Origin of the sequence: Serratia sp. L9, from assembly GCF_050632285.1 — a bacterium.
Classification (GTDB): domain Bacteria; phylum Pseudomonadota; class Gammaproteobacteria; order Enterobacterales; family Enterobacteriaceae; genus Chania.
The window spans coordinates 1,956,486-2,071,828 of record NZ_CP192591.1 but is presented as its reverse complement, the minus strand read 5'-3'; the positions used below and the strand labels follow the sequence as shown (position 1 = coordinate 2,071,828).

The window sequence follows — 115,343 nt, the reverse complement described above, 5'->3', positions numbered from 1 at the left end:
TGCTTTTTGAAGCATCGGGAAAAAGTTTGTTGGCTATCAAACTGATATTCGACAGAAATATCAAGAATGCTCTTTTGCGTGAAGCGCAGGGCAAAGGCAGCAAGATACAAACGGCGGGCTCGTATATAAGAAGCCAGCGACAGGTTGGTCTGCTTCTTGAACATTCGCTGCAGATACCATTTTGAATAGCCGGATTTGGCGGAGACAATATCTAACGACAGCGGATTGGTCAGATTGTCTTCAATCCAGACCAACAGTTCCCTTATATGATTTTCCTGCGTTCCCATATGTTTGCCGAACCTTATATTACCAATATGCATTTATACGCGTTTTACTGCTTAGCACATAGGGTATACAGGTTAAAACTTGTCGTCCAGCAAGCTACATGACTTTACACAGGGCTAAAATTTGCCGCCCGCAGTCGGGTCGGGCGGCGGTCTGTCAGATTACTTCACACAGCGCGTGCATTGCGATTGCTGGATCTTCTGGAAGAAGTCATTGCCCTTATCATCCACCAGAATAAACGCCGGGAAATCTTCCACTTCAATCTTCCAGATGGCTTCCATACCCAGTTCCGGATATTCCACACACTCCAGGCTCTTGATGCTCTGCTGGGCCAGCACCGCGGCCGGGCCTCCGATACTGCCCAGGTAGAATCCACCGTGCTTATGGCAGGCATCCGTTACCTGCTGGCTACGGTTGCCTTTGGCCAGCATGATCATGCTGCCGCCATTTGACTGCAACAGATCGACGTAAGAGTCCATGCGCCCTGCGGTGGTCGGCCCCAGAGAACCAGAGGCGTAACCTTCTGGCGTCTTGGCCGGACCTGCGTAGTAGATCGGGTGATCTTTAACGTATTGCGGCAAGCCTTCGCCGCGATCCAGGCGCTCTTTGAGCTTAGCGTGAGCAATATCGCGCCCGACAATAATGGTCCCGCTCAGGGAAAGGCGGGTAGAAACCGGGTATTGGGACAGTTGTTTAAGGATCTCGGGCATCGGGCGGTTAAGATCCACCTTGATCGCTTCCCCTTCACCCGCCTGGCGCAGCTCCTGCGGGATAAATTTACCCGGGTTGTGCTCCATTTTCTCCAGCCAGATCCCTTCGCGGTTGATCTTGCCTTTGATGTTGCGGTCAGCAGAACAGGAAACCCCCATCCCGACCGGGCAGGATGCGCCGTGGCGCGGCAAACGCACCACACGCACATCATGCGCGAAGTATTTCCCGCCAAACTGCGCACCCAGGCCCAGGTTCTGGGCTTCTTTCAGTAGTTCTTCTTCCAATGCCACATCACGGAACGCCTGGCCATGCTCATTACCTTCCGTCGGCAGGCCATCATAATATTTGGTTGAAGCCAGCTTCACGGTTTTTAGCGTGGCTTCCGCAGAAGTCCCGCCGATAACAAAGGCAACGTGGTACGGCGGGCAAGCTGCGGTGCCCAGGGTACGCATTTTATCCACCAGATAATCTTTCAGCTTACCCGGCGATAGCAGCGCCTTGGTTTCCTGGTACAGATAGGTTTTATTGGCTGAGCCACCGCCCTTGGCAATGCACAGGAATTTATACTCCTCACCGTCCACGCTATAGAGATCGATCTGTGCAGGCAGGTTGCTGCCGGTGTTGACCTCTTTATACATATCCAACGCGGCGTTTTGCGAGTAGCGCAGGTTATCTTCGATAAAGGTGTTATACACCCCGCGCGACAGGGCTTCTTCGTCCCCACCGCCGGTCCAGACCCGCTGGCCTTTTTTACCTACGATGATCGCGGTGCCGGTATCCTGGCAGGTTGGCAAAATACCCTTGGCGGCGATTTCTGAGTTACGCAAAAATTGCAGCGCAACGTACTTGTCGTTCTCACTGGCTTCTGGGTCGTTGAGGATATCAGCCACTTGCTGCTGGTGTGCCGGGCGCAACATAAATGAGGCGTCATGGAAAGCGTGCTGGGCAAGAAGGGTCAGGGCTTGGGGATCAACTTTGAGGACTTCCTGGCCAGCAAATTCGCTGATGGAAACGTGATCGCGACTTAGCAGATAGTATTCGGTTTCGTCTTTTTTCAGCGGGAATGGATCTTGATAATGGAACGGTTTATTCGACATTAATCTCTCACTTGCAACATCAGCTGCGTTAAATTCACACTTACTCAGCGTGCTCGGGGCGCGCTGCGTCAAAAAACTCCCCACACCTTACGTATTTTTAGGTAGCCAGTTATTGCGCCAAATCGCAAAAATAACCGCTATTAACGCAGGGATTTACCCTCTGTGGCGCTTTTCTGACCTCATCCGGTGAGAACTGCGGGTACAGCCTCATCAGGCACTGTTTATACCCGTCGCCTTCAAACTGCCGGTAACAACGCTGCAGTTTGAAGGCGGCAGGCATATTATCCCGCAGTTAACACATTGATTACAATCTGTAGGAGTCGATCGGGTTATCATTGTGGGGAAATAACTGGTTTGCAGCAGGTGATAATTTCCTTACACCAGCCGTTGCCAGCCGCCGCGCCATTGCTTAAGCTAGCGCCAATGAATAGAGTAAGGATCCCCATAGCGCTGCAACAAGCGGTGATGCGCTGCCTGCGGGCCAAACTGCAGCTGGCGCAACAGCATTTTGCCGTTGAATTCCCAGAACCCAAGATTGTCTACCAGCAACGCGGCACCAGCGCGGGCACCGCCTGGCTGCAAGCCTGGGAAATACGCCTTAATCCAGTACTGTTGATGGAAAACCAACAGCCATTTATCGATGAGGTTGTTCCCCATGAACTGGCCCATCTGCTGGTATTCCGCCGGTTTGGACGCGTGCCGCCGCATGGCCGTGAATGGCGCTGGATGATGGAAAGCGTGTTACAGGTTTCCGCCAGCCGCACCCACCAGTTTGAAACCAGCTCGGTGCAGAGCAAAACCTTCCCCTATCGCTGCGCCTGCCAGCAGCATCAACTTACCCTACGCCGCCATAATCGGGTGATGCGTGGTGAGAGTGAATACCGCTGTCGCCAATGCGGCGAAAAGCTGGCGTTTTCCGGTTAACGAAAGCCGTTATCGAAATATTTACATTTTAAAAAACAAGTAATTATCCCCATTTGCTACTGCCTGCCAATTCCGTTACCCTGCCTGCTTTTCCAATTTTGGGCAGTTTTGGAATATGCATCGCAAAATTTTGTTAATGGTGATTCTGACCGCCTCCGGCAGCACGCTGGCAAAAGGCATCAATAACTTCAATCAGGCTAAAGCCGCCGCAGCCAAAATCAACCAGAACGGTCCCGGGAGTTTTTACTGTGGTTGCAAAATTGACTGGCAAGGCAAGAAAGGCGTTCCCGATCTTGAGAGCTGTGGTTATCAGGTGCGTAAAAATGCCCAGCGCGCCGGGCGTATCGAGTGGGAGCACGTGGTTCCTGCCTGGCAATTCGGCCATCAGTTACAATGCTGGCAAAACGGCGGCCGCAAAAACTGCAACAAGGATCCGGTCTATCGCCAGATAGAGATTGATCTGCACAACCTGCAACCCGCCATCGGCGAAGTGAACGGCGATCGCAACAACTTTATGTACAGCCAGTGGCGTGGGGGCGAAGGCCAATACGGCCAATGCCCGATGAAGGTCGATTTCAAGAACAAACAGGCCGAACCGCCAGCCCGGGCTCGTGGCGCGATTGCCCGAACCTACTTTTATATGCGCGATCGTTACCAATTATCGCTTTCGCGCCAGCAAACCCAATTGTTTAACGCCTGGGATCGCCAGTACCCGGTCAGCACATGGGAATGTCAACGAGAAGCACGCATCGCCATGGTACAAGGAAATCACAACCCTTATATTCAACAAGCTTGTCAGCAGCGAAAAGGCTGACCTACTATAGTGCTTTCGCGTTGCCAACAGGCAGCGCCGTTTTATCGAGCCAGGATCTGACAATCATTATGCGTATACCCCGCATTTATCACCCGGACCCGTTGAGCGCCAGTGCAGAGATCGCACTGAGCGAAGATGCCGCCAATCATATTGGCCGCGTGCTACGGATGAGCGCCGGGCAGGTGCTGCAACTGTTTGATGGCAGCAACCAGATATTCGACGCCGAAATCATCCGGGTGGATAAAAAGAACGTGCTGGTTCGCATCAGCGCCGGGCAGTTGGAAGACCGGGAATCTCCGCTCAACTTGCATCTTGGCCAGGTTATCTCCCGTGGCGAAAAAATGGAGTTCACCATTCAGAAATCCATTGAGCTGGGCGTGAACGTCATCACCCCGCTGTTTTCCGAGCGCTGTGGCGTTAAACTGGACGGGGAGCGTTTGGCGAAAAAACGCCAGCAGTGGCAGAAAATCGTTATTGCAGCCTGTGAACAATGTGGCCGCAACCGCATCCCGGAAATCCGCGAAGCAATGCCACTGGAAGCCTGGTGTGCCGAACAGGATGGCAGCCTTAAACTGAACCTGCATCCGCGCGCCAGCCAAAGCATCAATACATTACCGTTGCCGGTAGAACATGTGCGGTTGTTGATCGGGCCAGAAGGTGGGTTATCCGCCGATGAAATTGCCATGACCACAGGCTATGGATTTACTGATATCCTGCTGGGGCCACGCGTTTTGCGTACAGAAACCACCGCGCTCACCGCAATTACCGCTTTGCAGGTCCGTTTCGGCGACCTGGGCTAAGGGCCTGTCCTCACAGGTTCGTAAGGAGAAAAGATGATCAAGCTCGGCATCGTGATGGACCCTATTGCTTCCATCAATATCAAGAAAGACACCAGCTTCGCCATGCTGCTCGAAGCGCAGCGCCGCGGTTGGGAACTGCATTACATGGAGATGAACGATCTCTATCTGCATGCCGGTGATGGCCGTGCGCGCACTCGCCTGCTGACCGTAAAAGAAGATAAAGAAAGCTGGTTCAGCTTTGATTCCGAGCAGGATCTGGCGTTGCAGGATCTGGATGTGATCCTGATGCGTAAGGATCCGCCATTCGATACTGAATATATCTATGCAACTTACATTCTGGAACGTGCGGAAGTGAAAGGAACGCTGGTGGTTAACAAGCCACAGAGCCTGCGCGACTGTAATGAAAAGCTGTTCACCGCCTGGTTCCCGGAACTGACCCCAGACACGTTGGTCAGCCGCAGCAAAGAACATATCCGCAAGTTCCACCAGCAGCACGGTGACATTATCCTCAAGCCGCTGGACGGCATGGGAGGGGCATCAATTTTCCGTGTGAAGCAAGACGATCCCAACCTGTCGGTAATTATCGAAACGCTGACCGAGCACGGCAGCCGTTTCTGTATGGCGCAAAACTTCCTGCCTGCCATCAAGGAAGGGGACAAGCGTATTCTGGTGGTGGATGGTGAGCCGGTGCCTTACTGCCTGGCACGTATTCCGGCGCAGGGTGAAACCCGTGGTAACCTGGCGGCTGGCGGCCGTGGCGAAGCACGTCCATTGAGTGAAAGCGACTGGAAAATTGCGCGTGCTGTCGCCCCAACGCTGAAAGAGAAAGGGCTGATTTTTGTTGGCCTGGACGTTATTGGCGATCGCCTTACCGAGATCAACGTCACCAGCCCAACCTGTGCCCGCGAGATAGAAGCTGCCTTCCCGGTTTCTGTCACCGGCATGCTGATGGATGCCATTGAAAAACGTCTGGCCGCGAAGTAAACCGACGACGTTCCTTCTCCTGATAGGGAGAGGGAACGGCATTTGACTTCCCAACCGATGAAGATTTTAGATAACGATATGAATTTACAGCACCATTTCCTGATTGCCATGCCTGCAATGCAAGACCCGCGCTTCAAACATTCGGTGATATATGTTTGCGAGCATAATGACGATGGCGCCATGGGGTTGGTGATCAATAAACCGGTGGAGCATTTCACCGTAGATTCGGTGCTGGATAAACTCAAAATCAAACCTTCGTCACGCGATCCTGCCATCAACCTGGATAAGCCGGTGTTTGCTGGCGGACCGCTGGCCGACGATCGTGGCTTTATTCTGCACACTCCCCGTGAAGGTTTTGGTTCCAGCATCCAGATTTCACCAGAGACCATGATCACCACGTCAAAAGACGTGCTTGAGACGCTTGGCACGCCGGATCAGCCAGAAGATGTCCTGGTAGCGCTCGGCTATGCCGGTTGGGAGAAGGGGCAATTGGAACAGGAGTTGATGGATAATGCCTGGCTGACCACCGAGGCTGATACCGATATTCTGTTCCACACCCCCATCGCCAGCCGCTGGCGCGAGGCGGCAAACCGTCTGGGCATCGATATCCGCAGCATTGCCAACCATGCAGGACACGCCTGATGACCAACCGCACCATCATCGCCTTTGATTTCGGCACTAAAAGCATCGGTGCAGCTATCGGCCAGGAAATCACCGGCACTGCACGGGCTCTGGCAGCCTTTAAAGCGCAGGACGGTGTACCAGACTGGCAAAAGATTGAACGCCTGCTCAAAGAGTGGCAGCCAGACCTGGTGGTGGTTGGTTTGCCGCTGAACATGGACGGTACCGAACAGCCACTGACCGAGCGGGCACGTAAGTTTGCCAACCGCCTGCATGGCCGTTTTGGCGTACAAATTGCGCTGCACGATGAACGCCTGAGCACCGTGGAGGCTCGTTCACACCTGTTCGATCGTGGTGGGTTCCGTGCGCTCGACAAAGGCAGCGTCGACTCTGCCTCGGCGGTGGTGATTCTGGAAAGTTGGTTTGAGCAGCAGGGCTGATGGATTGCCAACCCTTAGCCTATAACGCCCTGCCACCAAAGTGCGGGGCTATTTTCCTCCCCGTTGAGAACGGGCCGTTATGAAGCTTATTCGGAAGAGTCGGTTTGGTCTGCATCCATGCTGATTTTCCGGGCCGGGGCAAAGCGGCTGAACATGATCGCTCCGGCCGTTGGCACCACTTCCTTTTCAGATTCAGGTAGTTCAATCGTTTCAGGTAAATCAAAGCTGTCTAACGTCAGGCTGTTGACGCGATAGGGCGTCAGGTTGCTTATCAAGGCATAGCCTCGCCAGTCCGTTTTTACGCCATACTGATTATCGATGCCGATGCCCGGGGTCCCAGAGACGCTAACGACAGCCATGGTATCCCCCAACGTTTGGCCCAGTGTAACCCCTTCCTGATGCGCCATCAGGCTACCGGACAGCTCCAGGTTCTGCTGGCGATAGCCCTTTCCTTGCGCATGCCCTATCCGTAATTCACCAGCGTTATATTGATAATCGGCACTAAGATCCTGGCTGCTGCCATATTGCTGGCTCTGGCTGGTACTGGCATTGTAGCTCAGGCTATAGTCGGAAAGCAGCGTGCCGCTAACCCCCACCCGCCGGCTGTCGGTGCGATCGTGAGCGAACGTGTGGTCATAATTCAGCTTCATGCGCGACATGCCCAGCGCATTCAACGGCAGCGAGAAAGACAGCCCAAGTTGCGCCTGATCTTTACTGTAGGAAGTGCGGTTATATTCCGCATACAGGGAAACGTCAACCTTGCCCACAGTGGCGCTGTAGCCCATCTCAATGCTGGTCTCACCTTTCTGATTGCCCCGCCAGGACTCGCGCACCAGCGTCAGGTAGAGGCTGTCAGAATCTGTCAGATATTGGTTGTAGCGCGCCTCCAGGCGATACTTTTTCTCATCGTTAAAATCACCGACAAAAATACCGTCCTCCCAGTCCCACCAATAGGTGGCCTGCTGCTCTATCGCCTCGCCAAAAGTACGATAACGCTGCCTTGGATAATATTGCGCCATCAGGCTGATTGAGGACTCAATGGCCGGGAAGGCCTTCGCATAACGCACTCGCAGCATGCCACCGGTATCCGGTGCAGAACGCCTTGGCTGGTCAGCAGAAGAGAAACTGTAGTCCGCTGAGAGCGCCCCCCACTGGTTAAAGCTTTTGCCAATCCCTATCGCCGCGCTGCGATAGATATCCGCCCCCTGCACGCCCCCATACAAGGTAATTTTACCCGGCAATCCGTAACTGAGTGAAGCCTGGACAAAGCGCGGCTGCTCCTGCTCCATCCCATAATAGGGCCGGTATTGACCTGCACTGACGTCATAGCGCCACTGGCCGCTGTAAACCAGGTTTGGCATTGAGGAATAAGGGATTTTACGCTCGGTTTCGGTGCTGTCGCTTTCCCTTATGGTAACGGTAAGGTCCCCTTCCAACGCCGGAGGGTAGACGTCTTTCAGAACAAAAACCCCTGGGGAAACAAACGTCTGATAAATCAACTCACCATTCTGCCGCACCCGCACTTCCGCATTGCTGCGCGCAAAACCCCTGACCCATGGGGAAAATTGCCGCAAGCCATCCGGCAACATGCGGCTATCCGATACCAGGCTTATCCCGCGAAACCGCACGTTTTCGAACAGGGCGGAGGGCGTCACGCTGTCGCCCATAGTCAGCGTGGCACGCAAAGGTTTGATATCGCGAAATACAGCCGCCCTTTCGGTGTGCCAGGTGGGGTTGCCCCAGGTATCCTTCTGATAAACAGGTTGATAACGCAGCCGCCAAGGGCCGATGTTCATGCCAGTGGTAATATCGGCATACAGGCTTTCATGCCGCTGAGTGTCACGATATTTTTCACCCGCATAATGGCCATAGTTGAGCTGATAGTTAACAAAGGCCGCATTGATGCCATCGTCCCAACGCTCCTGCAACTTGCTATCACCCAAAACGCCTGCCGGGATATCCACCGTCAGCAATTGCGCAATAGGGTCGTAGAACATATCAATTTTGCGAGCGCTCAACGTTTCTGGGCGAATACAACCTTGCGAGGAAGTTTCCATCACCATAGCGGCCGAGTCGCGGATCCCCATTCACGCAGCATGGGGGCATTAATACAGGGTTCCTCGTCTGCGCCGAGGTTTACCGCCATCTCGCCCTTAAAGTTGTCATTGATGATGAGATAGATTTTGTTCATTTCTGCCCAAGCACCGTTAGCGCACAGGGCCAGCGGCATGATGGCAAAGCGGAAGGTGGATTTCATTCGTTCCCTGAGTGCAAACCACAATGAGTCGGTGTTTTTCACAAGACGCAAAAAGAGGCGCAAATGCGCCCCTTAGTTATTAAACACGGCTATTACTTCTGCAGAGAAGCCAGCTCAGCGCGAGCTTTTTTCAGATCCTGTTTGATCTCTTTTACATCAGACTGCTTTTCCTGCAGTTTTTTCTGGTACTTGGCTACTTTCTTGGCGTCGCCTTTAGCCTGAGCTTCACTCAGATCGGCTTTGATTTCTCTCACGTCTTTCTGCTTGTCAGCCAGTTTTTGTTCCAGCTTGGTGACTTTTTTCTGTGCATCCTGCAGTACGCTGCCGTTGGTGCAATGGGCATTGACTTCGCTCAGAGCACGCTTCAAGCCAGCAACACGGTTGTAGTTACCGTATTTCTCAGCCTGCTGGATCTGATATTCAATCGCTGCACGTTTAGCGTTGCAGTCATAACCGGCAGTCGCCAGGGAAGAGAAGCTTGCGCCCAGAACCAAAACCAGTGGCAGTACCGCTAATTTAGTGATCTTTTTCATCATGTTATCCTTAAACATCATTACACATGGGGAGCACCAAACCCCCTTCCTGTGCGACAAAGAATAAGATGACGTCGATTACCTTAAAATCTTCACAAGCCTTAATTGCTCTGTAGGATGGGACTACTCTCTTGTAGTCCGCTGTACCTGTTCCAATGCGCTGGCCAGCCGCTGCGCCTCTTCCTGTACTGCTGCTGCGGTGATGCTATCAGGGTTGTCATGCAGTGCCTGGCAGGCCTGATTCAGTCTTTCCGCATTCACCAGCCGGGCAGCTCCAGCCAGTTTGTGGGCTAACGCCTGGATGTTTATCGGCTCGATGGGGTGCTGCTGAATCTCTGCATCGAGTTGCGCGCAGTCCTCATGCAGGCAATCGAGCAGGGTCTTGATAAACTCTTGCAACACCAGCGGCTGGCGTAGCTCCACGGGTAAATTCTCTACGGTAAAAGGCGCATCGTCTTCGCTTGGTTGCGCCACGCTCAAAGGCAACGCGGACAGCTTGGCTTTTAAAATGCTCAGATTAACCGGCTTAAACAGGCAATCATCCATCCCGGCCTGCAGGCAAGCTTCACGTGCGCTCTCCTGGGCATTGGCCGTCAACCCCCAAATCACCGCCGGGGCAGCCTGCTGTTCCCGCTCGTTGTCGCGGATTTGGCGGCTCAGGCTATAGCCATCGCGTTTGGGCATCTGGCAGTCGGTGATGATCAGGTTGAATTGTTCCTGCTCCAACAGCACCAGCGCCTGCTCCCCATCCCCTACCGCGATTGGCCGATGGCCAAGAAACAGCAACTGCTGGGTCAGCAGCATCCTGCCTGCATGGTGATCTTCAACGATCAGGATCCTCAAGTGTGATACCGCTACCGGAGCCGCTTCCTGCTGAGCGATCTGGTGATCAAACTTCAACAGCCTTGCCACCGAAAGCTGCACGGTAACCTCGCTGCCGATACCCGCCTCGCTGTGCAAGGTAATATTGCCCCCCATCATTTCCACCAGCTTGCGGCAGATATACAACCCCAGCCCGGCCCCCCAGTCTCCCCATGGCCTTGGGTGAAGGGCTGGAACAAACGTTGCTGGGTGGTGGCATCAATCCCTTTACCGGTATCGCTTACGCGTAAGCGCAGATCTATCCGCTCTTCACCGATCTGATCGACTGCCACACTGAGCGCCACCTGCCCTTGCTCGGTAAATTTGATGGCATTACTTACCAGATTCGATAGCACCTGCTTGAAACGCATCGGATCTATCAGCACGTCGCCGGTGATCTCGGCATCGATATCCAACCGCAACGCCAGCCCTTTTTGCCGGGCTACGCCATCAAATAACATGGCTACCGCTTCGATCAGGCGGCGTATATCGGCACGTTGTGGATGTAAAATCAAACGATCGGACTCAATGCGTGAGATATCCAGAATGTCCCCGATCAGCGCCAGCAACGAATGGGCGGATTCATGGGCGACAGCCAGCAACTCCCGATCCTGGGCTTCTTCCCGTTGCGGGCGGTTCAACACCAGCTCCAGCATGCCGATGATGGCATTCAACGGGGTACGGATCTCATGACTCATGGTAGCCAGGAAGGTTGTTTTAGCCCGGTTGGCGCTGTCGGCATACTCTTTCGCCTGGCGTAACTGGGTTATCAGACGATCGCGCTCGGTCACGTCGAACCAGCCCCCGACTTTGCCTTCGGCACGCTGATCTTCGGTGATCAACAACCGGCTCCACTGTTGCAAGGTGCGCAATTGTTCCCCTAACTGCAGGCTGCGAGTGACAGACAGCGCCTGTTCCTGCTCCCCACCCCGCCCAATATCCATGGTGGCAGGCAACTGCAGTTGGTAGCGTTCAAGAGGGGTACCGACTGCCGCTTCGGCGGGCACCTCAACGGCATTAAAAAACGGCGGATTGGCCATCACAATCTGATCTTTCAGGTTAGTGATATAAATCGGCAGCGGCACGCTATCTATTACCGCCTGACAATGCTTCACCAGTTGGCGTTTACTGCGTAACCTGCTGACTATCAAGGTTATTACCAACAATACCAGCAGCAGGGTCATCAGCAGAAGCAATGTGGGATAAAAGTGGGCTGGCAGCTTTTCATCGCGCTGAACCCCTTCCAGCAGGTAGCTATTGTTATACCAATTGCTGGTCATCGCATGGATATCTTCTGGGGGAATATTCAGCAAGGCCTTGTCGAGGATGGTGGCCAGAGGATATTCGTTTTCGGAGACGCCAAAAACAAAACGTGCCGGTTCAATATCCACAGCACTCAGAATATGCAGCCCCGCTGCGGGCTCCCGAGCCAGAAAATAATCGGCACTGATCATTGGCAGCACCAGGGCCTCGGCGCGCCCGGCTTTTATCGCCGCAATACCGGCCTGGGGAGAAGCCACAGGGATAACCCGGCTGCCAGGGTATTCCTCCAACAATAAAGCCTGCAGAGGATGGCCTGTTACCAGGGCAATCGACTGTGGGGGATCATGGTTAATTTGCTCAGGTATTCCCACCAATACCCAAGAGTTAAATAAAAAAGATCGGGTCGTGAGCAATCCGTTAGGCCAGATCGCATCCAGCGTCAGGCCCGCAACAATATCGGCCTTGCCTGCATTGATAGCATCCAGCGAATCTTGCAGAGATTCTGCACGGATAATATCAAACTTGAGACCGATACGGCTGGAAATAGCCTCAATCACATCAGCGGTCAGACCACGAAATTCGCCCTGAACGTCAAAAAAACCCAGGGAGCAAAATCACCGTTAACCACCAAGCGCACCCTTGGATGCTCTTCGACCCACTTTCTTTCCAGCGTGGTCAGCAACAAGTGTTCGCCCCCTTGCGACATGGGGATCCCACCGTTCCAGCGGCTTTGTATCTCCGCCTGCGCGCTTTCTGGGATAGTGGCTAAAATAGCGTTCAGTATCCGCTGTAAACGCACATTGCCCTTGGCCATACCAAAGGAGAACCCTTTGATTTCCTGCTGGGGCAGCAGTTGCATACGCAGGTTATTCAGGTTGCCCTGGTTGATTAAATAACGGGCTACGGTTGCATCACCGATAAAAACATCCAGCTTTTTAAACGACAGTGCTTCCAGAGCCCGGCGGGGGACGTCAAAAACTTGATAATCTGCTGCAGTAAAGCGCTTGGTCAGGCTCTCATTACCACTGTAAAGACGCTCAATCGCAATACGCCTGGGTGGATGCTGTTGCACCAGGGTATCGGTGCGCATCACCAACGCCGGGGAGGCAAGTAAATAGGGGCGAGAAAGCAGCATGCCGGGATCGGCGTTATTTTTTACGGCGATATTACCGACCAGATCCACTTCCCCTTTAGCCAGATCCTGGCTCAAAACCGAAGCATCCTGGTAGTAACGCACTTTTATCTGCACATTCAGGTTATAACCTACGATCCCCAGATAATCGGCATTGATACCGCCATAGTCCCGCGTGCCACTGGTGATATCAAAAGGGGGATAATTAGGGGCGGCAATACCAAAAACCAGCACACGTTTACGCCGTAGCCATTGCCAGTCATCACTGGTTAAGTCAGGCTCGGATAATTGGATCTGGCTGCGGCTCAGCAAATTAGTTTCGCGGAACGGTTGGGTCTCTTTGGCTGAAACCCCACAACAAAAAAGTATAAATATTAAAAATAATTTATTTTTCATCAGTAAACTCATTCTGACGATGGAAAAATGCCACCAACTCTTCCGAACTGTTAATTTTTAATTTTTCCATAAGACGTGTCTTATAAGTGCTGATGGTTTTATTACTTAAAATCAGACGATCGGCTATTTCTTTATTACTAAGCCCTTCGGATAAATAACGGAGCACGGTCAATTCGCGATCGGAAAGACGAGCCAGCGTATTATCATATTGTATCGGTGCATTCAGTAAAGGTAAGAGAGTGGCCTGAGGAAAACAAGAATAACCCTGCACAACCAGTTGGCACAGCGGAGCCAGTTGGCTGATGTCCTGATCCTTGTTGAAGAAACCACTGGCCCCTGCCCGCAAGGCCCGTTCCGCATAGCTTTCGGCTGGCAGGCTGGTGTAAACCACCACCTTGATGCTGCTATCTAATTGGCGGATATGCTGCAGGATTTGCAGCCCATCCATTTTGTTCAGCATAATATCCAGGATCACCAACTGCGGCGCTTCTTCCTTTATTTTTGCCAATGCAGCCAACCCATTGGTAGCGGTAAGAATAGCGTTACTTCCTAATGGGGATAAAATTGCTTTCACAGCAAAACAAATTGCAGGGTGATCGTCAACAATCAACCATGTACGCATAAGAATATCCTTATCCATATAGAGTAATCCTAAAAAAACCATTAGCGCATTAAATGTTCAAGATTGACATTTTATACACAGCGATGGCTCAGTATTGAATTAGCCATATTAACTTTGCGGCACTAAATAGTTATTTAATGGATTGTGGCATTATAATATATCCTGCGCAACCAACTGCTGTCGCCCCTGGGCGAAAGTCTGCATTCCTGATTGCGCGCCACTTTGTAATACACTGGCCAATTGATGGGTCTTTCCCTCACGGATCATGTTGCTCACCGCTGCCGTCGCCGTGAGGATCTCGTAAATGGCAACACGCCCTCCAGCGGGCTTGCTCAGCAGCTTTTGGGCAATTACGGCCTGCAGGCTGTTTGCCAACTGTGCCCGAACATAAGGTTTCTCCTCTGCGGTAAACACATCCACCAGCCTTTCCACCGCTTGGGGGGCGTTACGGGTATGCAGCGTCGCCAATACCAGATGGCCGGTTTCTGCCGCAGTCAGCGCCAGGCGAATGGTGGCGGTATCCCGTAACTCCCCCAACAGGATCACGTCTGGATCCTCACGCAATGCAGCCCGCAACGCCTGGTCAAAACTTTGCGTATCGCGCCCGAGTTCACGTTGCTGGATCAGGGAGCAGCGGCTTTGATGGATAAACTCGATGGGATCTTCCAGCGTAAGGATATGGCGTCGCTGATGCTGATTAATAAAGTCGATCATTGCAGCCAACGTTGTGGATTTACCGCTACCTGTCGCCCCGGTAACCAGTATCAAACCATCCTCCCGTTGCAAAAGTGCCGGGATAATTTCCGGTGTGAACAATTCGGCGAGAGTCGGACACTGGCGGGCTATCCTGCGCATGGCAATAGAAATGCCGCCATTTTGCAAAAAGAAATTGGCGCGCAGCCGGTTCCCCCCGGCCAACACCAATGTCAGATCACACTGCCCAGCCTGTTGCAATTGCTGCCACATCCCCGCTGTCAGCAGCGATTTGCACCCTGTTTCCATCTGTTGTGGCGAGACCCTTTCCCCGCCCTCCGCCGCCCTCAGTTCCCCATCAATGCGTAACATTGGCAGATGACCGGCACAAAGGTGCAGATCGGAAGCATTATGCTTTACACTAAGAGCCACAAATTCATCGATATCCATATCAATCTCCCGGGTTAACTATGAGCACTATCCAACAGAACCTGCAGGATGTCAGGAGCCGTATTGACGCGGCAGCTCAGAGCTGCGCACGTATTCCAGAAGACGTGACATTACTTGCAGTCAGCAAAACCAAACCTGTGGAGGCGATCGCAGAAGCCATCGCCGCAGGCCAGCGCGCTTTCGGTGAAAACTACGTGCAGGAAGGTGTGGACAAGATCCAGTATTTTGCCCAACGGCCAGAAGGTGCCGGGTTGGAATGGCACTTTATCGGCCCATTGCAATCCAATAAAAGCAAATTGGTGGCGGAGCATTTTGCCTGGTGTCATACCCTTGATCGCCAGCGGATTGCCCAGCGCCTGAACGATCAGCGCCCGGCAGAGATGCCACCGCTTAACGTACTGATCCAAATAAATATCAGTGACGAACAGAGTAAATCTGGCATTGTGATAAGCGAGTTGCCAATGCTGGCCGCAGCGGTCGCCACCCTGCCCAATCTCACTTTGCGTGGGCTGATGGCGATCCCGGCACCGGAAAGCGATTATCAGCGCCAACTGGCGGTATTTGGCCAGATGAACGATGCCTTTCAGGCACTTAAACAGCGCTACCCACAGGTGGATACGCTGTCGATTGGCATGACGGACGATATGCCTGCGGCAATAGTCGCTGGCAGCACCATGGTGCGCATCGGTACCGCAATTTTTGGTGCCCGTGACTACTCGGCAAGCACAAACAAATAACGAGGAATGGGATGCAACATCGCAAGATTACCTTTATTGGTGCCGGTAACATGGCACGCGCTATCATCGCCGGTCTGGTAGCCGGGGGCTATCCAGCAAAATCCATCAGCGTTTGCGCACCATCGCCAAACAATCGTGATGCCCTGGCCGCCGACTATGGCGTTATCAGCAGCGCAGACAATATCACCTGTGCGCAAGAAGCCGATGTGGTGGTGCTGGCAGTTAAACCGCAGTTAATGGAGCAAGTCTGCCAACCCTTACAAGAGCAGGTCGACTTCTCAGGTAAACTGGTGCTGTCGATCGCCGCCGGTATTCTGGTCAGTCGCTTCTATCAAATGCTCGGTGAACAGTTGAATATCGTGCGCATCATGCCCAATACACCTTCATTGGTCGGTAAAGGGATGAGTGGGCTGTTTGCACCTGCACAGGTTAACCAACAGGATCGCGATTACACCAGCGAACTGATGAGCTCCGTCGGTAAAGTCTGCTGGGTAGATGACGAAAAAGGCATCAATGGGGTGATTGCCGCCGCAGGCAGCGCACCAGCTTATTTCTTCCTGTTTATGGATGCCATGCAGCAGGAAGCCGAACGTATGGGCTTTAGCAGCCACGCAGCACGTGAGCTGGTGCAACAGGCTGCTATCGGCGCCGCCGCGCTGGCCGCCGCCAACCCGGAAATATCCTTGGCCAGGCTACGTGAACAGGTGACATCGAAGGGGGAACCACCGCCGAGGCAATACGCGTGTTCAACGAACAACAACTGCCGGAGACCGTCGCCAAGGCAATGCAGGCTGCCGTTGCCCGTGCACAGGAAATGGAAAAATTATTTTAAATGACAGCCAGTGATTTTGCGGTTGCTACGGCAACTCGAAAAACCAAGGGCATCACCAAGAGTTAAGGAGAAAGGTAACTTACATGCTAACGCTGACTTTCCTGGTCAAGACCGTTGTTGATATTTACGTGATGGTGCTGTTGCTGCGTATCTGGATGCAGCTGACACGTACCGACTTTTATAACCCGTTCTCACAGTTCGTGGTTAAAATCACCCAGCCGATCGTTGGCCCGTTGCGCCGGATCATTCCCTCAATGGGGCCAGTTGACAGCGCTTCTTTGCTGCTGGCGTTTCTGCTGATGACCATCAAATACCCGCTGTTGCTGCTGATCCAAAGCGGTACCATCTCATTGAGCCCCTATAACCTGCTATTTGGTCTGATTTCGCTGATCAAATCCGCCGGTTACCTGATCTTCTGGGTGATGATCATTCGGGCACTGATGAGCTGGATCAGCCAGGGCCGCAGCCCGATCGATTATGTGATGTATCAGCTCACCGAGCCGTTGATGTCACCGATCCGCCGCGTGATCCCGGCAATGGGCGGCATTGATTTCTCCGCCATGGTGGTGATCCTGATCCTGTATCTAATCAACTACCTGGGGATGGATCTGTTTGGCGAGATCTGGTTCCTGCTGTGAGTGCAGTAACCCCGGTGCTGGACGGGCTGGTTATCAGGCTTTATATTCAGCCGAAAGCCAGCCGCGACCAGATAATTGGCCTGCATGGCGACGAAATAAAAGTCGCCATCACGGCTCCGCCGGTTGATGGCCAGGCCAATACCCATCTGATCAAATTTATCGCCAAGCAGTTCCGGGTGGCGAAAAGTAACGTGATCATTGAGAAAGGCGAACTGGGGCGGCATAAGCAGTTACGCATCATCAACCCGCAACAGATCCCTGCCGTGATCGCGGCGCTTAGCGAATAATTTTCAAGGTAATCATTATGCAAAAAGTCGTTCTTGCCACCGGAAACCCCGGCAAAGTGCGTGAACTCGCCGATCTGCTGGCCGATTTCGGCCTGGACGTGGTGGCACAAACCGAGCTTGGCGTTGATTCTGCCGAAGAAACCGGCCTGACGTTTATTGAAAACTCTATCCTTAAAGCCCGCCATGCGGCGCAGATCACGGGCCTGCCTGCCATTGCTGACGATTCGGGCCTGGCTGTAGATGCCTTGGGCGGCGCGCCGGGGATTTACTCCGCCCGCTATGCTGGCCTGGAAGCCAGCGATCAGCAGAATCTGGATAAGCTGTTAGTGGCGCTGCAAGACGTGCCACAAGGCAAACGTGGCGCTCAATTCCATTGTGTACTGGTTTATATGCGCCATGCGGAAGACCCGACACCGCTGGTCTTCCACGGCAGTTGGGCCGGTGAGATTGCCTTTGAATCTGCCGGTGCCGGTGGCTTTGGTTACGATCCGATCTTCTACGTACCAGAACTGGGCTGCACTGCCGCGGAACTGACCAAAGCAGAGAAAAGCGCCGTCTCACACCGTGGCAAAGCGTTGAAGCTGATGCTGGAAGCGATGCGTAATGCCAGCTAAAGCCTTGCAACTGCCGCCACTCAGCCTGTACATCCATATTCCCTGGTGCGTGCAAAAATGCCCGTACTGCGATTTCAACTCGCATGCCCTAAAGGGCGAAGTACCGCATCAGGAATATGTTGATCATCTGCTTGCCGATCTGGATGCCGATTTGCCGCTCGCCAGCGGGCGTGAAATCAGTACCATCTTTATCGGCGGCGGTACACCAAGCCTGCTGAGCGCAGAAGCCATGCAAGCCTTGCTGGATGGTGTGCGCTCGCGCATCAAGGTTGCCGACGATGCAGAGATCACCATGGAGGCCAACCCTGGCACCGTGGAGGCCGATCGCTTCAGCGGCTACCAACGCGCCGGGGTGAATCGCATCTCGATTGGCGTGCAGAGCTTTAGTGCAGAGAAATTAACCCGTCTGGGGCGGATTCACGGCCCGGAAGAGGCCAAACGCGCGGCACAACTGGCAACCGGTCTCGGCCTGCGCAGTTTTAACCTCGACCTGATGCACGGCCTGCCAGACCAGTCGCTGGAGGAAGCGCTGGACGATCTGCGCCAGGCCATTGCCCTGAACCCACCTCATCTGTCGTGGTATCAGCTCACCATCGAGCCAAATACCCTGTTCAGCTCACGCCCGCCGGTGCTGCCGGACGATGATGCGCTGTGGGATATTTTCGAGCGCGGTCATGAATTGCTGAGTGCTGCCGGCTACCAACAATATGAAACCTCCGCCTATGCCAAACCGGGCTATCAATGCCAGCACAACCTGAACTACTGGCGCTTCGGGGATTATCTGGGGATTGGTTGTGGGGCACACGGTAAGCTGACCTTTGCCGACGGGCGCATTCTGCGCACCGCCAAAACCAAGCATCCACGCGGTTTTATGCGTGGTGAGTACCGGGACAAGTTACATGAAGTTGCGGCGCACGATCGGCCCTTCGAATTCTTTATGAACCGCTTCCGCCTGCTGGAAGCCGCACCACGCAGCGAGTTCACCCACTATACAGGGCTGGATGAAAGCGTGATCCGCGCACCATTGGATCAGGCACTCGCCAAAGGTTATCTGGAAGAGACAGCGGCATATTGGCAGATCACCGAGCATGGCAAACTGTTCCTCAATTCGCTGCTGGAATTGTTCCTGCCGGAGGAATAAAAAACGGGGTTCATCATGTGAACCCCGCTCGTTATAAACATCGAATCAATGTGTAAACCAAAGCGTCAATTCAACGCCTTAAGCAGATCCTTACGCTGAGTTTCCAGAGCAGTGACGCGGTTACAGACATCGCGGCCAAAGTTCTGGAATTCCTGCTCCTGATTGTTCCATTCATTCTTGATAGCCTGTTGCAGCCCGCCCAGATTACCCATAATCGCCTGCAGCGGATTACCATTGCTGTTGGCAACCTGCCTGACACCCATTTCGTTCAGGCTGTCTTGCAACACCCCTCCCATGCTTTGCTGCACGATATTGCGGCCATCCTGTTCAACCTGATCGATAGCCTTATGGTGGAATGTCAGGCCATCGCTGCGGTGCTCAATAATACGGTTCATCTGCTGCTTAAGCTGCTCGTTAAGCGTGGTCAGGCGATTACGCACGTTGCTGTCGCTGCCCAGTTGCTGAACGATCACTTTATCCAGCGCTACCCGTGCCTTTTCCAGATGCTGCTGCGCACCCTGATCGATCCAGGGCAAATCTTTACGCAACGCGCTCTGGTAACTGAACGCCTTCTGGCGCTGGGTGTCGTTTAGGTTAACCGCCTGCCCGTTACGCGTCACATCACCATCGGCAGAAATTTGCAGGTTCCCGCTGGCACCCACCACTTGCACGTTCTGCGGGCTGATAATCACATCGTCCTGGGGTTTAACGCTGCACTGATATTCGGCATGCGCTTGCGAAGCAGTCAACAACAGTAACGCCAACCCGGTTCTCTTTAACATAATTTCTCCTGACTCCCTTCCACCAACATCCGCGATGGGGTTAAAAAATCGAACGGCTGATACGTTGAGACAACAGTTCCAGTGCCGCAGTTCCCGCCAATGAATTACCAGACGCATCCAGCTCAGGCGACCAGACGGCAATCGACAGTTCATCAGGAACTATAGCGATAATCCCCCCACCCACCCCAGACTTGCCCGGCATGCCAACCCGGTAGGCGAATTCGCCAGCCCCATCATACATACCGCTGGTCATCATCAGGGCGTTAATCTGGCGGGCCTGCAACGGGGTGATCACCGCCTCGCCGCTGAGTGCCCGCCCTTGATTGGCCAGATAGACAAAGCTGCGGGCCAGTTCCACGCAGTTCATGCGTAATGCGCAGTAATGGAAATAGGTTTGCAGCACAGTCAGTACATCATTTTCGAAGTTACCGAACGACTTCATCAGATAGGCGATGGCGGCGTTGCGATCGGAGTGTTCAAATTCGGAGCGGGCCACCCGCGAATCATAGGCGAGGCTGTCTTCGCCTGCCAGTTGGCGCACCACTTCCAACATGCGCTGCTTAGGTGCGCTGAGACGGGTCTGGAGCATATCGCATACCACCAGCGCCCCTGGGTTGATAAACGGGTTACGTGGCTTGCCCTGCTCCATTTCCAGTTGCAGCAACGAATTAAACGGCAGGCCTGATGGCTCCTTCCCTACACGCTGCCAGATTTCACTTTCCTGATAGCGCGCCAGTGCCAACGTCAGGCTCAATACCTTGGAGATTGACTGGATCGAAAAACGCTCGCTGGCATCCCCGGCCTGAAACATTTCACCATCGACGGTGCAAACGGCAATCGCCAGACGATCGGCGGCCACTTCCGCCAACGCGGGGATATAGTCTGCGACGTTGCCCTGGCCAATCAATGGGCGCACCTGTTGCAGGATCTCATCCAGCAATGTGTTATCCAATGTTGTTAACACCGCGCTGATACTCCAGATAAAACAAAGGTGCCATTGAGGCACCTCTGAACGGTAACAAAGTCCCCCTGAGGTTAAAAACTCCGTTTCAGAGTTAATAAAAACCAAGGATTCTGTCTTTTGAACGCCGCCGAACACCCGAAAACCACGTTTTTGGGCGTTTTCCAGCAGTCTAAGGTGCCGTTAAAGCACCTTTGGCGCAATCAATCCCACCAGATATCGAACAGTTCGCTGACCTTCACTTCGCTCAGCTTGCGTGCTTCCAGCCAGTTTTTGACCAGCTCACGTTGTTCATCGGTGCAATTGCCAATCTGCTGCAGGCAGATCAGGCCTTCCCACTGCAGGTAACCGCTGCCATCAAATGCCATACCGTTTGGCTCGATCACTTCATCGATAAACGCATCCAGCGTGCTGTCGATATCCTCAACGGCAGTACCTTCAGCAAAACGCCAGGCAACGGAGAAGCCCATTTCCTGAAACTCTTCAATATGCAATTTTTTACGTAAACGACGACTACGGTTCTTAGCCATTATTCCATCCTCTCAAACATCAAATCCCAAACGCCATGTCCCAGACGCTGGCCACGTAATTCAAATTTTGTCAACGGACGGGAGTCCGGGCGTGGTACGTAATCATTGCTCTCGGAAAGATTACGATACCCCGCAGTGCTGTTCATCACTTCCAGCATATGTTCCGCGTAAGGCTGCCAGTCGGTGGCCATATGGAATACGCCGCCCACTTTCAATTTGCGCTGCACCAGTTCAACAAACGGCGTCTGTACGATGCGGCGTTTGTTGTGGCGCGCTTTGTGCCACGGATCCGGGAAGAATAACTGCACCATCGCCAGTGAAGCGTCCGGGATCATATTCTGCAGCACTTCTACGGCATCATGGCACATTACCCGCAGGTTGCTCAGTTCGGCCTCATGGGCATCAGCCAGGCAGGCACCCACGCCCGGCGAATGAACTTCAATCCCCAGAAAGTTCTGCTGCGGATTGTTGCCTGCCATGGTGACCAGCGAGGCCCCCATACCAAAACCAATCTCCAGGACGGTTGGCGCTTCACGGCCAAACAGAGTGGCGATATCGACAGGTTCAGCCTGATATTCCACGCCCATCACCGGCCAATAGTTGTCCAGCGCCTGCTGCTGGCCTTTGGTCAACCGCCCCTGGCGGCGAACAAAACTGCGGATACGGCGCATTGCGCGGCCGTTCTCATCAAATTCCGGAGAGATGACGTCATTAATCATAGTGCTTTCTGTCTGTTTGGCTGCCAATTAGGGAAACGCGCATTATGCAAAGATACCTTGGTTTGGCAAGCGTTCATCACCCCGCTTGCCGGAAAGTTCCGGTTTACAGCACCCATCACACTATGCTGCAATCGCGCATCAAATATCCGCCGGATAGCGAACTAACTTATGATGCAAGCACAACAGTTCTCGCACGTAGTGCTTGACTGGTACCAACTCTATGGCCGCAAAACGCTGCCATGGCAACTTGATAAAACGCCTTATCAGGTATGGCTTTCTGAGGTCATGTTGCAACAGACTCAGGTTGCCACCGTTATTCCTTATTTTCAGCGATTTATGACACGTTTTCCCAACGTGCGAGCCCTCGCCGAAGCGCCGCTGGATGAAGTATTGCATCTGTGGACCGGGTTAGGTTACTACGCCCGCGCCAGAAACTTGCATAAAGCGGCTCAGGCTATTGTCTCACAGCACGGCGGTGAGTTCCCGACAACCTTTGAAGAAATCGTCGATCTACCTGGCGTGGGCCGTTCAACCGCCGGTGCCATTCTCTCTCTGGCCCAGGGGCAGCACTACCCAATCCTTGACGGCAACGTCAAGCGCGTACTGGCCCGCTGTTATGCGGTAGCCGGTTGGCCGGGTAAAAAAGAGGTGGAGAACCGCCTGTGGCAAATCAGTGAAGAAGTCACACCAGCGCAGGGTGTCGGCCAATTCAACCAGGCGATGATGGATCTGGGGGCAATGGTCTGCACCCGCAGCAAACCCAAATGTGAGCTTTGCCCGCTCAATATTGGCTGCATTGCCAACGGTAACAGCAGTTGGGCCAGCTATCCGGGCAAAAAACCCAAACAGACTCTGCCCGAAAAAACCGCCTACTTCATGATGCTGCAACAGGGTGACAACGTCTGGCTGGAACAGCGCCCCGGCGTCGGTTTATGGGGGGATTATTCTGTTTCCCTCAGTTCAGCACCCGGATAGATCTGGAGCTCTGGTTGCAGCAACACGCCCTGAAAGGCAACCCCCGGAGCAGTTGACCGCATTCCGCCACACTTTCAGCCATTTCCATCTGGATATTGTGCCTATGTGGCTGAACATCGACAAAGCAGGCTGCGCAATGGATGAGGGTGCCGGTCTCTGGTATAACTTAACGCAGCCACCATCGGTCGGGCTGGCTGCGCCTGTCGAGCGCCTGCTACAGCAGTTGGCGAAACAGCCCCCGATCCAACCAGGATTATTTGGCAACCGCGCCATAGACGAGGAATTAGCATGAGCAGAACCATTTTTTGTACTTTCCTGCAACGTGACGCCGACGGTCAGGACTTTCAGCTCTACCCGGGTGATATCGGCAAACGCATCTACAACGAGATCTCCAAAGAGGCCTGGGGAGAGTGGATGAAAAAGCAGACCATGCTGATCAATGAGAAAAAACTCAATATGATGAACGTTGACGATCGCAAACTGCTGGAAGCAGAGATGATCAAATTCCTGTTCGAAGGGCAGGATGTCCATATCGAAGGCTATACGCCACCAAGCGAATAATGTTTTTGGGCCAGGCGCTGGCCCTATTCCCTGAAAATCCCTCGCGTATACGGCTTTAAGATGAAGAAAATTTTAGCGTTGCTAGTGATAGCGCCTTTGCTGCTCTCTTGTTCCGGCAAAAAAGATGAAGTGGTCAATGAAGCCTACGTCAAAGACACCAACGGCTTCGAAATTTTGATGGGCCAGTTTGCCCACAACATCGAGAATATCTGGGGGCTGAGCGAAGTTCTGATCGCCGGGCCAAAAGACTACGTCAAATACACCGATCAGTATCAGACCCGCAGCCATATCAACTTTGATTCGGGCACCATCACGGTCGAAACCATCGCCACCACCGATCCTGCAGCCCACCTGCGCCAGGCGGTGATCAGCACCTTGCTGATGGGTGAGGATCCGGGTTCTATCGACCTCTATTCTGACGCCAATGATATCCAGATCAGTAAAGAGCCGTTCCTGTACGGCCAGGTACTGGATAATAATGGTCAGCCAATCCGCTGGGAATGGCGCGCGGCGCACTTCGCCGACTATCTGCTGCAAAACAAATTACAACGGCGCACTTCGGGCCTGCATGTGATCTATTCGGTGACCATTCAACTGGTGCCTAACCACCTGGATAAACGTGCGCACAAATATCTGCCCATGGTTCGCCAGGCTTCTGAGAAATACGGCATCGAAGAATCGCTGATCCTGGCGATCATGCAGACCGAATCCAGCTTCAACCCTTATGCGGTAAGTGGCTCCGATGCGTTGGGCCTGATGCAGGTAGTGCAACATACAGCGGGGAAAGATGTGTTCCAGATGAAAGGGAAATGGGGCACGCCAAGCCGCAGCTACCTGTTCGATCCGGAGAATAACATCGACGCCGGTACTGCCTATCTGGCCATCTTGCAGAACAACTATCTGGGTGGCATTCAGAACCCGACCTCACGCCGCTACGCGGTGATCACCGCCTATAACGGTGGGGCTGGCAGCGTGCTGCGGGTATTCAACAGCGACAAGGCCCGTGCAGTAACCATCATCAACGGTATGCAGCCTGGCGATGTTTATCAGACCCTGACCACCAAGCACCCGGCAAGTGAATCACGCCGCTATCTGGTGAAGGTCAACAACGCGCAGAAAAACTACCGCAGAAGATAACCAGGTAACGTGTCACTTCTGGCGGGGAGAATTAATTTTCACCGCCTTTGAAAGTGAATCGCAGGTTAATCATAGGAGCCGGGGAGAAATCCGCCGGCTTCTTACTCTGCATCAGCCAACGCATACGCAAGATCGAAGCGGCCATGGAAATTTATTTCACTAACTTCAGTGGTTATTTTAGCCGGTTTATCGTATTTACTGGCGATCTACGATAATAGGTTAAAATTCGGGCTATTTGCAGGGCTGACCACGTTGGCGTTGATAACTACTTTAGTCATAAACCAAGGGCACCTTTCGGTGCCCTTGGTTTTCACTGCTTGATCATATAACCAAAAATCCGTTTCCAGCCGTGGTCTTTCTTCTCAATGTATACGCCCTGCAACTCAGGTGAAAAACCCGGTAAGCGGTTGATACCTTCTTCCAGCGCCAGGAAGTAGCGCTGCACCGCCCCACCCCACACTTCGCCGGGTACCACGCACAGCACCCCCGGTGGATAAGGCAAGGCCCCTTCTGCCGCAATACGCCCCGCAGCCTGGCCAATCGGCACCAGCTCGACGTTGTCGCGAATAAACTCAACGTTGGCATCTTGCGGGTTCATGACCACCGCAGGGAAGTGCGCCTGGCGGAACATCTCCTTTTGCAGTTGTTTAACATCAAAGCTGACATACAGATCGTGCATTTCCTGGCACAGCTGGCGAATGGTGTAGCCTTGATAACGCTGATGATTCTTGCGATAGACCGTCGGTAGCACTTCACTTAACGGGGCATCCTGCTCAACGTAACGCTCGAACTGCACCAGCATATCCACCAGATGATCCATTTTCGCCTGATTCTCTGCCGGGGTGAGCAGGAACAGGATCGAATTGAGATCGCACTTCTCCGGCACGATGCCGTTCTCACGCAGGAAGTTGGCCAGTATGGTCGCCGGTATGCCGAACTCGGTGTATTGGCCGGTAGCCGCATCAATGCCCGGTGTAGTAAGCAGCAACTTGCAGGGATCCACCAGATACTGATCTTTGGCGTAACCTTCAAACCCGTGCCATTTCTCGCCCGGCACAAAATTAAAGAAGCGCACATCGTTGGCGATCAGATGGGTATCATGATCCTGCCAGTCTTTACCGGCCACCTGCAGCGGAATAAAAGGCTTGAGCCACGAGCAGCGCGCCAGCAGCTGTTTGCGTGCTTCGATCCCCAGCTTGACACACTCCATCCACATACGGCGGCCAGCAGCACCGGCATGCATCTTGGCGTTGACATCCAGCGCAGCAAACAGCGGATAGAAAGGGCTGGTAGAAGCATGCAACATAAACGCATTGTTGAGATGCTTGTGGTTGCAGTGGCGTTTCTGGCCTTTGATATGATCGTCTTTTTTGTGGATCTGCGAAGTCTGCGAGAACCCGGCCTGCTGCTTATGCACCGATTGGGTGACAAAAATACCCGGATCGTGTTCGTCCAATTCCAACAGCAGCGGCGAACACTCCTTCAGCATCGGAATAAAGCCTTCGTAACCCACCCAGGCAGAATCAAACAGGATGTAATCACATAAATGACCGATGGTATCGATCACCTGCCGGGCGTTATAAATCGTGCCGTCATAGGTGCCGAGCTGGATAATCGCCAACCGGAAAGGACGCGCCGCATTGGCTTTTTCTGGCGCCACTTCACGGATCTGATCGCGAAGATAGGCTTCATTAAAACACCGTGAATCAATACCGCCGATAAAACCAAACGGGTTACGGGCGGTTTCCAGGTATACCGGCGTGGCACCAGCCTGGATCAGTGCGCCGTGATGGTTAGATTTATGGTTGTTACGATCAAACAGCACCAGATCGCCACGCGTCAGCAGGGCATTGGTCACCACTTTATTGGATGCTGAGGTGCCATTTAATACAAAGTAGGTTTTGTCGGCATTGAACACTTTCGCGGCGTGTTTTTGCGCATCTTTGGCCGAACCTTCGTGGATCAACAGATCGCCGAGCTTCACATCGGCATTACACATATCTGAACGGAAAACCGTCTCGCCGTAAAACTCAAAAAACTTGCGCCCAGCCGGGTGTTTACGGAAAAACTCACCGCCCTGATGCCCAGGGCAGGCAAAGGTCGAGTTTTTCATTTCCACATAGGTTTTCAGCGTTTTAAAAAACGGGGGTAACAGCGCCTGCTCATAGGCATCGGCAGCGGCTTCCAACTGGGCCATATAAAATGCTTTGGTGGCGGCGGAAAGTGCAAATACCCCGGTGATCAACGGCAGGTGATCCGGGGAAAGAGACTCGTCCCCCTCAACAGCAACAAACGTTGGGATATCAAAACCGGTCACTTTCAGCCTATCCAGGATCCCGGCATTCACATCGCTAACGGAGACCACGGCCGCCGCCACATCGGTATAATCCGTCTGCTCCACGCGCACTATCTGGCGCAAGGTTTCGATGCTGGTCTCCAGGCTGGCGCTCGTTGCTATTTTCAATTCTTTCATAATGCTGACTCTCAAACGGTTAAGGATGAGGGCGTGCCACAAAGCACATGATGAGATACCCACAGGTACCCCGGCAAAGTGATGAGCCAAGGCGCAACCATGACTGACCGATGCAAATGAGCATCAGACTACTATCGGGGACTGGGATCGGCAGCGTCCGATAGACATCAGTAAAATCAGAGCCGCAGCTCTATTTTTAATAATGCCTAACAGCGAGCATCAGATAGCTTTACCGCATAGTGGGCAGCGGTAATCGTATAAAGAACGTATGGGGAACAGAACGGCAGAGGGATGGCATCATCAGATGTCTGGTGCGCAACCGCGCTTGGGTAACAAAACCAGCCATGCTTGTGATCCTCTGACTATGTTGAGGGGGTATTGCGCAATGATTACACGTTTTTTTGGTCGGTTCAAGCTGCAATCCGCGGATAACCTCAGCCTGCAAAAACACCCATAACCAATTGTAAAATAAAAATAATTATCTGTCTTTCTCCCCAACCTCTCTCAAAATAAGAGGGGGCTGCACGGCGTCGTGGTTAGATTGGGCATTGAGGAGCCGCACTGCACAGTTCCATCACACCACAGGCAGAAATTAAGCAGTATCGCCATTGCGCCGGGGCTGAGGGCCAGCTCGTTACGGTCCCCTCTCCCACAGGGAGAGGGGTATCCTCCAGTCAGAACAGGTTGAGCTTATAATCCACCTGTAGCTCAATTGAATGGTTCTGCGCCCGCATAGGTTTACCGTCCGAAGTCATTTTTGGTTGATTGTGCTGGCTTTGGAAGTTCCAGGATGGGCCACCAGATAGCTGCACAGCCAGATTTTTCAGCGCGGGTTGTGATGGCGTCCAACGGGTATATACCAGGGTTTCGCCACGGTCGATCTTCTGGCCCTGATATTTCATGCCCCAGCCATAGTTAGTCACCATCCCCAGCTCAATTTCGGGTAAAACGGCATAGCCAAACGTCCAGGCCAGCATTTTCTCCTTATCGCCAACGTAGTCGTTACCCCAGCTGTCGGCCATCGAGTTAAAGGTCCCCCGGCTGTGTTTGGCCAGGTGCCACTCAAAGCGCCCTAACCCGCCAGAGAGCGATGCGCGAGTGTAAGACGCGCCAACTTTATGCTTCCAGCGATCGGCCCGCCATTCAGCGTTAAGCGCGGCGTGATAGGCATTGTTATCGAACGTTTTGCTGCTGGCGGACATGCGTGTCCAATCTTCCAGGCCATGGTTGTAATACCACTGGCTAGCCAGCTTAAAGCGTTGTTCTGCCAGGAAAGCTGGCTGCCAGCCCAACTCCACACCGTGGCGTTGCAGATAGTTATGGCTCTCCCCCAGGAAATAGAGCGCACTATAACCGTGAGCGCTATAGCTCAACTCGCCGGTAGCGATGCTGTTAATCTCTTTTTTATCTGCGGTGCGGAAATGAATTTTATCTGGCGAATCCCTGTCACTATAACGGGTGACATAGGCACCGCGAACCCGTAAAGGCCCACTTGCGGCCTCGCCACGCCAGCCAAGGTAAGTGCTGGGAATAGCGCGTGTTGAATTATTCAGTGCGCCCCATTTTTTAATCTGTTGCCAACCGTAATACTGGTGTAAATAAGTGTCTTCATCCCCCAAACGACCTTTCAGAAAGATCTGGCCGATTTTATTGAAGCCTTTAGCCTGACCATTGTCGTTATACAACACGCTGCGGCCCCAGAAATCATCGCTGGCTGCCAGTTTCACCACGCCATAGTAAGAGGCATCAACCCCCAACATATCGGCGAAATAGCCGGACTGATAATCAAGGGTGATCCCCTGCCCCCAGGCGGTCTGATTGGAACGTTGACCATAATCCTGCGTGCTCAGGTTTTTAAACACATTACGGAAAGAGAGATCTGCGTGGCTATCGTTAATCACATTATAAAAAAGGCTACCGCTATTATTTACTTTAATTTGCTCGGCCCATACCGGCAAAGAAAATAAAAGCGAAAGCAGCGCCAACGGTTTATTGATTTTACGTTGTTTTATTTTATTCATAGAAACATCCTGTTTTCTATTTAATAATCCAGAGAGTATTTAGTTTAATAATCAGAATTTATAGGCTTCCCCTGCAGGCAGGGGAAAGCCGGTTAAACATTTATGCGGTAATAATGGTATGGATCAGCTTAGGCGCTTGGGCTTTATCAGCAATGGTGATGCTGGCGTAGATTTTCTCCATCACGCTCGCCACTTCCTGGCGGTTAGCATGGATCGTCACCAGTGAATCGCCAATTGCTACCCGATCGCCGACTTTTTTATGCATCATCAGGCCAACGGCCAGATCGATATCATCTTCTTTGGTTGCGCGCCCGGCCCCCAGCAGCATCGCCGCCACGCCGATTTCATCGGCTACGATATCAGCGACGACGCCGGCCTGTTGAGCAGGGACTTCAATCAGGTACTTGGCCTGTGGCAACTTCTCTGGATGATCCACCATCGAAGCATCGCCCCCCTGGTTAGCCAGGAAATCGCGGAATTTGGCTAACGCCTTGCCGTTACGGATCACTGCTTCGAGCATCGCGCGCGCAGCCGGTAAAGAGTCGGCCTTTTTCGCCAATACCACCATTTGGCTGCCCAGTTGCATTACCAGTTCAGTCAGATCCTCCGGGCCTTCACCACGCAGTGTGTCTATGGCCTCTTTCACTTCCAGCGAGTTGCCGATGGCATAACCCAGCGGTTGTGACATATCGGAAATCACCGCCATGGTGTTACGGCCAACGTGGTTGCCAATGCGCACCATTGCGGTGGCCAGTTCAACCGCGTCTTCGGTGGTTTTCATAAATGCACCGGCGCCGGTTTTCACATCCAGCACGATGGCATCGGCGCCTGCGGCAATCTTCTTGCTCATGATCGAACCGGCGATCAATGGAATGGAATTCACGGTGCCGGTTACGTCACGTAACGCATACAGCTTTTTATCTGCCGGAGTTAAATTACCGGTCTGCCCAATCACCGCCACCTTGTCGCGGTTAACCAGCTCAATAAACTGCTCGCTGGAGATTTCCACATGAAAACCGGCTACCGCCTCCAGCTTATCGATAGTGCCACCGGTATGCCCCAGGCCACGGCCAGACATCTTCGCCACCGGGATATCCAGCGCCGCCACCAGAGGTGCCAGCACCAGCGTTGTCGTATCACCAACGCCGCCGGTAGAGTGTTTGTCCACCTTGACACCTTCGATAGCTGAAAGGTCAATGACATCGCCGGAGTTCACCATCGCCATAGTCAGATCGGCACGTTCACGATCGTTCATATCCTGGAAAAATATCGCCATTGCCAATGCACTGGCCTGATAATCCGGAATATCTCCCTGGGTGTAGCCATTAACAAAAAACTCAATTTCTTGCGTCGTCAGTTCTTTTCCATCGCGCTTTTTGGCGATGATATCAACCATTCTCATTGTCTTTCCTCTACGCTTTATTTCTGCAAATCAATTTTATAAACAGCAAAACCGATATCGTCTTTTTCAATCAGTTCCATCGGGTGCTGGGCAGCCTGTTTGATATAGGCAGCCGCATTTTGGCTAGGGGACGTTTCAATGCGAATATCCAGTTTTTTATCCGAGGAAATAGGCGCGATCCGCCAGCTGTTAATTACCTGCGGCTTATATTCGCCATGCTGCTTGGTTTGCTCACTGATATAGCTGGCAACAATGGTCCGCACTTCGTCCGGTGAGGAGATCACCACGCTCTTCTCGCCAGTGCCGGCAAACTTGCCGGTAAATGCCCGGTAGTTGTTCACCGCCACCAGGAATGGCGCATCAGCCTCCAGCGGCTTGCCTTTATAGGTCAACGCGTTGATACGCTGTGTTTGTGGGTTGATCAGGTTACAGTCACCGTCATAACGGGCAGGCTGGGTGACATCAATCTGATAGCTCAGATCGTCAAACATGTCGAAGTTGTACGCCCTGAAGCCTTCCCAGTTTAGCAATGGCTGGGGTTTATCCGTGTTGACGTCAATCCGGTTATACATACCGGCAGAGCATTCCAGCCACTCCTTCAGATCGCTACCCTTCACTTTCACGGCTGCCAGCGTATTGGAATACTGGTAAAGATCGGCTGCATTACGGAAGCTCAAAGGCCCTTTGCGCATGTCGACAAAGGCCGCCGGATCGTTTTTCCTGCCCCCCGCCTTGAACGGGGCAGCCGCTGAAATCACCGGGATATCGGCCAGATCGGGATCGCCCTGAATATAATGCTCAACATAGGCTTTCTGGGCTGCACGGATAATCTGGATTGCTGAAGAGTCCTGAACCAGAGCCAGATAGGTGTTGGTATCTTCGGCGATGGTGCCGATAGGCTTGTTAACGAACTTGCGCGTGTCGTCATGCGCCTGCTCCAGCGTTTTCACCAACATAACCTTGGCATCCACCAGTGACTTGTCATTCTTCTTGTCAAAGATTGGCCTGGCCTCTGTACGGCTGGAAACCACCTTCCAGTTGTTGGTTTCCCCTTCCAGCACCAGATCGATCACCCCAAGATGATCCGCCCAGTGGCCCGGCATCACGGCTGGCACGCCATTGACCGTGCCCTGTTCAATATTCACCCCGGGAATAGCGGCAAAGTTCTTGCTGGGGAAGATGCCGTGGGAGTGCCCAAACGCAATGGCATCGATCCCAGGAACCTGTGAAAGGTAGTAAACCGAGTTTTCCGCCAGGGCTTTATAAGGATCGGCGGAAAGGCCTGAGTGGGCGATGGCAATAACGATGTCCGCCCCTTCCTTGCGCATCTGTGGCACCAGTTCCTTGGCCGTTTCGGTAATATCTTTGGTGATCACCCGGCCCGACAGCTTTGCCTTATCCCACAACACCACCTGCGGGGGCACGAAACCGATATAGCCAATGCGCAGCTTATGTTCTTTGCCTTCGCTGTCTTTTACCGGCGTATCCACGATCAGATACTGCTTGAAATAAGGTTTATTGGTCTTGGCGTCATACACGTTAGCATTGATATACGGGAACTTGGCACCGCTGATAGCCAGTTGCAGGTAATCCAGGCCGTAGTTGAATTCATGATTACCAATGTTGCCCACCACATAATTCAGGGTGTTCATCGCCTGGTAGACCGGGTGCACATCACCCTTTTTCAGGTTTGCAGCGGCATAATCCGCCATCGGGCTTCCCTGGATAATATCGCCATTATCCACCAGGACGCTGTTGGTCACCTCCGCACGGGCGGCATCAATCAACGAAGCCGCCCTCACCAGGCCATACTGCGCCGTAGCCTGATCTTTGTAGTAGTCGTAATCCATCATGTTGCCATGGACGTCGGTGGTTTCCATGACGCGGAGATCCACCGTTGCGGCATTCACCGCGCCTGCGACCAGCATGGCCAACAACGAGACCTTGATTGGAGAAATCATTTTCATCATACGTTCCCTATTCGCTGTAGAGCTGTCTAACCACAACCTGCCGATGTGGCACTCTGTTGATTAAAAGAAGAACCCCACCACGGCTGCGTTCAGGAAGCTGACCAGCGTGGAGCCATAAAGCAGTTTCAAGCCAAAGCGGGCGGCATTGTTCCCCTGTTTGGAATCCAACGCCTTGATAGCACCGACAATAATGCCGATGGAGGAGAAGTTGGCGAACGACACCAGGAATACCGAGATAATCGCCATAGTGCGTTCAGAGAAATTGAAATCCCCTTGCGACAGGTTGAGCATGGCGACAAATTCGTTACTGACTATCTTGGTTGCCATCAGGCCACCCGCCTGCACCGCTTCATGCCAAGGCACACCCACAAGGAACGCCAGCGGAGAGAACACATAGCCCAGGATCCCTTGGAAGGAGATGCCAAACAAGGCGGTGAATACCGAGTTGGCCATGGTGATCAGCGCAATAAAGCCAATCAGCATTGCGCCAACAATAATCGCCACCTTAAAACCATCAAGAATGTATTCACTCAACACTTCGAAGAAGCTCTGTTTCTCCCCTTCGACTACCTCAAGGATGTCTTCCTCGGGCTTGACCTGATAAGGGTTGATCAGTGACGCCATGATGAAACCGCCAAACAGGTTCAGAACCAGCGCCGTCACCACATAGCGCGGATCGAGCATCACCATGTAAGCCCCAACGATTGCCATGGAGACCGTCGACATGGCAGACGTACAAAGCGTGTATAAACGATGTTCCGGCAACAGGCCGAGCTGCTTTTTAACCGAGATGAAAACCTCAGATTGACCAAGGATCGCCGAAGCGACGGCGTTATAAGACTCAAGCCGCCCCATGCCGTTAACTTTACTCAGGGCCAGGCCGATATACTTGATAATAAAACCTAAAATACGCCAGTGTTGCAGAATGCCAATCAAAGCCGAGATAAACACGATCGGCAGCAGAACGGAAAGAAAGAATGAAATTTCCCCTTTGTTCAGCAAACCACCAAACACAAAATTGACCCCTTCGTTGGCATAAGACAATAAATGGCCAAATACCCCGGCGATCACGCCAATCACCTTATTGCCCACGTCGGTCTTCAGCAGCAATGCGGTCATCGCAAACTGGCAACCCAACATCACAAAAATCGGCCGATAGCGGATGCTTTTACGATCGTTACTCACCAGCAGAGCCAAGACACAGATAACAGCAATGCAGATTATCCCTATGATATATTTCACTTTATCTCCGAATTTATCTGTGAACCTTTACGTTCCCCTTACCAACCCGCCCCCAAAATAGACCAGGAACGAAAATGTTACTATAAAAACATAACACTCAAATTATGTTATTTAAGTTACACAGATCACAAACGCGAACAACAATAGCCTTAAAATACAAATAAATAACATGTTCTATTAATAACCATCAGAAAAAGTAACGCTAATGGAATAGTGTCAAACTGGTTGAGGTGAGAGATGCATGCAGTTCAAACGACTACCGAAGCGGATGAGGAACTTGAGAGGAGCTGGCGGGCATAGAGAGGTGGGCAAAATTCTGCTTGAAAATAGAGCAACCGATCGGGTTTGTGACAGAAACCGATTGACGGCATAAGGCCAAATACGGTTTAATGCGCCCCGTTGCCCGGATAGCTCAGTCGGTAGAGCAGGGGATTGAAAATCCCCGTGTCCTTGGTTCGATTCCGAGTCCGGGCACCACTCATTTAGAAACGGACGTCTACTGACGTCCGTTTTGCTTTATAAAGCCAACAAGTTATCCCCTTCCAGTTGTCTACTACTGCCCGTTAAAATCTACTGGCAGTGTAAGCACACCAGTTTTAGTTCCACGCACTTTTTGAGAGTTCCGGTTTTTCAGCCATCAGCCGGTATTCCTCCGGCGTCAGGTTATTCAGGGATTCATGGGGACGCTCGCTGTTGTATTCATTCAGCCAGCGTTCCGTGATTTCCCGTGCTTCATTCAGCGTTCTGAACAGATAAAAATCCAGAATTTCTGTCCGGTACGTCCGGTTAAACCGTTCGATAAAGGCATTCTGCGTTGGCTTTCCCGGTTTGATAAATTCCAGCATCACTCCATGCTCTTCAGCCCACTGCGCCAGCGTCAACGAGACCAGTTCCGGGCCGTTGTCCATCCGCAGTTTCAGTGGTAACCCCGGTTTGCCACGAGCCTGTCCAGTACTCTGACCACCCGCTGTCCCGGGATATTCAGATCGATTTCTATTGCGAGGGCTTCGCGGTTAAAGTCATCCACCACGTTGAAGGTCCGGAAGCGTCTGCCGCAGACCAGCGCATCATGCATAAAGTCTATCGACCAGCTCTGGTTAAGTGCCTCAGGCGTCATCAGTGGCGCTGGGTTACGTACTGGCAAACGTTGCTTTCCCTTGCGGCGAAAGTTCAGTTTCAGCAGGCAGTAAATCCGGTGAACGCGTTTATAGTTCCAGGTATTACCCTGCCTGCGCAGCAACTGGAACAGCTTCTTAAAACCGTATCGCGGGTAGCGCTCTGCCAGCTCAGTCAGCACCTGGATCACCGGTTCATCGCGCCGGGTATCGGGCTGGTAAAAATAGACCGTCCTGCTCAGCGATAACGTCCTGCATGCCTGGCGTATGCTCATCGTAAACTGTGCCGTCAGATAGCTGACGAGCTCACGCTTTATCGCTGGTTTTAAAGCTTTTTTCGATAACATCTTTGAGTGCCTGGCACTCTAGACTCAGCTCGGCAAACATCTGTTTCAGCCGCCGGTTTTCGTCTTCAAGATCTTTCATCTTTTTGATATCAGACGCTTCCATACCACCAAATTTCGCTTTCCAATTGTAGTACGAGGCCTCAGATATCCCTGCTTCGCGGCAGACATCCTTGACGGTACGTCTAACTTCGACAGACTTCAAAACGGCAATGATCTGGTGTTCAGTGAATCGGGCTTTACGTATGACGATCTCCTCAGGGAACATACTCAGTATGTCGGAAGATCTCTAAAAGTGAATGGTTCGTTTAAGCGGGATACTTACAGTAGCGCTTCCACTGTTTCTCATCGCGGATATGACCGAGGTTGGGCAGCTTACCGGGATTGACTCGATCGTAGCTGGCACGCAGCAGACGGATAACGGCACCGCGCCAGATGGCTTCAACCTGCTGTTTTTTGAAGAACAGATCGCGCCAGACGCCGTGTTTGACATCGAGGCCGCCGCGGGTAATGGAGGCGTGGATGTGCGGATGCTGATTGAGCTGGCGTCCGTAGGTGTGCAGCGCGCAGAAGATGCCGACGTCGATGTCCAGCTTGCGCGCGTGCCTGAGCATGGCGCGGGTGGCACAGCGAAAAAGGTCGTTGAGCAGCGGCCAGTTGTTATTGAAGAACGGCCACAGCAAGTGCGGCATCGTGAAGGTGATATGTTGCCAGTCGCAGTCTGGCTGGATGTGCTGCTCGGCGATCCATTGCTCGGTGCCCTTGAGGCCGCAGCTACTGCAGGCTTTGGATTTGCAGCCAAAGCCTGCTTCGTTCTTGTTGCAGGTCTATTCATTTAGCTGGATAATAATCTCGAGACGAAGAATAGTTTTTAATAATGTGATTTCGGTGGGAAAATTGGGTTAGATATGCATTTACTCACTGGCATAATGTTATAGCCATCACATTTTTATATCCCTTATACATAAAACAAAGCAAGGAGGCCTGATACCCTCTTTATCAAATGGAAACTGAATGTATAGAGCCGGAAAGTGACATGGTGTGTTGCCATGGCGGTGAGTATTGCAATAAATTCCGGTTTGAAGTTCAGGCGGCAACATTGCCAATGGAAGGGAGTAACCGGATGTATTTAACGGGATGTTTTATAGGTATTTTCTCATTATTAAGAGACCCTAAGGTTGGGGAAAAAGCAGCGCGAAACAACGATGCTAATCTGAGTATTGCCAACGTGCGCCGATGTGCTTGGAAACCGAGAAACTTGTTTTATATTGGTATTCTGATGCTGGTAGCCTCTATGCCTTCACTTGCTCAGGATTGTTCTATTACCTATGGAGTCTACGATGATTATGAACCTTATGAATGGATGGAGAATGGTAAGGCTCGCGGGATTAATATTGAACTATTAAAATCGATTGTTCGTGAGGCGGGGTGTGAACTAACCATTGTGTCTCATCCTTGGTCACAGATGATCGAGATGTTACTTAACGGAAAAATAACCATTTTATCCGCCTCCATGACCCCCAAAAGAATGGAAGATTTTCTGGCATTGCAGCCCGCATTTATCCAGTACCGAATCCTCATTAGCCGCAAGGGAACGGTATTTATTAATGATCTCGAACAATTAAATAACAGTACAGTATTAACGCTAAGGAATAGCGTTGCAGCAGAAAGCCTATCACGTGCCAATCGGGAGGTTAAATTAATTTCTTACCCCTCAGAACGAGGAGCTTTGAAAGCATTAAGTGCAGGGGAAGGTGACTTTGCCATTATTGATGGTACATCGCATGTTATGGATGAATATCATAACCTTATTGTAGCAAGTAAACCCATATTCCCTACCCTCTATGGCTTTATCCTAAAAAAGACAATGCTTACTTTGCCAAGTTGAGCCAAGCGGCGGATACGCTCTGGAAAACGGGGGAGTACTATTCCATTATCAATAAAGAAAAAGAGTATAAATATCTGAATTTAAAAAGAATTTCAATTTTCACTTTCCTGATTTTTACATCTTCGATAATTTTGGTGATGTTATGGAATAAGTCGTTACGCTCGCATGTTCGTAAAAAAACCCAGGGGCTCTGTGAAGAGATAGAGCGCAGGATAAGAATTGAGCACGCTTTAGTCGCACAAAAAAAGAGTACCAGGATCTGGCCAGCATCCTGCAAACTATCCTGTTACGCATTCCCGTGTTGGTGTTTATCGTAGATAGACAGTGTAATGTGCGCTGGTGTAGCCGGGAAGGTAATAGCGGCTTTTCTCCTCACATCGCTGTAGACCATATATCTAGATTAAAGGACGGGTTTAACAATATCGAGTTCTCCCTTGAAGGTGAAGACAATACACTCTGGAAAGTATTGGCGATCAATTTTCCTTACGAGGGCCAGAATGATATTCTTCTTTTTGTGGATGACATTACGGAAAATGTTCGTTTGCGTGATGAGCTGTTTATGACTAGTCGCTATTCTGCATTAGGAGAGATGGCGTCCGTTGTCGCTCATGAAATTAATAACCCAATAGGGTGTATTCTGCATAACTTTGACTATTTACAACGATGCATACCCGACCAAACTAACACCGAAGATGCAGAGGAAATTTTACTGGCTAAAGAAGCGGTTACCAAGTCTCTGATCAGAATGAAATCTATGGTGGATGAACTACGCGGCTACACGATGAGGCAAAGTGAAGACTATAGCCAGGTTGATTTGGCAGAATGCATGAAAAGTGCTGTCAGCATTACTCGATTTTTAATTCGTAAACATACACATAACTTTATATTCGAGGCGGCTTCAGAAACACCCGTTTTTGGCAACTATGGGCAGATAGAACAGATGATTATAAATATACTGCAAAATGCCTGCTATGCGCTGACGAATAAATCTCAGGCGATCAGTTTTTCTTTGGAGAAAACCACAGGGTATGCCAAAGTGGTTTTACGCGATCAGGGTATAGGTATGGATGAGCAGGTATTAAAAAATGTCTGCAACCCCTATTTCACTACACGTCAGGAACGTGGGGGGACTGGGCTTGGGCTTTCACTTACATCCCGTTTGATCAAGGAACATGGAGGGTATATGGAAATCAAAAGCGTACCGAATAATGGAACGACGGTATCATTATTTTTCCCAGTATCATAAGGCGTATACTATGGTCTCAATACTGTTAGTTGATGATGAGTTAGAGTGGATGCAAGGGATTAGCCGTACCCTCAATAGTTATAAGGTAGCTCCAAAAAAATCGATTTATATGGCAACAGATAGCGCAACGGCTCGGGATATATTAAATAGCCATCGTATTGACTTGGTTTTACTTGATCTTTATTTGGCAGAAGAGTCTGGCGAAGACTTACTGGAAGAGATATTACTTCTTTACCCGCAACAAGATGTGGTCGTTATGACGGGTTCTAATAGCACAGAAAATGCAGTGAGCTGTATTAAAAAAGGTGCAGTGGATTATTTTGTTAAATCTACGCCAGTGAGTGAGTTGATGGCAAATACTCAACGAGTGCTGAAGATAAGGCACCTGGAGCGGGAAAATGAAAACATACGCAAACAGATAACCGTTCGGGCCACCGATTATCCTGCTTTTAGTTGCTACATAACTCAAAGCCCGCAAATGTTTGCCATCTTTGATTACATCAAGCTGATTGCCAGCAGCCCATATCATATTCTTATTACCGGTGAGAGTGGAGTAGGGAAAGGATTAATCGCAAAACTTATCGGCGAAATAGCTTCTCCGGATAAACCCTTTGTTTCCACTAACGTGGCAGGATACGATGAACTTATGTTCGCTGATGCATTATTTGGCCATGTCAAAGGTGCATATACGGGTGCTGAAGGTGCTCGGCAAGGGATCATTAAACAAGCCAGTGATGGGGTACTTTTTCTTGATGAAATTGGCGATCTATCTATGCAATCTCAGATTAAGCTCTTGTATTTGCTACAAGATAGAGAATATCTCCCTTTAGGTAGCGATAAAGTGGAAAAAACGGCGGCCAAATTTATTTTGGCCTCTAACCAGGATTTGGCGCTTAAAGTCAGAGAAAAAACCTTTCGCAGCGATCTGTTCTTCCGGCTTAATACCCATCAGATTCACCTACCCGCGTTAAGAAACCGCCAAGAAGATATTCCATTGTTAGTACGGCAATTTGCCGAACAAACCGCCCGTGAAATGTCTAAAAATGTACCTGTATTCACCGAGCGTCTGATTAATCACATGATGACATTACATTTGCCAGGGAATATCCGTCAACTCCAATCAATTATCAGTGATTTAGTGATTCGCAATAGTGAAATTATTGATATCGAACAATTGAATAATATGCAGAGCCATACTGACTTTATGGAAAAATCCAGGAATGATGAAGAGCATTTAGCAAACCTAAACGATGAGAAATTATCTACGGTTAAAGAGATGACCGAGCAATTAATACGCAGAGCGATGCGCCAATCTGGTGGTAATCAGGTCAAAGCAGCGCAGGTATTGGGTGTATCCCAGCCAACATTAAGCCGCTGGCTAAAGAGGCAAAATTTTGAATAGCGCTATGCAATTTTCATAATTTTTTGCATAGAAACGGCAGCGGCACATCTATCTATTTGAAAAATAAAAATTTAAAATATGGCATCATTATTGCTACATCCTGAATGCAACCTTCGTTTTTCCAACAGGATGGAGCATCATGAAAAAATTTCTACGGCATTGCTATTGATGGCTACCAGCATAGGAGCCAGTTATGCGCAGGGGGAATACCCGGCCCCAGGACGGCTTGAGGGTACGACGGCTTTTTTCCACGAAGCAGAGGGCCCGCAAAAAGCGAATAAATCTTATCCAGCTTGGTATCGAGGAAATGCGCCAGATGGATTAGCGGATAAAAACTCGCTGTATCACTATGTTGATCTGATTGGCCCCAAATCCTTCGTCACCAAAGGGCATAATAATGAACATATCTACATGGGCACCTTGGAATTGGCCCCTGGCGAAACCTATCCCGCACATAGCCACCCGGCGTCAGAAATCTATTATGTTATTTCTGGTGAAGCACAATGGTTTGTTGACGATCAGAGCCAGACCGTCGTCCCCGGCGAGATGATCTACCACCGTTCACTGGCGGCACATGGCTGGCGTAATCTGTCAAAAGATAAACCATTGCGTGTTGCCTGGATCTGGTGGCCGGAAGGGGATAATTCGGTATTGGCGAAAGGGGCGAGATTTACCAATCCGGATCTTTTCAACTCTCGTGACAAGGTGCAACCTTTTGCTGTTCCACTGCCAAAAGTACGTATGGACGCCAGTGACAACATCAATGGCAAGTATGGCGAATACCCTGTACCTGGTCGTTTGGTGGGGACTACGGCTTTTGTACATGAAAGTGCAACGCCAAAGAAAGCCACTAAAACACATCCAGCTTGGTTCCGGGGAACGGGGGAAAATGGTATTGCGGATGAAAACGCAAAATATTTTTATCATGAACTCATTGGCCCAAACTTACCTAAACCGGCATTCCAAAACAGCTACCTCTACTTTGGTTCGCTGGAACAAAAATCAGGATATACCTACCCAGCCCATAACCACCCTGCTCCTGAGTTCTATTTCGTTATTTCTGGCGAAGCCGAATGGTATGTAGATGATGAAAAGCAAAAGGTTAAGCCTGGCACCATTATTTACCATCGTCCGTATGCCGTTCATGGCTGGAAAACAACCAGTAAAGAGCCTTTGCGGATGCTTTGGGCCTGGTGGGTAGAAGAAGATCCTTCAGTGCTTAATGTGAGCGCCAAGATGGTAAATCCCGATTTGGCAAAAGATGAAAAAACAGCACTACCTTATGCATCACCCATTCCGCCAGTACGAATTAAATAAACCCATAAAGGAATGGTGCAATACATTCTTTAATTGCTAACACCAGGGGAAGGCTTTGATAGCGTTATCCTATCTGAGTCAGATGTTCATACTGCCGTATAGTGTACTTATACGGCAGTATGTTTAATCAATAAATGGCTAAAGACTCAAGTAAATGCATGATAACAGAAATAGTAATTATACTGAGGTTTTATCATGGACAATAATATTAAATGGTTGCGATTAGCTATTATAGTGGCACTGGCATTTATTTGCTGGAACATCGCACCACCCGAAGGATTAAAACTTACCGCTTGGCATTCTCTGGTGCTGTTTATTGCCACTATCGCCAGCATTGTAGCCAATGTATTGCCTATTGGAGCTGTTGGTATTATCGGAATAACAGCGTATGTGGTGTTAAATGCGGGGGTGATGCTACAGCTGCAGCTGCGATAAAAACGGGATTGAGGAATATTAATAATGCAACAATTTGGTTAATCGTCGTGGCATTCCTTATTGCCAGGGGATTTATAAAAACCGGGTTAGGGCGCAGAATTGCGTTGGTGTTGATCACCTTATTAGGAAAAAGAACATTGGGATTGGCCTATGGCTTAGCGTTAGCGGATATGATCCTGGCACCTGCTATGCCAAGCAATACCGCGCGGTGTGGAGGGGTACTTTACCCGATTGCTGAATCGTTATCGCGTAGCTTTGAATCTCGCCCGGACGATGTTTCACGCAGTAAGATAGGGACTTTCCTGGTGACATGCCTGGGTAATATCAATGATGTTACCTCCGCAATGTTCATGACAGCGTTTACCGGTAACTTGTTGATTGTAAAGCTCGCAGCCAACGAGCATATCTTACTAAGCTGGTCCGGTTGGTTACTGGCTGCCGTGGTTCCCTGCCTGGTCTCATTTGTGCTGATCCCACTGGTGATCTATTTTGTAACGGCCAGACCCGAGATTAAACATACTCCCAAAGCACCTGCGTTGGCCAAACAACAGCTTGCAGAAATGGGGAAAATGTCGAGAGCCGAATGGTTGATGGCAGGAACGGTTATTGTGCTTCTTGCTCTATGGATCTTCTATCAGGTATTAGGCATAGACCCAACAACGGGTGCATTTATCGGCCTGTCAATTTTATTACTTAGCCGTGTTTTAAGTTGGCAAGATGTTCTCGCAGAAAAAGGAGCGTGGGATACGCTGATCTGGTTTGCCGCATTGCTAATGATGGCAGACCAACTGAAAGATCTAGGGTTTATGGCTTGGTTTGGCAATACCATTGGTCAAGAAATTCATGGCATAGCCGGTAGTAATAGTTGGGTGCTTCTACTGGTATTACTGAATGCGGTTTATTTGTATGCGCACTATTTTTTCGCCAGCGGAAATGCACAAATTGTCGCACTGTATTCGGTATTTCTTACTTTAGGTATTCAGTTGGGTGTCCCCGCTATGCCAATGGCATTAATGTTGGCACTTTCCAGCAGCTTCTCTTGCTCATTAACCCAATACACGCACGCGCGAGGGCCAATTTTGTTTGGGCCTGGCTATGTGCCTACATCAACATGGTGGACAACCGGGCTAGTCTGTAGCGTTGTGAATCAGATTGTGCTGCTGACCATCGGCCTGGCATGGTGGAAAGTCTTGGGGCTTTACTAACATCACGGGTGCCTTTTTCGGCACTCTTGTTGGGCTTTGTTGAATAATGCCATCAGAGGTGACCGCAAGGATTCGTTAATTTTTGGCAATAAGCCTAAAAATTATATCAACATCAATACTTATAGCCATTTTGTAACCGTTTTGCTTGACCGCTAGGAATTTCAAACTTTCTGAGGCCGCATGACACCGTCACAGAGACTGTAAAAATCCACTTTTCTATCATCGGAGAATTAATGTCGTGGTTGTTCTTTAATCAACTCGATCATTTATGGGGCAACGATGCGCGTTTCAGGCAGATCTCCCTATCTCAGCCAACGTAACGCATTCGGGCGATATCATTGGCATTGTAAGTATCCCGGCAAAACACACCATCCACTTTTAGAGATCTTCCGACATGCTGATTATGTCCCCCCGAGGAGATCGCCATGCGTAAAGCCCGATTCACTGAGCGCTGGCTGATGGAATATAACAGCGAACGACCTCATGAATCCCTGAATAGCCATCAGCCGGAGGAATACCGGCTGATGGCTGAAAACCCGGAAATATCAAAAAGTGCGTGGAACTAAAACCGGTTTGCTTACATCATAAGCTACCTGATTTTAGACTGCGCACGTGACCGAGTATCCAATGAGAACAGTTTCATTTATTGATACTGAAGTAGCTGAGCTGTAATAACAGCTCAGCTACTACCACCAATACGCTCCCTAACGCCAGAACCTGCTTGCTGATGCTATCAGCCCGTGAAACGGATAATCAGCACCCGATAAAATATTCACTCTATATGTTTATTTTTTGTATCTTATACTCTTTTCGGATCTCCTCAGCCATATATCTTGCCAACACAGTTAACGTAGTTTGCTGACGATAGACGAGGCTATAATGTGCACTTGGGAGGGTTTCGTTAATCGGTAATCTACATAAACTTTTTTTGAATAATGGCTCATCCAACATTAACACTGGCCCAATAGATAAGTAATCGCCGTGTATAACAAGTTGTTCTGCAACAGCAGTAGAATTACTGATAAGAACAGAACCGCTCGTTCCTATACCCGCGGGGAATAACAATGATTTAAGTTGACTATAATACCCGGCTTCAGCCTTAGGTAAATACCAATTTGCACCACATAATTCAACAAGTGAAGTACTTTTTGCCAAAGGGTGCCCATTACCTGCAACAATGCAAAAATCCGTCTCTACTAAGTTTTCCTTAATAAACCCATTTATAGATATATCATCGGATACTACCCCAATAAAAAACTCCAACTGCCCAAGTCGTAACAATGGAAGTAATTCGGAAAATTGTCCAACCTCAAGAGATATTCTAATGTCCGAGTGCTTTTTATGAGCTCTTTTTATTATTTGTGGAAGAATACTAAAAGTAGGTAAATATGAACTACCAAATGCTATTGTACCCTGAAAATCCCCAATAGCTTGCTTTATTTCATCCACACCCCGCTCTAACTCATGCAATATAAGCTTCATTCTAGGTTCGAAAAGCTGACCAATCTCTGTCAGTACAATACCTTTAGTTCCCCTGACAATAAGTGGCGCCCCCAATATTTCCTCTAGTGCTTTAATACTTCTTGTTACCGCTGGTTGAGTTTGCTTCAATGCTTTCGCAGCAGCCCTAATACTGCCATATTGGATTACTGCCTGAAGCGCCTTCAAGTGAGTCAACTTGGGAATGAGCATCTCGCGACCTCTATCAAGACTGATGCGTAATAAGACGTTTATAAAATCAGTATGACATATCATTAAAGAAAAATCACATCCATTACATTTCAATAAGTAGGATAAAAATAATGTTAACTTAGTAAATAGCAAAGATATTAGTATTGCTGTACTTTCAATAATCAATGGCTATTTGTTGTTGGAGTTTTTTTGCATAGCATGAAAAAGTCACTCTTCATCCAATTAGTTGGTTATAATTCTTTAATACTGTATTTTAATTAGGGATAAACATTAATTATAATAAAATTAACGCTGGCTATAACTATACTTTTCTAATCTAAGTTGTAACATGGAACATACTGCCTCTGTAAATGTCCCGACAAACTGGCCCGTTCACTTTTTAGGTCTTTTGAAATATGATCTTCCCCACCATTAGTGGACACGCGACTAAGTGAGTAAACTCTCACCCCGAGGTGGTTCACATTACAAAATCCGTATCAACCAGTTAGAAGCCCCGTAAAACAGCATACGCCTGAACTCCATAACGAAGCCATGAAACTGGCTGAGCGCATCGGTGTTACTGCCGTTGTCCATAAACTAAATTTTACTCTACGCCCTCCACGGCGTTGCTTATGCTTATGCATTCCAAGGATAGTTCTCAATTTCCTTACGTAACTCGCTCATCAAGTTTTTGGCTACAGTCGTCAGAGGAAGACGTTGAGAGTAAATAAAGCTATAGGAACCATCAGGCAATATCTCCATGATCGGTATATAGCAGAGTAACTTTTTCAGAGACGGTACATTGGGTATACACTGTGCACCAACAGTCAGAAAATCTGCATTAAGAACCATTTGCAGCCTCATCAATGCCTCGTTTCCTCGCACTACCCTTGGCATATTCTGTTGTTTTTCCGGAAAAAGAATAGTATCTAAGTGCCGATAGTAGCCATATGATGACATCGGTAAATACCAATTAGCTTTTCTTAATTCCTTAAGTGATGAGCAATAAGCTAGAGGATGCCCTCTTCGCGCTAAAACGCGAAAAGAGGTTGTAAAGAGATGTTCCTCAATAAACTCATTACTCAGGCAACTATTGAGGGTTGCACCAATGATGAAATCCAGCTTTCCACAGCGCACGGCCTCTAACAACTCAGGGATCTGCCCTTCAGAAAGATGAATATTAACTTTCGGAAAACGCTTTTGAAACCGCTGTATTGCTAAAGGTAATACAGTCATGGAGAACAGGCACGAACTCCCAATATTCACGGTACCACGCGCAGTATGGCTTATATGTTCAAGTTCATTAACCGCGCGCTCTAACTCATTTAGAGCCAGTTGCATTCGTGGAATAAAGAGCTTTCCGGCTTCTGTCAGAATAACTCCACGAGTACCTCGTACCATTAGACACGTACCCAACATTTTCTCCAACTCATTCATCGCTCGTGTCAACGCGGGTTGAGTTTGATTCAATGACTTTGCGGCAGATCGGATACTGCCATGCTGTATTATAGACTGGAAAATTTTTAGATAATGTAATTTTGGTATATTCTTCATTATGATAACGCTTACCTGATTAATTTAGCACATAGGAAAAAAACAACCGCAGTCATGCACGATGATAATAACTTTAATTTAATAAACAGCATTTTAACTTGACATAAGTAAGGGCATGATAATTACATATCAGCAACTGTAATAAAGTTAATTATTATCGTATTATTAATAAGGACAGTTTTTAACAAACCCTCCCGTTAATAAAGGCTGAAGCGACCGAATACCAAACTTACCTAATGCAGAACGTTTGTAATGGCTAACTGTTTTATAGTCAATATCCAAATGGCTTGATATCCTATTCATAGACTGACCATTTAAAATACCCTGCATAATAATACTTTCCCTAGTGGAAAATAGTACTGTCGGCAAAACCTTTTTCTCAATTATATGATCTTTAATGAGCGCAGTGATTTCCCTCAGCAAAACATCCAAGGGTGTTGAAATGTCAAATATAACACAAACATTCCTCAAACCTGCCAAATAACGAGTAAGAACATTATTATATTGATCATGCAGTCCAACAATCACCATAATCTTCATTTTAGGGCGTGAATCTAGAAGTCTCTTTGTGAATAACCTAAGAATAGAGATTGAATTGCAATCATCAGGGCCCAATGTCAATATAATTATGTCAACATCAGGCAATATGATTAAATTCTTTTCATATTGTTGGAAATTCGACACGCTCTCAATTAATTCTGTATTTTTTGAAAGCTCAGAAGTATTAATTAAATATTCCAGCCCTGTCCTAGTGTAATGACACGAGCACTGTAGAACAATTTTACTCCTTTTCATTTTATCTCCAAAAAAAATATCATTTCTTATGCGTGATAAGACAATTTAACGTGTCACGGTGCACATCAAATTTTTTAATTACATTTTTTAAAACTTTCATTTCAAAGGTCAAATATTTTTCTTTACGTTTATTCCTTATATTATTCATTTGCTCCAGTGCAATGTATTTATCGTTAACCGATGAGAAATCAAGATTATTCCCTGAGACTCTGTCATTACTGTTAAACTTCAGATTATAAAATAGTGAACTTCCAGCCCCTCTCCTTTGGCTACCTTGAGTGCTGTAACTATTACTCATACTCAGAGCATGGGTTTTATTTTTACACCCGTAGTGGCATAACTGACGCATAAATTATTACTGTCGATATTTTTGAGGTGGCGTAGCCATTTCCACTTGCGGTAACCCTCCTCCTCCAAAGTCTACCTTACTGTGCTCCCAGATAGAGGATTTCAGGGTGAATTGCAGGCCCGACTAAGATAAATTCTTCTACTAGGTGCACTTTTGTTTGAAGACTTTTATCTCCCTGCCGCAATTCCTTTGGTTATTTAACACTTACTAGCTGATTAATTAGATTCGATAAATGGCATTGATACGAACCGCCGAATAAACATCATTTTTTCTTGTTAAGAAATTAAAGGAAACTGTGCCCTTTTCGGTATTAACCAGCGCAGTATCTAAATGACTAACAACAATCATGTTCTCCAGGCGCAAGACGAGTAGTAAATCGGATCATCACGCAGACTTACAGCTCTTCACTTTAGATATCACATAGGGTAAAAATTGATACCGCCTACCCTCAGTGCATTAAAACCCACGAAATACGAAGTAATGGATATTCAGTATTCAGTACCCAACGTTACCTCTGCAAGCAATGTTCAAAGAACTTTCAGCTAACGCCTGCGGTATTTCCTTTCAAACTCCACTTTGAAATAACCCCCTTTTTAATGAAAACTATATGCAGTTGGCTCAACGCAATACTTAGACAATGCACCAATTCGCTCACTATTCCTAATCACCTCAATAAGTGTGGGTACTATAGGATTTTTCCCGGTTACAGGGAAGATGTTATTTTTGTTTTAGGTGATGCCTAAAACAATATAAAAACAAAAATAAATAATACAATTCATAGAGTTAAACTTAGCATGAAATACAAAAAAAAGATTAACATGCATAAAATTTCAATTTTATAGTTCATTTAACTAGCCTTTTTATCATTGTCTATGGAATGCTCTAATAGGATTATCGGACGCATTTGAACAGAACCTTACGGTTTCGCCCTGTCGATAGATTCTGTACCTTTGAATTAAGTACCATATTTATGCGGATTGACATTCTGTTTCATACTCAAGAATTGACCAAATAATCCAGGTATGTTGCCATCGACAGAATAAACAGTGTTCCGTTTGCGGCCCTTGCGAAGGGAAAATGGGCGATATCAATGGCATTATTGCAAACAGGATCCTAAATTGAGTTTGTCCGTCGCAATCTGGCTCATATAGTTCATCATTAATGATGGTTTGGATTTTTAGTGTAGGTGCGGCTTGACGCCAGAAAATACCTGAGGTGTCAGGTATCGAAGCAAGGTAGAACCGTGCCGTGTCGCGCCAAAAAGGCGGTTGGCCATGCGGGCAAACAACTCAGTAATCCAACCTGGGCGTAGCCAGCTGAAACTCTTCAGGGAGCGCTGTAACGATAGTCACAGAATCTGAAGAATATGGACGATTGGCCACTGCGGCAATCCCCTTTGGTTTGGGATTTTACTCTATCTGGGAATAAAAAATGCGATCTTGTCCGATCGCAGAAAACAGACTAATTACAGATTTATCACATAAACATTAATGCGCTTCATCAGCACATTGTCTATCAATGCACTGATAAAGGCTATGATCAGCGACCTCCAATAGCGGGGTGGTCATGGCGGCTTTGTCGCATTAAGAATACCTGAACAACGTTGTCCAGCGAATACACCGTAATATCAAACCTCGGATACGCCCGATGCTGGGATTCATATCGTTCCGATTAGCCTGAACCTTATTATTACCTGGCATTAAGCTGGTACAAATGCTACGTCAAGGGCAACTTCATCGTCCCGCAGGAGATGGGTGTCACCCGCGGAACAATTTTATCTGTTGGCCACCTAAAAAACGGCAGGACAACGTTTACTAACCTCACCAATTCTGCCTACTTATTGAAGTATAGGGTGTACGCTCAGTTCATAATAATTAAAATATCAAGGGTAAGCGATAGTGAAAATAGCATCGGCTTTTACCTCTCCCACTTTCAGCGCGGCGTTGGTGCGAATATATTTGGCCGTCAAGGCCAGGGGGATTGAACTGCCGTCTGCCACGGCGGTACCTATCAGGAACTGCCCCACATTACTGCCACTGACGCTGGTATTTTGTGCACCAAACTGCACAAAATCACCTCCACTTTTTTCAATCACTATTCCCACCCCTGCGGCGGTACTTCCCGCAGCTAATCCCAGCGTGGTAGAGCGATTGGTGTTGTTATTACTGTCGGTAAAGGTGATATAGGGCTTGGCATCTTTTCCGCAGTTACCCAACGGGATAGAAAATGATTTGCTGCCACTTATATCACCACTATTTTTGAGGGTGGAGCTGTCTACATCCGGTAAAGATACGGCAATATTGGTACCGCCTAAATCGCAGGTCGGGTTTTTGGGTATTGGCAATTCAGGAGCAGTACCACTTCCTTGAGTGATAACATCTATGCCAATGAGTGCCATTATTGCGGAGCAACGACCTGCGCTATTATCAATCATTCTATCGTTCCAGACTTTTTGGTTACCAAAAACCATGCTCAAAGCGGGACTAAATCCTGTAATTTTCCCTCCTTTATAGATACTGGCATTGACCACGACCAGTTCCAATATCCATTCTTCTGTGATAGAGAAGTTATTTCCTGGGATATTAGTAAAATACGTATTTACCCGGTTAAAGGTATTCCTATCTGCATAGACTCCCGTGTCTTTGTTGACTAGCCGAACACCAACCCCTTGCGCCGTACCGAAGACCGGTAATGTATTAAAGGCACTTTCTACATTACCAGTAGAATACCATGCCCCGATATATAGACCCTCTGATGTGTTTGTGGTTTTATTATAGGTAAATGGAGTAGTTACACTGCGCGATCCCAGTACAAATCCGTTGGTTAACGTTGTTGGTAGCGGATTCATCACAAAGGGGCGAGAGATAATATCACCTGCCGTACAATTGCTGATGACTGCCATAACCGGTAGGCTGTAGAGCCCTATACCAATGATGCCCGCCAATAGGCCTATTTTATGCAAGCTGTGCTGGATACGCATAGGTATCTCCCTGTTCATGTTTTTCTTTCTGGCAGGCGCCGTTTATTTTGGTTTTACCGCTTGGCAACTGCCTGCATTACAGTTGAAATTCAACACTGGCCGACCACCGTAATCATCAATGTAGGTTAATACCGGTTGACTGAAATGAGCGGATTTCAACTCATTACTAGATTTGGGGGCGATCATCAAAGGTTGGAAATTGTCGTCAGCTTTAGTTTTACTTTTCTCTGCTAACCCAATAATAGTCAGATGATAAGGCGTTGGGTTTTCAATCCGGTAACCTTGTGTTATTTGTTTTAGCTTCACCTGTTCCTGCCAAATCTCACCTTTCTTAAGGGCAATAGCCTCAGGCCGATAAAACAGTTTGATCTGCGTTTGCAGCGCTATCTGCATGACGTTGCTCTTTTCGCTGCGTGGGGGATTTCCCGCAGGTTGAAATAGAACAGCGACTCACGATCCTGAGGCAGAGCCAGAGCCTCCGGGGCTGCCGAGATGCGAACTGCACTTTTGCCGCCTGCTTCAAGCCGTTGCACTGGCGGAGTTACCACCAATGGTGTGCTGACTTTCTTATGCTCTGCATTTTCTATCCAGGCCTGAGCGAGATAAGGCAATTCTTTATTTTCATTGCTGATATTCAGGCTGACCGACTTACTCTGTCCGTCATAAATCACCCGGGTACGATCCAGGGCAATAGCCGCATTGGCTGCCTGACTCCCCAGGAACAGCACGGTGAATAAGGTGATTTTATGTCTGATTTGCATTCTGTTACTTACCTATTTCATGGGGTGGCAGGGCAGCAGCAATCGCGACTGCGCCGGTATTCTTTCGGGTATATTGACCTGGCATTGTTTGCTGCCATTCCAGGCGATATCCAGCGTCTCTCCGGCTGAAATACCACTCAGGTAGGCGAAACCTTCATCACTGACGATCGCCAGTTCCAGGCCCTTACTGTTGGTCACGCTGCTGCCAAAGGGCGGGTAACTGCCATCAGCCTGGCGCAATGTGGCAATGGCCTTGAGACCTCTCACCACCCCAAAACGCCGATAGCCGATGGCTCCGTCGGTGAGGGCTGATTCAACTACCGGTTGGCGAACCTCGACATCTTCAGCCAGTTGGTTAATATCAATCCGCGTATCGGTGCGATAATAGCTGGAGACGTCATTAAGTACCGCAATACCAAACGCATTCGAGCGTAAACTGCGTCCTTCAATAGGTACTCCGGCTACGCCGTCGGTATTCACCATCAGGCGGGTACCGCCACCGACGTTGTTACTGTGCAGCGCTGCCCCTTTGCCAGTCACCGTTGCCCCGCCTCTTAGCGCCAGACCATAGGAGGTAAAGTTATCCTGTGCATAGCTGCCGTTCAGACTAAGTTCTGCCAGGCTGCTCCGTTGGGTATAAAAACCGCTGAACTGGCTCTTGGTACCGCCCTGCTGTGGGGTGTTCAACCCGGCACTCAAACGATAATTGCTGTTCTCACCGTTGTTATTGAGGTAGCTAACGGTCTGGTTATAACTGTTTTGGCTATGCTGCCCGCTGTAACTGAGAGTTTGCTGACCCCCAAGCGGTATCGAAACGCTGAGGAACACGCTGTCGTCGTCCACTCCATTATGCTTGCTCCGGCCAGCAGACAGGTTGGCCGACACGTCTTTGATGTTTAACACGTCAAAATAACGGCTGAGAGAAACGCTGTAATTGTCCGTAGCCTCTTGATCCCAATAGGTCTGATGGCTATAGGAGAGATACAGGCTAAGCCGCGCATCGGCGAAGTTTTTACTGGCGGTAATGGTGTACATTTCTTTGTCATTGCCGCTGTTATTACCGCGGTAGCGAGTATCCAGATACTGATTCATGGTCATAAATTGACGCTGCGAGAAGCGGTAACCGGCGAAGGTTACTTCACTGTCCAGTTCGTCAAAGCGTTTGGCGTAGCTGAGGCGGAATGATTTCCCCCGTTGCGAAGACTGCTGCGGCAATTGCGTTGCCCAGGATTGAGTTACGTCAGCCGACAGCGCTCCCAGTGCGAACAGATCGCGTCCAATACCCATCGACAGGGAGTTATAATCTCCTGCAACTATACCGCCACCGTACAATGACCAACTATTGCTCATACCCCAGGACATTTCACCGCTGGCGAAGGCGGGCCCTTCCATATGGCGGCCAAAGTTTGCTGGCCGCCCGAAGGCCGTCTTGTAACGTATTGCCCCAGGCCGGGTCAGGTAGGGGATAGTCGCAGTGTTGATCTGGAAGGTCTGGACGCTGCCATCCTGCTCTTCAACCCGCACATCCAACAAGCCGCTAACCGAGTTGCTCAAATCCTGAATACGGAACGGCCCGGAAGGTACGGTAGTCTGATATAACAACCGCCCCTGCTGGCTGACGGTGACTTTGGCATTGGTACGGGCAATACCACTGACTTCCGGCGCATAGCCTCGCAGATTTGGTGGCAGCATGCGCTCGTCGCTGGCCAGGCTCAGGCCGGTATAGCGGAAGGTATTAAAGATGTCCGAGGTGAAATAGCTTTCTCCCAGCGTTAATGTCGCTGCCAACGAACGTACCGCCCGAAACAGATATATCCTACTCCAATCAAAGTTGTGACTGGATTGCCCATTATTACCACCAAACGAGGTGTAATTACCTTGATAATCTCCTCGTAAACGCCAGGGACCCAGGTTCACTCCGGCCGTGCCGTTTAAGCTGGCATTGTTGGAGGAGGCACTATGCTTTGGCTTATTTACCGACGTATTCAGGTTATAGTCCAGTAATAAACCTGAGATACCATCATCCCAACGGGATGGCGGTAGCCAGTTTTGGTCGCTGTATTCCAGCCATGCCTGAGGAATGGTGATGTATAAAATTCCGGCACCGAAATCGGTACGGGTAATGACACCATCAAGCGCTTTCAAATCCGCACAGGTATTGTTATGCCAGTAACTGACTTTTTCCGCGATACTGGGTTTCATCCCCAACAAAGCAACCACATTCTCTGATAGGCAAGGTTCACTACTGTCTGGTTTATTATCATGAGGAAGAAAAGTGATCGTCTGTTCAGGCAAATTATGTTGGTTAATGTTGATAACCAATGGGTATTGCCCTGGCATAACGTAACCAGAAGTGGCAAATCGTGATAAATCGATATTCTGTTTATCTTCGGTATCCAAAACATCGGTGTTGAATTCCACGGCATAAGTAGCGCCACTGAATCCCATCAATGATGTTACAAATGTGATACAGCATGTTTTGATACAATCCATTGTATGGCTCATATAAATGGCCCGCTTAAACTCTTAACAAACTAACGATAAACATACCGTCTATCATTGAAGATATTTATTGATAAATCAGTATGAAACTCACTGCCGTGTAAAAAGGCCCGGGTTTAACCTGTTGTGATGTTTTAACCAGATGTAGAGAGTAATTTAATGTTTTATTGGCTACAGAATGCTCATTTAATTTCATGGCTGCTCTTGGGATAACGGTATTGTCCTGTTCATCGCGGATTTCGAAAGCCAACCCTTGGCTCTGGTCACCTAGCGTGAATCCTCGGTTACCAAGGGCGCTTGGCCCATCAAACATCATGCTGAACGTTTGCCATGAACCTAAACTGCTTTTCGAAGTGGCTAAAATACAATTGGTTAAACGAATAGCAAAAGGGTAAATAATCTCTGAGTTGTGTTGTTCAATGTTTTGCTGTGTGATAATTCCCAGGTCAACGGTCTGTTCAGCATTTTCAGCCAATATGGTACAGGCCGGATTAATAATGGCTCCGTTGATATTGACTCGGCCATATTGTTCCTGCATGGCTAACGTTACAGACGAAAACACCAAACTGAATAACAATAACAGAAGTCTCAGCATACCGATCTTTAACACCGTTATTTATTTGTTCAGTGATAAAGCATACGGCCGAAGCCGTATGCTTTTGCCATGCTTACTGATAAGCCAGAGTAAAGTTGGTTACGCTGGTAAAAGTACCTGGTTTCACACTACCCGCAGTAGCACTGCTACCTTTCAGGTAGGCCGAGAACAGCAGGGAGTTATTGCCAGTGCCCAAAGTCTGTGCGGAAGAGGCTTGGCCCAATTTGATTGCGGTGCCGTTACCACCGGTGATCACGATACCTGCGCCTTTTGCATCACCAACGATACCCAGCAGATCGTTATCATCATCGTCTTCCATACCGTTAAAAGTGATAGAAACGTTTTGCATCGTAGTAATGTCGCACTTCTCTAAATTGATAGTGAAGTTTTGTGGCGTAGAAGTACCCTGGTTAGCTAACAGCGCGGCTGATATTTGCCCCAATGGAACAACCTGATCGGAGCTCTGTGGGGTAATTGAACATGGCGCATCAATAATGGAACCGGTAAAGGTGACGGTACCTGAACCTTGATCTGCAGCATGTACAGCAAATGTTGATGCAGAAATCAGTGCGGCGGCCAAAACGTTCATTTTAAAGTTAAACATAAATAATCCTTTATTTTCTTGAGGTTGGTTCATTAATAATTACAGTGTTTATTTCCTGCAGTAGTACATTTACAACATAAATTACAAAAACATTAGCTCCCTATCATTAATGATATTTAATTTATAGCATTAGTTTTTATTTAATTTTTACAACCAGTTAAACTCAATGCTCAGGCAATGAAAAGAACCGCTCGTTATTATTTATTTAAATGCCACTTGGTAAGTAGGGTCATTATAGAGTCAACCCCGGTTATCGGGAAGATATCATTTTTGTTTCACGTGATACCTAAAATAATATAAAAACAAAAATAAACAATATAATTCATATGGTTATAATTAACGCAAAATACAAAAAAATATTAACATTCATAAAATTACAATTTCACAGTGAGATTAACTGGTTCTATCGCATTAGTGTAAAGAGGTTAGTAAAGGTTGCTCTGCCGTTTTTTAGGCGGCCAATAGATAAAACTGCTCCACGCTTGCCCCCTCTCCAGCGGGATGATGAAGTTGCCCTTGACGTAGCATTTGTACCAGCTTAATGCCTGGCAATAAGGTCCAGGCTAGTCGAAACGATTTGAATCCCAGCATCGGGCGTATCGGACATTTGATATTACGGTGAACTTGCTCGACAACGTTGTTCAGGAATTTACTCTGCCTGACAGTAATCGTTTCCTCATCGGGTTTGTCGGCGTTGAGTGTGGCCAACGCTGCTGTGTTAGCAGCACGTTTATCAATAGTGACCACCTCGGGTTCGCCGAACGTCGGTTACGCCTGCTGACAGTGATTGATCTTTATACTCGCGAAGGTCTGGGGATCTGCGTAAGGCACATCTGCGTTCAACAGAAGGCGCTGACTTAAACGCTAGTTGGGTACATTCAATAGGTTTCATGGTTCTGAACTTGCGGGGAAAATGCTGGACAAGTGGATGTATGAAAGAGGGATTAAGATCGACTTCTCGCGGCCCAGAACACCGACTGATAACGCCACGGTGGAGTCCTTTAATGGCAGGCTACGGCAGGAATGTCTGAATGAGAACTGGTTCATGTCTCTGGAAGATGTCCGGTGCAAAATCGAGGCCTGGCGCATACACTATAACCCGATGCGCTCCATTCTGCGCTAGGCTGGATGACCCCATCCGAATTCGCCGAGAAATCTGCCAGTTGCCAGAATGTGCAGCCAGATAAAGCCGGTTATTCCTGATTATGACTTGAACATATTCGGGGCCAGGGTCAGAGAAAGGGAGTGATTACTTAATATAGGAATCCAGCACCTTCAGCACGACCTCAAGGTCTTCTTCACGTTTCTTTTCCTCACTTTCATAAACAATATGTTCTGTCAGATGCCCCTTAATAACCTCTCGCATTAATCCATTCACTGCCCCACGTATTGCTGCGATCTGTTGTAATACGGCGGCACATTCATGGGGTTCATCCAGCATTTTTTTCAGAGCCACAACCTGCCCCTGAATCTTGTTTGTCCGGGCTATAATTTTTTGTTTATCACGGATCGTATGCGACATCCTGAAACCTCACTCACTAAAAAACTCTCTTAATGATATCACTCTCATTCTACTGGGGGGTAGCATGTGATACTGGGGGGAGTAGAATACGAACCTTCATTCCTTTCATACCAAGACTTATTATCATGACCGAATTTACAGCTCTTTTGCAGCAAGGAAATGCCTGGTTTTTTATCCCTAGTGCAATTTTACTCGGTGCTCTTCATGGGCTGGAGCCAGGGCATTCAAAAACCATGATGGCGGCTTTCATCATCGCTATCAGAGGCACCGTCCGGCAGGCTATCATGCTTGGGTTGGCGGCAACCCTTTCACACACAGCAATCGTATGGTTAATAGCCTTTGGTGGGATGTATCTCAGCAATAAGTTCACCGCTGAATCTGCCGAACCCTGGCTGCAATTAGTTTCCGCTGTCATCATCCTCGGTACTGCTCTCTGGATGTTCTGGCGAACCTGGAAGGGTGAAAAAAACTGGCTGGAAGGGATTCAGGAGGGTGAAAAACACCGTCATCATAATGAATCACGTCTGATTGATACCGGCCACGGTAAAGTTGAGTTATCCGTCTACGAAGAAGGTCAGCCACCGCACTGGCGATTACATACACTCAGTGGCAAAAAATGGAAAGCCCGCGATGTATCTCTGATCACAACCCGAGAGGTTGCTCAATTTTCACAGCCTTTTGATTTTGTTGATAATGGTGACTATTTAGAATCCAGACTACCTATTCCTGAGCCCCATAATTTTGGAGTGCGCCTTTCCTTAGGTCATCGGGGCCATATTCATGATTATGATGTTTCGTTCCAGGAACACGAGCATGATCATTCTTCACTGGAAGGTCTCGATATCAATTCTAAGGAATATCAGGATGCTCATGAGCTGGCACATGCGAATGACATCAAGCGCCGTTTTACCGGCAAAGAGGTCACAAACGGACAGATCCTGTTGTTCGGCCTGACTGGGGGACTTATCCCTTGCCCTGCTGCAATTACAGTGCTGTTAATCTGCATCCAGCTTAAAGCTTTAACATTAGGGGCAACATTGGTTGTCTGCTTCAGTATTGGCCTTGCACTGACGCTGGTAACAGTTGGTGTGGGAGCGGCCGTGAGTGTTCGCCAGGTTGCAAAGCGCTGGGGTGGCTTTAATAAAATTGCAAAAAAAGCACCTTACTTTTCAAGCGTTCTTATCGGATGCGTAGGAATTTACATGGGGATTCATGGATATCTTGGCATCATTAGCTAAGTGTTACACAGGCGGTGTATTTTAACTTTACGAATTTGCCGCTTTACTTTGAGTAATAGTACAGCAGGGGCTTCAGGCTACAGCATTTGGAGTGACAGCGTTTATTAAAAAACTTCGGTTAAGGTGGGTCCCCCACCTTGATAATTCTTTAATATGCTTTTAAGGTAGCCAGCCCTGTTCAGCGGATTACCAGACTTTACTGAAACGCCATACCCGGCGTGGCAGTATGAGCGCAAAAGGCTATTGTCACGATAATGCCTGTGCGGAAAGCTTTTTGCACAGGCTGCAGGTGGAATGTATCCACGGCGAGCACTTCACCAGCCGTGAAATAATGCAAAAATCAGTATTTGATTATTGGAATGAATACAGCCTGTTGCCAAACTGCATTCATTCGATCTGAGATAAAAAACAGAGGTTAATTAATTAAATGTTAAATTTAAAAGCTAATCCTTCATTTTTAACCAGATACTTTTTCATCAGTTAGCCAGGATTAAATACAACATATGCAGGTGGCGTAATAATGCCTGTTGTAATATTATAAAATGCGCCATTACTTTGATTAACCGGAACAGTATAGGTATCGTCGCTCCACGGATGATTGCCAGGCTCTACACTAACACGGGTTGCCCAGAACAATCCCTGATATTTGAACACTAAGTCATGGTAACCACGACCGGATGCCAAAAATCCCTCTTCTGAACTTGGCGTTGGGAAGTCAGCCATATATTGTGAAACCAATACTGTACAATCAAATAATGAGTCACCCGCTTCTAGCCGACTCAACTGTGCCAGTTCATTACGAGGCACCAATACCGCCTTGTAAATGCCACCGACATCCTGATCAATAATCTCGTACATAATTTAACTCCTTGTTAATATTCAATCGAAGCTGCGTTCATGCGCAGCAAGCAAATAGTAATGTTTGCAGGGAAACTTGCATGCTGAGGATGATGTTTTGGGTCTAGCACAACAAGGAGAGGTGAGATAAAACCACCGTCTTGATAGTAAGGCAAATGCGCAAAACGGCGTTCATCCGGCAAGTCACCGAGATTACGGTATATATGGAGCGATAATCCCGCCAAGGCCAGGCCGGAGTCAAACAGGCTCAACGTAGCAATAGCACTAAATCGTTTGTCGGTTTGCCCCGCCTTCAAGGAATAACCGCCGCCACCGCAAATACCCAGCAGAGCTAAACGCGCCGTGTCAACGCCAGGATATTGGGTGATGAAATCTGCCATGCCGTGAATGTCTTCAATTCGATAAGCGGGTTTATCGATATTGCGAGGTAAACCGCCGCTGGCCCCTTGGTACGCCGCATCCGCAGTAATGGTGATGTATCCGAGTTCTGCCAGACGCTGGGCATACAAACCGGCAACTTGCTCTTTCACGCCACCATTGGGATGTGCCACTACCACCGCTGGGTATTTTTGGGTGGAGTCATAATTTGCTGGCGTATAGACGTTGGCCGAAATATCCAGGCCATTCAGCTTGTAAGTGACTGGATGAATATTGACTTTACCCTTCACGTTTTCAGTTATCGCGCCTTCATAGGTCAACGTAAAGGGATTTAATCTATAATCTGCCGCCGTTGCCCCCCGGATGAAAGACTGATAGCCGCTGCTAACAATGTTGCTTTGAAGATGTTGTGTTTCATTTAAAGAATCCTCCAGATATCCCAATAAACGACGTAGTACCCCGTCAATCTTCCTGAACATATTTGACTTGCAGGTAGTCTAAGGGGGCTGGCTGACATCAGCATGACGGCCAGATAACATTCCTGTCAGTTCGGAAAAGATTTTTCCTGACAAAAATGTCAGGAAAATGTCAGCTTGATGTTGGTTATGAACCGCTAGAATGAATCGATGAGGAGTTATATTTCCCTGACGGATGAACGGAGGTGCGAACATGCGGCTACTCTTGGTCGAAGATGAGGAGAAAACATCTTCGTATATCAATCGCGCCCTCAGCGAACTGGGTTTTACCGTTGATGTAGCAGCCACCGGGACGGAAGGCTTATACCTGGCCCTTGAGTATGACTACGATACGATTGTGCTCGATGTCATGTTACCCGGCATGGATGGTTACAGTGTTCTGGAAGGTCTACGAGCCAGTAAGCAAACACCAGTGCTGATGTTATCCGCCCGTGGGTCTGTTGATGAACGAGTCAAGGGTCTGCGTCTTGGCGCTGATGACTACCTTCCCAAGCCTTTTTCCCTGATTGAACTGGTTGCCCGAATCCAGGCATTGCTTCGGCGCCGCCCCAGCGATGGCGTAGATATTACCCAATTGCATATTAACGATTTACATCTCGATCTGTTGGCACGGCGCGTCACGCGGGCTGGAGAACGTCTTGAACTTACCGCAAAAGAGTTCGCCCTGTTAAGCCTGTTAGCCAGGCATCAGGGTGAAATTCTGTCAAAAATGATGATTGCCGAGCAAGTCTGGGACATGAATTTCGACAGCGATGCCAATGTCGTTGAGGTCGCAATAAAGCGCTTGCGGGCCAAAATTGATACGCCCTACCCGGTCAAACTGCTACATACCGTGCGGGGCATGGGGTATGTCCTTGAATCCCGGCCCGAGCGCCAGACGACATAGAGGCGGTGCTCATGATTAAACGCTCTATCTCTGGACGACTGGCGCTGATGTTTGCCTTGGCCTCGATCCTGATAGTTTCAGTGCTGGGTATTGTGCTGAGAAGCTCCCTGCATGACTCATTACAAAAGCAGATGCATAACGAGTTGCAGTTCAGGGTGTCGTTGATGGAGCCCTGGATCCTCTCTCGTACAACACTGGATGGCTGGCATACACTGGCCACCAAGTTCACCGATTTGGCCGCTGCAGAGGGCGGGCGCGTACAGTATTGGATCCTCAGTGAGGATCCCCGCCTGCAGGTAGGTGGCCCACCGCCCAGTGGCGTAACCTGGGCTTCGCTGCGTGAAGGATTCAGCAAAGTCCCTGGGGCAACAGAAGAGTCATGTTCTCTCTTTCTGCTCATGTCTGAAGTTCCGGCCCAAGGGGAACGCCCCGCTTTGCGCTATGTGGTTGCCATCGATTCTACGCCATACATGGGAACCCTGAACGAGTTTACCCGCACGCTGATCGCCATCAGCATAATAGGTGTCTTGCTGGTCGCCTTGCTGGGATTTGTCATCGCCAGAATAGGCATGCGCCCGGTCAACAAACTCAGCAGCCAAGCTCATCACCTTGCACCAGGAAAGCATGGGCAACGCCTGGATACCTCGGTCCTGCCAGATGAACTGCAAAAGTTGGCTGTTGCTTTCAATGGTGTGCTTGAACGACAAGAAATTGCCTGGCGGCAACTGGAAAGTTTTAATGCCGATGTTGCACATGAACTAAGAACCCCGCTCACTAACCTCATGGGGCAAACGCAACTGGGTCTGTCGCGCCAGCGTGAAACACATGAACTTAAGGATTTACTGGCGTCCAATCTGGAAGAGCTCGAAAGAATGACGTCTATCGTCAACGACATGCTGTTTCTTTCTCATGCCCAAGCCGGAGAACACGCGACCCAGTTAACGCAAGTGTCTCTTCGTGAAGAGACACACAAGACGACAGAGTATGTCGAACCTTCATTTGCTGAAAAAACCTGCCAATTCATGTGGAGGGAGATATCACGGCGCTTATTGACCGGCGGCTGTTTCATCGCGCACTGGCGAACCTGCTGGAGAACAGCGCTCGCCATGCTTTTCCTGACACCACGGTGACAGTGACGATCACCAGAGAAAATAACTTGGCCTCCATTGCTGTCGCTAACAGCGGCGAGCCTATTTCTTCAGAGCATTTAAAGCGCTTATTTGAACGTTTCTATCGTGCGGACACCTCTCGTACCCGCAGCGCGACACACCACGGACTCGGGCTTTCTATCGTCAGGGCTGTCGCGATAATGCATCGCGGAGATGTGTTTGCCACTAGCCAAAATGGGATAAATACCTTTGGCTTAACCCTCGCGATAAACGGTGAATCTACCAAGAAAGAATCAGATATTTATACAAAATCGGGCATAACCACGCCGGTCAAAATTAAAAGCATATCGTCATAAGCTTTAAGGTAGGGGAAATGAGACAAGTTCCCCTCATCCTTCATGCTTTACCTCACTTATAAATAATGGCAACCCCGTTCAGATAGTTTCCCCCTGCCGACACAATACGCATGCCACTATGACCCATTTTTTTATCTTCATTTTTCCACCTCGTAATTTTGGCTGGATCAGGAGATTTTCCTGACAGGAAATATTTTACGAGGAGAGAACTGACATCAGACTGACCCTTGGGTGACAAACCTGATAGATGACAAAAAGCTACATTTCTTTAATGAAAATAAGCTCCCCCGGTCATTCTGACAGACATGTCAGGCAGCGGTCAGCCTAGTGACATGGAGCATCCGGTAAACTCTCATTATCGTCACCGACGTAACCTTCCATATTTTTTATAGTGCCGATAACAAAGGAATAGGATGATGAAAAAAAGACTCAGCTATCTCTGCTTTGCACCACCCTCATATTTGCCGGTTTGATGGCAACCTTTGCTCACGCGCAGGATGACGCAAAAAATAAAACAGAAACACCTTCACGCGCACAGCAACTGATGGGGGATATCGCCCCAAAGATGGCCCAACTCACTGACGATGTCCTGTACGCCGATATCTGGGAACGGCCACAGTTATCAAAACGAGACCGGAGCCTGATAACCGTCAGTGCACTGGTTGCCATGGATCGCCCTGACCAGTTGCGGTCTCATCTGCGTCTGGCGCGCCAGAATGGCGTTACTGAAGTCGAATTGGTCGAAACCATTACCCAACTCGCTTTCTATTCGGGCTGGCCGACAGCCGTAACCGCAATATCTATCGCCAAAGAAGTCTTTAAAGAAGGGAAATAACTTTTATCTTCAATGTATTAATTGGATTCCCCATCATTAAAGGATCGAATGGATATGAAAATTTTCCTGACCATACTGGCTGTACTGATGCTACCTGGTGCACAAGCCCTCGCAGCAACTCAGAATGAGGTGACGGTGAGCCCTGCTGGCTCACAGCCCACGACTCTGGGTGCACGAGCGTATTTTACCGGCACGGCAAAAGTTGACTCACGATTTAAAGGCAGTGATCCAGCCCGAATCTCTGGGGGGATTGTCTCATTTGACGCCGGAGCACGGACAGCATGGCATACACACCCTCTTGGGCAGACTCTTATTGTCTCCTCCGGCACTGGCTGGGTACAGCAATGGGAAGGGCCAGCACAGCAAATGAACCTCGGTGACGTTGTGTGGATCCCACCCGGCGTCAAACACTGGCATGGCGCATCCGCCAAAGAACCAATGGTACATATTGCTGTTTCAGAATCACTGGACGGTAGCACCGTGACGTGGATGGAAAAAGTCACAGACGACCAATATCCGCAATGATGAAATATATTTCATTCATTTCTGATGCAAAAAATACATCCATTAATTAGCTCAGCTTATTAGCGCATTCATTTTAGCGGCATAGTCATGCGTAAAAATCTCTCTATGATTCAGTTATTCGCTGTCACATGAGGAACAAACATTGAAAGCCTTACTGAAAACGTTCACTGCTTGTATGCTGATGGGGGGATTAGTTACTCAATTTGCTTTTGCTGAACCTACTCAGCCCTTAATGATCCAGTCTCAGGGCAGTTTTGCCGCCGGGGGGACGACAATGACAACGCCTGGCCAGTTCGACCTGAAAAAACCGCTGGACCCGACGGGGCAGACATATCATGGCGATCACGCCTCAGTTTTCTATCAAATCCCAGAAAACCCGCATAAATTTTCTATCGTGATGTTACACGGTGCCGGGCAGTCCTCCCGGACATGGGAAAGTACACCAGATGGCCGTGAGGGTTTTCAGAACATTTTCCTGCGCCACGGTTTCTCAACCTATCTGGTCGATCAGCCTCGCCGTGGTAACGCCGGCCGCAGCACAGTAGAAGGTACCGTCAAGCCGGTGGCGGATGAGCAATTATGGTTCAACCAGTTTCGTTTGGGAGTCTGGCCTGAGTACTTTGCGGGTGTACAGTTCCCCAAAGACAAAGAGGCGTTAAACCAATACTATCGCCAGATGACTCCCAACACCGGCCCCTTTGATATCAATATAATTTCGGATGCCATGTCAGTCGTAGTGGATAAATCCGGCCCGGCTATTTTATTCACGCATTCTCAGGGAGGGGGCCAGGCTGGTTCACTGCCATGAAAAACGCCAATGTGAAAGGGATAGTGGCGTTTGAACCTGGTAGCAGCTTTGTTTTTCCAGAAGGTGAGGTTCCGCCTCCCACAAAGAATGCCTTTGATACCGTAACAGGGGAATCGGTACCTCTGCCTCAATTTATGGCGCTGACTAAAATTCCGGTTCTGATTATCTATGGCGACAATATTCCGGATAAACCGACAGCCATGCCGGCGCAGGATAGTTGGCGCGCCAGACTGGCGGTTGCACGGCAATGGCAAGATGTCGTGAACAAACATGGCGGAGACGTCACGGTTATTCATCTGCCGGAAATGGGAATAAAAGGAAATACTCACTTCCCCTTCTCCGACCTGAATAACGTTGAGATTGCCGATCTGGTCTCAACCTTTTTGAAAGACAAAAATCTCCAGTGATACCGCTGAGTGGAGCCGTCAACGGCTCTACTCGGCCTTATAACGCAGTGCATTCAACAGTAACGTAAATGCAGGGGAAGTATGCCGACGATGAGGATAATAAAGATGATAACCAGAAATGAACGGGCACCAAGAGCATAAGTCAAAGACCCTTTTATAATGCAGACCAATTCAGAAAGACAGATGATCGAGAACGTTGATAGTTGGCTAAAAGCTGATGCTTAATGAAAAGCTCATTGCTGGCCATATGTACACCAAACGAACAACGTTAATGTTCCTCCATGTGCATATGAAAAACCGTGGAGACAGGCTATCACAGTGTCCTAATTTTGTGCTCCACTACCATAAGCACGACACCTCCGGCAGGAATGGATAGCCAAGCGGCGTGGGACCCAATCCTAAAAGATCACAAACTGGTGCCTTATTTTTTAAGGGAATACGCGGTGAATCTGACTGTTCCAGGCATATTGCCGGTGATGAGCAGGTAGTGAACAACAATATGCTTAATGAAGATAAATACGATGAAAGGGAATCCCCTTAATTTACAGAAAGCTGTAGAAAAGCCCTCGATGAGAACATGGTTGAGATGCAATCATCTGAAGATGAACCCCGCGACTATGATTATGTGCATTAACTCAGGCCCCATCGGTCACTTTGCCTGGTTTACCTGCTGCCGTTTCCGGTAAACACGCAATGCATCGACCACCAGTGAAAACGCAGGAGAGACTTGCTTACGGCTGGGGTAATACAAGTAGTACCCAGGAAAAGGCTTGCACCACGTTTCAAGTACCCGGATCAGGCGGCCTTCCTCAATATGCGCGCCAAATTCTTCCTCAGGTAAAAAAGCGATACCTAATCCGGCAAGCGCCGCGGTGACAATATGCTCCGAAGTATTGAACGTTACTTGTCCGCTGACACGCACGTTTAAATCACCTCCGTCCTGATCAAAATCCCAGACGTACAGCCCACCGGATCTGACCATTCGCTGGTTAATACAGCAGTGTTGCGTCAGTTCATGCGGTGTTTGCGGAATGGGGTAACGCGAAAAATAATCCGGCGAAGCCACGGCCGCCATGCGTAATTCCGGGCCAATCGGTAAGGCTATCATGTCTTTATCAATGGTGTCGCCCAGGCGTACTCCCGCGTCGAAACGGTCGGCAACGATATCGCGAAAACCGTGGTTGGCATCAAACTCAATATGGATATCCGGGTATTCACGCAGAAGTGGCGTCAGCTTGGGTAACAGCGTGGTGCTCAAAACGTTCGGTCCGCAGGTAATTCGGACTGTACCGGCGGGTTTGTCACGTAACTCCGTGAGCATATCCAGCTCGGCATCAATCTCATCAATACGGTTACCGATGGCCTGCAATAACCGTTCTCCGGCAGCGGTTGGCGATACGCTGCGGGTGGTTCGGGTGAGAAGACGAATTTGCATGCGATCTTCCAGTGCGGAAATCGCCTGGCTGAGCGCGGGTTGCGTCACGCCAAGATGTGCCGCCGCACGGGTAAAACTCCTTTCGCGAGCGACGGTAATAAAATAGAGAAGGTCATTCAGGTTGCGTTTCATCTGGCAGGCGTCCCGGATTAATAACTCAAGCTTATAAGCCCATTAAGTATTCATTAGCTAGTCAGGCTACACCTGTCGTGTAAAACTTTCAGCAAGAGATGATCGTGAACTGCATGTTTTATTCATGCGCTTTTTTGTCGTTATTTTCATGAATAGCGTCCGGCCACGGCTTGCCTGAATTTAGCCGGGTTGATATTCAGAGGTAGCCGCTCATGCCCACACTGACCCATGAAACAACACATCTCAAAGAGCACGCCTACTGGGGTGGCGTATTGGCGATGACGCTCTGCGTCTTTGTGCTTATTGCATCAGAATTTATGCCCGTTAGCCTGCTGACGCCCATCGCCGCCGATCTGGGGGGAGTGAAGGGTTGGCCGGACAGGGGATCGCCATTTCCGGGGCGCTGGCGGTGTTGACCAGCCTGTCTCTTTCCACTCTGGCTGGAAATCTGAACCGTAAATATCTGCTGCTGGGTATGACGGCGTTAATGGCAATGTCGGGAATGATCGTTGCCATGTCTTCCAGTTATCTGATCTATATGGTGGGTCGTGCGCTGATTGGCATCGCAATTGGTGGGTTCTGGTCGATGTCGGCTGCCACAGCGTCTGGTGCCTCGCGCATTAGCGATTTTCAATGGCGGAAATGCCCTGGCGACCGTCGTGGCGGCACCGCTAGGCAGTTATCTCGGTGCGGTGATTGGCTGGCGTGGGGCTTTTTCTGCCTCGCTCCGGTGGCGGTTGTGGCTTTCATCTGGCAGTGCTTCAGCCTCCCCGCGATGACGGCCGACAAAAGTACGCGGTCAGGCGGTTCGGTTTTTCGTCTGCTCTCTCGCCCCGTCATGGTGGTTGGGCTGCTGGCCTGCGGGTTGTTCTTTATGGGGCAGTTCTCGTTATTCACCTACATACGCCCGTTTCTTGAAACCGTCACCGTGGTGGATATCAGCACGTTATCCCTCATTTTGCTGACCATCGGGGTCGCGGGGTTTATTGGAACGCTGGTGATCAGCACCTTTTTGAAGATCGGCCTTTATTCGACACTTGCCGCTATCCCGTTACTGATGGCCGCCATTACCGTGACGCTGATGCTGACAGGCCAGAACGTCTGGGCTGTCGCGCCGCTGCTGGGGTTATGGGGGCTGGTGGCGACGGCGGCACCAACCGGATGGTGGAGCTGGGTGGCTCGCACCCTGCCGGACGATGCCGAGGCAGGCGGCGGACTGATGGTCGCGGTGATCCAGCTCTCCATTGCGCTGGGTTCCACTCTCGGCGGCCTGGCATTTGACCACAGCGGCTGGCAGAGCACTTTTGCCCTGAGCTGCGGGCTGCTGATGGCCTCTGCCGGACTGATATTTCTGACATCACGTAAAACACACTACGCACCATAGAGGATAAACCCGATGAAAAAAATGACCCTGGCGCTGGGGCTGTTAATCAGCTCATTCGCCGCCACCGCAGCGGATATGTCAAAAGGCGCGGACAACTTTTATACCAGCGATAAGGTCACCCAGCAAAAAGTGACGTTTAAAAATCAGTACCAGATGAACGTCGTGGGCAATTTATTTATCCCGAAGGCGCTGAATCAGAATACGAAAAATCCGGCGATTGTCGTCGGACACCCGATGGGAGCAGTAAAAGAGCAAAGCTCGAATCTGTATGCGCAAAAACTGGCGGATCAGGGCTTTGTGACGCTGGCGATTGATCTCTCTTTCTGGGGAGAAAGTGAAGGCAAGCCGGGTCATCTGGTTTCGCCGGAAATTTATTCTGATGACTTCAGCGCGGCGGTTGATTACCTCAGTACGCAGCCGTATGTTGATCCTGAGAACATCGGCGTGCTGGGGATCTGTGGCAGCGGCAGCTTTGTGATAAGCGCGGCCAAAATTGATCCACGTATGAAGGCGATAGCCACCGTCAGCATGTACGACATGGGCTCAGCTTTCCGTAATGGCCTGAATCATTCCCAGACGCCAGAGCAGCGTAAGGCCTTTATTCAATCGGCCATCAAACAACGATTCGCAGAATTTAAAGGTGCAGAGCAGGCGTATATCCCGGGGACGGTGAACACACTGGATGACTCTACACCGGCCATTCAGCGTGAGTTCTTTGATTTCTACCGTACAGCGCGCGGCGGCTATACCCCGCAGGGCGAAAAAGAGGAACTGACCACCAAGCCTCTGTTAAGCAGCATTGGCAAATTTATGAATTTCTATCCGTTCAACGATATCGCAACGATTTCACCGCGCCCAATGCTGTTTATTACCGGCGACCAGGCGCATTCGAAAGAATTCAGCGAAGATGCCTACAAACGCGCGGGTCAACCGAAGGAGTTATATATCGTTCCGGGTGCAGGCCATGTCGATCTGTATGATCGCACTGACCTGATCCCTTTTGAGAAACTGGCATCATTCTTTAAAACGAATCTGAAATAATAATAAAAGCCGCATCCCCCCAGGGTGCGGTAAATTTGCGGGAGAGTCAGGTTGAAAAAACCGTTATCTCTATTATTTTTGCTGGTCACTTATGCTGTGTTTCCAGTTCATGCTAATGACGTTGCCCTGTCAGGCCAGGAGAGCCCGATGATAATCAAGATGACCCTCCATCAACAGAATTACGCAGTTGAGCTTGCGGATAACCCGACAGCAAAGGAGTTTATGAAACAACTCCCGCTGGCTCTGACTATGCAGGAGCTTAACGGCAATGAGAAATTCGCTGAGTTATCCCATGCTTTACCCATCCATCCGATCGGCCCTGAAACCATCCATAAGGGGGACCTTATGTTATATGGCCGCCAAACCCTTGTGCTTTTTTACGAGACATTTCGGACTTCCTACCGCTATACACCAATAGGCAAAGTAGTTGCGCCTGATACACTGCAAGATGCCGTTGGGCGCAGTAGCATTCAGGTAAACCTCTCGATGATGAAATAGTTTAAACAGGCAGAATATTTCACCATCCGCGAAAAATCATTCTGTCAGCCTCCAATGCGCTGTAGCCTGATGACTTATTCTCGCCGTTGATCGGGCATATCAAACCTTACGCTGTAGAGATGACCACGCCCGATCCTCGTTCATCGCTGACTAACAGTTTTAATCGTGTTCAAACACAGAACAGGGTCTGAGCCAATGCAGATTATGATGCGCCTTACGCCCGTTATTGATGGCTTGCCAGGGTAGAGATAAGCCGGTCAGTTGGCCGACTTATTGGAGATACAACTGTTTTTGAATTGCTCATGGGGCGTCAGAACTGCGGTATGATAGACGGCACAGGAGAATGGCAATGGCACTTACACGTGAAATAAATCAGTCTTTCTGGCGATGTGCAGAACTGCCGTGGGGGAGCTGCGTTCAACATGGCAAAGCCGTCACGCCTATAAACTCCACCAGCATGCACAACTCTCGATCGGCGCTATCGTTGAAGGTGAAACACATTGCGTGATCCGAGGAAAGGCCTATCGGCTGCAGGCAGGGGATATGGTTTTAATTGATGCCCAGGCGCCACACAGTTGCAACCCGATTGGCTCAACGGGTCGCAGCTACCATATGCTATACCTTGATGTTGGTTGGTGTTTGGCGAAACTTACTGGAAACCCCAGTGCTCACCAGCTCACCAGTACCCACCCCGTCATTCGTGCCCCCCGTATTTTCCAGCATTACCTGGGTATTGTGGAACGGATGCAGGAGCATAAAATCAGCGAAATTACGGCGGCGGTTGAAACACTCCTGCATGATATTCCTGGTCTGAGCGTGGTGGAAACCGGCCAAATGCGCCTCTCCAGCCAGGTTTTACAAGATCGTTTGCTTTCAAATCTGGAATGTCCTCCAACGTTGGATACCCTGGCCCAGGAAACTTCACTGTGCAAAGAAACGCTTATCAGAACCTTTAAGCAGGATACCGGCCTGACGCCTGGCTGCTTCCTCCATATCGCCAGAATTGAATATGCCAAGTCTCTGCTAAGAGAAGGCAAAAACATTATTGATGCAGGGAATCACAGCGGATTTGCCGATCAAAGCCATTTCCACAAAACCTTTGTCCGATACACTGCGGCCACGCCAGGGCAATACGCCTTGAGTAAATCAATATCAGACAATAATTAACCCTGCCGTTATCTTACTGTTGCCTCAGAGACTGTTTTTTACTGAGGCTTTATCATGACGTTTTGGCATACCCTGTTTCCGGCCGCATTTCCGCTACTGGCTATCTCTCATTTTGTTGCACTCCTCAGCCCCGGACCGGACTTTTTCCTGTTAACCGGCTATGCCATTCGTTTCCGGATTTCCGGCAGTATCGGGATTTGCGCCGGTATCGCAACCGGTAATGCGCTCTATATTCTGCTCGCGATCTTTGGCTGGAGCGAACTGCGCCAGGCCCCCCATTTGTTTGCCATCGTTGAACTCTTGGGGGCAGCTTATCTGTTGTGGATCGGGTTCAGGCTGTGTCGCAGCCAACCGGATGGGGTGATGCTCAATGGCGTTACGGTCAAGCATCCTTCATTTCCTAAACAATATATGCTCGGCCTGGCATCTTCCTTTCTCAATCCTAAAAATGCCCTGTTTTATCTGACATTGATGACGGCACTTCTGGGTGCTGATGTCACATTGTTACAGCAAGCGATGTGCGGCATCTGGATGGTCAGCGTGGTGTTTTGGTGGGATCTGCTCGTCGTATCAGTCATTGGGCTTTCGCAGATCCAATATCAGCTTAAAAAGAGCATTTATATTGTCGAACGGGTAGCCGGCAGCTTTTTGATGGGCTTTGCTGGCGTCATAGTGTGGCAGTTTTTTAACATTACCCCTTAATCATCACGGCCATGCCGGGCGGGCTTAACAGGCATTCGAGGTTTGCGATCGGCACATTCCCGCAAATACCGGCCCTATTTACCCCTCTCAGATCACATTTTATCTGAGTGTTTTATTCCCATACAGATATCATGTGTTACTATCCTCTCTGAATTTACCTTTCAACTCTACCCGAGGCTTTGATGCTGGAGAATGTAATCATCTGATAATCAGCTTGCCGACCTTTTCAGGCCGGACTGGTTATCAATGCGCCGAAATCGAATGCGGACACCGCTGTGTGTTTGCACGTTTTGCACATGATGATTAACAGGTTTTTCCAGTATGAATTTATCCCGTCAGGAACAACGTACCTTACACGTTCTCGCTAAAGGTGGGCGTATTTCGCACGTCCGTGATCCTTCAGGCCGCATCAACTGTTACAGCCGTGAAGGGCTATTGCTCAGCGACTGCACACTCGCCATCTTAAAAAAACTCAAAACTAAAAAGCTGATTAAGTCCGTTAACGGCCAGCCATACCGCATCAACACCACTGGGCTGAACCATGTTCGCGCCCAGGTGGATAATCGCTAAGGAAAATCACATGGATATCAGCACAATTATCGGTGGTTCCCAACCCATCAAACTGGCCCCAGACGAAGGCAAAATTCCCTGGGACGATGCGGCTTTCAGCCAACGCATGCTGGCGAACCACCTGTCGCAGGAACACGACTGGGCAAGCCGTAAGTTAGCGGTAATCGAACAGCAGGTAGCCTGGATTGCCAACCAGCTACCTGCTGGCGCACGCATTCTGGACCTCGGTTGCGGCCCAGGTTTCTACACCCGATTGCTGGCACAGCAGGGCTTTTGCTGTACTGGCGTCGATTTCTCACCGGCCTCTATCGCCTGGGCCCGCCAGCAGGCACAGACCGCTGGGCTCAGCATTGAATATCTGCAACAAGACGTGCGGGCATATTCACCGGCAGAGAGGTTTGATTTCATCATGATGACGTTTGGTGAACTCAATGTCTTCAGCGCTGCCGATGCCCGCACACTGATCAACCGCTGCGCGCAGTGGCTGGCGCCGGGCGGAAAACTGCTGGTAGAAGTGCACACCTTCGAAGAGGTAAAGCGCCAGGGTATGGCTGAACCGAGCTGGCAACGCTGCCCGCAAGGGCTGTTTCTTGCCACCCCTCACCTGCTGCTGACGGAACACGCCTGGGATCAGGAGTCCCAGACCAGCTCAGCGCTGTTCTGGGCCATCGAGGAAAACGGCAACACCACGCGCTTCGGCAACCAGATGACGGCCTGGCAGGATGACGAATATACCAGCCTTCTTAATGACAGCAATTTCACCGTGATCCTCCGCCCGGACGGTTCCGCATGGCCAGTTGGCGAGACGTTTACTGGAAAACTGTTTGCACTGCTGGCGGAAAAGAAATGATCACAACCCCTGAGGTAATGCCCCTTATGACTCAACACAGTGAAAGGAATTCTGCATTGGATATCCCACGTATTTTTAATATCAGCGAAAGTGCTCACCGCATCCATAATCCGTTCACACCCGATAACTACGCCACATTAGGTACCGTGTTACGCATGGAACCCGGCACGCATGTGCTCGATTTCGGCAGTGGTTCTGGCGAGATGCTCTGCACCTGGGCACGCGATCATGGTATTACCGGTGTCGGTATAGACATGAGCCAGCTATTCAGCGAGCAGGCAAAACTGCGCGCAGAGGAGCTCGGTGTCGCCGACCGAGTGAATTTCATCCATAACGATGCCACTGGCTATGTCGCTAACGAAAAATGCGACGTGGCCGCCTGTGTCGGGGCCACCTGGATCGGTGGAGGTGTCGCCGGCACCATCGAGCTTCTGAACAAGAGCCTCAAGCCTGGCGGCATCCTCCTTATCGGTGAGCCTTACTGGCGTCAGTTACCGCCGACGGAAGAGGTGGCCAGAGAATGCGGTGCTACTTCAATCGCCGACTTTCTCACTCTTACGCAACTTGTGGCCTCTTTCGATGAATCAGGTTATGACATTGTGGAAATGGTGCTGGCAGACCAGGAAGGCTGGGACAGATATATCGCGGCCACGTGGCTTACCCTGCGCCGATGGCTCGAGGCGAACCCTGACGACGACTTCGCGCAGGAAGCCCGGGCACAGCTGACGATATCGCCTAAACGCCACGTCACCTATACGCGCGAATATTTGGGATGGGGAGTTTTTGCATTAATGGCGCGTTAATGTGCGGCACAAGGGATGAGTTTACGCAACTTGCCTTGGCCACATGACCGAAATCACAGAGAGGACAATTTGAGATAAGCTCGCACTTACCTCCTCCCAAATCCGCAGCACGGGGAGGAGGTACCCACATTCATCGCAGGTTAAAACCAGCCCACCCACTGATTTTATGAGTGATCCTTTACTGCCCTTCAGTTTGAGGTAAGCCGATATGATAGAAAAGACCGAACATGACTATTGAGAATTTCAAAGGCCGGTTTCACGCCTTCGGCATCAGCAACCTGGACGAGCGGCTGATACACTCTATCACCCCGGTTCGAACAGCTAACGGTGGAAGTTGCAGCGCTTGGGGAGCGAAGGGATATTGCAACCTCACTATTTCATCAGGTTCGTCTTTGCCTGTAAGTAATGCCTTTCCGTTAAGTTACGATCTAATTCACAATTTCAAAACGTTATTTCATTTTTTATAGATCGCCATTCCAATATGAGAGAGTGCGTATTCTCATCCTCATCTCCTCTGGTTATTCTATCGCCGGAAACCTACCCAACAGAGGCTAAGGCTATGGAGTCAAAAAACAGTTTAAAATTACTTACTGTATTCACTTCTGCTCTTTTCACTTCGTCAGTGATGGCAGAGGCTGCGTTCAAACCCGTAACCCTTGAGTCACTAAACCTCCCTGATCGCACATGCAACATCAGAGATTACGGGGCTGAAGCGACGGGAATATGGTACGACACCAAGGCATTTCAGGCAGCAATAGACGACTGTGCAGCAAAAGGTGGTGGAACGGTACGAGTTCCGGCTGGATTTTATTTGTCTGAGCCACTTTTTCTGAAAGACAATATTAATTTCCACCTTGAAAAAGGGGCCATCTTACAAGCCGCCGCAGAAAAACCCGCTTATACCCCTTCGGATGCAACCAAGAAATGGGCTGGCACGGAAAAGCTGTGGCCAAATGCCGAAAACTGGTTGGCTTTCCTGAATATTGCAGAAAGTAAAAATATCGCTGTCACAGGGGAAGGGATTATCGATGGCCAAGGCTCAGCCCTGTTGGAGGCTTTTCGTGCCAATGCCAGAAAAACAGGCTCAAAGGGCCCGACCAACAGGCCCCGGATGGTTTTCATCAAGAACTCCAGCAATATCCTTATAGAAAACCTGACACTGCAAAACTCCCCCAGTTTTCATATCGTATTCTTCAATACTGAAAACATAACGATAAACAACACCAAAATTTTCGCCCCTGAATGGTGGGAAAATACCGATGCTATCGACCCAATGCATAGCAGGTATGTCACGATCACCGGAAACACGATCAGTTGCGGTGATGACCATGTCGCCATTAAATCTGTCTTTAATGATGACAATACGCATGATTTTTATATCGCGAGGAATACGTTCCTTGAGGGGCGCGGGCTGTCTATCGGCTCAGAGTCATCGGGAGGGATCCGTAATATTCTGGCAGAAGATAATACATTCGAAAACGCGATGTATGGCATTCGGATAAAGTCGCCAAGAGGAAAAGGCGGGCTGGTTTCCAATGTAGTCTATAAGAACACCGAAATGACCAATGTTGAAACGCCAATCGTTCTTGCCGGTTATTATAAAGGAGGCCCGGTAACTGAGGCTGGAAGGGTTGACGCTCTACAGAAGGGGAGTTTGCCGGTGGATTTATGTTAGGTAATCAAATCTACCCTTCTCCGGCAGATAAAGCCCAACCGTTCAATAAGCACACCACTCCTCACTTTGATAACATCCAGTTTATTAATCTGACATCAAAGGGTCACTCTCAGTCTGCCGGTTTTATTATAGGAACCCCGGAAAAACCATTCACCAACATCCGGTTTGATAACGTAAAAATCAGCGCCGCAGAAGGGCTCAAGGTCCGGAACGCAAACCTTGAAATGCAAAACACCCTTATCACCAGCCGAAACGGGGAAGGGATCATTGAGGAGGCGGGAGCCGTTATCAACATAGCCCCTGCCCCATAAACAGAATACTTCTTGCCGTTTCAGTGTTCATCGCCGACCATTCCGTCGGCGATTTTCCTCGTAACATTAACCGTGGGCGAGAAAATTTCTGTGCTGCTGGCAATGTTATCCCCTTTAAAGAGCCAACATTCTCAGATCGGTTCCATACCGTTGTTGATCTTGGCTTCTATCGCCGCCGGTGAGGTCAGGAAGTTCAGTAATACCTGAGCCGCTTCTGGCTGGTTGCTCTCAAGAGGAAGCCCAGCGGAAAAACGGGTCATAATCTGGATATCCGCAGGCAAAGGGCCAAGAATAACAATGCCCTTCAGATGAAGTAGTTCGCTAAGCTGCTGGAAGCCAAGTTCCACTTCACCATTGGCCACCAAAGCGCCAACCGGGACACCCGGCGGAGCCTTTACCATGTTTTCTTTGATTTGTTCGGCAATTCCCCAACGCCCGAAAAGTTCTGCCAGGTATACGCCACTTGGCCCGGTGGAGTAACCGATCGTCTTGGCCGCCAAAACGGCCTGCTTAACGGCCTCTTCGCTGCCAATATCAATTACCTGTGCCCCCTCCTTCACGGCAATAGCCACGCCCGACTTAACCAGATCCACGCGGCTATGTGGGTGCACCTTTCCTGAATCGATCAGTTTATCGATAGCACTGGCGGACAGGATCACCACATCAAAAGCTTCGCCAGCCTCGATACGTCTGGCGGCATCCACTCCGCCTACTGACTCGAGCGCCACCTGGTATTCTGATTGCTGCTCGAATTGCTTTATCAGTTCGACCAACAGCGGGCGAGTCGCCATCGAGGAGATGATACGCAATGTCACTGGCTTTTCGGGCGAATCTTCGGTTGGTGCTGCCGTTGCCAGGCTGGTGATGCTCATACACAGGCCTAAAACCATAACGTTAGAATATGCCATTAATATGTCCCCACAACCACATTGCCCCAAAGACAGAGTCACCTGGTCTTCAGGGCTGAGCGAGTTTTAAATTAACTGAATAAAGTATTTGGCGGGCAAAATTACTTAACCAGACCCAGTATTTCCCACCAAATATAACCAACCGTCATTGTCACAATAAAACATACCGTCGCAATAACCGCCCCGGATATCCACCACTGCTTAACATTGCTATAGCCAGCGCCAAAGATGATAGGGGCTGAACCACCGCCATAGTGCGTCAACGCACCACCGTAAGAGTTGGTTGCCGCCAGGACCAGTGCCAGCGCCATCGGATCGGCACCCGCAACTTTACCGACGGTAAGGAACACAGGGAGCATGGCAATGGCATATGAACTGGCAGAAGCAAAGAAATAACGGATGATAATACTCAGGAAACCGATAATGGTTAATGCAATGAACGGGTTATGCCCAAAATCGACATTGTTCTGTATCAGTTCCGCCAGCCACTCAAATACTTTCTCTTTACTCAGCGCACTTGCCAGGCCGATGATGCCGCCAAACCAGAGCAGCGTGTTCCAAGCGCCTTTATTTTGCAGAACATCATCCCACTTGATGACTCCCAGCAAAATACACAGTGCCATCGCCATGATGGCAACCGCTGTCGCATCAATTTTTAGCGTGATACCAAACAGTTGCCCAAGAATGGAAGGCAATGCCCAACCAAGCAGTGCAGAAATAAATATACCGACTAAAAGCTTTTCATTGCGCGTAATCGGCCCTAATGCAGCCAGGCCTTCATCCGCAATTTTTTTGTTATCTACCTTGGTTAATTCTGGTTTATCAAGATAATAACCAACCGCGGGAACAATCAGCAGCAATACCAGGCCTGGAACGATCATGGCCAGGGCCCAAACACCCCAATCCAGATGAATGTCCAGAATTTTTGCAGCAAAATCAGCGGCCAGGAGATTAGGAGCCATCGCAGTTATAAACATAAAACTGCTGACCTTCATGACAAAGTAGATATTGGACATCAAATATGAGCCCGCCTTCTTTGCCGTATCACCCGGTTCTGACCCCAGAGCTTTAACTACCGACAGGATGATCGGAAAGACAATTCCCCCACTTCGCGCCGTATTCGACGGTGTCACGGGAGAAATAACAAACTCTAAAAATGCAGTCACATAGCCAAGCCTGAGAGTGGTTCCCCCAAAGAAGCGGATCATGTGAAATGCAATACGTCGCCCTAAACCAGTTTTAACAAAAGAGATACTGATCCCGAAGGCGGCAAACACTAACCAGACCGTCGATGTTGCATATCCCACCAGGATTTGGTTGGTGTTATTAAGAAAAAATCCGGCAAAACCTACAACACCCAACAAAACAACAGCTTCAGAAAACGGCTTTAATATAAGGCCACAAATAGCCGCCAGATAGAATCCGGACAGACGCCATGATGCCTCTGTCAATCCTTCAGGTGGCGGAATAAACCAGATTACGAGCGGTATCATCACTAAGATACACAATTTCCATATCTTACTTTTCATGCTGCAGTTTCCCCTTTCCAAGGTATTTTAATACTGAAACTTACCGGCATTCTAAAAACGTAAATAACATGGTCGAGTTAGCCCTTCTCATAGAAAGAGCCCCCGGATAAACGCTGTATCCGATTACGGATTTAGGGGTGTGACTTTAAATCGTTAAGAGTATTGAAGTAACGTAGCCCTTTTTTCTCAAGAGGCTCGCGCATTTGATAAATATCCAGCCCGAGTTCGCCATTAGCCAGGCGCTGGCGTTTGCCAATTTCGAGAGCGACTCGGGCCTGGGCTGCCTCGGCAATGGCTGCGGCTTGTCCCCCGGCACAATCACGACGCCATCATCGTCTGCCACGACAATATCGCCAGGGTTGACCAACTGACCCGCGCAGATCACCGGCACATTCACCGAGCCAAGCGTGGCTTTGACTGTGCCTTGTGCCCAAATCGCACTCGACCACACCGGGAAATTCATTTCACGCAGGGTTTGGCTGTCACGGATCCCGATATCACCAACCAGCGCCACCACTCCGCGTGCCTGTAGTGAGGTGGCCAGCAGGTCGCCAAAGAAGCCGTCATGGCACCCGGAGGTCGGCGCCACCAGCAACACATCGCCGGGTTGGCACTGCTCGACGGCCACATGGAACATCCAGTTATCCCCTGGCGTAACCAATACCGTCACCGCGTTGCCAGCAATACTGCGCCCCTGCTGAATAGGTTTGATCCGCACGTCCAGTAATCCCTGGCGCTGTTGCGCTTCATGCACCGTCGCCACGCCATATTCAGAGAAGCGCTGTAACAGGGTAGTTTCGGCACGATCAATATGTGTAACCACCACACCTTTCATATTAACCAGATTCATGACAGATCCTCCGTGACGCGAGGGAACAGGCTTTGGTAGCCTTCGCCGTGGGTAATCGACTGGGTACTGGCAATACCAATGTTACGTTTCGCCTGCACCCCACGTTGCAACGCCACTCGCGTGTAGTATTCCCACAGGTGTTCCTGACCGGCCATACATTGAATGGCCGCGTATTTTTTATCCCATACTGAGGTGATATCCAGCAGGACATCAGGCTTCCAGCCACACTGTTCAGGCTGATGTGGTTCGAAGCAGTACACCGGTGGCGCACCAATAATGGTCTCGCCTGGCCGGTACCCTTCCGCCTGCGCGATAATGCGGGCTTCCTGGGTCAGGCTGGCCGCCAGAGGATGGTCATAGTTGTAGGGATCTGCCAGCGAATGGGTCAGAACAAAATAAGGCTGTATGCAGCGGAATACGTCTGCCAGACGGAACAGGCTTGCTTTATCTGCACGCAGCGGATAGTCACCCATATCGAAAAACTCAATACTGGCACCCAGCACGTTTGCCGCCGCTTCGGCTTCGGCATGGCGGCTGGCTTTTACTATTTCTTCCGTCATATTGCCTTTACGCCATAGCTTGGCGGATTCGCCGCGTTCGCCATAAGAAAGGCAGACAATATGAACGTGATAACCCTGTTCAACATGCAATGCAATGGCCCCGCCAGCACGCCAGACAAAATCTGCCGAATGAGCGCTGACCACCAAGGCCGTTTTTTGTGAAGAAATTGCCATATCATTTTTCCTTTTGTTGCAGTTTTATCTGCTGAGGATTCTGGCATGGCTTAATTAATGGGAAATAGTGAGTTTTATTGCCCGAGCGACAAATTTTATTTAAGCTGAAAAAATAAAATAAAAAACTGCGAATTAATATGCGAAAGAAAAATGAGTTTAACTCAATAAAAATTATGCAAATAAGAGCATTTTGCATGACAGCCGAACAGGGAGCGGCCTCTTTGGCGGCGCTAAATTTATTTCGCACTCAGTCTGCCATTACTCGCTCTATTCGTGATCTTGAACACACTTTAGCCATCTCATTATTTGAACGTCACGCCAAAGGCATGCTGTTAAGCGATTTAGGCAAAGTCATTCTGCCGCGGGCCTGTTCCGTTATGGAAGAGCTGGCGCGGATCCCAACACTTTTACGGCGGTTGCAGCAACGCGAGGATCAGGGCGGTGAAGACGCTGAGCCCATGTGGCTATTCAACGAACGTCGTCTGCAGATCTTCCTCTCTCTCTATCGCCAGCATCACACTCTGCACGTCGCACAGGCACTGGATATCACCCAATCGGCGGTAAGCGCTGCGCTAAAGGTTCTGGAAAAAGGGGCAGGTACGTATCTGTTCCACAGAACGCCAAGAGGGATGATGCCCACTCCCGCCGGTCATGAAATTGCGCCTGGCATCAGCCGGGCATTGAACGCGCTCCATCATATTCCGGAAGAGATCACCGCATACAAAGGGGTATTTACCGGTTCGGTACGAGTGGGTGCCCTGCCATTAAGCCGTGCGCGGCTGTTGCCACAGGCAATGATTAAGCTTATTTCCCGCCATCCCGGTATAAAAATAGTGACGAATGAAAGTGGATTTACCGCTCTGGTTGCTGAACTGCGTGCTGGGGATATAGATTTCATTATCGGCGCACTGCGCAATGAGGAAACGCTTGTTGATATCCATAGCGAAATGCTATTTGGAGAAGAGCTGATTTTGTTGGCGCGACCCGATCATCCCTTAGCGGGTCGCACGGTAAAACACCAGGAGCTCAGTGATATTCAGTGGGTTTTACCGCGAAATCACGCACCATCACGCCATCTGCTGGAAACCGCATTCGGAAAAATGGGGCTCGCATCGCCCAAACCAGTGGTAGAAAGCGGCGATCCCGCAGTGGTGCGCGCGCTACTGTTGGGATCTGATATGGTTGCGGCCGTTTCCTCTCATCAGTTGGACTATGAGGTTTCTGAAGGGATCCTCGTACCACTGCCTATCAACCTGGCAGGGACACGGCGCGAAATTGGTCTGATGACTCGCCAGGGAGCCTTGAATTCACCCGCAACAGATGCGCTGATCCAATGCATTCGTGAAGTTATTTATTCCGATCAAGGCAAATCAGCCGCAGCCAAATAAAAGGGGAACCGCAACATTGCGAGCTCCCCCTTCACTTTCATGGCCGCCGTTTATGGCACCGTGAGGATCGCCGTGACCGAACCGTAGAAATCACCCGCTTCCACATTACCTACCTTGGTCAGCGTAGAGACAAACTCCAGAGGCATCTTCCGCCCTGCCAAAGCAAGCACGCTGGTCCCTGTCGCTCCATTCACCCCATCAATGGTCACCTGGCTTTGCAAGCTACCGTCGCTACGCAGTTTTACCATGCCATTACCGGCTGGTCCCGCGGCATAAACCACAATATTCATGTCCAGAGAACAAAGGATATAGGCGGTCTGACGGGCCTGATGCCCCTCCACATCTCTCAACTGAACCTGACCGTGCGTCAGTTCAATACTGGCGTCGGTAAATCCACATTTACCTACCGGCGGCGGTACGATACCGCATAGACTGCTGGGCATCATTGGGCTACCACCCGCACCTGAGGTCCCTATGGTTGTCTTATAGTATATCCCGACGCATTCCTGAGTGACTGCTGGCCCACTGTGGTTCTGGGTACCGCTACGTGGTAACGAATATTTACGTTGAAAAGCCGCCCCTACATCGCCTACCGTCGCGAATTGCTGGATACCATCAATATACTCCCCGCCGTCAGAAACCCAGTTCCCAGCCTCGTTGCCATCGCTGTGCCGGTGCCCGATAAATGCCGTGCATTGTGGCCACCCATAGCATGGATTTGGTGTGGCATCGACAATGTCCCAATATTGAATGGTCCACCAATATTTAGCCACCTCCGGTGTCCCTTCACTTTTGGTAATAAACGAATAGATTGCGCTATTGGCGCTATACGCTGTCAGCAAAGTGACAGTCAAGAGAACCATTCTAATGGCTTTCATAAACACCCCTGTGATCGTCCCTTATCCATTGCGTATTAATGCGTCCGCCGTTGGTGTCAGGGTCAGCCGTATTGCAGGCTACTCATATTCCAATAAAAACGTAGCACTGGCGGTAAAGGCACCAGGATTAATAGTTTGTTGGATAATCGCCTCGGGTTCTCCCTGCACATAGGCCCGCAGGCTGATGATATTATTGCCGGTGACTAACCCCTGGTTGTAGCTGGCGCTATTTAAGGCCACCAGATTTCCCTGCGGCGTTTCAATACCGATGGCAATGCCGCTGGTCTGGCTTGCGCCGGATATCGCCAGCAGCCCATTCAATCGGGTGTTTTCTATGCCGGAAAATGTCAGTTTCACCAGATTACCCAGGCTGATATCACAATCATCAAGATGCATTACCAGAGGCTGCCCCAACGTGCGGCCGTTGATATACATATACTTCTCAACTATCGAACCAAAATCGATATTGATATCTTCATCTGCCAGTCGCAATGTGCAGGGCTCTGCAACCAAAGCCCCCTTGAAACGTACATTATCGACGGCTGAAGACAAGCCAGGTAACCCCATAAGCCCTACCATCAAGGGCAGTAAAAGTGCTGAAAATCGCATCATGTTGCCTCCCTATTATTGGTAGTCAGCCTGTAGCGTTACCGCCGCTTCAAACGGACCTTCCGTTAACACCAGGCCCGGCTGTTGCACCGGCACCGCTTGAAGGTGGGGTTTATTGGCTGGCGTGGTGGTAATTTCACTGCCCAGGATAAAGGGCACACCATCACGGAGAATTTTAATCCCCAGACCGTTAATGTTGGTTTGCACCGCCGCGTTATCAAAAGAGGTGTTGCTCCCAGTTAACTTCAGCTTCAATACCCAGCTGTGAGTATTAGGTTCGCAGACCAGGTCATAATTAATGTCCTGCATATAATTAACGCCATCCACCTTTTTAATACCGACCTTTAAGCCAAAATCAACGGTGATATTATTGCCGCTATTGATGGTGCAAGGAGGCGGTTCGAGTAATGTCCCGCGAAACTCCATATCCCCCCGGCTGCCAATGCAACCGGTAAATATCCACTAAAGCCCACAATCAGCAGGGACAACAATAAGATGCGCATAGTCAATGTCTCCCTCTGTTTACTGGTAATCGATCAGTAATGTCGCTGATGCAGTGAATTCCCCACCGGTCAGGTTTGCCCCACCCCGCTTGACCGGCACCGCATAAAGTACCGGTTGATTAGGGTAGGTATAGTTAAACCAGGTATTGATATTTAACTGTTGTGTTTCATAGTACAAAGCGATCCCAAGATCGTCTTTATTGGTACTCAGTAACCCCGAATTAAAACTGGTAGGGCTGCCCTGGATACTCATTTTCAGGCTGTTGGATTTCTGAATTTCGCAATTAAGGCTATAGCTGATGGCCTGCTTATAGTTGACGCCATCAACACGGGTGGTCATCACCTCATCGCCGAAATCCACCCGAATGGTCTGATTATTGTTAATAATACAGGGCGGAGGGAGGATGATTGTCCCTCTGATATTCACCGGCACATTGGCAACCGCCGGGGCAGTGGCCAGCAAGAAGCCAAGCAAAATCCCGGCACGCTGCTTCCCTGCCCTTATTCCCTCCCGGCGATGCTTGCCAGGAACAGGATAATTTTGTTGCATACGTTCTCTCCTTGCAGACCCGATCCGCGCCCTCTCCCTGTAACCTGGCACGACCGGTTTGGGTTAACCTTTCTTCTCAGGTATCACCTGACAGTCTGCCCCGCCACAGCGGAACGTTAGCGCTGGCCGCCCACCATAATCATTGACGTAGGTCAGTACCGGCGATCCACCTAATACCCCTGCAGCAACATTCAGCGGAGCACTGCCTTGCGGTTCCAGCATCAACGGCTCAAAACCCGGTGCGCTCACACCCTTTCGGCTACCCGCATCCACCAGCGTCACGTAGTAAGGCGTCGGGTTTTTCACTACGTATTTGTCACCCTGCCTGATGAGCGTCAGTTGTTCCTGCCACGGCGTCGCCATCTCTGTCGTGGTCTTCACCAGTGCCTTTGGGCGATAGAACAGTTTGATACGCGTCTGTAACGCTAACTGCAGCGTGTTTGCCTTTTCACTCTTCGGCGGGATCTCACGCAGGTTAAAGTAATACAGCGTTTCCCGATCTTGTGGCAGTTGGCTTAACACCGGCAAAGCCTGGACTTTAACCTGGCTTTTCGCACCCGGTTCAATACGCTGTACTGGCGGCAATACCGTTAACGGACTGGTCACCTTGTTACCCTTCGCATCTTCTATCCAGCCGTGCGCCAGGTAGGGTAATTGCGGGTTGTCATTATTGACACTCAGGCTCACCGACTTCTCCCCCCGGCAAAGATAATCCGGGTACGATCCAGCGCAATGGCTGCCTGAGCCTCTGTCACCAGTGCGCACAGCAGGGTTCCGGCGACCAGCACCATTCCTGTATTTACTTTTTTCATATCCTGTCCAGTCATCGTATTGTCTCCGCCTGGGTCTGTACTGCGGCCAGATCTGTTGTGCTTGTGTTGGGGGCAAGTGCCCGACACGGCAGTAGCAATTCACTCATTCCGTCAGCCGGCAATGTGCTCGGCATTGTCAGTTCGCACTGCGCCTTTTCGTCCCAGTGAACCGTCATCTTCTCTCCACGCTCAATGCCGCTCAGGTACACGCTGCCGCCGTCGTTGACGATCCCCACATCACGTTTTTTCAGGTTCTGTACCGTGGCACCGAACGGCGGCATAGTGCCGTCGGCCAGGCGTATTACCGCCATTGCCTTCTCACCGGCAACCACGTCAAACCTGCGATAACCTATCGCTCCCTCCGTCATCGTCGCCTGCACCACCGATTTCATTGCTTCGGCGTTATCCGGCAACTTGTCCAGATCGATATTGATACGGTTGCGGTAGTAACTGTTGATATCTGCCACCACGGCTTTGCCGAAGCGGTTGGTCAGCACCGGTGCGCCATAGTTGCGAATAGGGATACCTGCCACGCCATCGGTGTCAACCAACAGACGGGTCCCCCCGGTATCGCCACCCGGTGCAGCGCCGCCCCTTCGGCGGTTGCCGTCATCCCCCTGCAGCGCCAACCCAACCGTGCTGTAACTCCCCGACTGGGCACTGGCGGTGGCGTTAATCTGCGCCCAATCCGCCTGATGGCTATAGAACCCACTGGCCAATGCGCCATGACGGTTCCAGCCGCTGCTCACCTGATAGTTGCCGCGATCGCCGACCCGATCTGAGTAACTCACCCGGTGGGTATTGTCATTGCGATCCTGCGTGCCGCTGTAGCTGACTGACCCGCCGTTGCCCCACGGCATAGATATGGACAGGAATACCCCGTCGTCATTCTGTCCGTTGTACCCATTGCGGTAACCGGTCATCGTCAGGCTGAGGTTTTTAAAGCGCCCGAGGTCGAAGTAGCGCATCAACGACAGGCTATAGCGATCGTTGGCGTCCCGATCCCAATAGGTTTGATGGTCGTAGTTCAGATAGGCCGTCAGCCCTATATCACGGAACTGCTGGCTGTAGGACACCGTGTACATCTCTTTGCTGTTCTGGCTACGGGTTCCGAGGTTACGCACCTCCAGAAACTCGCCCATGGTCATAAAGCTGCGTTCCGAGAAACGGTAACCGGCGAAGGTCACCTGGCCACCAATCTGGTCAAAGTTTTTCGAATAACGCAGGCGGTAGGAGCCCCCACTCAGAGTTTCTCCCTGTGGCAAACGCGCCCGCGACTGAGTCACGTCAAACGACAATGCTCCCAGCGCCATCAGGTCACGGCCAATCCCCACAGCCAGCGCGTTATACTCGTCACCGGCGACAACGCCACCGCCAAACAGTGACCAGCCGTTGCTGACACCCCATGAGAACTCACCGCTGCCAAAAAGTGGCCCCTGCGTACGGTGCCGCCAGTCTGTTGGCCGACCACTGGCCAGTTTGTAGCGCACCATTCCTGGCCGCGTCAGATAAGGGATACTCGCCGTGCTGATGCTGAATGTCTGCACGCTGCCGTCCTGCTCTTCAATGCGCACATCCATCAGCCCCGAGACGGCATTGCTCAAGTCCTGAATGCGGAACGGCCCCGCAGGCACCAGCGACTCATACAGCACGCGCCCTTGCTGGCTGACCACTACCCGGGCGTTAGTACGTGCCACCCCACTCACCTCCGGCGCATAACCGCGCAGGTTCGGTGGCAGCATCGCGTCGTCACTCACCAGGCTCAGGCCGGTGTAACGGAAACTGTCGAAAATGTCGGAATTTAAGAAATCTTCCCCTACCGTCAGTTTGGCGCGAAGCGCTGCGATTGCCCGGTAAGCGGTATACTGTGTCCAGTCAAAATCACGTTGGCTGGATTGCCCTGAGCCGGTCTGATGGTCAATCTGGGTCTGCCAACTGGCCCGTAAACGCCAGCTTCCCACGTTGGCGCCCACCACCCCGTTACCGTTCAGGCTATAGCCCTTCTGGATTTCATCATTCTGATCCTGACGCTGGCTCTGGGCGTTAAGGTTGTAATCCAGCAACAGCCCGGGAATACCATCATCCCAGCGCGAAGGCGGGTCCCAATCGGCATTGCTGTATTCCAGATAAGCCTGTGGGACACTGATATACAACGTATTGCTGCCCAGTTCAGGGCGCACCGTCATCCCTTCCAGGCTACCAATCGTCAAACATTGTCCGCCACGCCACCAGGTTAGCTGACGGGTAAACTCTGCCTTGAGGCCCATCTGTTCCACCAATGCCACCGACAGGCAGGCTTCGGTGATGCTCGGATCAGCCGCTGAGGCGTAGAAAGGAACGGTTTGTTCCGGCAACTCCTGCTGATTGATATTGATCAGCAGGCTATATTCACCCGGCATGACATAACCGCTACGGGAAAAACGCCCCAGATCGATGTTGTCACGCTCCTGAATATCGAGCATTTCGGTATTGAATTCGATGGGTTTTGCGGCAGACACCTGACCATTCACCAATGCCAACGCAATCAGCAGCGGCAACAGGCGGGTACGTGGAACCTGTAATCCTACAAGTGGGGTGCTCATCATCCATTGACCTTTATGCGTTAATAACCTTCCCGGACGTTATCGTTGTTATTGAAGGGATTACCCCTCCGAGAAAGTAAATCTGTCTTGACGCGTTGACAGCCCATCATCACGTCTGCGTGCTTCTCAGTGGTATTCCAGCTGATAGCGCACTTGGGCACTGTAGGTGCCGGTCTGCAGCGGCTGATTGTTGCTCACCATGCGGGCGGAGTAGTGAAGCTGAATGTCCTTACCCTGCAGCACCGGAGTCTGCGGGGGAGCTCTTCGCTCGGAATGGCCTCATTGCCCTGCGCATCACTTAACACCAGCGCCACGCCACGGGCCTCACCTTCAACGCCGAAACGCCCATCCTCATTGCGGCCAGTAAACGTGACCCGGAAATGCTGCCTGCCCAGGATAGTGCCGCCAGAATGGTTCAACGTGCAGTTGACCAGTTTGATACTGAAAGGTTGTGCCAATGCCTGGCTGTTTCTGACTATCTGATCAAAGGGCAACGTCCCCATATCAATGGTCTGATCACGGCTCGTGGTATCTATGTCGCAGGCAGTGGCGACTATCGCTCCGTTCATGTTGAGCTGGCTTCCTCCCCAAACCGGCAGCGCAGTAGCAGCACTCACCAGTAAGAACAGCTTGGCAGCAGTAAATATATTCCCTGACATCCAGGCTCCCGTAATGAACGAGGAAAGCAAAAACTGCATGCGGAAACCGCATGCAGTCACATACGCTATTAGTTGTAGGCCAGCGTAAAGTTGGTGGTTGAGGTGAAGACACCTTCCACGATATCAGTCAAGGTAGTGCCAGCATGCCCTTGCAGATAAGCCGAGAAGCTCAGGGTGTTAGCCCCGGTCTGCAGGTTCTGTATGGTAGTCGGGGTACCCAGAATGATCGGTTGGTTAGAACCATCCACCATGGCAATACTCGCCCCTTTGGCAATACCAGTGATAGCCAGCAGAGTATTGGAAGTACCATCCGTGCCGCCATATGGGCCAGTGAAGGTAACTTGCACCTTGTTCTTGGAGGTGATATCGCAACCTTGCAGTTTGATATCAAAATTCAGTACGCTGGATTTGCCGCCGTTCACCAGCGCCACATTTGCCACTTGGCCAAAACTCTTGGTTTGGTCAATGCTTTCTGGGGCGATAGAGCAAGGTGCATCAATGATTTTACCATCGAATGTTACCTTGCCAGAACCAGCGTCGGCATTTGCCATAGACACCATTCCCAGAGACAAAATAGTAGCCAGCGCAATGTTAGTCAGTTTCATGTTTTCTTTATCCTTAAAACGTTAATTAACGAGAAATCCAGATATATTCATCCCGACACAATAGAAACGGTGCCTGCCGGTACAATGCAGTGCTGTTTTATTCGAGTAGTGGTTGATATATCAGGCAGAATCCTTTCAATGGGTACATAAGAAGGCATCCTTTTCCTTCACCTCTATTTAAGGCAGGGGGTGGCACGCAAAAAATAAACAACATTTTTCGCAGCCGAATCCATGGGTAAACTAATAAAATTAAATTTTATTACGACAGTCATACCAATAAATGTTTTTAACCATAAAAATAGATACACCAACCATAGAGTGAGTGTAAAATATATTTATAGTTAGAAAATTCTTAGTTTTTCCATCAGACTCCTCCCTGTTCCTGTCGCCCAAAAAGTATTGCAAATACCTCTAAGATTTGAAAGTACTTTTTCTTAATTGCCCAATTTCGCCATAAAAATCTTATTTTTATTCAAGAATATTCCTATTGCGACCATGCCGGTCGCAAAAATGGATTAATTGGCATTTTATTCTGTAAAATAGTCATAATACGATCTCACTGATCGTGAATTTCATTTTTACAAAACAATAGTCCGTGATAGCTTAGAATGGTAGACTGATGCCTCGTGCGGATGGAAAAGGGACTTTTAATTCCAACGGCCCCTCCTTGTTATCACTTAGATAAATTTAGCACAGTAAGGTTAATCCAGTTCTATCTTTCCTACCAAGACACATTAAATGGAGGTGGTGAAATGTCTTATCACAGCAATAAAGAAAGAGAAAAACAGCTTAATAATGTTCTCTTTGCCTTGAGAGCGCTCTGCAAAAATGACACGCCTCAGACAGCCATCCCTCCTCAGGCACAATGGCCAAAGACACGAGAAGTCGCAGAATACTGCGAAATAACTATCTATCTTGCTCGTTACTATCTACTAAGGCTGGTTGAAAACAAAAAAGCTTATGTTACTTCTGGCGCACTCAATAACAGTTTACGCTGGTACATTGCAGAATCTTCTCGCTTATCGAAACAGCATGAAAGAAGGGAAGAACAATCTATTGTGGCAGAAGGCTAAATAGGCTCATTAACCTGCGACACCTTTTTTATCTTTTTTAGCGCTGATATTCATCCATCGTTGTGTCTGCCTCTGAGATTAACGTTTGACAGACACCCTGATAGAAAGGACTTCATATCGTGGCACAGTCACTCTCCATTCTAATAATCGACACTGACCGCTATTTTATCGACGGCCTACGCCAAGGGCTCCAGGCATTTTTCCAGGCTCGTCAGCAGAACATCCATCTGCTTGAAGAAAAACAGACTGATGCCAAAGTCGATATCGTTTTCTTAGGTAATCTTGCCGCCAATTCTCCCTGGCTTTACCGGCTGCATCAGCATGATTGCCATCCGACCGTGTTCTTCATCAAAGAACTTCGTCGGAACAAAAGCGTATTTAAATCAGGGGTTCAGTGTGACAAATGCAATTCAAAAGCCTTGCATCGTCACCAATCTCTGTACGCACTCTATGACATGCTGGATAGCGTGTTGTTTTCACCGCCCCTGCCTTCATTAGCGGCCAACCACGACTGCTTATGCCTGTCACCATTGACGTCCAGGGAGGAGGAGGTTTTACGGTGCATACACAAGGGAATGAACGGGCGAGACACCGGAGCCTATTTACATATCAGCAATAAAACAGCGAATGCCCATAAACAGAACGCCATGCGTAAGCTGAATTTCAGATGTAATCAGGAACTGTACCAATGGCTTCTTCAGGGAGGGGGCACTATCTGTATGAAAGATCGCTGCAACTTTCCAAGCAGAAACCAACGGAGCTGCCAGAAATCAGCCCCCTGCCACCAATGCAATTTGTAGATCCAAGGAGAAGCCGCAGGTATACGTATACAGACGGTTCGCGTACACCAGCCTGAACCTATCTCAACATGCTACCTCCAGAACCTGCGATAGGTTCCTGCAGATAGGGGGTTATAAAATGGGTTTGCTGTGCTCCGCCGCATGCATCGCCAGATAGGCAGTGAGGTTTTCGTCATTAATACCCAAAGTACGTAAAACCTCGGCCATAAAGCTGACCGGGGCAGTGCCAGGTGCGGTGATAACGCGCCTGTCAGCCACCGCATAAGGCACATTCTGGTAGTAAGCCGCCCCAGCATAATTCAGGCTCGACAGGTTTTCCGCCGAATTGGAAGTATGCAGAACGGTGTCAAGCACACCCGCTTGCGCCAGCACGCGTGTCCCATCACAAATCCCCGCGACCACCACGTTGCCGCGATAGGCGGTAGCAACCAGGTTGGTGATATCTGGAGCCTGTTCGGTTTGCCAGATTGTCCCCCCGCACACCATTAGCAGATCGACTTCTTCAAGCTCAATAGCTTCTATCGCCAGATGTGGAGAGACAAGCATGCCGCCAGAAGAGGTGACGGGGTTTCCGCCTGGAGTGGCAAAGCGCGTTTCAAAACCGAAATAGCAACGCCCTGCCGAGTTAACCAGAGCCGTTTCCCAATCTGAGAAATTTTCTGTGAGGATAGTTATTGCACGAATCATATGAACCTCTTAATTGATGATGGCTGGTGATCCCCCAGGATCCTCCTTCCGGAAAAAAACAGTATTCGAAGCTGCTGTCAGTTTCCGTCAGTAGCCAGCTGACATCATTATTTATCCCCCCAATATTTGAAAATTTATCTTTTCGATTGTGGAGAAAATGTGAATTTACGCTTTCCTGCGTTTAAATACAAATAATTATCATTACAATTCCCATCTGTAAAATTAGTTACATTTGTTATCAATTTATTAATATAAAAGGGATTGTTGCGATGATTACTACAAGAAATAGCAGGTTGCGACCTTGTACATTGTTATTGGCAGGGCTTTTCAGTGGTTATGGCGTTGCAGCCGAAGAGGCACCAGAAGAAGATAAAGAACCCATGGTGGTGCGTGCCACTGCTGCCGAAGAGCTGAAGCAACAGCCTGGCGTTTCTATTATTACCGCCGACGACATCCGTAAAACCCCGCCGGTCAACGATCTTTCCGATATTATCCGCAGGATGCCCGGCGTAAACCTCACCGGCAACAGTGCCAGCGGCAGCCGTGGCAATAATCGCCAAATTGATATCCGTGGCATGGGTCCTGAAAATACCTTGATCCTTATTGATGGCGTCCCTGCGACCTCACGCAATTCTGTTCGTTACAGCTGGCGTGGGGAGAGAGACACCCGAGGAGATACCAACTGGGTGCCACCAGAAATGGTTGAACGTATTGAAGTCTTACGTGGTCCAGCTGCGGCCCGTTATGGCTCCGGCGCGGCCGGTGGCGTGGTTAATATCATCACTAAGCGCCCGACCAAAGACTGGCATGGCAAGATTTCCCTGTTCACCAACTACCCCGAAAATAACAAGGAAGGCACGACAAATCGGGCCAACTTCAGTTTGAGCGGCCCCTTGGCGGGGGATGCACTGACTATGCGCCTGTTTGGTAATCTCAATAAAACGGATGCCGATGCTTATGATATCAACACGCAGCAAAACGGGTCTTATGCTGCGGGCCGCGAAGGGGTAAGAAACAAAGACATTAACGCCCTGCTCTCTTGGAAAATCGACCCACAACAAATTGTCGATTTTGAGTATGCCTATAGCCGCCAAGGTAATATCTACGCCGGTGATACCCAATACAGTAATGGTAACCTCAGCCCCAACGATCTGGTTGCTTCACTTTATGGACAGGAAACTAACCGTCTGTATCGCCAAACGTATGGCATTACTCACAACGGTATCTGGGATTGGGGCCAATCCCGCCTGAGTCTCAACTATGAAAAAACCAATAACACCCGTCTGGCAGAAGGAACCACTGGCCGTGTAGAAGGCATGATCAACGATACCACCTATAACACCAGCCGGTTGGAGAATTACCGTGCGGGCGGTGAGGTAAATATCCCCTTGGATTTGCTGTTCGAACAAAATCTCACTCTTGGTGCAGAATGGAATCGCGAACAGCTCAACGATCCCGCCTCCATGCTGATGACCGATGCAAGCGGTGTGGTCATTGGTGATGCATCGGGGGACCCCTCTTCACGCAGCCCAAAAAACAGCGCGCAGATCGGTTCACTTTATCTTGAAGATAATATTGAACCCATCGCAGGTACCTTCGTGATCCCCGGTCTGCGTTTCGATTATCACAATAAATTTGGTGCCAACTGGAGCCCAAGCCTGAACGTCTCGCAAGAGCTCGGGGAGTATTTCAAACTGAAAGCGGGCATCGCCCGAGCGTTTAAAGCCCCCAACCTTTACCAGTCCAGCGAAGGTTATCTGTTATCTACCCGTGGCAATGGCTGCCCGAACAATATTGCCTCCGGCAGTTGCTACCTGCTCGGGAACAACGATTTGGAAGCGGAAACCAGCATTAACAAGGAGCTCGGCCTCGAATTTACCTGGCAAGGGTATGATGCTGGTATTACCTATTTCCGCAACGACTATAAAAACAAAATCGTGGCTGGAACCGAGATCATCGGTTACGCCTCCAATGGTTACAATATTTTGCAGTGGGAAAACGGCGGTAAGGCGCTGGTAGAAGGGTTGGAAGGCAATCTGGTGGTGCCGCTGGTCGTTGATACGCTCACCTGGCGCACCAACGCGACTTATATGATCACCTCTGAAAACAAGGATACGGGCAACCCGCTGTCGGTGATCCCAAAATACACCATTAATACCCTGCTTGATTATCAGGTCACCGATAAGTTATCCACCAACCTGAGCTGGACGTTGTATGGGCGGCAAAAACCGCGAGAATATGCCGAGAGCCGCACAGAAACTGGCACGCTCTCCAGTAAGGAAGTTGGGGCATACTCGGTGGTAGGTTTTGGGGTGAATTACGACCTGATGAAAGATCTGCATTTAAATACCGGCATCACCAATCTGTTCGATAAGAAAGTGTACCGTGAAAATGAAGGAGCATCGACCTATAACGAACCGGGGCGTGCCTATTACGCAGGCCTGAGCTTGTCCTTCTGACAACATTTTATAAAAGTTGCCCCGGCCTTGCCGGGCTCCTTTTGGCAACCGGTAACGCAGTATCAAAAACCCACCGATAGGTGAAGTTCAGGCTCCATTCCCATAGGATAAAACGTCTTTTTTGGGGGCCAATCCACCATGGAATAACCAGTGATACAGTTCGCTATTCCGCTTGAAACCCAGTTTGCGCATCGCAGTGAGTTTATGTGAACTGACCGTCTTGACGTTAAGCATCAATTTATTCGCGATCTGGCCTGGGGTTAGCTCCCAGGCTATTCCCTCCAGGACTTCTCGCTCTCTCGGCGTTAGTTGCAGATGATCGCAGCCAATCTCTTTTCTTTCTGATAAAGACTGAGGACATACCTGGCTGAATAATTCATCCACCACACGTACCAAGGTATCTGGCTGCTCCCGGCGGCCAAATACGAAAAAGTTATTCTTGCCTGATTCATCTTGCTTCACATTGGGAGTGAGTATTTCATGAACCAAGATAGTTCCGAATCTGCCTTCCCGCTGTTTTCTTCTGAATCGATAGGGGCGTATCGGATCACCGATCGATTCGGCACGAATGATCAGATCGGCCTTAATCTCTGATGAGACCGACACAAAATTTAACGCCCAACCTTTTGCTAAAAAATATTCCTGAAAAATATTTTGTATACCTAACGCAAAAAAACTGTTGGGATCCTGAATAGAAATAAAAACATGTGGTTTCACTTTATCTCCTTATATACCAGACACTAGGTGTAACCAAGACCCTGTATTTCATCTCACGTCGGTATTGTCGAAAATGTACAAAATGAGGCTTTCATCAGGAGTTGAGAAGCAAGATCTTCAAACATCAACCTGGTGAACCCTCTATTTTGCATCAATAATTAGCCATCGAGTAGCTACACTCAGCCCCCCATTTAAAGGGTTATGGCCCCGCGAGAACAGCGTCACGAAATCTGTTGTGGTGGCTTATTGCCATAGGGTTGGTCCAATCCCGTGTTCTGAAATAGCGAGCAAAAACAGATGCGGTTTACTCGGTGTGAAAACCTCGATGATATGTATAAGGATAGAAATGTGAACCATCACTTAAGCCCCTTGTATACAACATCTACACTGCATCACTTTATATATCGCCACCACATTCCAACAGCATTAATTTTATTTAATACGACAAAAACAAGCAAAATAATCTAAATAATAATGATTAATTAGTTTTTTATGCCGATAAATTTATATTTATAGCTTTTAATCTCGACTTAACCTAAAACTTAACAACTGATGAGAAGATCATACTGGTAAAGATTTAATAAATTAACATTGATAAAAAAATAATTGAAACAAGGGTTGACTACAGGTATCGATAACAACTAAATTCCCATCCAAAGCGAAATGGATGAGACTATTCTTAGCCTTGGCGTATGGTGAAAAACTCACATTAGGGATAATAAATTATTACCATGAACTATATAATAAACTTAACTATTACCTTCGATCCTGAAAATAGAGCGCTAGTACTTGAAAATGATATTCAACAGTCTGTTGAATTGTCGAAACCGGCCACCAGGCTGCTCAGTGAATTGATTAATAATAATAGAGTCAATCTTAACCGTGATGACATTTTAAAGAGTGTTTGGGAGGATTACGGTTTTTCTCCTTCTAATGCCAGCTTGAACAACCACATTAGTGAACTCCGCAAGGCCCTCACCAGTTTGGGCATGAATAAAAACATCATTTTCACCGTACCGCGGGTGGGATTTAGAATGGATGCGGAAATCCATCCTATACCAAGCCCGACGACGGCAATAAAAGAACAAAACCAGGCCACTGAGAAAGTGGCTACCGCAGAGGAAATCAGCCCCTTCTCAGATATCGACATGATGGACACGACGATAAAAGAACAGCGTCGGTCTAAAAAAAGTACTGGATAATCATCGCTACCTTGGTATCCGCTTTCCTTTTAACCGCGAGTGTTGCCTGGGTGGCATTATTAATGGACCCGACAAAAGAAGATATCAGTTTTTTAATTACCCATGAAAAATGCAGTATCTATGACTTGAATAACAACCAACCTGAAAAAAACCATATTGATAAAGTTATCAAAGAAATGACGGAGGAAGGGATAGATTGCACCAGAGAAGATATTGATATTTATTATGCAGAAACGCGGCCAAACAACGAGCATCTTACAATTAGATTTCTCTCCGCCTGCAGAAAAATTAACAGCATCGAATACAAAAAATGTATAAACTACCAGGCACTTGAGTAATGTACATAAAAAGTCGTCATCACCCCATCGTTCATTATCGTCTTATGATTGATATTCTTTTTCATATCTCAATATAATAATAGATAACTATTCCATTGTGATACCCAATAAATCATACCTATCATTTAGGATGGTACGACAGAGTATTGCCTGAGATCCCAGGGATAAAGCTTGATTCAGAAGTAAAAAGCTTCATAAAAATGCGATTCTTATCAAAGCGTTTTCTGCCCCATTAATTGTTTGTGTGTGTCAGTAGCCATGTCTTGGCAATCGTGAGCCTGGGTTATATGAGTTCCCGTTAATCCACAGGTGACTCATGACAAGGCAACATCAGCCTGAAAGCAGCCTCGCAATAGCAATACTCATCTGCCTTTAGGGGGTTCTGAAGCTGACGTGGCCGGCACTGTGCCCCAATAAATGCGCAAATTATCTGAATTTATCCTCATTTGGCGTAAGCTGAACCCATTATCCTACTGTCTTTCAAACAGCGGCCCGGCGCGACCAGAATGGCAGTGGGGAAACTTACCTTACCGAGGATCCCCTATGAGTCGTGAAATCAACAAAGATACGCAGCTGTGTATGTCACTGGCTGGCCGGCCAGGTAATTTCGGCACCCGCTTCCACAACTATCTTTATCAGGAGCTGGATCTGAATTTTATCTATAAGGCGTTCACCACCAAAGATATTCAGGCAGCGGTAGGTGGCGTGCGGGCGCTGGGGATCCGTGGTTGTGCGGTTTCCATGCCGTTCAAGGAAAGCTGTATCCCATACCTTGATGAATTGGATGCTTCGGCTACGGCGATAGAATCGGTTAATACCATTGTTAACGACGAGGGTTTTTTGCGTGCTTATAACACCGACTATATCGCTATCGCCAAGCTCTTGGCACAGTACCAGATCCCTGCGGCTACCTCATTTGCCCTGCGTGGCAGCGGGGGTATGGCCAAAGCCGTAACCGCCGCCCTGCGTGATGCCGGGTTTAAACACGGCCATATCATCGCGCGTAACCCACAGGCTGGACAGGCATTGGCCGCACAATACGGCTACCAGTGGTTGGCAGAAATGGGGAATTTACAGGTTGATATGCTGATTAACGTCACGCCAATCGGTATGGCCGGGGGAACAGAATCCGAACAGTTGGCCTTTGAGCCAGCAGCGATCCAGGCAGCCAGGATCGCCTTCGATGTTGTGGCGTTGCCAGCAGAAACCCCATTGATTCGTTATGCGCACGAACAGGGCAAACAGGTCATTACCGGTGCAGAAGTGATCGCATTGCAAGCATTGGAACAGTTTGTTCTGTATACCGGCGTTCGCCCGACCCATGAGCAGATTGACCGCGCCGCAGCCCATGCACGTGGCTAGAAATAGTAAAAGGGGCCCAAATTGGCCCCTTTTAATTTCTCCAGCAGCAATGTTAAGCGTTATTTTGCAACGCCTTCCATCCCCACCAGCCCGACCTTCAGATAACCGGATTTACGTAGCGTATCCATCACGCTCATCAGTGTTTCATAATCGACGGTCTTATCTGCCTGGAAGAAAATGGTGGTCTCTTTGTTCGATTGAGTACGCTGATCCAGTACCGATGTCAGTTGTTCGGCCGTTACTGGCTCATCGCCAACGTAGAGTTGTTTGTCAGCCTTGACCGACAGGAACACCGGCTTTTCCGGGCGCGGTTGCGGTTTGGCGGTAGAAGCTGGCAGATCGACGCGAATATCTACCGTTGCCAGCGGCGCAGCCACCATAAAGATGATCAACAGCACCAGCATGACATCGATAAACGGCGTCACGTTGATTTCATGCAGTTCGCCGCTGTCGTCCAGATCTTCATTTAAGCGCATCGCCATAACTCACCCCGCCCGCAACTGGTGTGCATGCTGCGAACGTTTAGCCTCGGCCGTTGCGGCCAGATCCAGATCGCGGCCCAACAGCAGCAGAACCTGTGCAGCCATATCGCCCACCTGGGCGCGGTGGCCGCCGATAACACGAGCGAAGATGTTGTAAATCACGACCGCCGGAATTGCCGCTACCAGGCCAAGAGCCGTAGCTAGTAAGGCCTCAGCAATGCCTGGTGCCACAACGGCCAGATTGGTGGTTTGCGATTGGGCAATGCCGATAAAGCTGTTCATGATGCCCCATACGGTGCCAAACAAGCCCACGAACGGTGAAATAGCACCAATGGTCGCCAGGAACCCATTGCCGCGCCCCAGTTGTCGGCCATAGGCCGCAACACGGCGTTCAAGGCGGAAACCGGTACGCTCTTTAATCCCGTTATTGTCGTCAGAGGCTGCCGAAAGCTCCAACTCGTTCTGCGCATCCTGCAGCAGCACTGCACTGATGCTTTCTTCAGAGAAGCTTTGTGCCACTTCGGAGGCATCATCCAGCGAGCGAACATTGGCCAGCGCCTGCTGCTCACTGCGCAAACGGCGCTTGGAGCGGATCAATTCGCTGCCTTTGGCAAACAGAATGGTCCAGGTGATGATAGAAGCCAGTACCAGACCGATCATCACGGTTTTTACCACGATATCGGCATGCTGATACATGCCCCAGACGGAAAGATCCATGCCACGGGTCTCTGGCGGCTGGATAGTCGGTGCTGGATTAACCGGGGTGATATTTTCCGGGGCTACCGCTTCAGGAGTGGCAACTTCTGGTGCGGTTACGTCAGGTGCCGTTGCTGTGGCAACGCTTTGGGCTACGACGGGTGCAGTGGCCGGTGCCGCCTGAGCCAGGCCTGCCAACCCCACCACCAATACCACTGAGGCGATCACACTACGCCCCAGTGCGCCCCATTGCCCACGGTCTGCCCCATGAGCACTTTGATTTATCATTTTGCCAGCCGTTTTCACGCTGCGCCTCCACCCATTTAAACATTTAAGGAAGAATCAGCGGGTGATCATATCAAACCAATCATGGATTGATAGTAGTTATCATTATTATTTACTCAATATCGCATTGGCGGCCAAAAAATGATGCAACCCCAATGACTATCAGGGTTTCTACGCCCTTTGGCATAACATTGCTGACCAAAAAAGCTAACAAACCAGTCACCGCAAATGCCGTTTTTTTGATCTTTATGGCGAAAGAGACCGCAGGGCGCACCATGACGCATAGGCATTTACCTGTCACCACCATTTTCACCTATAGAAGTTAAAACGTCTGGATGGCTATTATTTGGCATGCTAACGTAAAGGCTATCGCAAAATGGGCAGAGTGAAGCAAGGTAAATCATCAATGACGTCAAAAAATCTCGAAACCGCGCTGATCGGCGCCGGGCGCAGTAAACGTTATACTCAGGGCTCGGTCAATCCGGTGACTCAGCGTGCTTCATCACTGGTATTTGAATCGGTGGCCGCCAAGAAACACGCCACCGCAAAACGTGCTCAGGGCGAGCTGTTTTACGGCCGCCGTGGCACCCTCACCCATTTTGCCTTTCAGGATGCAATGACCGAATTAGAGGGTGGTGCGGGCTGCGTGCTGTATCCGTGCGGCGCAGCGGCGGTAGCCAATGCCATTCTGTCTTTCGTTAGCGCAGGCGATCACCTGCTGGTCACCGGTTCGGTCTATGAGCCGACACAAGACTTCTGCAGCCATATTCTTGGCCGGATGAACGTGACCACCCGCTATTTTGATCCGCTGATCGGTGCCGGGATCGCGTCGTTGATCCAGGCCAATACGCGCGTAGTCTTTCTTGAATCCCCTGGCTCTATCACCATGGAGGTGCAGGATATCCCGGCGATGGTCAAAGCCATTCGTGCCGTGAACCCGGAAATTGTCATCATGATCGACAACACCTGGGCGGCGGGGGTGCTGTTCAAGGCGCTGGAATTTGATATCGATATTTCCATACAGGCAGGCACCAAGTACATCATTGGCCACTCGGACTATATGCTCGGCACGGCGGTAGCAAATGCCCGCTGCTGGGAACGGTTACGTGAGTATTCCTACCTGATGGGGCAGATGGTCGATGCAGATACGGCCTATATGGCCAGCCGAGGTCTGCGTACCCTGAGCGTGCGGCTCAAACAGCATGAGCAGAGCAGCATTGCCGTTGCGCAATGGCTGGAACAACGGCCAGAGGTCGCAGTCGTTAATCACCCGGCCCTGCCCGGCTGTAAAGGGCACGAGTTTTATCGCCGCGATTTCAGCGGCTGCAACGGCCTGTTCTCCTTTGTATTAAAGCAACGGCTCAGCAATGAACAGTTGGCCGACTATCTTGATAACTTCAGCCTCTTCAGCATGGCGTATTCCTGGGGAGGTTACGAGTCGCTGATCCTGGCGAACCAACCGGAAGAGCTGGAGGCTATCCGCCCTGCAGGCGGCGTGGATTTCTCCGGTACGCTGGTGCGTGTCCATATCGGATTGGAGAATGTACAAGACCTGATCGACGATCTCGCCGCTGGTTTTGCGCGCATCGCACGTTGAAATAGCTGGGCGATCCGCTGGTCGCCTATGTTTTTTGCGCCTTTGACACATTTCTGCGTTCTGTTTAATGTCCACTTAAGCTAATAGCGTTACACTATGACGGTGCTCCAAGCCTACAACTCTGGGTACGACCTATCTGCAAAAAATACGATAGGCTATAGAAAGTCAGCCCAGGCACCACAGGACAGAAAATGGAAGTATTGAAAGAGATTGTTCACGCTCTGTGGACGCAGGATTTCACTGCGCTTGCCGATCCCAGCGTGATTTGGGTGGTTTATGTTGTTCTTTTCACCACCCTGTTTTTGGAAAACGGATTACTGCCAGCATCTTTCCTCCCAGGTGACAGCCTGCTGCTGTTGGCTGGCGCATTGATTGCCAAAGGCGTGATGGGCTTTATCCCTACGCTGGTGATCCTCACCATTGCCGCCAGCCTTGGTTGCTGGCTAAGCTATCTGCAAGGACGATGGCTTGGCCATACCTCGGTGGTAAAAGGGTGGCTATTGCAGTTACCGGCGCAATACCACCAGCGTGCTCATATATTGTTTAACCGCCACGGCCTTGTCGCCCTGCTGATTGGCCGTTTCCTGGCGTTTGTCCGCACGCTGCTACCAACCATGGCCGGGATCTCGGGCCTGAATAACACGCGCTTTCAGATATTCAACTGGTTAAGCGCGCTGCTTTGGGTCGGTTCAGTGGTCACGCTAGGTTATGCCTTCAGCCAGATCCCGTTGGTCAAACGCCATGAAGATCAGGTCATGGCAGGGTTGATGATCTTGCCTGTGGCACTTTTAGTATTTGGGCTGGTAGGCGTTATGCTGGTTATCTGGCGCAAAAAACGCGCTGCCTGACGACACCGCCAACAGAGAGAACCGCCGCTTGGGCTTACCGCCCGAAGCGCTCGCTCACCCTGGCTGTGACCGAGTCTTGCTGGCGCGTCAACCCTGTAACATCACCTGATTATTGTCCCGCAACCGGGCGAGTTCATCGCTCGGCGTTATACCAAACAACCGTTTAAACTCGCGGCTGAACTGCGAAGCACTTTCGTAACCTACGCGGATCGCCGCCGTACTGGCCTTCAAACCATCATGCACCATCAGCAGGCGTGCCTTGTGCAGGCGATAGGACTTCACATACTGCAACGGTGAAGTATTGGTCACCGCTTTAAAGTTATGGTGAAACGCCGACACGCTCATATTCACCTCATACGCTAACTGTTCGACGTTCAGGTTCTCCGCATACTGATTTTCAATCCGCCGCAGCGCCTTGGCGATCTGGCTAAAATGCGTGTGACGGTTGACCAATTCCTGCAACGAAGCCCCGCAACTGCCGCGCAGCACGTAATAAAGCAGCTCACGCACTATCTGTGGCCCCAGCACGCGGGCATCAAGGGGTTTGGCCATCACGTCCAGCAAGCGCTCGGTGGCACACAACATTTCGTTGGTGAGGGGGAAAGGTTAACGCCGCTGCTTTCTCCCCGCGGCTTCATCAGATAGTCGTTATCACCGATGTCGATCAGCAGATCCTGCAGCATCTGGCTATCGATATTCACTGCCAACCCCACCATCGGCTGCTCCGGGCTGGCAAAGGTTTCGCATTCAAACGGCAACGGTACCGTCATCAGCAGATAATTGTTCGGATCGTACTGAAACACTTTATTGCCACAATATCCCACCTTATGCCCCTGAAAGACGATCACGATACCGGACTCATACATCACCGGCTGACGTGGGCAATGTTCGTCGGTATACAGGATCCTCACCTGTGGAACCGGCGAAGGGCTATAACCTTTGCCTGCAGCAAACTGCAATGCCTGGCGCGCCATTCGGCCATGCAACGTATCATTTTCCATCAAGCAAACGTCCCCTTACACACTGAACAATTAGGCATAAATAATAGAGCATAAAAGGCATTTCCTACAGTATTCAGTAGAAATAGGCAAGACACGAACAGGAATGTGCATTGTGCGAACGGGCCAAGTTACTGACAATACACCCCAGTTACTTTGCGCTCTTTGGCGCTTTCCTGATACCAATAGAGAAAACATTCATGCAAAACTTTACTCTCTACACCCCAACCAAAATCCTGTTCGGTAAAGATCAGATCACCCATCTGGGCAACCAGATCCCGGCTGATGCCCGCATCCTGATCACCTACGGCGGCGGCAGCGTGAAGAAAAACGGCGTGCTGGATCAGGTCTATTCCGCACTGGCAGGCCGTAACGTGCAGGAGTTCTCCGGCATTGAACCTAACCCAACCTACGAAACGCTGATGAAAGCAGTAGAAATCGTGCGGGCAGAAAACATCGACTTCCTGTTAGCCGTGGGCGGCGGTTCCGTAGTTGATGGCACCAAGTTTATTGCAGCAGCTGCTGACTACCAGGCAGACCGCGATCCCTGGCATATCCTGAAAACCGTGGGTAGCGAAATCACCAGCGCAGTACCCATGGGCTGCGTGCTAACGTTGCCAGCGACCGGTTCAGAATCCAACAGCGGTGCGGTGATCACCCGCAAGAGCAGCGGTGACAAACAGCATTTCTTCTCCCCACACGTGCAGCCGTTGTTCGCCGTACTGGATCCGGTGGTGACCTACTCTTTGCCGCCACGTCAGATTGCCAACGGCGTAGTGGACGCGTTTGTACACACCATTGAGCAATACCTGACTTACCCGGTCGATGCTAAAGTGCAGGATCGCTTTGCGGAGGGCCTGCTGCTGACGCTGCTGGAAGATGGCCCACGCGCATTGGCAGAACCAGAAAACTACGCGGTACGAGCCAACGTGATGTGGAGTGCCACCATGGCCTTGAACGGTCTGATCGGTGCCGGGGTGCCGCAAGACTGGGCAACGCATATGCTCGGTCATGAACTGACCGCTATGCATGGCCTGGATCATGCACAAACTCTGGCCATCGTGCTGCCAGCCTTGCTGGTTGAGAAGAAAGCCCAGAAACGTGAAAAACTCCTGCAATACGCTGACCGCGTCTGGGGCCTGCGTGAAGGTTCTGAAGAGAGCCGAATCGACGGTGCAATTGCCGCCACCCGCGCTTTCTTTGAACAAATGGGCGTGCCAACCCGCCTGTCTGATTATCAGCTCGACGGCAGCTCTATCCCTGCTTTGATCGACAAATTGCATCAGCACGGTATGACCGCACTGGGTGAACATCAGGATATTACGCTGGAAGTCAGCCAGCGCATTTATCAGGCCGCACGCTAATCAGCACATCGGCGCGATTTCATCGCAACATGGTAGTTTCCTGCTAGGCTTTAATTTCTACCTCCCGTGCCCGGTCGATCGCCAGGCACGGTTTTGCGCTTCAACTGCGCTTTCGATCGCATCGCATGACACCGTCTCGTTAACCCCATGGGAGAGTATTATGGCGAACCAATCCAGCACTGTTTCCAACAATACCATTCGTGCCTGGGCCGCGCCCGGCCAGGGAAAGCCGCTTGAGCCTTTCAGCTTCGACGCTGGAGCTTTGGGTGATGATGAAATTGAAGTCGCTATCGATTATTGCGGCGTCTGTCATTCTGACTTATCCATGCTGAATAACGAGTGGGGCATGACCCAATACCCCTTTGTACCGGGCCACGAAGTGGTGGGCAAGGTGACCAGGCTCGGTGCTCATGCTCAGAATAAAGGGCTGAAGATCGGCCAGGTGGTTGGCGTGGGCTGGAACCGTGGCAGTTGTATGCACTGCCATCCCTGCCTATCAGGCGATCAGCATCTGTGTCATGAAGTACAGCCAACCATTATTGGCCGTCATGGCGGTTTTGCCGATCGTATCCGCAGCCATTGGGCCTGGGCGATTCCACTGCCTGAAGAGGTTGATGTCACCAGCGCCGGGCCGCTGTTCTGCGGTGGGATCACGGTTTTCAACCCTTTGTTGCAATACGATGTACGCCCGACACAGCGCGTGGGAGTCGTGGGTATCGGTGGCCTCGGCCATATGGCGATCCGCTTTATGCATGCCTGGGGATGTGAAGTTACGGCCTTTACCTCGTCCAACAGCAAACGCGATGAAGCGCTTGCTCTGGGTGCACACCGTGTGGTGGCCAGTAATGACAGCAACGCGTTGAAAGCTATAGCCAACCAGCTCGACTTTATTCTGGTAACCGCCAGCGCCTCATTGGACTGGGATGCCTTTATCAGCACTCTGGCACCTAAAGGCCGCCTGCATTTTGTCGGGGCGATCCCAGACCCGGTACCGGTACAGGTGTTCTCGTTTATCAGCAAACAGGCCGAGCTTTCGGCTTCACCTACCGGAGCCCCTTCACGCTTGGCAGATATGCTGGCGTTCTGCGCCAGGCACCAGATCGAGCCCCAGGTAGAGCATTTCCCACTCAGTAAAGTCAACGATGCCATAGCGCATCTGGAAGCGGGCAAAGCCCGTTATCGTATCGTGCTGGATATGCACGCTTAACCGGCAATCTCGGCAATGGCTGAGGTTGCGAACTAAAATTAATCTATACCCTGGGAATTTCAAGTTACAGCCAGGCGACCAGCGCTTTCATCCCGGGAGCTTACTCCGGTAAGTGGCTGGGGGTGACAAATCTGTCGGGCAAATCGGTCAGAAACTGATTTGAATGCCGCAAGCGGCAGCCCGTAGGGGAAATCATAATGATTGGATTTCTAACAGATTTGAACGCGGTGAACGGCGGCCCCGTGAGGGGCGAAACCCACGGATGGGGTTCGTAATAGCAGGTAGCAACGCTGCAGCTTGAAACACGACGGGTATACATGGGCTTCGGCCTGGAAGCTGTCATAAGGAGATACGCATGCAACCCATCATCAAACTACACGATGGTAATCTGATGCCGCAATTGGGTCTCGGCGTTTGGCAGGCCAGCATTGCAGAAACCACCAATGCAGTAACCAAAGCGCTAGAGGTTGGCTATCGTTCCATCGATACCGCCGCAATCTACAAAAACGAGGAAGGGGTGGGTGCCGCGCTGCAATCCACCTCCATCCCGCGTGAAGAGCTGTTTATCACCACTAAGCTGTGGAACGACGATCAGGGCGATCCGCAGGCAGCGCTGGAAACCAGCCTGAAAAAACTGCGGCTGGATTATGTCGATCTCTATCTGATCCATTGGCCGAAACCGGCACAGGATCAATATGTCGATGCCTGGCGCGGTTTGATCAAACTGCGTGAACAAGGGCTGGTAAAAAGCATCGGCGTCTGTAATTTCCACACGCCGCACCTGCAACGCCTGCTGGATGAAACCAACGTCGCACCGGTGATCAACCAGATCGAGCTGCACCCGCTATTGCAACAGCGCCAGCTACGCGCCTGGAACGCGACCCATCATATCGCTACCGAATCCTGGAGCCCATTGGCACAAGGGGAGAAGGCGTTTTCGATCAACCCCTGATCAAGAAACTGGCTGAGAAGTACAACAAGACACCGGCGCAGATCGTTGTGCGCTGGCATCTGGACAGCGGCCTGATCGTGATACCGAAGTCGGTCACGCCAGCACGTATTCGTGAAAACTTTGAAGTGTTTGATTTCAAACTGGATAAGGATGAGCTGAGCGAAATCACCAAACTGGATATCGGCAATCGCCTGGGGCCGGATCCGGAATCACTGTAAGCCGTTCACACCCTCATTTACACCACGTGAGTGAGGGTGAGCTTTCCTCCTTCTCCCCTGATATTCGTGACTAATAAGTGACTTTTAAACAAGATATTGGCAAGTACTGGCGCTATGATATCGCTCTGTGATTACCTGATAACAACGGCACGGAGTTTCATGACATTCTCCTTCTCTCATCTGCCACGCCTGGCAATGATATTGATGCTGCTGGTGTTGGCTGGCTGTTCCAGCAAGCACCAGCGAACCAGCCATGATAGCCATGCTTATGACGATGAAATCGAAGACGCCGCCAATGAATACGGCGTCGATCAAAAACTGATCGCGGCGATAATCCAGGTGGAATCCAGCTTTAACCCGCAAGCCGTCAGCCCCTCTAACGCCATCGGCCTGATGCAGCTTAAAGCGAATACCGCCGGTTGTGATGCTTATCGTTTTAAAGGCAAAAGCGGTTGCCCGGATGATGACGATCTACGGGATCCGCAAACCAATATCGACCTCGGTGCAGCCTATATTGGCGCCTTGCAGCATCAGCAACTGAACTGGATTGAAGATCCGGTTACCCGGCGCTACGCCACTGAAGTGGCCTATGCCAACGGCGCAGGTGCCTTATTGCGCACTTTCTCGAGCGATCGCAAGAAAGCCATCAGCATGATTAACAACCTGTCACCCGAAGCATTTCACTGGCATGTGCGCCAGCACCATCCCTCGCCGCAGGCTCCGCGCTATATGCTGAAGGTCGAAGCGGCCTATAACAGTTTGTAGCCTGAAATAGAGCTTTATCCTCAACCAGGGAATATCCCCTATAAAAGATAAAGAGGGGGCGATAATGGCATGAAGCCACCGGCCCCCTAAAGTGAGTTATCAGGCCTTACCGCTGCGCACAGGCTTTCGCGCCGGCTTGTTGGACGGGGTGCGCTGGCGAGTGATATCCGTATGTTTGGTTAACGCCGGGCGAGTGTGGCGCTGCAGGCGTCTAGCCTCACGCTGCTCGTCGAGGCTTGGCGCTGGCACCAGGCATTCGCGGCGGCCACCAATCAGGTGTTTCATGCCCATTTCTTCCAACGCAGTGCGGATCAGCGGCCAGTTGAGCGGATCGTGATAACGCAGCAACGCTTTATGCAGGCGGCGCTGGCGATCGCCGCGCGGGATAAACACGTCTTCGGTCTTATAACCCACTTTGCTCAACGGGTTCTTGCCGCTGTAATACATGGTGGTGGAGTTGGCCATCGGCGATGGATAGAAGTTCTGCACCTGATCGAGACGGAAACGGTTTTTCTTCAGCCATAGCGCCAGGTTCACCATATCTTCATCGCGGGTGCCCGGATGCGAAGAGATGAAATAAGGGATCAGATACTGCTCTTTACCCGCCTGTTTGGAGTACTGATCGAACAGCTGTTTAAAACGATCGTAACTGCCCATACCCGGCTTCATCATCTTCGACAATGGCCCTTCTTCGGTATGTTCCGGAGCAATCTTCAGGTAACCGCCCACATGATGGGTAGCCAGTTCCTTGATATATCGAGGATCTTCAACCGCCAGATCGTAACGTACCCCAGAGGCGATCAGGATCTTTTTGATCCCTTCCAGTTCACGGGCACGGCGGTAAAGCTTGATGGTCGGCTCGTGGTTGGTATCCATATAGGTACATATTTCCGGATACACACATGAAGCGCGGCGGCAGGTTTGTTCGGCTCGCGGGTTGGTGCAGCGCAGCATATACATATTGGCCGTTGGGCCGCCCAGATCGGAAATCACACCGGTAAAACCCGGCACCTTGTCGCGGATCTCTTCGATTTCACGCACGATCGAATCTTCAGAACGGCTTTGGATGATCCGCCCTTCGTGCTCGGTGATCGAGCAGAACGAACAGCCGCCATAGCAACCACGCATGATATTCACCGAGAAGCGGATCATGTCGTAGGCCGGAATGCGATCTTCGCCATAAGACGGGTGCGGCACACGCTGATAAGGCAGGGCGAATACGCTGTCCATTTCCGGTGTGCTGAGTGGGATCGCCGGTGGGTTGATCCATACATAGCGATCGCCATGTTTTTGCATCAATGCACGGGCGCAGCCAGGGTTGGTTTCGTGGTGCAGGATGCGTGAAGTGTGGGCATACAGCACCTTGTCCGCTTTCACCTTCTCAAAGGAAGGCAGCAGCACGTAGGTTTTTTCCCACGGCTTGGGCTTGGCGGCGCGCACGGTAACGGGTTTGGCCTCTGGTTCTGGCGTACCGCCATCGGCACAGGGCAAATCTTCACCGTAAGGATTGGGGATCGGCTCAATGCGCCCAGGCTTGTCCAGACGGGTGGAATCTACGCCACTCCAGCCCGGCATGGCTTGTTTACGCATGACCGCGGTGTTGCGGATATCATGAATATCCTGGATTTTTTCACCCGCCGCCAGGCGGTGCGCCAGCTCCACCAGCGGGCGTTCGCCGTTGCCATAAATCAGGATATCGGCCTTGGAATCCACCAATACCGAGCGGCGCACGGTATCCGACCAGTAATCATAATGTGCAATACGGCGCAGGCTGGCTTCAATACCCCCTAACACCACTGGCACATCTTTATAAGCTTCTCTGCAACGTTGGCTATACACCAAGGTGGCGCGATCTGGGCGTTTCCCCCCAGGTTGCCAGCGGTGTAGGCATCGTCATGGCGCAGCTTGCGATCGGCGGTGTAGCGGTTGATCATCGAGTCCATATTGCCCGCAGTCACGCCAAAGAACAGGTTTGGCTTACCCAAACGCATAAAATCTTCTTTGTTGCTCCAGTCTGGCTGGGCAATGATCCCCACGCGGAAGCCTTGGGCTTCCAACATACGGCCAACGATCGCCATGCCAAAACTCGGGTGATCGACATACGCGTCACCGCTGATAATGATCACATCGCAGCTATCCCAGCCTAGTTTATCCATCTCTTCACGCGACATCGGTAAAAACGGCGCGGGGCCAAAACATTCAGCCCAATAAGGCTTATAGGAAAACAGTTCACGTTCAGGTTGGATCAGGCTGGTGGTGCTCATTACGGATGCTCTTGTGCAGGTTAATTTATCGCCGGGCGGCGATTATACGCACTCCCCGCCAAAAGAGCATGCATTTCTCAGATTAATCAGCCATTGACTTCAAACTCGTACACATCGCTGCGGCAGAGTGTTTCGCTAAACTCCAAGACTTCACCCTGCGCATTGCGGGTGGTCTGGATGATTCGTAATAACGGCGCGCCACCCGGCACATTGAGCAAGCTGGCGTTTTCTTCGCTGCAGGCAACCGCCTTCAACAGAAAATGCCTTCCCTCAGGAATAATGCCGCGTGACTGCCACAGAGCGTACAGCGAATGCTCTAGTTTTTCCGGATCTGGCAGAAAACGGGCTGGAATATAGGTGGTTTCCAACGACACCGGGCTGCCATCCATCAACCGCAGGCGGCGTAGTTTGGCCACCACACTGTTGCTTGCCAGTGCCAACACCTTGGCCACTTCGGCCGGTGCCGTCATGCGGGTGCGCAACAGCCATTGGTTACTGACGCTGCTGCCAGTGCGTAACACCTGGGCGGTAAAGCCGTGATCCTGATTGAGCGAATAGCCGATATGCATCGCTACCCGCGTACCAATGCCTTGCTGGCGGACGATCAGCGTCTTTTCTTCCAGTAATTTCATTGCCTTGCTCACCGTCACCCGTGAGACATCCAAGGCGTCAGCGATCGCTCGTTCCGGTGGCAAAAAATCCCCTACGGCCAGGACTCGCTGGTTAATCGCCGCTTCAATGGTAGTGGCCAGTTGAATATAACGTGGTGCCGCTGTTGCCTGCGCGAACTCCTGATGCAACCAGGCAATAAAATCATTCATCAGACTCACCTTCTGAGTAGCCATATTCTTCCCCTAAATGATTTTTATCATATTTGTCACACTCAAGATAATGACTTTCCACCGCCCTACATTGGAATTAGATTGGCATCACATTTCTTACCTAATGGACTTTAATTGGATTCATTTCACACGTAATGTTAACCCACTGATGTTTTTTACATCGGTATGCTTCAACACCAGGGAACACCCATAAATGAAAAATATTAAAAATCCTCACCAAGCCATTCTCGGGGCGCTGTATGGCCAAGCCGTGGGCGATGCGATGGGGATGCCGTCAGAACTGTGGCCATTGCAGCAGGTTAGTGATTATTTTGGTTGGATCACCCACTTCCTGCCTGGCCCGCCAGAGAACATAGCAGCAAATGGATTTATCGCCGGGGAGTACACCGACGATACCCAGCAGGCAGTAGCCTTGATGGACGCGTTATTGGCCGCAGAGGGGCGGGTCGAACCAGAACGTATTGCCCACCACATCATGCTGTGGGCAGAACGCATCAGTGCCTTTGATAAAAATATTCTTGGGCCTAGCTCCAAAGCAGCACTGCTGGCCGTGCGTGCCGGCACCCCGATCGCGCAAATCCCGTCAAACGGCGTCACCAATGGCGCTGCTATGCGGGTTGCCCCATTGGGTTGCCTGTTGCCAAGCCGCAATCTGCCGAAGTTTATCGAGGCAGTTCGGTTGTCCTGCAGCCCGACCCACAAGTCAGATATCGCCGTGGCAGGTGCTTTTGCCATCGCCTGGGCCGTCAGCCGGGCCATCGAGGGCGCGGATTGGGTCACCATTAAACAAGAACTGCCCGCACGGGTGGAGCAGGTGCAACAGCAACAGATCACCACCTTTAGCCCTTCGCTCAGCCGCCGTGTGGTTTGGGCTCTGGAGTTCACTGCCAGCCTGGGTGATTTACAGGACCGCGAGGCGTTATCGGAGCTTTACCATACCATTGGCGCAGGTATGGACACTATTGAGTCGCTCCCGATGGCGTTAGCGCTGGTTGAACTGGCCGGTACCGATCCGCAGCGTTGCGCGATCCTGGCGGCCAACCTGGGTGGGGATACCGATACTATTGGCGCCATGGCAACGGCAATCTGCGGAGCATTACGTGGCATTGCCGCTTTCCCGGCGGAGTGGATTGACACCATCAACCGTGCCAATCAGATTGATTTTCAGCCCTACGCGGCCGCTCTACTCAGGCTGCGCAAACAGGAATAAATCGCACCATGAGTGACATCAACCGCAATGAGACATGGAAAGTAGAAAGTACCGGAATCGATCGCGTACCGGATGCCGAGCAGACCGGTAAACCGCTCGAACTGTTCTGGATATGGTCAGCCGCCAACATCGGTATACTCGGTGTGGTGTACGGGGCAATTATCGTCGCGTTCGGCCTCTCCTTTATTCAGTCGGTCCTGGCCGCTCTGGTCGGTGTGGCAAGCTTTGCCCTGGTGGGTTACACCAGCTTCGCGGGTAAACGTGGCCGTACTTCTACCCTGACCTTATCGCGGGTGATTTTTGGCCTGAAAGGCAATATAGCCCCGACCACCTTCAGTTGGATCAACCTGATGGGCTGGGAGGCGGTAAACGTCATTACCGGTACGTTGACCCTGGCGGCGCTGTTCCAGGCGCTAGGCCTGGGGGAAAGCCACTCCATTACCGCCTTCAGCCTGCTGTTGTTCGGCGGCCTGACCATCGTGGTCAGCCTGCTGGGCCAGAGTACGGTAGTCTGGATGCAGAGCTGGTTCAGCCGGGTGTTCGGCAGCATGACGCTGATTGTGGTGCTGTACATCGTCTTTACCACTGAATGGGGCAAGGTGTTGTCCCTGCCTTCGGGCAGTTGGCTGACCGGCTTCCTGCCAGCCGTTTCGGTGATCGCCGCCGGTACAGGTATCAGTTGGGCCATCGCCGGGGCGGACTACAGCCGCTACCAGAGCCAGCAATCCTCGGATAAAAGCATCTTTGCCGCCGTGGTCGGTGGCGCATGCCTGCCCCTGATCCTGCTGATGTTCACCGGTATTCTGCTTTCGGTACAGTTGCCCGATCTGGCCAGCGCAGCCAACCCGATTGCGCTGATCGGTTCAGTGTTACCCAAATGGATGGCGATCCCTTACCTGCTGGCCGCCACCGCCGGTATTGTGACTATTGCCGTGCTCAGCCTGTATTCCGCCAGCCTAAACCTACTGACACTAGGGGTGAAGGTGAAGCAATCGCTGGCCGTCTCCATTGACGCCGTAGTGATACTTGCCATCGCCATCTATGTGCTGTTTATCTCTGGCGACTTTATGGGGCCGTTCATTTCCTTCCTGGTGTTCTGCGGGGTATTCCTTGCCGCCTGGGAGGCCATTTTCATTCTCGATTATGCTAAAGTGCGCCGTCATCATGGCTACGACGGCAACGCCCTGTACGGCCTGAACGGCCAGAACCGGGGCGTGCGTAAAGTGCCGCTGTTCTGCTGGTTCCTCGGAGCCTTCTGCGGGCTGCTGGTCACCAAAACCGGTTTTATCGATGGCCCGTTGGCCAAAGGCCTGTTCGCAGACTCCAGCCTGGGGCTGTTCGTCTCTTTCCTGGTCAGCCTGATTGCCTACGGCCTGTATCTGGCCAGTCACAGAGGACATAAATGAGAGAGTTTGTCGCAGTAAAACCGATTCTGGTCGTGGGGGTGCCGTGGGCGATGTGGTTCTCACACTGCCAAAGCTGCCAACCAGTGGTGAAGATATCGAAGCACAGCCGCAAGAGCGCCAGATTGGTGGCTGTGCCTTCAACGTGGCGCGGGCGCTACGCCGCCTGGAGGTCCCGGTAGTCAACGGTATACCGGTTGGCAACGGGGAATGGGGTGCCGCCATCGAAGCCGCGATGCAGGAACTGAATCTGCCAGTGCTGTTACGGCATGGGCAGATGGATAACGGCTGGTGTCTGGCATTGGTGGAGCCCAACGCTGAGCGCACCTTTATCACCGTTACCGGCTGCGAAGCGCAATGGAACAAAGCCCAGTTGGCCACCCTGCCCCTGACGCCCGAAACGGTGATTTATGCCAACGGCTATGAACTGGTAGGCGAACCTGGCGAAGCACTGCGTGAATGGCTGACCCGCTTGCCGTTCGATCAGTGGCGATTACTGGATCCTGGCCCACGGGTCGGCCAGTTGGATGACGCGTTTTTCGCCATGCTGAACGACAGCCAGACCTTACTGACGCTGAATCGCGATGAAGTGGCTCTCTTGTGTGGTGAAGGCGATGCTGTCAATGCCGCCCAACGTTATGCCACCGCGCATAATATAACGCTGATCTGCCGTCTGGACCGCGACGGTGCCTGGATTTGTGATGGTCGCACCCCACCGCAGCATGTGCCGGTTTATCCGGTTGAGGTGGTTGATACCATCGGTGCGGGGGATGCCCACTGCGCAGGATTGTTAGCCGGGCTTTCCGCTGGCTGGCCGCTGGTGCAAGCCGTCAGCCTCGCCAACCGCGTAGCAGCCTGCGTGGTTGCCAGCCGTGGTGCCGCCGGGGCACCAGACTGGCAACAACTGCAACAACGTTTTCCGGTTTAACCGCGCAAGGGCATCCCCCATCGTTAATGCGCTTTCTGCACGTCACCGGTCATCTCTTCTGGCCGGTGCTGATAGTTGAAAGACAGCGCAAAAACCACGGCTAGCACCAGCGTGTAAGCGGCAAATACCAGCCAGATACTCTGCCAATCCTTCACCCCCTCATGGGTGAAGAAGTCCACGACTTCACCGCTGGCGATCGCCCCAACGTAAGCCCCTGCTCCATTGACCATGGTCATAAACAGTCCTTGGGCGCTGGCACGAATGCGGTGGTCAGCCTCTTTTTCAACAAAGATGGCGCCTGAAATATTAAAGAAATCAAACGCACAGCCGTACACAATCATCGAAAGCAGCAACAACACAAAACCGAACCCGGTGGGCGTGCCGTAGGCCAGGAACAAAAAGCGCAGCGTCCAGGCCGCCATGCTGATCAGCATCACCTGCTTGATACCGTATTTGCGCAGGAAGAACGGGATGGTGAGAATGAAAAATACCTCGGAGATTTGCGACAGAGAAAGCAACACCGAAGGATAACGCACGCTCAAGCTATCCTGGTACAGCGGATTGAGCGCAAAATCGTGCAGGAAAGGATTACCGAAAGTATTGGTGATCTGCAACGCTGCCCCCAACAACATGGCGAACAGGAAGAATACCGCCATGCGCTTTTGTCTGAATAATACAAACGCGTCCAGACCAAGCAGACTGACCCAGCTTCGCGATCGCTTGGCATTACTGGTAGGGCAATGAGGCAGCGTCAGGGAATAGCCCGCCAGCAACAGCGATACCGCAGCAGCCAGATACAGTTGCATATTGCTCAATTCAATCTTGCTGAAGCTTATCAGCCACATCGCCAGAATAAAGCCAACGGTGCCATAAACCCGCACCGGCGGGAAATCCTTCACCGTATCACAGCCATGCTTTTCCAGGCAGAAATAGGAAATGGCGTTAGAAAGCGCAATAGTCGGCATATAGACCATGGCGTTAAACAGCATCACCCAAAACATCACCATCGGCTGGCTGACTTGTGCGGCGCAGTACAGCGCCACCGCCCCCAAGAGATGACACAGACCATAAAGATAGTTGGCTTTGATCCAGCGATCGGCGACGATCCCGGCCAGGCTCGGCATAATAAGCGCCGCAATTCCTTTCGAACTATAAACCATCCCCACCTGCACCCCGCTGAAATGCAGGGTGTTAATCATGTAGGAACCCAAGGTCACCAGCCAGGCGCCCCAGATAAAGAACTGGAGAAAAACCATCACCTTCAAGCGTGTTTTTATTGCCATTACCATCACCTGTTATTTTGATATTTTTTATTGAAACGATGATTTACGCAGCAAGGTAGGGCTTGCTGCGGGATAGCGAGAAGAAATAAGCCTTACAGGGTTTTAAAGAACTCACGGATCAAGCGCATAAAATCGCCAGCCGCCATTGCGGCACAGCTCAGCGTCTGCTCATGAGAAAGAGGCGTGTCCGACAGCCCTTCGGCATAGTTGGTCATTGCCGAAACGACCAGTACCTTCAGCCCGCAGTGGCGGGCACACAGCACTTCGGGCACGATCGACATCCCCACCACATCACAGCCTAAGGTCTGCATCATGCGGATTTCGGCCGGGGTTTCAAAATTCGGGCCGGTGTAGGCGGCGAACACCCCTTCGGCCAAAGGAATGCCGACATTGGCGGCCACCGCCACCAGTTGTGCGCGCAGATCGCGATCATAGGCGTTGGCCAGGCTAAAGAAGCGTGGGCCGAAACGTTCATCGTTGCTGCCCACCAGCGGGGATTCCGGCATAAAGTTGATGTGGTCGGTCAACGCAACCAGGCTACCTGGCGCCACGGATTTGCGCAGCGAACCGGCGGCGTTGGTCGCCAGCAGGAATTCACAACCCAACAGTTTGAAGGTACGCACCGCAGTGGTCATTACCTGCATGCCACGGCCTTCATAGAAATGCCCACGCCCTTTCATGCACAATACCGGCACCCCTTCCAACCAACCGGCCACCAGTTGCCCGGCATGACCTGCCACGCTGCTAACCGGGAAACCCGGCAGTTCGGTATAATCGATGGTCACAGCATCGGTCATGACGTCAGCCAGCGCCCCCAGCCCAGATCCCAGGATCAGCGCGGCTCGTGGTTGAAAGCCGGGTAATCTGGCACGCAGAACATCAGCACAGGAAAAAGCATCGTCTTGATTAAACATAGTATTCTCTTCTGTGGGAGGGTGAAATATGCCCCATAGTAGAGAGCGAGCAAGGGCAGAGACCAATACATTCTTGCCTGCTGATTTATTCTGTTTGCCTATAAATAACCCCGTATCGGGAGGCCTTACCACCTATGAAACAGCCACTGCCTGACCCAAGCCGGATCAACTTTCGCCTGCTGCACTATTTCCGCGTGGTTGCTGAAGAGATGAATTTCACCCAGGCCGCACAGCGGCTGAACATCTCCCAACCGCCGCTGAGTAAACATATCAAGGAGCTGGAAAGCCAGCTGGGAGTGGAGCTGTTTAAACGCACCACCCGCTCAATGGCGCTGACCCTGGCGGGCCGCACGCTGTTCCATAACGTAGAAATGCTACTGGATCAGGCGGGTAACGCGCTCAATCAGGTGCAGCAGCTTGGCCGTGGCGAAGCTGGCCATATGGTGATTGGTATGGTGGGCACGTCGGTGTGGGGCGGGCTGATCCCGGCACTGAAACGCTTTACCGGGCAGGCAGAAAAAGTGACCTGGGCCTTGAACGAGCAAACCCCAAGCCAGCAGATTATTTCACTGCAAAAGCGGCATATCGATATTGGCGTCTGGCGCGAGGCGAAGCAACAGGCGTTGCCGGGGCTGGCCTGCCAGTTGCTGGCGAAAGAAAAAATTTCTGTGGTGCTGCCTGCTGCCCATCCGCTGGCAAACGGCGCTGAGATTTCGCTGCAAGCCTTGCAGCATGACAAATTTATCGTACTGCCGCCCAACGAAGCCAGCCTGGGGCTCTATCTGCATAACCTCTGCTTGCAGCAGGGTTTTGCGCCAGACATTGCCCATCAGGTCAACGAGCCGCAAACGCTGATGGCGTTGGTGGCGGAAGGTTTCGGTATTACGCTGTTACCAGACAGCTACGGACGTATCCCGTGGCCCGGCGTGCGTTTCTGCCCGTTGCAGTCAGCACCTTCGGCCGATCTCTATGCGATCTACCACGCTGAAAGTGCCACTCCGGTGGTGCGGGCGTTCCTGAAAATGCTACGAACGCCCGGCGCTGTTTAGGAAGACGCCTGCACCACAAATTGGCCGGTTGAGCCGCGATCGGCCATTTCCAACGTCTGGCTGTAGAACAGGAACGGGAAATGCTCTGAGGATACCTGGTTAAAATACACCAGCAGTTCAACGTCGCCATCCACCCAGACGGTATCTTTCCAGCCGCGA

General features: G+C 50.4%; 92 protein-coding genes, 1 tRNA gene and 24 pseudogenes (2 of these 117 cut by a window edge). 60 read left to right on the top strand and 57 right to left on the bottom strand.

Going from position 1 to position 115,343, the window contains the following annotated elements:
• Both ACQ86O_RS09905 and fumA read right to left on the bottom strand, forming a co-directional pair.
• Window positions 1-287: the beginning of a helix-turn-helix domain-containing protein gene (locus ACQ86O_RS09905; protein WP_431225079.1), read on the bottom strand. Its footprint begins 580 nt before the window's first position; only the first 287 of its 867 coding nucleotides appear in the window; the start codon lies at window positions 285-287; its stop codon lies off the left edge, out of view.
• 159 nt (window positions 288-446) lie between these two features.
• Window positions 447-2,093, bottom strand: a complete 1,647-nt coding sequence (gene fumA, locus ACQ86O_RS09900; RefSeq protein WP_431225078.1) for a class I fumarate hydratase FumA — start codon at window positions 2,091-2,093, stop codon at window positions 447-449.
• Between the two features lie 423 nt (window positions 2,094-2,516).
• On the opposite strand from fumA, the gene ACQ86O_RS09895 reads away from it, so the two are divergent.
• The 6 genes from ACQ86O_RS09895 to ruvX all read left to right on the top strand — a co-directional run bounded on the left by ACQ86O_RS09895 (window position 2,517) and on the right by ruvX (window position 6,676).
• Window positions 2,517-3,017: a SprT family zinc-dependent metalloprotease gene (locus ACQ86O_RS09895; protein ID WP_431225077.1), complete on the top strand. Its 501-nt coding sequence runs from the start codon at window positions 2,517-2,519 to the stop codon at window positions 3,015-3,017.
• Between the two features lie 115 nt (window positions 3,018-3,132).
• A complete protein-coding gene (gene endA, locus ACQ86O_RS09890; protein ID WP_431225076.1) occupies window positions 3,133-3,831 on the top strand; it encodes a deoxyribonuclease I in 699 nt (232 codons plus the stop codon).
• Window positions 3,832-3,899: 68 nt separating this feature from the next.
• A complete protein-coding gene (rsmE, locus tag ACQ86O_RS09885; RefSeq protein ID WP_431225075.1) occupies window positions 3,900-4,631 on the top strand; it encodes a 16S rRNA (uracil(1498)-N(3))-methyltransferase in 732 nt (243 codons plus the stop codon).
• Window positions 4,632-4,664: 33 nt separating this feature from the next.
• Entirely contained in the window at window positions 4,665-5,615 is a 951-nt protein-coding gene (gene gshB / locus ACQ86O_RS09880) for a glutathione synthase (protein ID WP_431225074.1), read from the top strand.
• A gap of 78 nt (window positions 5,616-5,693) precedes the next feature.
• Window positions 5,694-6,257, top strand: coding sequence for a YqgE/AlgH family protein (locus ACQ86O_RS09875; RefSeq protein ID WP_431225692.1), 564 nt, complete (start codon window positions 5,694-5,696; stop codon window positions 6,255-6,257).
• Window positions 6,257-6,676, top strand: a complete 420-nt coding sequence (gene ruvX / locus ACQ86O_RS09870; protein ID WP_431225073.1) for a Holliday junction resolvase RuvX — start codon at window positions 6,257-6,259, stop codon at window positions 6,674-6,676. The genes ACQ86O_RS09875 and ruvX overlap by 1 nt, the downstream gene beginning before the upstream one ends.
• Window positions 6,677-6,762: 86 nt before the next feature.
• Here ruvX and ACQ86O_RS09865 read toward each other — a convergent pair whose 3' ends face one another.
• From ACQ86O_RS09865 to ACQ86O_RS09830, 8 genes and pseudogenes are all read right to left on the bottom strand, one after another.
• Window positions 6,763-8,763 (bottom strand): fimbria/pilus outer membrane usher protein, encoded by a 2,001-nt coding sequence (locus ACQ86O_RS09865; RefSeq protein ID WP_431225072.1) that lies wholly within the window; start codon window positions 8,761-8,763, stop codon window positions 6,763-6,765.
• Window positions 8,733-8,933, bottom strand: a complete 201-nt coding sequence (locus ACQ86O_RS09860; RefSeq protein ID WP_431225071.1) for a hypothetical protein — start codon at window positions 8,931-8,933, stop codon at window positions 8,733-8,735. Before ACQ86O_RS09860 ends, ACQ86O_RS09865 begins: the two co-directional genes overlap by 31 nt.
• A gap of 92 nt (window positions 8,934-9,025) precedes the next feature.
• The gene (locus tag ACQ86O_RS09855) at window positions 9,026-9,469 is read right to left on the bottom strand and encodes a DUF1090 domain-containing protein (protein ID WP_431225070.1); all 444 of its coding nucleotides are present in this window, start codon (window positions 9,467-9,469) and stop codon (window positions 9,026-9,028) included.
• A 120-nt stretch (window positions 9,470-9,589) separates the two neighbouring features.
• Window positions 9,590-10,842, bottom strand: a pseudogene (locus ACQ86O_RS09850) (ATP-binding protein).
• Between the two features lie 18 nt (window positions 10,843-10,860).
• Window positions 10,861-11,271, bottom strand: a pseudogene (locus tag ACQ86O_RS09845) (sensor histidine kinase); the annotation flags it as partial.
• 884 nt (window positions 11,272-12,155) lie between these two features.
• Window positions 12,156-13,034 carry a transporter substrate-binding domain-containing protein gene (locus ACQ86O_RS09840; protein ID WP_431225069.1) on the bottom strand — a complete coding sequence of 293 codons (879 nt, stop codon included), beginning with the start codon at window positions 13,032-13,034 and terminating at the stop codon, window positions 12,156-12,158.
• A 73-nt stretch (window positions 13,035-13,107) separates the two neighbouring features.
• Window positions 13,108-13,740, bottom strand: a complete 633-nt coding sequence (locus tag ACQ86O_RS09835) for a response regulator (RefSeq protein ID WP_431225068.1) — start codon at window positions 13,738-13,740, stop codon at window positions 13,108-13,110.
• 150 nt (window positions 13,741-13,890) lie between these two features.
• The gene (locus ACQ86O_RS09830; protein WP_431225067.1) at window positions 13,891-14,883 is read right to left on the bottom strand and encodes a type IV pilus twitching motility protein PilT; all 993 of its coding nucleotides are present in this window, start codon (window positions 14,881-14,883) and stop codon (window positions 13,891-13,893) included.
• Between the two features lie 20 nt (window positions 14,884-14,903).
• On the opposite strand from ACQ86O_RS09830, the gene ACQ86O_RS09825 reads away from it, so the two are divergent.
• The 6 genes and pseudogenes from ACQ86O_RS09825 (at window position 14,904) to hemW (ending at window position 19,132) form a co-directional block, all read left to right on the top strand.
• Entirely contained in the window at window positions 14,904-15,620 is a 717-nt protein-coding gene (locus ACQ86O_RS09825; RefSeq protein WP_431225066.1) for a YggS family pyridoxal phosphate-dependent enzyme, read from the top strand.
• An 11-nt stretch (window positions 15,621-15,631) separates the two neighbouring features.
• Window positions 15,632-16,452 (top strand): annotated as a pseudogene (gene proC / locus ACQ86O_RS09820) (pyrroline-5-carboxylate reductase).
• 83 nt (window positions 16,453-16,535) lie between these two features.
• The gene (locus ACQ86O_RS09815; RefSeq protein ID WP_431225065.1) at window positions 16,536-17,090 is read left to right on the top strand and encodes a YggT family protein; all 555 of its coding nucleotides are present in this window, start codon (window positions 16,536-16,538) and stop codon (window positions 17,088-17,090) included.
• Window positions 17,087-17,377, top strand: a complete 291-nt coding sequence (gene yggU, locus ACQ86O_RS09810; RefSeq protein ID WP_431225064.1) for a DUF167 family protein YggU — start codon at window positions 17,087-17,089, stop codon at window positions 17,375-17,377. Before ACQ86O_RS09815 ends, yggU begins: the two co-directional genes overlap by 4 nt.
• Window positions 17,378-17,394: 17 nt before the next feature.
• A complete protein-coding gene (gene rdgB / locus ACQ86O_RS09805) occupies window positions 17,395-17,991 on the top strand; it encodes an RdgB/HAM1 family non-canonical purine NTP pyrophosphatase (RefSeq protein ID WP_431225063.1) in 597 nt (198 codons plus the stop codon).
• Window positions 17,981-19,132: a radical SAM family heme chaperone HemW gene (gene hemW / locus ACQ86O_RS09800; RefSeq protein WP_431225062.1), complete on the top strand. Its 1,152-nt coding sequence runs from the start codon at window positions 17,981-17,983 to the stop codon at window positions 19,130-19,132. The genes rdgB and hemW overlap by 11 nt, the downstream gene beginning before the upstream one ends.
• Before the next feature lie 65 nt (window positions 19,133-19,197).
• On the opposite strand, the gene ACQ86O_RS09795 is transcribed toward hemW, so the two are convergent.
• The 4 genes from ACQ86O_RS09795 to trmB form a co-directional block, all read right to left on the bottom strand.
• Window positions 19,198-19,914 (bottom strand): DUF2884 domain-containing protein, encoded by a 717-nt coding sequence (locus ACQ86O_RS09795; RefSeq protein ID WP_431225061.1) that lies wholly within the window; start codon window positions 19,912-19,914, stop codon window positions 19,198-19,200.
• Window positions 19,915-19,954: 40 nt separating this feature from the next.
• A complete protein-coding gene (gene glsB / locus ACQ86O_RS09790) occupies window positions 19,955-20,878 on the bottom strand; it encodes a glutaminase B (RefSeq protein WP_431225060.1) in 924 nt (307 codons plus the stop codon).
• A gap of 200 nt (window positions 20,879-21,078) precedes the next feature.
• Window positions 21,079-21,405 (bottom strand): YggL family protein, encoded by a 327-nt coding sequence (locus ACQ86O_RS09785; RefSeq protein WP_431225059.1) that lies wholly within the window; start codon window positions 21,403-21,405, stop codon window positions 21,079-21,081.
• A complete protein-coding gene (gene trmB, locus ACQ86O_RS09780) occupies window positions 21,405-22,124 on the bottom strand; it encodes a tRNA (guanosine(46)-N7)-methyltransferase TrmB (RefSeq protein WP_431225058.1) in 720 nt (239 codons plus the stop codon). The genes ACQ86O_RS09785 and trmB overlap by 1 nt, the downstream gene beginning before the upstream one ends.
• Before the next feature lie 168 nt (window positions 22,125-22,292).
• On the opposite strand from trmB, the gene mutY reads away from it, so the two are divergent.
• From mutY to mltC, 4 genes are read left to right on the top strand one after another with little or no spacing between them, the layout of a single operon-like run.
• Window positions 22,293-23,099 carry an A/G-specific adenine glycosylase gene (gene mutY / locus ACQ86O_RS09775; RefSeq protein ID WP_431225057.1) on the top strand — a complete coding sequence of 269 codons (807 nt, stop codon included), beginning with the start codon at window positions 22,293-22,295 and terminating at the stop codon, window positions 23,097-23,099.
• The gene (locus ACQ86O_RS09770; protein WP_431225056.1) at window positions 23,017-23,391 is read left to right on the top strand and encodes an NUDIX domain-containing protein; all 375 of its coding nucleotides are present in this window, start codon (window positions 23,017-23,019) and stop codon (window positions 23,389-23,391) included. Before mutY ends, ACQ86O_RS09770 begins: the two co-directional genes overlap by 83 nt.
• On the top strand, window positions 23,388-23,660 hold the full coding sequence (locus tag ACQ86O_RS09765) for an oxidative damage protection protein (RefSeq protein WP_431225055.1): 273 nt from the start codon (window positions 23,388-23,390) through the stop codon (window positions 23,658-23,660). The genes ACQ86O_RS09770 and ACQ86O_RS09765 overlap by 4 nt, the downstream gene beginning before the upstream one ends.
• Before the next feature lie 60 nt (window positions 23,661-23,720).
• Window positions 23,721-24,797 carry a membrane-bound lytic murein transglycosylase MltC gene (mltC, locus tag ACQ86O_RS09760; RefSeq protein ID WP_431225054.1) on the top strand — a complete coding sequence of 359 codons (1,077 nt, stop codon included), beginning with the start codon at window positions 23,721-23,723 and terminating at the stop codon, window positions 24,795-24,797.
• Window positions 24,798-25,107: 310 nt separating this feature from the next.
• On the opposite strand, the gene speF is transcribed toward mltC, so the two are convergent.
• The 5 genes from speF to ACQ86O_RS09735 form a co-directional block, all read right to left on the bottom strand.
• On the bottom strand, window positions 25,108-27,270 hold the full coding sequence (gene speF / locus ACQ86O_RS09755; protein ID WP_431225053.1) for an ornithine decarboxylase SpeF: 2,163 nt from the start codon (window positions 27,268-27,270) through the stop codon (window positions 25,108-25,110).
• Between the two features lie 674 nt (window positions 27,271-27,944).
• The gene (locus tag ACQ86O_RS09750; RefSeq protein ID WP_431225052.1) at window positions 27,945-29,291 is read right to left on the bottom strand and encodes an OprD family outer membrane porin; all 1,347 of its coding nucleotides are present in this window, start codon (window positions 29,289-29,291) and stop codon (window positions 27,945-27,947) included.
• Between the two features lie 100 nt (window positions 29,292-29,391).
• Window positions 29,392-30,693: a pyrimidine-nucleoside phosphorylase gene (locus tag ACQ86O_RS09745; protein ID WP_431225051.1), complete on the bottom strand. Its 1,302-nt coding sequence runs from the start codon at window positions 30,691-30,693 to the stop codon at window positions 29,392-29,394.
• 17 nt (window positions 30,694-30,710) lie between these two features.
• A complete protein-coding gene (locus ACQ86O_RS09740) occupies window positions 30,711-32,663 on the bottom strand; it encodes a bifunctional 2',3'-cyclic-nucleotide 2'-phosphodiesterase/3'-nucleotidase (RefSeq protein ID WP_431225050.1) in 1,953 nt (650 codons plus the stop codon).
• A 60-nt stretch (window positions 32,664-32,723) separates the two neighbouring features.
• Window positions 32,724-33,905 (bottom strand): NupC/NupG family nucleoside CNT transporter, encoded by a 1,182-nt coding sequence (locus ACQ86O_RS09735; RefSeq protein ID WP_431225049.1) that lies wholly within the window; start codon window positions 33,903-33,905, stop codon window positions 32,724-32,726.
• A gap of 401 nt (window positions 33,906-34,306) precedes the next feature.
• Between ACQ86O_RS09735 and ACQ86O_RS09730 the strand changes: the two genes are divergently transcribed.
• Window positions 34,307-34,382 (top strand) — tRNA-Phe (locus ACQ86O_RS09730).
• Window positions 34,383-34,501: 119 nt separating this feature from the next.
• Here the strand turns inward: ACQ86O_RS09730 and ACQ86O_RS09725 are convergent.
• Window positions 34,502-35,611, bottom strand: a pseudogene (locus tag ACQ86O_RS09725) (IS3 family transposase).
• A gap of 79 nt (window positions 35,612-35,690) precedes the next feature.
• Window positions 35,691-36,161 (bottom strand): annotated as a pseudogene (locus ACQ86O_RS09720) (IS91 family transposase); the annotation flags it as partial.
• A gap of 206 nt (window positions 36,162-36,367) precedes the next feature.
• Here ACQ86O_RS09720 and ACQ86O_RS09715 point away from each other — a divergent pair.
• The 6 genes and pseudogenes from ACQ86O_RS09715 to ACQ86O_RS09690 all read left to right on the top strand — a co-directional run.
• A complete protein-coding gene (locus ACQ86O_RS09715) occupies window positions 36,368-37,252 on the top strand; it encodes a transporter substrate-binding domain-containing protein (RefSeq protein ID WP_431225048.1) in 885 nt (294 codons plus the stop codon).
• A gap of 304 nt (window positions 37,253-37,556) precedes the next feature.
• Window positions 37,557-38,498 carry a sensor histidine kinase gene (locus tag ACQ86O_RS09710; protein ID WP_431225691.1) on the top strand — a complete coding sequence of 314 codons (942 nt, stop codon included), beginning with the start codon at window positions 37,557-37,559 and terminating at the stop codon, window positions 38,496-38,498.
• Between the two features lie 10 nt (window positions 38,499-38,508).
• A complete protein-coding gene (locus ACQ86O_RS09705; RefSeq protein ID WP_431225047.1) occupies window positions 38,509-39,900 on the top strand; it encodes a sigma-54-dependent transcriptional regulator in 1,392 nt (463 codons plus the stop codon).
• A gap of 78 nt (window positions 39,901-39,978) precedes the next feature.
• Window positions 39,979-41,217: a cupin domain-containing protein gene (locus ACQ86O_RS09700; protein ID WP_431225046.1), complete on the top strand. Its 1,239-nt coding sequence runs from the start codon at window positions 39,979-39,981 to the stop codon at window positions 41,215-41,217.
• Between the two features lie 195 nt (window positions 41,218-41,412).
• Window positions 41,413-42,857, top strand: a pseudogene (locus ACQ86O_RS09695) (DASS family sodium-coupled anion symporter).
• Window positions 42,858-43,300: 443 nt separating this feature from the next.
• Window positions 43,301-43,423 (top strand): annotated as a pseudogene (locus ACQ86O_RS09690) (IS3 family transposase); the annotation flags it as partial.
• 211 nt (window positions 43,424-43,634) lie between these two features.
• Here ACQ86O_RS09690 and ACQ86O_RS09685 read toward each other — a convergent pair.
• Window positions 43,635-44,714, bottom strand: a complete 1,080-nt coding sequence (locus ACQ86O_RS09685) for a LysR substrate-binding domain-containing protein (RefSeq protein WP_431225045.1) — start codon at window positions 44,712-44,714, stop codon at window positions 43,635-43,637.
• 296 nt (window positions 44,715-45,010) lie between these two features.
• On the opposite strand from ACQ86O_RS09685, the pseudogene ACQ86O_RS09680 reads away from it, so the two are divergent.
• A pseudogene (locus ACQ86O_RS09680) lies at window positions 45,011-45,131 on the top strand (IS3 family transposase); the annotation flags it as partial.
• 33 nt (window positions 45,132-45,164) lie between these two features.
• Here ACQ86O_RS09680 and ACQ86O_RS09675 read toward each other — a convergent pair.
• Window positions 45,165-46,082, bottom strand: coding sequence for a LysR substrate-binding domain-containing protein (locus ACQ86O_RS09675; protein ID WP_431225044.1), 918 nt, complete (start codon window positions 46,080-46,082; stop codon window positions 45,165-45,167).
• 165 nt (window positions 46,083-46,247) lie between these two features.
• Window positions 46,248-46,613 (bottom strand): LuxR C-terminal-related transcriptional regulator, encoded by a 366-nt coding sequence (locus tag ACQ86O_RS09670; RefSeq protein WP_431225043.1) that lies wholly within the window; start codon window positions 46,611-46,613, stop codon window positions 46,248-46,250.
• A 2,200-nt stretch (window positions 46,614-48,813) separates the two neighbouring features.
• Here ACQ86O_RS09670 and ACQ86O_RS09665 point away from each other — a divergent pair.
• Window positions 48,814-49,019 (top strand): annotated as a pseudogene (locus ACQ86O_RS09665) (IS6 family transposase); the annotation flags it as partial.
• An 89-nt stretch (window positions 49,020-49,108) separates the two neighbouring features.
• Here ACQ86O_RS09665 and ACQ86O_RS09660 read toward each other — a convergent pair.
• The 6 genes and pseudogenes from ACQ86O_RS09660 to ACQ86O_RS09635 all read right to left on the bottom strand — a co-directional run.
• On the bottom strand, window positions 49,109-50,206 hold the full coding sequence (locus ACQ86O_RS09660; RefSeq protein WP_431225042.1) for a fimbrial protein: 1,098 nt from the start codon (window positions 50,204-50,206) through the stop codon (window positions 49,109-49,111).
• Window positions 50,207-50,248: 42 nt separating this feature from the next.
• Window positions 50,249-50,967, bottom strand: a pseudogene (locus ACQ86O_RS09655) (fimbrial biogenesis chaperone).
• A gap of 12 nt (window positions 50,968-50,979) precedes the next feature.
• Window positions 50,980-53,460, bottom strand: a complete 2,481-nt coding sequence (locus tag ACQ86O_RS09650) for a fimbria/pilus outer membrane usher protein (RefSeq protein ID WP_431225041.1) — start codon at window positions 53,458-53,460, stop codon at window positions 50,980-50,982.
• Window positions 53,461-53,536: 76 nt separating this feature from the next.
• Window positions 53,537-54,064 carry a fimbrial protein gene (locus ACQ86O_RS09645; RefSeq protein ID WP_431225040.1) on the bottom strand — a complete coding sequence of 176 codons (528 nt, stop codon included), beginning with the start codon at window positions 54,062-54,064 and terminating at the stop codon, window positions 53,537-53,539.
• A 73-nt stretch (window positions 54,065-54,137) separates the two neighbouring features.
• A complete protein-coding gene (locus ACQ86O_RS09640; RefSeq protein ID WP_431225039.1) occupies window positions 54,138-54,668 on the bottom strand; it encodes a fimbrial protein in 531 nt (176 codons plus the stop codon).
• 450 nt (window positions 54,669-55,118) lie between these two features.
• Window positions 55,119-55,427: pseudogene (locus ACQ86O_RS09635) on the bottom strand (DDE-type integrase/transposase/recombinase); the annotation flags it as partial.
• A gap of 148 nt (window positions 55,428-55,575) precedes the next feature.
• Here ACQ86O_RS09635 and ACQ86O_RS09630 point away from each other — a divergent pair.
• Window positions 55,576-55,871: pseudogene (locus ACQ86O_RS09630) on the top strand (integrase core domain-containing protein); the annotation flags it as partial.
• A 46-nt stretch (window positions 55,872-55,917) separates the two neighbouring features.
• Here the strand turns inward: ACQ86O_RS09630 and rcnR are convergent.
• Window positions 55,918-56,190: a Ni(II)/Co(II)-binding transcriptional repressor RcnR gene (rcnR, locus tag ACQ86O_RS09625; protein WP_431225038.1), complete on the bottom strand. Its 273-nt coding sequence runs from the start codon at window positions 56,188-56,190 to the stop codon at window positions 55,918-55,920.
• Window positions 56,191-56,315: 125 nt separating this feature from the next.
• On the opposite strand from rcnR, the gene ACQ86O_RS09620 reads away from it, so the two are divergent.
• Both ACQ86O_RS09620 and ACQ86O_RS09615 read left to right on the top strand, forming a co-directional pair.
• Window positions 56,316-57,428 carry a nickel/cobalt efflux protein RcnA gene (locus ACQ86O_RS09620; RefSeq protein ID WP_431225037.1) on the top strand — a complete coding sequence of 371 codons (1,113 nt, stop codon included), beginning with the start codon at window positions 56,316-56,318 and terminating at the stop codon, window positions 57,426-57,428.
• Between the two features lie 163 nt (window positions 57,429-57,591).
• A pseudogene (locus ACQ86O_RS09615) lies at window positions 57,592-57,783 on the top strand (IS3 family transposase); the annotation flags it as partial.
• A gap of 125 nt (window positions 57,784-57,908) precedes the next feature.
• Here the strand turns inward: ACQ86O_RS09615 and ACQ86O_RS09610 are convergent.
• Both ACQ86O_RS09610 and ACQ86O_RS09605 read right to left on the bottom strand, forming a co-directional pair.
• Window positions 57,909-58,286: a hypothetical protein gene (locus ACQ86O_RS09610; protein WP_431225036.1), complete on the bottom strand. Its 378-nt coding sequence runs from the start codon at window positions 58,284-58,286 to the stop codon at window positions 57,909-57,911.
• Between the two features lie 227 nt (window positions 58,287-58,513).
• Window positions 58,514-59,082 (bottom strand): annotated as a pseudogene (locus ACQ86O_RS09605) (alpha/beta hydrolase); the annotation flags it as partial.
• A gap of 251 nt (window positions 59,083-59,333) precedes the next feature.
• On the opposite strand from ACQ86O_RS09605, the gene ACQ86O_RS09600 reads away from it, so the two are divergent.
• From ACQ86O_RS09600 to ACQ86O_RS09580, 5 genes and pseudogenes are all read left to right on the top strand, one after another.
• The gene (locus tag ACQ86O_RS09600; RefSeq protein ID WP_431225035.1) at window positions 59,334-60,026 is read left to right on the top strand and encodes a heavy metal response regulator transcription factor; all 693 of its coding nucleotides are present in this window, start codon (window positions 59,334-59,336) and stop codon (window positions 60,024-60,026) included.
• An 11-nt stretch (window positions 60,027-60,037) separates the two neighbouring features.
• Window positions 60,038-61,491 (top strand): annotated as a pseudogene (locus tag ACQ86O_RS09595) (heavy metal sensor histidine kinase).
• 472 nt (window positions 61,492-61,963) lie between these two features.
• Window positions 61,964-62,326: a carboxymuconolactone decarboxylase family protein gene (locus ACQ86O_RS09590; RefSeq protein WP_431225034.1), complete on the top strand. Its 363-nt coding sequence runs from the start codon at window positions 61,964-61,966 to the stop codon at window positions 62,324-62,326.
• A gap of 54 nt (window positions 62,327-62,380) precedes the next feature.
• Window positions 62,381-62,851, top strand: a complete 471-nt coding sequence (locus ACQ86O_RS09585) for a (R)-mandelonitrile lyase (RefSeq protein WP_431225690.1) — start codon at window positions 62,381-62,383, stop codon at window positions 62,849-62,851.
• 142 nt (window positions 62,852-62,993) lie between these two features.
• Window positions 62,994-64,066, top strand: a pseudogene (locus tag ACQ86O_RS09580) (alpha/beta hydrolase).
• A 649-nt stretch (window positions 64,067-64,715) separates the two neighbouring features.
• On the opposite strand, the gene ACQ86O_RS09575 reads toward ACQ86O_RS09580, so the two are convergent.
• A complete protein-coding gene (locus tag ACQ86O_RS09575) occupies window positions 64,716-65,633 on the bottom strand; it encodes a LysR family transcriptional regulator (RefSeq protein WP_431225033.1) in 918 nt (305 codons plus the stop codon).
• Between the two features lie 278 nt (window positions 65,634-65,911).
• Here ACQ86O_RS09575 and ACQ86O_RS09570 point away from each other — a divergent pair.
• The 10 genes and pseudogenes from ACQ86O_RS09570 to ACQ86O_RS09525 all read left to right on the top strand — a co-directional run bounded on the left by ACQ86O_RS09570 (window position 65,912) and on the right by ACQ86O_RS09525 (window position 74,634).
• Window positions 65,912-67,017, top strand: a pseudogene (locus ACQ86O_RS09570) (MFS transporter).
• 12 nt (window positions 67,018-67,029) lie between these two features.
• Window positions 67,030-68,058 carry an alpha/beta hydrolase gene (locus ACQ86O_RS09565; RefSeq protein ID WP_431225032.1) on the top strand — a complete coding sequence of 343 codons (1,029 nt, stop codon included), beginning with the start codon at window positions 67,030-67,032 and terminating at the stop codon, window positions 68,056-68,058.
• Window positions 68,059-68,109: 51 nt separating this feature from the next.
• Window positions 68,110-68,556: a cyclophilin-like fold protein gene (locus tag ACQ86O_RS09560; RefSeq protein ID WP_431225031.1), complete on the top strand. Its 447-nt coding sequence runs from the start codon at window positions 68,110-68,112 to the stop codon at window positions 68,554-68,556.
• 349 nt (window positions 68,557-68,905) lie between these two features.
• Window positions 68,906-69,723, top strand: a pseudogene (locus ACQ86O_RS09555) (AraC family transcriptional regulator).
• A gap of 54 nt (window positions 69,724-69,777) precedes the next feature.
• Entirely contained in the window at window positions 69,778-70,425 is a 648-nt protein-coding gene (locus tag ACQ86O_RS09550; protein ID WP_431225030.1) for a LysE family translocator, read from the top strand.
• Between the two features lie 321 nt (window positions 70,426-70,746).
• Window positions 70,747-70,995 (top strand): YjhX family toxin, encoded by a 249-nt coding sequence (locus ACQ86O_RS09545; protein ID WP_431225029.1) that lies wholly within the window; start codon window positions 70,747-70,749, stop codon window positions 70,993-70,995.
• Between the two features lie 10 nt (window positions 70,996-71,005).
• Window positions 71,006-71,845: a class I SAM-dependent methyltransferase gene (locus tag ACQ86O_RS09540; protein ID WP_431225028.1), complete on the top strand. Its 840-nt coding sequence runs from the start codon at window positions 71,006-71,008 to the stop codon at window positions 71,843-71,845.
• A 56-nt stretch (window positions 71,846-71,901) separates the two neighbouring features.
• The gene (locus tag ACQ86O_RS09535) at window positions 71,902-72,648 is read left to right on the top strand and encodes an SAM-dependent methyltransferase (protein ID WP_431225027.1); all 747 of its coding nucleotides are present in this window, start codon (window positions 71,902-71,904) and stop codon (window positions 72,646-72,648) included.
• Between the two features lie 559 nt (window positions 72,649-73,207).
• A complete protein-coding gene (locus tag ACQ86O_RS09530) occupies window positions 73,208-74,323 on the top strand; it encodes a glycoside hydrolase family 28 protein (RefSeq protein WP_431225026.1) in 1,116 nt (371 codons plus the stop codon).
• A complete protein-coding gene (locus tag ACQ86O_RS09525) occupies window positions 74,317-74,634 on the top strand; it encodes a hypothetical protein (protein WP_431225025.1) in 318 nt (105 codons plus the stop codon). Before ACQ86O_RS09530 ends, ACQ86O_RS09525 begins: the two co-directional genes overlap by 7 nt.
• Before the next feature lie 131 nt (window positions 74,635-74,765).
• Here the strand turns inward: ACQ86O_RS09525 and ACQ86O_RS09520 are convergent, their stop codons facing one another.
• The 4 genes and pseudogenes from ACQ86O_RS09520 to ACQ86O_RS09505 form a co-directional block, all read right to left on the bottom strand.
• Complete coding sequence (locus tag ACQ86O_RS09520; RefSeq protein WP_431225024.1) at window positions 74,766-75,542, bottom strand: substrate-binding domain-containing protein; 777 nt, start codon at window positions 75,540-75,542, stop codon at window positions 74,766-74,768.
• Between the two features lie 101 nt (window positions 75,543-75,643).
• Window positions 75,644-77,071, bottom strand: a complete 1,428-nt coding sequence (locus ACQ86O_RS09515; RefSeq protein ID WP_431225023.1) for an anion permease — start codon at window positions 77,069-77,071, stop codon at window positions 75,644-75,646.
• Between the two features lie 131 nt (window positions 77,072-77,202).
• A pseudogene (locus ACQ86O_RS09510) lies at window positions 77,203-77,921 on the bottom strand (4-carboxy-4-hydroxy-2-oxoadipate aldolase/oxaloacetate decarboxylase).
• A complete protein-coding gene (locus tag ACQ86O_RS09505; protein WP_431225022.1) occupies window positions 77,918-78,655 on the bottom strand; it encodes a PIG-L deacetylase family protein in 738 nt (245 codons plus the stop codon). The pseudogene ACQ86O_RS09510 and the gene ACQ86O_RS09505 overlap by 4 nt, the downstream one beginning before the upstream one ends.
• A 137-nt stretch (window positions 78,656-78,792) precedes the next feature.
• On the opposite strand from ACQ86O_RS09505, the gene ACQ86O_RS09500 reads away from it, so the two are divergent.
• Complete coding sequence (locus ACQ86O_RS09500) at window positions 78,793-80,043, top strand: LysR family transcriptional regulator (protein ID WP_431225021.1); 1,251 nt, start codon at window positions 78,793-78,795, stop codon at window positions 80,041-80,043.
• Window positions 80,044-80,093: 50 nt separating this feature from the next.
• Here the strand turns inward: ACQ86O_RS09500 and ACQ86O_RS09495 are convergent, their stop codons facing one another.
• The 8 genes and pseudogenes from ACQ86O_RS09495 to ACQ86O_RS09460 all read right to left on the bottom strand — a co-directional run bounded on the left by ACQ86O_RS09495 (window position 80,094) and on the right by ACQ86O_RS09460 (window position 87,241).
• Entirely contained in the window at window positions 80,094-80,921 is an 828-nt protein-coding gene (locus tag ACQ86O_RS09495; protein WP_431225020.1) for a hypothetical protein, read from the bottom strand.
• A 78-nt stretch (window positions 80,922-80,999) separates the two neighbouring features.
• Window positions 81,000-81,533 carry a fimbrial protein gene (locus ACQ86O_RS09490; RefSeq protein ID WP_431225019.1) on the bottom strand — a complete coding sequence of 178 codons (534 nt, stop codon included), beginning with the start codon at window positions 81,531-81,533 and terminating at the stop codon, window positions 81,000-81,002.
• A gap of 12 nt (window positions 81,534-81,545) precedes the next feature.
• Complete coding sequence (locus ACQ86O_RS09485; RefSeq protein WP_431225018.1) at window positions 81,546-81,956, bottom strand: fimbrial protein; 411 nt, start codon at window positions 81,954-81,956, stop codon at window positions 81,546-81,548.
• Window positions 81,957-82,052: 96 nt separating this feature from the next.
• Window positions 82,053-82,583, bottom strand: a complete 531-nt coding sequence (locus ACQ86O_RS09480; protein ID WP_431225017.1) for a fimbrial protein — start codon at window positions 82,581-82,583, stop codon at window positions 82,053-82,055.
• Window positions 82,584-82,646: 63 nt separating this feature from the next.
• Window positions 82,647-83,395: pseudogene (locus ACQ86O_RS09475) on the bottom strand (fimbria/pilus periplasmic chaperone).
• 11 nt (window positions 83,396-83,406) lie between these two features.
• Window positions 83,407-85,980: an outer membrane usher protein gene (locus ACQ86O_RS09470; protein ID WP_431225016.1), complete on the bottom strand. Its 2,574-nt coding sequence runs from the start codon at window positions 85,978-85,980 to the stop codon at window positions 83,407-83,409.
• A gap of 191 nt (window positions 85,981-86,171) precedes the next feature.
• Entirely contained in the window at window positions 86,172-86,636 is a 465-nt protein-coding gene (locus tag ACQ86O_RS09465) for a fimbrial protein (protein ID WP_431225015.1), read from the bottom strand.
• A gap of 68 nt (window positions 86,637-86,704) precedes the next feature.
• Complete coding sequence (locus ACQ86O_RS09460) at window positions 86,705-87,241, bottom strand: fimbrial protein (RefSeq protein ID WP_431225014.1); 537 nt, start codon at window positions 87,239-87,241, stop codon at window positions 86,705-86,707.
• A 752-nt stretch (window positions 87,242-87,993) separates the two neighbouring features.
• Here ACQ86O_RS09460 and ACQ86O_RS09455 point away from each other — a divergent pair.
• Window positions 87,994-88,314 carry a FaeA/PapI family transcriptional regulator gene (locus ACQ86O_RS09455; protein ID WP_431225013.1) on the top strand — a complete coding sequence of 107 codons (321 nt, stop codon included), beginning with the start codon at window positions 87,994-87,996 and terminating at the stop codon, window positions 88,312-88,314.
• 119 nt (window positions 88,315-88,433) lie between these two features.
• Complete coding sequence (locus ACQ86O_RS09450; protein ID WP_431225012.1) at window positions 88,434-89,114, top strand: helix-turn-helix domain-containing protein; 681 nt, start codon at window positions 88,434-88,436, stop codon at window positions 89,112-89,114.
• 111 nt (window positions 89,115-89,225) lie between these two features.
• Here the strand turns inward: ACQ86O_RS09450 and ACQ86O_RS09445 are convergent, their stop codons facing one another.
• Window positions 89,226-89,801, bottom strand: coding sequence for a type 1 glutamine amidotransferase family protein (locus tag ACQ86O_RS09445; protein ID WP_431225011.1), 576 nt, complete (start codon window positions 89,799-89,801; stop codon window positions 89,226-89,228).
• A gap of 269 nt (window positions 89,802-90,070) precedes the next feature.
• Here ACQ86O_RS09445 and ACQ86O_RS09440 point away from each other — a divergent pair, with 269 nt between their 5' ends.
• On the top strand, window positions 90,071-92,260 hold the full coding sequence (locus ACQ86O_RS09440) for a TonB-dependent siderophore receptor (protein WP_431225010.1): 2,190 nt from the start codon (window positions 90,071-90,073) through the stop codon (window positions 92,258-92,260).
• An 87-nt stretch (window positions 92,261-92,347) separates the two neighbouring features.
• Here ACQ86O_RS09440 and ACQ86O_RS09435 read toward each other — a convergent pair whose 3' ends face one another.
• A complete protein-coding gene (locus tag ACQ86O_RS09435; RefSeq protein ID WP_431225009.1) occupies window positions 92,348-92,977 on the bottom strand; it encodes a response regulator transcription factor in 630 nt (209 codons plus the stop codon).
• Between the two features lie 731 nt (window positions 92,978-93,708).
• Here ACQ86O_RS09435 and ACQ86O_RS09430 point away from each other — a divergent pair.
• The 3 genes from ACQ86O_RS09430 (at window position 93,709) to ACQ86O_RS09420 (ending at window position 95,879) form a co-directional block, all read left to right on the top strand.
• Window positions 93,709-94,179, top strand: coding sequence for a winged helix-turn-helix domain-containing protein (locus ACQ86O_RS09430; protein ID WP_431225008.1), 471 nt, complete (start codon window positions 93,709-93,711; stop codon window positions 94,177-94,179).
• A 62-nt stretch (window positions 94,180-94,241) separates the two neighbouring features.
• Entirely contained in the window at window positions 94,242-94,517 is a 276-nt protein-coding gene (locus ACQ86O_RS09425; protein ID WP_431225007.1) for a hypothetical protein, read from the top strand.
• Window positions 94,518-95,060: 543 nt separating this feature from the next.
• Entirely contained in the window at window positions 95,061-95,879 is an 819-nt protein-coding gene (locus ACQ86O_RS09420) for a shikimate 5-dehydrogenase (RefSeq protein WP_431225006.1), read from the top strand.
• A 59-nt stretch (window positions 95,880-95,938) separates the two neighbouring features.
• Here ACQ86O_RS09420 and exbD read toward each other — a convergent pair whose 3' ends face one another.
• From exbD to ACQ86O_RS09405, 3 genes are all read right to left on the bottom strand, one after another.
• A complete protein-coding gene (gene exbD, locus ACQ86O_RS09415) occupies window positions 95,939-96,361 on the bottom strand; it encodes a TonB system transport protein ExbD (protein WP_431225005.1) in 423 nt (140 codons plus the stop codon).
• Window positions 96,362-96,364: 3 nt separating this feature from the next.
• Window positions 96,365-97,363, bottom strand: a complete 999-nt coding sequence (exbB, locus tag ACQ86O_RS09410; protein ID WP_431225004.1) for a tol-pal system-associated acyl-CoA thioesterase — start codon at window positions 97,361-97,363, stop codon at window positions 96,365-96,367.
• A 91-nt stretch (window positions 97,364-97,454) separates the two neighbouring features.
• Window positions 97,455-97,649 (bottom strand): hypothetical protein, encoded by a 195-nt coding sequence (locus tag ACQ86O_RS09405; RefSeq protein WP_431225003.1) that lies wholly within the window; start codon window positions 97,647-97,649, stop codon window positions 97,455-97,457.
• Window positions 97,650-97,748: 99 nt separating this feature from the next.
• Here ACQ86O_RS09405 and metC point away from each other — a divergent pair, with 99 nt between their 5' ends.
• On the top strand, window positions 97,749-98,939 hold the full coding sequence (gene metC / locus ACQ86O_RS09400; protein ID WP_431225002.1) for a cystathionine beta-lyase: 1,191 nt from the start codon (window positions 97,749-97,751) through the stop codon (window positions 98,937-98,939).
• A gap of 191 nt (window positions 98,940-99,130) precedes the next feature.
• Window positions 99,131-99,787 (top strand): DedA family protein, encoded by a 657-nt coding sequence (locus ACQ86O_RS09395; protein ID WP_431225001.1) that lies wholly within the window; start codon window positions 99,131-99,133, stop codon window positions 99,785-99,787.
• An 87-nt stretch (window positions 99,788-99,874) separates the two neighbouring features.
• On the opposite strand, the pseudogene ACQ86O_RS09390 reads toward ACQ86O_RS09395, so the two are convergent.
• Window positions 99,875-100,788: pseudogene (locus ACQ86O_RS09390) on the bottom strand (AraC family transcriptional regulator).
• 197 nt (window positions 100,789-100,985) lie between these two features.
• Here ACQ86O_RS09390 and yqhD point away from each other — a divergent pair.
• From yqhD to ACQ86O_RS09370, 4 genes and pseudogenes are all read left to right on the top strand, one after another.
• A complete protein-coding gene (yqhD, locus tag ACQ86O_RS09385; RefSeq protein WP_431225000.1) occupies window positions 100,986-102,149 on the top strand; it encodes an alcohol dehydrogenase in 1,164 nt (387 codons plus the stop codon).
• A 160-nt stretch (window positions 102,150-102,309) separates the two neighbouring features.
• Window positions 102,310-103,356, top strand: coding sequence for an NADPH-dependent aldehyde reductase Ahr (gene ahr / locus ACQ86O_RS09380; protein ID WP_431224999.1), 1,047 nt, complete (start codon window positions 102,310-102,312; stop codon window positions 103,354-103,356).
• Between the two features lie 349 nt (window positions 103,357-103,705).
• A pseudogene (gene dkgA, locus ACQ86O_RS09375) lies at window positions 103,706-104,526 on the top strand (2,5-didehydrogluconate reductase DkgA).
• 159 nt (window positions 104,527-104,685) lie between these two features.
• Window positions 104,686-105,291, top strand: a complete 606-nt coding sequence (locus ACQ86O_RS09370) for a transglycosylase SLT domain-containing protein (protein WP_431224998.1) — start codon at window positions 104,686-104,688, stop codon at window positions 105,289-105,291.
• A gap of 99 nt (window positions 105,292-105,390) precedes the next feature.
• Here the strand turns inward: ACQ86O_RS09370 and ACQ86O_RS09365 are convergent.
• Both ACQ86O_RS09365 and ACQ86O_RS09360 read right to left on the bottom strand, forming a co-directional pair.
• Window positions 105,391-107,555 (bottom strand): annotated as a pseudogene (locus tag ACQ86O_RS09365) (YgiQ family radical SAM protein).
• A gap of 86 nt (window positions 107,556-107,641) precedes the next feature.
• Window positions 107,642-108,400, bottom strand: coding sequence for a GntR family transcriptional regulator (locus tag ACQ86O_RS09360; RefSeq protein WP_431224997.1), 759 nt, complete (start codon window positions 108,398-108,400; stop codon window positions 107,642-107,644).
• 190 nt (window positions 108,401-108,590) lie between these two features.
• On the opposite strand from ACQ86O_RS09360, the gene ACQ86O_RS09355 reads away from it, so the two are divergent.
• From ACQ86O_RS09355 to ACQ86O_RS09345, 3 genes and pseudogenes are all read left to right on the top strand, one after another.
• Window positions 108,591-109,607, top strand: coding sequence for an ADP-ribosylglycohydrolase family protein (locus ACQ86O_RS09355; protein ID WP_431224996.1), 1,017 nt, complete (start codon window positions 108,591-108,593; stop codon window positions 109,605-109,607).
• Window positions 109,608-109,615: 8 nt separating this feature from the next.
• On the top strand, window positions 109,616-111,013 hold the full coding sequence (locus ACQ86O_RS09350; protein ID WP_431224995.1) for a purine-cytosine permease family protein: 1,398 nt from the start codon (window positions 109,616-109,618) through the stop codon (window positions 111,011-111,013).
• Window positions 111,010-111,938: pseudogene (locus ACQ86O_RS09345) on the top strand (PfkB family carbohydrate kinase). The gene ACQ86O_RS09350 and the pseudogene ACQ86O_RS09345 overlap by 4 nt, the downstream one beginning before the upstream one ends.
• Before the next feature lie 23 nt (window positions 111,939-111,961).
• Here ACQ86O_RS09345 and ACQ86O_RS09340 read toward each other — a convergent pair.
• Both ACQ86O_RS09340 and xapA read right to left on the bottom strand, forming a co-directional pair.
• Window positions 111,962-113,221, bottom strand: coding sequence for a nucleoside permease (locus tag ACQ86O_RS09340; protein ID WP_431224994.1), 1,260 nt, complete (start codon window positions 113,219-113,221; stop codon window positions 111,962-111,964).
• A gap of 92 nt (window positions 113,222-113,313) precedes the next feature.
• Window positions 113,314-114,135 carry a xanthosine phosphorylase gene (gene xapA / locus ACQ86O_RS09335; protein WP_431224993.1) on the bottom strand — a complete coding sequence of 274 codons (822 nt, stop codon included), beginning with the start codon at window positions 114,133-114,135 and terminating at the stop codon, window positions 113,314-113,316.
• A 134-nt stretch (window positions 114,136-114,269) separates the two neighbouring features.
• Here xapA and ACQ86O_RS09330 point away from each other — a divergent pair, with 134 nt between their 5' ends.
• Window positions 114,270-115,184 carry a LysR family transcriptional regulator gene (locus ACQ86O_RS09330; protein ID WP_431224992.1) on the top strand — a complete coding sequence of 305 codons (915 nt, stop codon included), beginning with the start codon at window positions 114,270-114,272 and terminating at the stop codon, window positions 115,182-115,184.
• Here ACQ86O_RS09330 and ftsP read toward each other — a convergent pair.
• Window positions 115,181-115,343, bottom strand: partial view of a cell division protein FtsP gene (gene ftsP / locus ACQ86O_RS09325; protein ID WP_431224991.1) — the 3' end only. The gene runs 1,253 nt beyond the window's last position; 163 of the gene's 1,416 nt are visible here — the last part of the coding sequence; its start codon lies off the right edge, out of view; the stop codon is at window positions 115,181-115,183. The two genes, ACQ86O_RS09330 and ftsP, sit on opposite strands and share 4 nt — an antisense overlap.

Excerpts from the sequence above, each read along its gene's own strand:
- fumA (WP_431225078.1), bottom strand. The coding sequence starts at position 2,093 with ATGTCGAATAAACCGTTCCATTATCAAGATCCATTCCCGCTGAAAAAA.
- ACQ86O_RS09895 (WP_431225077.1), top strand. The coding sequence starts at position 2,517 with ATGAATAGAGTAAGGATCCCCATAGCGCTGCAACAAGCGGTGATGCGC.
- endA (WP_431225076.1), top strand. The coding sequence starts at position 3,133 with ATGCATCGCAAAATTTTGTTAATGGTGATTCTGACCGCCTCCGGCAGC.
- rsmE (WP_431225075.1), top strand. The coding sequence starts at position 3,900 with ATGCGTATACCCCGCATTTATCACCCGGACCCGTTGAGCGCCAGTGCA.
- gshB (WP_431225074.1), top strand. The coding sequence starts at position 4,665 with ATGATCAAGCTCGGCATCGTGATGGACCCTATTGCTTCCATCAATATC.
- ACQ86O_RS09875 (WP_431225692.1), top strand. The coding sequence starts at position 5,694 with ATGAATTTACAGCACCATTTCCTGATTGCCATGCCTGCAATGCAAGAC.
- ruvX (WP_431225073.1), top strand. The coding sequence starts at position 6,257 with ATGACCAACCGCACCATCATCGCCTTTGATTTCGGCACTAAAAGCATC.
- ACQ86O_RS09865 (WP_431225072.1), bottom strand. The coding sequence starts at position 8,763 with ATGGGGATCCGCGACTCGGCCGCTATGGTGATGGAAACTTCCTCGCAA.
- ACQ86O_RS09860 (WP_431225071.1), bottom strand. The coding sequence starts at position 8,933 with ATGAAATCCACCTTCCGCTTTGCCATCATGCCGCTGGCCCTGTGCGCT.
- ACQ86O_RS09855 (WP_431225070.1), bottom strand. The coding sequence starts at position 9,469 with ATGATGAAAAAGATCACTAAATTAGCGGTACTGCCACTGGTTTTGGTT.
- ACQ86O_RS09835 (WP_431225068.1), bottom strand. The coding sequence starts at position 13,740 with ATGCGTACATGGTTGATTGTTGACGATCACCCTGCAATTTGTTTTGCT.
- ACQ86O_RS09830 (WP_431225067.1), bottom strand. The coding sequence starts at position 14,883 with ATGGATATCGATGAATTTGTGGCTCTTAGTGTAAAGCATAATGCTTCC.
- ACQ86O_RS09825 (WP_431225066.1), top strand. The coding sequence starts at position 14,904 with ATGAGCACTATCCAACAGAACCTGCAGGATGTCAGGAGCCGTATTGAC.
- ACQ86O_RS09815 (WP_431225065.1), top strand. The coding sequence starts at position 16,536 with ATGCTAACGCTGACTTTCCTGGTCAAGACCGTTGTTGATATTTACGTG.
- rdgB (WP_431225063.1), top strand. The coding sequence starts at position 17,395 with ATGCAAAAAGTCGTTCTTGCCACCGGAAACCCCGGCAAAGTGCGTGAA.
- hemW (WP_431225062.1), top strand. The coding sequence starts at position 17,981 with ATGCCAGCTAAAGCCTTGCAACTGCCGCCACTCAGCCTGTACATCCAT.
- ACQ86O_RS09795 (WP_431225061.1), bottom strand. The coding sequence starts at position 19,914 with ATGTTAAAGAGAACCGGGTTGGCGTTACTGTTGTTGACTGCTTCGCAA.
- ACQ86O_RS09785 (WP_431225059.1), bottom strand. The coding sequence starts at position 21,405 with ATGGCTAAGAACCGTAGTCGTCGTTTACGTAAAAAATTGCATATTGAA.
- trmB (WP_431225058.1), bottom strand. The coding sequence starts at position 22,124 with ATGATTAATGACGTCATCTCTCCGGAATTTGATGAGAACGGCCGCGCA.
- mutY (WP_431225057.1), top strand. The coding sequence starts at position 22,293 with ATGATGCAAGCACAACAGTTCTCGCACGTAGTGCTTGACTGGTACCAA.
- ACQ86O_RS09765 (WP_431225055.1), top strand. The coding sequence starts at position 23,388 with ATGAGCAGAACCATTTTTTGTACTTTCCTGCAACGTGACGCCGACGGT.
- mltC (WP_431225054.1), top strand. The coding sequence starts at position 23,721 with ATGAAGAAAATTTTAGCGTTGCTAGTGATAGCGCCTTTGCTGCTCTCT.
- speF (WP_431225053.1), bottom strand. The coding sequence starts at position 27,270 with ATGAAAGAATTGAAAATAGCAACGAGCGCCAGCCTGGAGACCAGCATC.
- ACQ86O_RS09750 (WP_431225052.1), bottom strand. The coding sequence starts at position 29,291 with ATGAATAAAATAAAACAACGTAAAATCAATAAACCGTTGGCGCTGCTT.
- ACQ86O_RS09745 (WP_431225051.1), bottom strand. The coding sequence starts at position 30,693 with ATGAGAATGGTTGATATCATCGCCAAAAAGCGCGATGGAAAAGAACTG.
- ACQ86O_RS09740 (WP_431225050.1), bottom strand. The coding sequence starts at position 32,663 with ATGATGAAAATGATTTCTCCAATCAAGGTCTCGTTGTTGGCCATGCTG.
- ACQ86O_RS09715 (WP_431225048.1), top strand. The coding sequence starts at position 36,368 with ATGGAAACTGAATGTATAGAGCCGGAAAGTGACATGGTGTGTTGCCAT.
- ACQ86O_RS09705 (WP_431225047.1), top strand. The coding sequence starts at position 38,509 with ATGGTCTCAATACTGTTAGTTGATGATGAGTTAGAGTGGATGCAAGGG.
- ACQ86O_RS09700 (WP_431225046.1), top strand. The coding sequence starts at position 39,979 with ATGGCATCATTATTGCTACATCCTGAATGCAACCTTCGTTTTTCCAAC.
- ACQ86O_RS09675 (WP_431225044.1), bottom strand. The coding sequence starts at position 46,082 with ATGAAGAATATACCAAAATTACATTATCTAAAAATTTTCCAGTCTATA.
- ACQ86O_RS09670 (WP_431225043.1), bottom strand. The coding sequence starts at position 46,613 with ATGGTGATTGTTGGACTGCATGATCAATATAATAATGTTCTTACTCGT.
- ACQ86O_RS09660 (WP_431225042.1), bottom strand. The coding sequence starts at position 50,206 with ATGCGTATCCAGCACAGCTTGCATAAAATAGGCCTATTGGCGGGCATC.
- ACQ86O_RS09650 (WP_431225041.1), bottom strand. The coding sequence starts at position 53,460 with ATGGATTGTATCAAAACATGCTGTATCACATTTGTAACATCATTGATG.
- ACQ86O_RS09645 (WP_431225040.1), bottom strand. The coding sequence starts at position 54,064 with ATGCTGAGACTTCTGTTATTGTTATTCAGTTTGGTGTTTTCGTCTGTA.
- ACQ86O_RS09640 (WP_431225039.1), bottom strand. The coding sequence starts at position 54,668 with ATGTTTAACTTTAAAATGAACGTTTTGGCCGCCGCACTGATTTCTGCA.
- rcnR (WP_431225038.1), bottom strand. The coding sequence starts at position 56,190 with ATGTCGCATACGATCCGTGATAAACAAAAAATTATAGCCCGGACAAAC.
- ACQ86O_RS09620 (WP_431225037.1), top strand. The coding sequence starts at position 56,316 with ATGACCGAATTTACAGCTCTTTTGCAGCAAGGAAATGCCTGGTTTTTT.
- ACQ86O_RS09610 (WP_431225036.1), bottom strand. The coding sequence starts at position 58,286 with ATGTACGAGATTATTGATCAGGATGTCGGTGGCATTTACAAGGCGGTA.
- ACQ86O_RS09600 (WP_431225035.1), top strand. The coding sequence starts at position 59,334 with ATGCGGCTACTCTTGGTCGAAGATGAGGAGAAAACATCTTCGTATATC.
- ACQ86O_RS09590 (WP_431225034.1), top strand. The coding sequence starts at position 61,964 with ATGGCAACCTTTGCTCACGCGCAGGATGACGCAAAAAATAAAACAGAA.
- ACQ86O_RS09585 (WP_431225690.1), top strand. The coding sequence starts at position 62,381 with ATGAAAATTTTCCTGACCATACTGGCTGTACTGATGCTACCTGGTGCA.
- ACQ86O_RS09575 (WP_431225033.1), bottom strand. The coding sequence starts at position 65,633 with ATGAAACGCAACCTGAATGACCTTCTCTATTTTATTACCGTCGCTCGC.
- ACQ86O_RS09565 (WP_431225032.1), top strand. The coding sequence starts at position 67,030 with ATGAAAAAAATGACCCTGGCGCTGGGGCTGTTAATCAGCTCATTCGCC.
- ACQ86O_RS09550 (WP_431225030.1), top strand. The coding sequence starts at position 69,778 with ATGACGTTTTGGCATACCCTGTTTCCGGCCGCATTTCCGCTACTGGCT.
- ACQ86O_RS09545 (WP_431225029.1), top strand. The coding sequence starts at position 70,747 with ATGAATTTATCCCGTCAGGAACAACGTACCTTACACGTTCTCGCTAAA.
- ACQ86O_RS09540 (WP_431225028.1), top strand. The coding sequence starts at position 71,006 with ATGGATATCAGCACAATTATCGGTGGTTCCCAACCCATCAAACTGGCC.
- ACQ86O_RS09530 (WP_431225026.1), top strand. The coding sequence starts at position 73,208 with ATGGAGTCAAAAAACAGTTTAAAATTACTTACTGTATTCACTTCTGCT.
- ACQ86O_RS09525 (WP_431225025.1), top strand. The coding sequence starts at position 74,317 with ATGTTAGGTAATCAAATCTACCCTTCTCCGGCAGATAAAGCCCAACCG.
- ACQ86O_RS09520 (WP_431225024.1), bottom strand. The coding sequence starts at position 75,542 with ATGGCATATTCTAACGTTATGGTTTTAGGCCTGTGTATGAGCATCACC.
- ACQ86O_RS09515 (WP_431225023.1), bottom strand. The coding sequence starts at position 77,071 with ATGAAAAGTAAGATATGGAAATTGTGTATCTTAGTGATGATACCGCTC.
- ACQ86O_RS09505 (WP_431225022.1), bottom strand. The coding sequence starts at position 78,655 with ATGGCAATTTCTTCACAAAAAACGGCCTTGGTGGTCAGCGCTCATTCG.
- ACQ86O_RS09500 (WP_431225021.1), top strand. The coding sequence starts at position 78,793 with ATGCGAAAGAAAAATGAGTTTAACTCAATAAAAATTATGCAAATAAGA.
- ACQ86O_RS09495 (WP_431225020.1), bottom strand. The coding sequence starts at position 80,921 with ATGAAAGCCATTAGAATGGTTCTCTTGACTGTCACTTTGCTGACAGCG.
- ACQ86O_RS09490 (WP_431225019.1), bottom strand. The coding sequence starts at position 81,533 with ATGATGCGATTTTCAGCACTTTTACTGCCCTTGATGGTAGGGCTTATG.
- ACQ86O_RS09485 (WP_431225018.1), bottom strand. The coding sequence starts at position 81,956 with ATGGAGTTTCGCGGGACATTACTCGAACCGCCTCCTTGCACCATCAAT.
- ACQ86O_RS09480 (WP_431225017.1), bottom strand. The coding sequence starts at position 82,583 with ATGCAACAAAATTATCCTGTTCCTGGCAAGCATCGCCGGGAGGGAATA.
- ACQ86O_RS09470 (WP_431225016.1), bottom strand. The coding sequence starts at position 85,980 with ATGATGAGCACCCCACTTGTAGGATTACAGGTTCCACGTACCCGCCTG.
- ACQ86O_RS09465 (WP_431225015.1), bottom strand. The coding sequence starts at position 86,636 with ATGTCAGGGAATATATTTACTGCTGCCAAGCTGTTCTTACTGGTGAGT.
- ACQ86O_RS09460 (WP_431225014.1), bottom strand. The coding sequence starts at position 87,241 with ATGAAACTGACTAACATTGCGCTGGCTACTATTTTGTCTCTGGGAATG.
- ACQ86O_RS09455 (WP_431225013.1), top strand. The coding sequence starts at position 87,994 with ATGTCTTATCACAGCAATAAAGAAAGAGAAAAACAGCTTAATAATGTT.
- ACQ86O_RS09445 (WP_431225011.1), bottom strand. The coding sequence starts at position 89,801 with ATGATTCGTGCAATAACTATCCTCACAGAAAATTTCTCAGATTGGGAA.
- ACQ86O_RS09440 (WP_431225010.1), top strand. The coding sequence starts at position 90,071 with ATGATTACTACAAGAAATAGCAGGTTGCGACCTTGTACATTGTTATTG.
- ACQ86O_RS09430 (WP_431225008.1), top strand. The coding sequence starts at position 93,709 with ATGAACTATATAATAAACTTAACTATTACCTTCGATCCTGAAAATAGA.
- ACQ86O_RS09425 (WP_431225007.1), top strand. The coding sequence starts at position 94,242 with ATGGACCCGACAAAAGAAGATATCAGTTTTTTAATTACCCATGAAAAA.
- ACQ86O_RS09420 (WP_431225006.1), top strand. The coding sequence starts at position 95,061 with ATGAGTCGTGAAATCAACAAAGATACGCAGCTGTGTATGTCACTGGCT.
- exbD (WP_431225005.1), bottom strand. The coding sequence starts at position 96,361 with ATGGCGATGCGCTTAAATGAAGATCTGGACGACAGCGGCGAACTGCAT.
- ACQ86O_RS09405 (WP_431225003.1), bottom strand. The coding sequence starts at position 97,649 with ATGGTGGTGACAGGTAAATGCCTATGCGTCATGGTGCGCCCTGCGGTC.
- metC (WP_431225002.1), top strand. The coding sequence starts at position 97,749 with ATGACGTCAAAAAATCTCGAAACCGCGCTGATCGGCGCCGGGCGCAGT.
- ACQ86O_RS09395 (WP_431225001.1), top strand. The coding sequence starts at position 99,131 with ATGGAAGTATTGAAAGAGATTGTTCACGCTCTGTGGACGCAGGATTTC.
- yqhD (WP_431225000.1), top strand. The coding sequence starts at position 100,986 with ATGCAAAACTTTACTCTCTACACCCCAACCAAAATCCTGTTCGGTAAA.
- ahr (WP_431224999.1), top strand. The coding sequence starts at position 102,310 with ATGGCGAACCAATCCAGCACTGTTTCCAACAATACCATTCGTGCCTGG.
- ACQ86O_RS09370 (WP_431224998.1), top strand. The coding sequence starts at position 104,686 with ATGACATTCTCCTTCTCTCATCTGCCACGCCTGGCAATGATATTGATG.
- ACQ86O_RS09360 (WP_431224997.1), bottom strand. The coding sequence starts at position 108,400 with ATGGCTACTCAGAAGGTGAGTCTGATGAATGATTTTATTGCCTGGTTG.
- ACQ86O_RS09355 (WP_431224996.1), top strand. The coding sequence starts at position 108,591 with ATGAAAAATATTAAAAATCCTCACCAAGCCATTCTCGGGGCGCTGTAT.
- ACQ86O_RS09350 (WP_431224995.1), top strand. The coding sequence starts at position 109,616 with ATGAGTGACATCAACCGCAATGAGACATGGAAAGTAGAAAGTACCGGA.
- ACQ86O_RS09340 (WP_431224994.1), bottom strand. The coding sequence starts at position 113,221 with ATGGCAATAAAAACACGCTTGAAGGTGATGGTTTTTCTCCAGTTCTTT.
- xapA (WP_431224993.1), bottom strand. The coding sequence starts at position 114,135 with ATGTTTAATCAAGACGATGCTTTTTCCTGTGCTGATGTTCTGCGTGCC.
- ACQ86O_RS09330 (WP_431224992.1), top strand. The coding sequence starts at position 114,270 with ATGAAACAGCCACTGCCTGACCCAAGCCGGATCAACTTTCGCCTGCTG.